At 59.2% G+C, this 115,343-nt stretch carries 77 protein-coding genes (2 of these 77 cut by a window edge); 38 read left to right on the top strand and 39 right to left on the bottom strand.

Going from position 1 to position 115,343, the window contains the following annotated elements; all coding sequences use genetic code 11:
• The 4 genes from Enr13x_RS26650 to Enr13x_RS26635 all read right to left on the bottom strand — a co-directional run.
• Window positions 1-825 carry the 5' portion of an FMN-binding glutamate synthase family protein gene (locus tag Enr13x_RS26650; RefSeq protein WP_145389971.1) on the bottom strand. Its footprint begins 657 nt before the window's first position, so only the first 825 of its 1,482 coding nucleotides appear in the window; its start codon is at window positions 823-825; its stop codon lies off the left edge, out of view.
• Window positions 826-839: 14 nt separating this feature from the next.
• On the bottom strand, window positions 840-2,207 hold the full coding sequence (locus Enr13x_RS26645; RefSeq protein ID WP_197455376.1) for a sulfatase-like hydrolase/transferase: 1,368 nt from the start codon (window positions 2,205-2,207) through the stop codon (window positions 840-842).
• Between the two features lie 244 nt (window positions 2,208-2,451).
• A complete protein-coding gene (locus Enr13x_RS26640; RefSeq protein WP_145389969.1) occupies window positions 2,452-2,646 on the bottom strand; it encodes a hypothetical protein in 195 nt (64 codons plus the stop codon).
• A gap of 361 nt (window positions 2,647-3,007) precedes the next feature.
• Window positions 3,008-4,216: a DUF1559 domain-containing protein gene (locus tag Enr13x_RS26635; RefSeq protein WP_145389968.1), complete on the bottom strand. Its 1,209-nt coding sequence runs from the start codon at window positions 4,214-4,216 to the stop codon at window positions 3,008-3,010.
• A gap of 537 nt (window positions 4,217-4,753) precedes the next feature.
• Here Enr13x_RS26635 and Enr13x_RS26630 point away from each other — a divergent pair.
• The 8 genes from Enr13x_RS26630 to Enr13x_RS26595 all read left to right on the top strand — a co-directional run bounded on the left by Enr13x_RS26630 (window position 4,754) and on the right by Enr13x_RS26595 (window position 22,280).
• Window positions 4,754-5,971: an AraC family transcriptional regulator gene (locus Enr13x_RS26630; protein WP_231743801.1), complete on the top strand. Its 1,218-nt coding sequence runs from the start codon at window positions 4,754-4,756 to the stop codon at window positions 5,969-5,971.
• 58 nt (window positions 5,972-6,029) lie between these two features.
• Window positions 6,030-8,945, top strand: a complete 2,916-nt coding sequence (locus tag Enr13x_RS26625; RefSeq protein ID WP_231743800.1) for a PDZ domain-containing protein — start codon at window positions 6,030-6,032, stop codon at window positions 8,943-8,945.
• Window positions 8,946-9,737: 792 nt separating this feature from the next.
• Complete coding sequence (locus Enr13x_RS26620; protein ID WP_145389965.1) at window positions 9,738-12,680, top strand: FG-GAP-like repeat-containing protein; 2,943 nt, start codon at window positions 9,738-9,740, stop codon at window positions 12,678-12,680.
• A gap of 150 nt (window positions 12,681-12,830) precedes the next feature.
• Entirely contained in the window at window positions 12,831-14,747 is a 1,917-nt protein-coding gene (locus Enr13x_RS26615) for an alpha/beta hydrolase family protein (protein WP_145389964.1), read from the top strand.
• A 135-nt stretch (window positions 14,748-14,882) separates the two neighbouring features.
• A complete protein-coding gene (locus tag Enr13x_RS26610) occupies window positions 14,883-16,277 on the top strand; it encodes a sulfatase family protein (protein WP_145392709.1) in 1,395 nt (464 codons plus the stop codon).
• Window positions 16,278-16,499: 222 nt separating this feature from the next.
• Complete coding sequence (locus tag Enr13x_RS26605; RefSeq protein ID WP_231743799.1) at window positions 16,500-17,462, top strand: ThuA domain-containing protein; 963 nt, start codon at window positions 16,500-16,502, stop codon at window positions 17,460-17,462.
• A 16-nt stretch (window positions 17,463-17,478) separates the two neighbouring features.
• Entirely contained in the window at window positions 17,479-18,744 is a 1,266-nt protein-coding gene (locus Enr13x_RS26600) for an SGNH/GDSL hydrolase family protein (protein ID WP_145389963.1), read from the top strand.
• Between the two features lie 140 nt (window positions 18,745-18,884).
• Window positions 18,885-22,280: a PVC-type heme-binding CxxCH protein gene (locus Enr13x_RS26595; RefSeq protein WP_145389962.1), complete on the top strand. Its 3,396-nt coding sequence runs from the start codon at window positions 18,885-18,887 to the stop codon at window positions 22,278-22,280.
• Between the two features lie 272 nt (window positions 22,281-22,552).
• Here Enr13x_RS26595 and Enr13x_RS26590 read toward each other — a convergent pair whose 3' ends face one another.
• Window positions 22,553-23,161 carry a Uma2 family endonuclease gene (locus Enr13x_RS26590; protein WP_145389961.1) on the bottom strand — a complete coding sequence of 203 codons (609 nt, stop codon included), beginning with the start codon at window positions 23,159-23,161 and terminating at the stop codon, window positions 22,553-22,555.
• 983 nt (window positions 23,162-24,144) lie between these two features.
• Between Enr13x_RS26590 and Enr13x_RS26585 the strand changes: the two genes are divergently transcribed.
• The 6 genes from Enr13x_RS26585 to Enr13x_RS26560 all read left to right on the top strand — a co-directional run bounded on the left by Enr13x_RS26585 (window position 24,145) and on the right by Enr13x_RS26560 (window position 33,746).
• Window positions 24,145-24,726: a hypothetical protein gene (locus Enr13x_RS26585; RefSeq protein ID WP_145389960.1), complete on the top strand. Its 582-nt coding sequence runs from the start codon at window positions 24,145-24,147 to the stop codon at window positions 24,724-24,726.
• Between the two features lie 538 nt (window positions 24,727-25,264).
• Window positions 25,265-27,076, top strand: a complete 1,812-nt coding sequence (locus Enr13x_RS26580; protein WP_231744447.1) for an alpha-L-fucosidase — start codon at window positions 25,265-25,267, stop codon at window positions 27,074-27,076.
• Window positions 27,077-27,228: 152 nt separating this feature from the next.
• On the top strand, window positions 27,229-29,040 hold the full coding sequence (locus Enr13x_RS26575; protein WP_145389958.1) for an L-fucose isomerase: 1,812 nt from the start codon (window positions 27,229-27,231) through the stop codon (window positions 29,038-29,040).
• A 145-nt stretch (window positions 29,041-29,185) separates the two neighbouring features.
• Window positions 29,186-29,944, top strand: coding sequence for a class II aldolase/adducin family protein (locus Enr13x_RS26570; protein ID WP_145389957.1), 759 nt, complete (start codon window positions 29,186-29,188; stop codon window positions 29,942-29,944).
• Window positions 29,941-31,920 carry a PAS domain-containing sensor histidine kinase gene (locus tag Enr13x_RS26565; protein WP_145389956.1) on the top strand — a complete coding sequence of 660 codons (1,980 nt, stop codon included), beginning with the start codon at window positions 29,941-29,943 and terminating at the stop codon, window positions 31,918-31,920. The genes Enr13x_RS26570 and Enr13x_RS26565 overlap by 4 nt, the downstream gene beginning before the upstream one ends.
• A gap of 44 nt (window positions 31,921-31,964) precedes the next feature.
• Window positions 31,965-33,746 carry an alpha-L-fucosidase gene (locus Enr13x_RS26560; RefSeq protein WP_390621004.1) on the top strand — a complete coding sequence of 594 codons (1,782 nt, stop codon included), beginning with the start codon at window positions 31,965-31,967 and terminating at the stop codon, window positions 33,744-33,746.
• Between the two features lie 649 nt (window positions 33,747-34,395).
• On the opposite strand, the gene Enr13x_RS26555 is transcribed toward Enr13x_RS26560, so the two are convergent.
• The 4 genes from Enr13x_RS26555 to Enr13x_RS26540 all read right to left on the bottom strand — a co-directional run bounded on the left by Enr13x_RS26555 (window position 34,396) and on the right by Enr13x_RS26540 (window position 42,267).
• Window positions 34,396-35,841 (bottom strand): DUF1501 domain-containing protein, encoded by a 1,446-nt coding sequence (locus Enr13x_RS26555; RefSeq protein WP_231743798.1) that lies wholly within the window; start codon window positions 35,839-35,841, stop codon window positions 34,396-34,398.
• Window positions 35,831-38,947: a DUF1549 domain-containing protein gene (locus tag Enr13x_RS26550; protein WP_145389954.1), complete on the bottom strand. Its 3,117-nt coding sequence runs from the start codon at window positions 38,945-38,947 to the stop codon at window positions 35,831-35,833. The genes Enr13x_RS26555 and Enr13x_RS26550 overlap by 11 nt, the downstream gene beginning before the upstream one ends.
• Before the next feature lie 303 nt (window positions 38,948-39,250).
• Window positions 39,251-40,393, bottom strand: a complete 1,143-nt coding sequence (locus Enr13x_RS26545; protein ID WP_145389953.1) for a hypothetical protein — start codon at window positions 40,391-40,393, stop codon at window positions 39,251-39,253.
• 5 nt (window positions 40,394-40,398) lie between these two features.
• Entirely contained in the window at window positions 40,399-42,267 is a 1,869-nt protein-coding gene (locus Enr13x_RS26540) for a pentapeptide repeat-containing protein (RefSeq protein ID WP_145389952.1), read from the bottom strand.
• 216 nt (window positions 42,268-42,483) lie between these two features.
• Between Enr13x_RS26540 and Enr13x_RS26535 the strand changes: the two genes are divergently transcribed.
• Together Enr13x_RS26535 and Enr13x_RS26530 are read left to right on the top strand one after the other, a co-directional pair.
• A complete protein-coding gene (locus Enr13x_RS26535) occupies window positions 42,484-42,729 on the top strand; it encodes a VOC family protein (protein ID WP_145389951.1) in 246 nt (81 codons plus the stop codon).
• Window positions 42,726-43,058: a DUF1805 domain-containing protein gene (locus Enr13x_RS26530; protein ID WP_145389950.1), complete on the top strand. Its 333-nt coding sequence runs from the start codon at window positions 42,726-42,728 to the stop codon at window positions 43,056-43,058. The genes Enr13x_RS26535 and Enr13x_RS26530 overlap by 4 nt, the downstream gene beginning before the upstream one ends.
• A 265-nt stretch (window positions 43,059-43,323) precedes the next feature.
• Here the strand turns inward: Enr13x_RS26530 and Enr13x_RS26525 are convergent, their stop codons facing one another.
• The 7 genes from Enr13x_RS26525 to Enr13x_RS26495 form a co-directional block, all read right to left on the bottom strand.
• On the bottom strand, window positions 43,324-44,550 hold the full coding sequence (locus Enr13x_RS26525; protein ID WP_231743797.1) for an alpha/beta hydrolase family protein: 1,227 nt from the start codon (window positions 44,548-44,550) through the stop codon (window positions 43,324-43,326).
• A gap of 32 nt (window positions 44,551-44,582) precedes the next feature.
• Window positions 44,583-45,158: a nitroreductase family protein gene (locus tag Enr13x_RS26520; protein WP_145389949.1), complete on the bottom strand. Its 576-nt coding sequence runs from the start codon at window positions 45,156-45,158 to the stop codon at window positions 44,583-44,585.
• Between the two features lie 143 nt (window positions 45,159-45,301).
• Complete coding sequence (locus Enr13x_RS26515) at window positions 45,302-45,646, bottom strand: hypothetical protein (RefSeq protein ID WP_231743795.1); 345 nt, start codon at window positions 45,644-45,646, stop codon at window positions 45,302-45,304.
• Window positions 45,647-45,863: 217 nt separating this feature from the next.
• The gene (locus Enr13x_RS26510) at window positions 45,864-46,472 is read right to left on the bottom strand and encodes a hypothetical protein (RefSeq protein WP_145389948.1); all 609 of its coding nucleotides are present in this window, start codon (window positions 46,470-46,472) and stop codon (window positions 45,864-45,866) included.
• Between the two features lie 404 nt (window positions 46,473-46,876).
• The gene (locus Enr13x_RS26505; RefSeq protein WP_145389947.1) at window positions 46,877-53,236 is read right to left on the bottom strand and encodes a cohesin domain-containing protein; all 6,360 of its coding nucleotides are present in this window, start codon (window positions 53,234-53,236) and stop codon (window positions 46,877-46,879) included.
• A 338-nt stretch (window positions 53,237-53,574) separates the two neighbouring features.
• The gene (locus Enr13x_RS26500) at window positions 53,575-58,362 is read right to left on the bottom strand and encodes a protein kinase domain-containing protein (protein WP_145389946.1); all 4,788 of its coding nucleotides are present in this window, start codon (window positions 58,360-58,362) and stop codon (window positions 53,575-53,577) included.
• 398 nt (window positions 58,363-58,760) lie between these two features.
• Window positions 58,761-59,336, bottom strand: a complete 576-nt coding sequence (locus tag Enr13x_RS26495; RefSeq protein ID WP_145389945.1) for an RNA polymerase sigma factor — start codon at window positions 59,334-59,336, stop codon at window positions 58,761-58,763.
• Window positions 59,337-59,746: 410 nt separating this feature from the next.
• On the opposite strand from Enr13x_RS26495, the gene Enr13x_RS26490 reads away from it, so the two are divergent.
• Window positions 59,747-60,562 (top strand): HAD-IIB family hydrolase, encoded by an 816-nt coding sequence (locus Enr13x_RS26490; RefSeq protein WP_145389944.1) that lies wholly within the window; start codon window positions 59,747-59,749, stop codon window positions 60,560-60,562.
• Here the strand turns inward: Enr13x_RS26490 and Enr13x_RS26485 are convergent.
• The 4 genes from Enr13x_RS26485 to Enr13x_RS26470 all read right to left on the bottom strand — a co-directional run bounded on the left by Enr13x_RS26485 (window position 60,559) and on the right by Enr13x_RS26470 (window position 67,043).
• Window positions 60,559-62,550 (bottom strand): amylosucrase, encoded by a 1,992-nt coding sequence (locus Enr13x_RS26485; RefSeq protein ID WP_145389943.1) that lies wholly within the window; start codon window positions 62,548-62,550, stop codon window positions 60,559-60,561. The genes Enr13x_RS26490 and Enr13x_RS26485 overlap by 4 nt on opposite strands.
• Complete coding sequence (locus tag Enr13x_RS26480; RefSeq protein ID WP_231743794.1) at window positions 62,534-64,765, bottom strand: HAD-IIB family hydrolase; 2,232 nt, start codon at window positions 64,763-64,765, stop codon at window positions 62,534-62,536. The genes Enr13x_RS26485 and Enr13x_RS26480 overlap by 17 nt, the downstream gene beginning before the upstream one ends.
• A gap of 693 nt (window positions 64,766-65,458) precedes the next feature.
• Window positions 65,459-66,250, bottom strand: a complete 792-nt coding sequence (locus tag Enr13x_RS26475; RefSeq protein WP_145389942.1) for a transglutaminase-like domain-containing protein — start codon at window positions 66,248-66,250, stop codon at window positions 65,459-65,461.
• Window positions 66,251-66,254: 4 nt separating this feature from the next.
• Window positions 66,255-67,043: an Ntn hydrolase family protein gene (locus tag Enr13x_RS26470; protein ID WP_145389941.1), complete on the bottom strand. Its 789-nt coding sequence runs from the start codon at window positions 67,041-67,043 to the stop codon at window positions 66,255-66,257.
• A gap of 391 nt (window positions 67,044-67,434) precedes the next feature.
• Between Enr13x_RS26470 and Enr13x_RS26465 the strand changes: the two genes are divergently transcribed.
• The 6 genes from Enr13x_RS26465 to Enr13x_RS26440 all read left to right on the top strand — a co-directional run bounded on the left by Enr13x_RS26465 (window position 67,435) and on the right by Enr13x_RS26440 (window position 73,020).
• Window positions 67,435-68,397: a hypothetical protein gene (locus tag Enr13x_RS26465; RefSeq protein ID WP_145389940.1), complete on the top strand. Its 963-nt coding sequence runs from the start codon at window positions 67,435-67,437 to the stop codon at window positions 68,395-68,397.
• A gap of 212 nt (window positions 68,398-68,609) precedes the next feature.
• A complete protein-coding gene (ylqF, locus tag Enr13x_RS26460; protein WP_145389939.1) occupies window positions 68,610-69,566 on the top strand; it encodes a ribosome biogenesis GTPase YlqF in 957 nt (318 codons plus the stop codon).
• 295 nt (window positions 69,567-69,861) lie between these two features.
• Window positions 69,862-70,557 (top strand): RedB protein, encoded by a 696-nt coding sequence (locus Enr13x_RS26455; protein WP_145389938.1) that lies wholly within the window; start codon window positions 69,862-69,864, stop codon window positions 70,555-70,557.
• Complete coding sequence (locus tag Enr13x_RS26450) at window positions 70,542-72,032, top strand: sensor histidine kinase (RefSeq protein WP_145389937.1); 1,491 nt, start codon at window positions 70,542-70,544, stop codon at window positions 72,030-72,032. Before Enr13x_RS26455 ends, Enr13x_RS26450 begins: the two co-directional genes overlap by 16 nt.
• Before the next feature lie 36 nt (window positions 72,033-72,068).
• Entirely contained in the window at window positions 72,069-72,539 is a 471-nt protein-coding gene (locus tag Enr13x_RS26445; protein ID WP_197455375.1) for a response regulator, read from the top strand.
• Window positions 72,540-72,579: 40 nt separating this feature from the next.
• Window positions 72,580-73,020 carry a response regulator gene (locus Enr13x_RS26440; protein WP_197455374.1) on the top strand — a complete coding sequence of 147 codons (441 nt, stop codon included), beginning with the start codon at window positions 72,580-72,582 and terminating at the stop codon, window positions 73,018-73,020.
• A gap of 6 nt (window positions 73,021-73,026) precedes the next feature.
• On the opposite strand, the gene Enr13x_RS26435 is transcribed toward Enr13x_RS26440, so the two are convergent.
• The 3 genes from Enr13x_RS26435 to Enr13x_RS26430 form a co-directional block, all read right to left on the bottom strand.
• Window positions 73,027-73,509 (bottom strand): nucleoside deaminase, encoded by a 483-nt coding sequence (locus Enr13x_RS26435; RefSeq protein ID WP_145389934.1) that lies wholly within the window; start codon window positions 73,507-73,509, stop codon window positions 73,027-73,029.
• A 62-nt stretch (window positions 73,510-73,571) separates the two neighbouring features.
• Window positions 73,572-73,739: a hypothetical protein gene (locus Enr13x_RS38255; RefSeq protein WP_197455373.1), complete on the bottom strand. Its 168-nt coding sequence runs from the start codon at window positions 73,737-73,739 to the stop codon at window positions 73,572-73,574.
• Between the two features lie 239 nt (window positions 73,740-73,978).
• A complete protein-coding gene (locus Enr13x_RS26430) occupies window positions 73,979-74,908 on the bottom strand; it encodes a response regulator (protein ID WP_197455372.1) in 930 nt (309 codons plus the stop codon).
• Between the two features lie 447 nt (window positions 74,909-75,355).
• On the opposite strand from Enr13x_RS26430, the gene Enr13x_RS26425 reads away from it, so the two are divergent.
• The 5 genes from Enr13x_RS26425 to Enr13x_RS26405 all read left to right on the top strand — a co-directional run bounded on the left by Enr13x_RS26425 (window position 75,356) and on the right by Enr13x_RS26405 (window position 81,543).
• Window positions 75,356-76,162: a YceI family protein gene (locus Enr13x_RS26425; RefSeq protein ID WP_145389932.1), complete on the top strand. Its 807-nt coding sequence runs from the start codon at window positions 75,356-75,358 to the stop codon at window positions 76,160-76,162.
• Window positions 76,159-77,037 (top strand): methyltransferase domain-containing protein, encoded by an 879-nt coding sequence (locus tag Enr13x_RS26420; RefSeq protein ID WP_145389931.1) that lies wholly within the window; start codon window positions 76,159-76,161, stop codon window positions 77,035-77,037. Before Enr13x_RS26425 ends, Enr13x_RS26420 begins: the two co-directional genes overlap by 4 nt.
• Before the next feature lie 96 nt (window positions 77,038-77,133).
• Window positions 77,134-78,000, top strand: coding sequence for a methyltransferase family protein (locus Enr13x_RS26415; protein WP_197455371.1), 867 nt, complete (start codon window positions 77,134-77,136; stop codon window positions 77,998-78,000).
• Between the two features lies 1 nt (window position 78,001).
• Window positions 78,002-80,371, top strand: coding sequence for an efflux RND transporter permease subunit (locus Enr13x_RS26410; RefSeq protein WP_145389929.1), 2,370 nt, complete (start codon window positions 78,002-78,004; stop codon window positions 80,369-80,371).
• Window positions 80,368-81,543, top strand: a complete 1,176-nt coding sequence (locus Enr13x_RS26405; RefSeq protein WP_145389928.1) for a type III polyketide synthase — start codon at window positions 80,368-80,370, stop codon at window positions 81,541-81,543. The genes Enr13x_RS26410 and Enr13x_RS26405 overlap by 4 nt, the downstream gene beginning before the upstream one ends.
• A gap of 54 nt (window positions 81,544-81,597) precedes the next feature.
• On the opposite strand, the gene Enr13x_RS26400 is transcribed toward Enr13x_RS26405, so the two are convergent.
• Window positions 81,598-81,933 (bottom strand): Rieske (2Fe-2S) protein, encoded by a 336-nt coding sequence (locus Enr13x_RS26400; RefSeq protein ID WP_145389927.1) that lies wholly within the window; start codon window positions 81,931-81,933, stop codon window positions 81,598-81,600.
• Between the two features lie 363 nt (window positions 81,934-82,296).
• Here Enr13x_RS26400 and Enr13x_RS26395 point away from each other — a divergent pair, with 363 nt between their 5' ends.
• The 5 genes from Enr13x_RS26395 to Enr13x_RS26375 all read left to right on the top strand — a co-directional run bounded on the left by Enr13x_RS26395 (window position 82,297) and on the right by Enr13x_RS26375 (window position 91,664).
• Entirely contained in the window at window positions 82,297-85,107 is a 2,811-nt protein-coding gene (locus Enr13x_RS26395) for a M16 family metallopeptidase (RefSeq protein ID WP_231743793.1), read from the top strand.
• 1,321 nt (window positions 85,108-86,428) lie between these two features.
• Window positions 86,429-87,307 (top strand): glycosyltransferase family 2 protein, encoded by an 879-nt coding sequence (locus tag Enr13x_RS26390; protein WP_145389926.1) that lies wholly within the window; start codon window positions 86,429-86,431, stop codon window positions 87,305-87,307.
• Window positions 87,308-87,624: 317 nt separating this feature from the next.
• Complete coding sequence (locus tag Enr13x_RS26385) at window positions 87,625-88,917, top strand: outer membrane protein assembly factor BamB family protein (RefSeq protein ID WP_145389925.1); 1,293 nt, start codon at window positions 87,625-87,627, stop codon at window positions 88,915-88,917.
• Window positions 88,918-89,174: 257 nt separating this feature from the next.
• The gene (locus Enr13x_RS26380; protein WP_145389924.1) at window positions 89,175-89,834 is read left to right on the top strand and encodes a hypothetical protein; all 660 of its coding nucleotides are present in this window, start codon (window positions 89,175-89,177) and stop codon (window positions 89,832-89,834) included.
• Window positions 89,835-89,837: 3 nt separating this feature from the next.
• On the top strand, window positions 89,838-91,664 hold the full coding sequence (locus Enr13x_RS26375; protein ID WP_145389923.1) for a hypothetical protein: 1,827 nt from the start codon (window positions 89,838-89,840) through the stop codon (window positions 91,662-91,664).
• 53 nt (window positions 91,665-91,717) lie between these two features.
• Here the strand turns inward: Enr13x_RS26375 and Enr13x_RS26370 are convergent, their stop codons facing one another.
• Window positions 91,718-93,163 (bottom strand): sulfatase, encoded by a 1,446-nt coding sequence (locus tag Enr13x_RS26370; RefSeq protein WP_145389922.1) that lies wholly within the window; start codon window positions 93,161-93,163, stop codon window positions 91,718-91,720.
• Between the two features lie 176 nt (window positions 93,164-93,339).
• Between Enr13x_RS26370 and Enr13x_RS26365 the strand changes: the two genes are divergently transcribed.
• From Enr13x_RS26365 to Enr13x_RS26345, 5 genes are all read left to right on the top strand, one after another.
• Window positions 93,340-95,787, top strand: coding sequence for a DUF1553 domain-containing protein (locus tag Enr13x_RS26365; protein WP_231743792.1), 2,448 nt, complete (start codon window positions 93,340-93,342; stop codon window positions 95,785-95,787).
• A gap of 2 nt (window positions 95,788-95,789) precedes the next feature.
• The gene (locus Enr13x_RS26360) at window positions 95,790-97,265 is read left to right on the top strand and encodes a DUF1501 domain-containing protein (protein ID WP_145389921.1); all 1,476 of its coding nucleotides are present in this window, start codon (window positions 95,790-95,792) and stop codon (window positions 97,263-97,265) included.
• 258 nt (window positions 97,266-97,523) lie between these two features.
• Entirely contained in the window at window positions 97,524-99,437 is a 1,914-nt protein-coding gene (locus Enr13x_RS26355; protein WP_261344212.1) for an arylsulfatase, read from the top strand.
• 327 nt (window positions 99,438-99,764) lie between these two features.
• Window positions 99,765-100,634 carry a hypothetical protein gene (locus Enr13x_RS26350; protein ID WP_145389919.1) on the top strand — a complete coding sequence of 290 codons (870 nt, stop codon included), beginning with the start codon at window positions 99,765-99,767 and terminating at the stop codon, window positions 100,632-100,634.
• Window positions 100,635-100,679: 45 nt separating this feature from the next.
• A complete protein-coding gene (locus Enr13x_RS26345; protein ID WP_145389918.1) occupies window positions 100,680-101,969 on the top strand; it encodes an ABC transporter permease in 1,290 nt (429 codons plus the stop codon).
• On the opposite strand, the gene Enr13x_RS26340 is transcribed toward Enr13x_RS26345, so the two are convergent.
• The 14 genes from Enr13x_RS26340 to Enr13x_RS26275 form a co-directional block, all read right to left on the bottom strand.
• Window positions 101,959-103,569 carry an FHA domain-containing protein gene (locus tag Enr13x_RS26340; RefSeq protein WP_145389916.1) on the bottom strand — a complete coding sequence of 537 codons (1,611 nt, stop codon included), beginning with the start codon at window positions 103,567-103,569 and terminating at the stop codon, window positions 101,959-101,961. The genes Enr13x_RS26345 and Enr13x_RS26340 overlap by 11 nt on opposite strands.
• 183 nt (window positions 103,570-103,752) lie before the next feature.
• Window positions 103,753-104,274 (bottom strand): hypothetical protein, encoded by a 522-nt coding sequence (locus Enr13x_RS26335; RefSeq protein WP_145389914.1) that lies wholly within the window; start codon window positions 104,272-104,274, stop codon window positions 103,753-103,755.
• Between the two features lie 30 nt (window positions 104,275-104,304).
• Window positions 104,305-104,805: a hypothetical protein gene (locus tag Enr13x_RS26330; protein WP_145389912.1), complete on the bottom strand. Its 501-nt coding sequence runs from the start codon at window positions 104,803-104,805 to the stop codon at window positions 104,305-104,307.
• Between the two features lie 17 nt (window positions 104,806-104,822).
• Entirely contained in the window at window positions 104,823-105,395 is a 573-nt protein-coding gene (locus tag Enr13x_RS26325; protein WP_145389910.1) for an imm11 family protein, read from the bottom strand.
• Between the two features lie 203 nt (window positions 105,396-105,598).
• Window positions 105,599-106,312 carry an AHH domain-containing protein gene (locus Enr13x_RS26320; RefSeq protein ID WP_145389908.1) on the bottom strand — a complete coding sequence of 238 codons (714 nt, stop codon included), beginning with the start codon at window positions 106,310-106,312 and terminating at the stop codon, window positions 105,599-105,601.
• A gap of 10 nt (window positions 106,313-106,322) precedes the next feature.
• Window positions 106,323-106,703 carry a DUF4150 domain-containing protein gene (locus Enr13x_RS26315; RefSeq protein ID WP_145216822.1) on the bottom strand — a complete coding sequence of 127 codons (381 nt, stop codon included), beginning with the start codon at window positions 106,701-106,703 and terminating at the stop codon, window positions 106,323-106,325.
• Between the two features lie 6 nt (window positions 106,704-106,709).
• Window positions 106,710-107,765 carry a hypothetical protein gene (locus tag Enr13x_RS26310; protein WP_145389906.1) on the bottom strand — a complete coding sequence of 352 codons (1,056 nt, stop codon included), beginning with the start codon at window positions 107,763-107,765 and terminating at the stop codon, window positions 106,710-106,712.
• A gap of 8 nt (window positions 107,766-107,773) precedes the next feature.
• The gene (locus Enr13x_RS26305) at window positions 107,774-108,796 is read right to left on the bottom strand and encodes a DUF2169 family type VI secretion system accessory protein (RefSeq protein ID WP_145389904.1); all 1,023 of its coding nucleotides are present in this window, start codon (window positions 108,794-108,796) and stop codon (window positions 107,774-107,776) included.
• A gap of 27 nt (window positions 108,797-108,823) precedes the next feature.
• Complete coding sequence (locus tag Enr13x_RS26300; protein WP_145389902.1) at window positions 108,824-110,914, bottom strand: type VI secretion system Vgr family protein; 2,091 nt, start codon at window positions 110,912-110,914, stop codon at window positions 108,824-108,826.
• 154 nt (window positions 110,915-111,068) lie between these two features.
• Entirely contained in the window at window positions 111,069-111,551 is a 483-nt protein-coding gene (locus Enr13x_RS26295; RefSeq protein ID WP_095736244.1) for an Hcp family type VI secretion system effector, read from the bottom strand.
• A gap of 89 nt (window positions 111,552-111,640) precedes the next feature.
• Entirely contained in the window at window positions 111,641-112,612 is a 972-nt protein-coding gene (locus Enr13x_RS26290; protein ID WP_145389900.1) for an FHA domain-containing protein, read from the bottom strand.
• Window positions 112,612-113,790 (bottom strand): DUF2169 domain-containing protein, encoded by a 1,179-nt coding sequence (locus Enr13x_RS26285; protein ID WP_145389898.1) that lies wholly within the window; start codon window positions 113,788-113,790, stop codon window positions 112,612-112,614. The genes Enr13x_RS26290 and Enr13x_RS26285 overlap by 1 nt, the downstream gene beginning before the upstream one ends.
• Window positions 113,787-114,917 carry a hypothetical protein gene (locus tag Enr13x_RS26280; protein ID WP_145389896.1) on the bottom strand — a complete coding sequence of 377 codons (1,131 nt, stop codon included), beginning with the start codon at window positions 114,915-114,917 and terminating at the stop codon, window positions 113,787-113,789. Before Enr13x_RS26280 ends, Enr13x_RS26285 begins: the two co-directional genes overlap by 4 nt.
• A protein-coding gene (locus Enr13x_RS26275; RefSeq protein WP_145389894.1) for a DUF2169 family type VI secretion system accessory protein crosses the window boundary here: on the bottom strand, window positions 114,905-115,343 show its 3' portion. 593 nt of this gene lie beyond the right edge of the window; only the last 439 of its 1,032 coding nucleotides appear in the window; its start codon lies off the right edge, out of view; its stop codon occupies window positions 114,905-114,907. The genes Enr13x_RS26280 and Enr13x_RS26275 overlap by 13 nt, the downstream gene beginning before the upstream one ends.

Raw genomic sequence — 115,343 nt, 5'->3', positions numbered from 1 at the left:
GACGCCGCTGAACTCACGGTGCGACGCCGGACTGGCGCAATCCTTGCCCATCGGTACGCCCCGGATCCTTGAGATCTCGGGAGAAATCTTTGCCGCCGGCAGCAACCCGCCACGGCCCGGCTTGGCGCCCTGGCTAAGCTTGATTTCGATCGCGCGAATCGGATGCGACTGAACGACATCGCGGAACTGTGCGATGTCGAATCGTCCGTCAGCGGTTCGACAGCCGAAGTAACCGGTGCCGATCTGCCAAATCAGCTCGCCGCCTTTGCCGTGATAGGGCGACACGCCGCCTTCGCCGGTGTTGTGCAAGCATCCGGCGAGCGCCGCGCCCCGGTTGAGCGCCTCGATGGCCGGGGCGCTGAGCGATCCGAAACTCATCGCCGAAATGTTGACGATCGAATCCGGCCGAAACGCTTTGGCGCGGCCCTGCGTCGCACCCATCACTTTCTTGCACGCCGCGGAATGATTCGGGTCAAAGTCGTCTTCGCCCGGCAGCGGATCGCTGAGCGGAAACGCACTGTGGCGAATGATCAAATAGTTCGGGGACGATTCCAATTCATTGTCCGTCCCGAAACCAAAATAGTTGTTGTCCTTTTTGGACGACGCATACACCCAGCGCCGCTGGTCCCGGCTGAAGGGGCGTTCTTCATCGTTGTTGGTGACGATGTATTGCCGCAACTCGGGGCCGATCGCTTCCAGCCAGTATCGAAAATGGCCGATGATCGGGAAATTGTGCAGAATCGCGTGTTTCTTTTGCAGGACATCGTACGCGACCCACGCCAGCACAATCACCGCGATGATGATCGTCGTCCAGACCCAATGCATGTCACTTCCTCTGGTTAACGACGCGGCTGCACGTCCCCTTCCCACCACTGGATCAATCGCTCCAGCTGCTCAAACGCTTGGGGGCGTGACGATGCAAGGTCGTCGGTTTCACCAACATCACTGGCTAAATTATACATCCATTGGGTCGTGTCCGTGCCCTCGCGCTTGCGGACCAATTTCAGATCGCCGTTCCGCACCGCAGTCCAAGTCCTGTTGCGGCGGCGGCCGCGCCAAAACAGCGTGCGTGGAATGTCCTCTCGCTGATCGGCAACATGCGACAGGATATCGATTCCCTCCAGCTTGCGGCCCGACACATCGGCACCCGCCAGCGTCAGAATCGATCGCGTCAAATCAAACGTGACGCAAACTTGACTGCTGACCGTCCCGGGGGCAATTCGATTCGGCCAGCGGACGATCAACGGCACGCGGATCCCGCCTTCGTACGTCGTGCCCTTGCTGCCGCGAAGCGGTCCCATGTTCCCCGCACCGGCGAATCCTCCGTTGTCGGAGACGAACAGGACAATGGTGTTGTCGGCGACCCCCGAATCCTCCAGCGTCTTCAGAATCCTGCCGACTTCCGCATCGAGATCCTCCAGCATCGCGATGTACGCCGGTGGATCAAACGCCATCCAATTCTCCTCTGTGACGACCTTGTCTTTGTCGCCGGGGCCTTGGTAGGGAAAGTGCGGGCATTCATGCGAGACGTAGGCAAAAAACGGCTGGTCCTTGTGACGCTTGATAAAATCGATGCCGTCATCGGTGATCAAGTGCGTCATGTAGCCTTCGCGTTTGATCGGCTGCCGACCGCGAAACAGAACGTGCAAGTCGCTCGTTTCACGATGGTTGAAGTAGTGGACGTTGCCGCCCAGGTAGCCGACGAACTCGTCCCAACCGTATTGCATCGGATTGAATTTAGGCTCGTACCCCAAGTGCCACTTGCCAAAAATTCCGCAGCGGTAGCCGGCCGACTTGAGCAGCGACGGCAACACCGCATCTGCGACCGGAAGCCCCAGGTCATGTTGTTCGGCCAAGCGGATCGCGTCGTCGTAGCGCCCGACATTCCCGGTTCCGATCGCACATTCCAGACCGCCCACACGCTGTTGGTAACGCCCGGTCAACAACGCCGTGCGAGTCGGACTGCACTCGGGCCCATTGGAATAGTGCTGGGTAAAGCGAACGCCTTGCTTTGCCAAGGCATCAATGTTCGGCGTCTTGGCAACCGGGTGACCGTAACACCCCAAATCGCCGTAGCCCAAGTCATCGGCAAGGATCAGGACAACGTTCGGCTTCTCAGCCGCTTGGACGCCGGCTGAAAACGCCACCACGATCCACACCACAAATGCCTGGATCTGTCTCAACGGGACGGTACGTCTCTGTTTCATCGAATTCATTTCTTGTCATGGTCGTTTTGTCAAAGTGACGGGAGACCATCATATCGTCCCAACCCGCGTCGGAGTCGTTCTCGCGGGCGTCTTGGTACACTCGCCCATAAACGTCTCGGCCATTGCTGCCGCGCGCGTTGTTAGCGGAACGCCCGCGAGCGGTCCCGGTGCGGTGGGAACGGCGGGTTCCCCCGCGGTCGCTCTCCGGATTGTGGAGAGCGACGTGCGAGGGAGATGCCGGTTGCTATTGGAGGTCGTCGCCTTCCATTTGCCCCATGGTTTCTGCCTCCAGCTTCGCTTCCATTTCCTTGTACGCATCGATGGCGGCTTGATCGGCATCTTCGGTGACGGACGTCGGCTGGTTTCCGGAGCATCCGCTGAAGGAAACGGCGCCACAAACGGTGGCTGCGACGAGGAACAAGAGAGATCGGATTTTCATCGTGGCTTTCAAACTGGTTTTGATTGACGGAAAGAAAGAATCAAAAAAAGAGGAAGGCGATCGCAAAGTGCATCGCCTTCCCGCAAGGGCAACGCTGTGAAGCATTTGATAGCGGTAGGGCGCGAGCCCTCCGGTGTTCTGGCAAAGATGAAGAACCGGAGGGCTCGCGCCCTGCCGCTAAAACCACAAGAAACACATCGGGAAAATGCTTCATCGCGTTCCCACAAGGGGTTGTCGATGGAGTCGACAACCCCAGTTCAACGCGATCATGTTTGCCCGACGCGTTGGCGAGAAACGCTGCGTGGCTCCTCGTCATGGCATGCGGGCTTCAACCGACCAACTGTCCAGGCGTGGGCGAGCGCTACTGATTCAGTTGTTCCTGGATCGTTTCGTTCGCCGCACGTGTGCCCAAGGCTCCCCAAAGCCCGTGCGGGCTGGGACTTCCGGGGGCTCTGATGCCGGTGCCGTTGATCCAAACGTCGCCTTGGTTGCGACTGCCGGCCTCGACCGAGTCGCTCATGAAGATGACGGCTCCGTCGCCCATCAAGACGTGGACACCACCTTGGTGCCGACTGGACATCGGGGCGGTCCCGGTCAAGTCGTCGCCGTTGTGCCGCGAACAATAGACGCCGTTGGGAGGCAGGATCGTGAAGCATCCGGTGAAAATCTGTTTGAAGTCCGCCCAGCGAAAACCTCGTGCACGCGTGGTCCGCGAACCACCGTTGAGCCAAAACCGGGGCCGATCGGGATCGACAAAGTCATCACAGGCACCTGGATTATCGCGGATGGTGTTCATCGAACCGTTGTTGTTTCCCAGTGAACTGCCATCATTGGGCAACACCATCCGAGCGTCGTTGTCACCGAGATAGGTTCCGATTTCACCCATCGCGATGGTGTTGGACAGGCCATCGAGCACGTCACGAAACCGACCGCGTGCATCGCGCGGCTTGAAGAAGCCGCGGTGGCCCGCCTGGGCACGCTGGAATCGGACGCTCGCCACAGGCTCTTCCAAGTCTCCGTCCCACGGACCGACCATGGTTTGCCACGTGCTGTCGCCCAAGCATGCCGCATAGTTGGCGCGTCCCAAGGCGGGGAGTCCGACGCCGGGATCACTTGGGCAACGATAACCCGGAATCTCCATCGTCCATGGTTGGTAATCGATCTGATCGGGCGTCGGCCCCATCGATTGAAAATCGATCACGCCGTCCTTGTCAAAATCGTTGGGGTTGCTGACGATGTCCCAAATCGATTGCTGCTCGATGAACGGCAGGATGCCGACCAGCACGCTCAGTCGACGGTTGTTCGCCAACGTGTTGGCGGCCCACCAAGCGTTGCCGGCGCTGGGGAACGAGGTCGTGCCAACCCCGTGTGCCGGGATGCGTTTGTAGGTGGAATGGTAGTTGTGGATCGCCAACCCGATCTGCTTGAAATTGTTGCTGCAACTCATCCGTCGAGCCGCTTCACGGGCCGCCTGGACCGCCGGCAGTAGCAACCCGACCAAGATGCCGATGATGGCAATCACCACCAGCAGTTCGACGAGTGTAAAACCTGCTTTGCGCGCTTTCGTCATGTCGAAAACCTGTAGAAAAAGGAAAAGGAAAAGAACGAGGTATGGTCTTACCCTACCCGCTGTGACGCGAGGGAAGGAATGCGATTTTGCGTCGGCGGGCGAATCATTTGCGTCAATGCCCCGGAATCTGCGTCACTGCGGCATCCGGGTGGCGTGATTTTCCGCTTTCTTTTTCAATTTTTCTTTGTAGACGTGGCCTCCTTCGCGCCGCATCCGCCGTGTTGGCGACACATCAATCACCCCCCTCCGTTGAGTTGACTCTCCGTTCTGTTTGGGCAGGGACAATGGCGAATCCTTAGTCCCAATGGGGACGGGGGACGATAGCGTGGAGACTCCGCTGTCTCGGCTGCCTCGACCGGAATCGAGGTCGGGCAGCCAGAGCAGCCGTTGGGACCAGGAAATTTGCGACTCGCAGGTGTTTCTGGTAGCCTGCCGAATCCACCGATGTTCGCAAGGCCTTGTCGTCGGCGTAAATGATTTGCGACGCGCGAGCAGCCGTTCTTGACTTGCGCCGGTGGCATGCAACAGGTAGCAGCGGTGAATCAATCCAAACGTCCCCGAATCGCACTCCTTGTCGAAGCGTCACGCGCCTACGGGCGTGAATTGCTTCGCGGAGTCGCGTTGTTTTCGCGAACACGCGTGGAATGGTCGCTGCTGCATCAGGAGATGACGCTGGATTCCGCGATTCCGGATTGGATTTTCAGCTCGCGGATTGACGGCGTGATTGCCCGTGTGGACTGGCACACGATTGAACCGTTGCGTCAATTGCGGGTGCCGATCATCGATGTCCGCTGCAACCGAAAATTCACCGGCGTGCCGCAAGTCGAAACGGATAACCAGCGCGTCGCCGAAATGGCGTTCTCGCATCTGTGGGACCGCGGGTTCCGCCGATTCGCATTCTGTGGCTTTCGGTTTGCCACCTATTCCGATGCCCGACTGGCCGCGTTTCAACAGTTGGTCGATGCCGCGAATTGTCCCTTTGATATCTACCAGTCCCCCGGTGTCCCCGGCACGACGTTGACGCAGTTGGAGGAGGCGGGCGTGCTGGAATTGGAATCGCTGGCAAAGTGGTTGTCGACGCTTTCGCGACCGACCGGCCTGTTTGTTTGCAATGACATTCGCGGACAACAGGTGCTCAACGCCTGTCGGCTGTCCAGCATCGCCGTCCCCGATGACCTGGGCGTGATCGGCGTCGATGACGACGATGCCCTCTGTTTGTTGTGTGACCCTCCGCTGTCGAGTGTCCGCCCCAATGCGGAACAGGTCGGTTATCGGGCCGCCGAAATTTTGCAACAGATGATGAATGGCTTGCTGCCAGAAAATGAGATCGAGTACGTGCCGCCGATTTCGGTCTCCGAACGCCTTTCGACAAAGGTCGTGGCGGTCGACGATGTCGAGATCGCCCGGGTGTGCCGATTCATTCGACAAAACGCCTGTTCCGGAATCAATGTGGGCGATGTCGCCGAGTTCACGTCCCTTTCCCGCCGACAGCTGGAGCGGAGGTTCCGGGAAGTTTTGGGGCGCACACCACACCAGCAGATCACGCTTACCCAGCTGGAACGCGTGAAGCAGTTGTTGTTAGAAACGGACATGACGCTGGAGCAAATCGCGGCGAAAACGGGCTACAGTCATAAAGAATGCTTGGGGGCCGTTTTCAAACGCGAGACCGGGGAATCGCCCGGTGAATTTCGATCGCAACAACAAGCCAATGGCGATCTTCTCCAAACACCGGCAGTTTCGTCAAAAAGCCGTTAGGGCGTTTCGCCGACGGTTGCCACCCTTCCTTCCGATGCCCCGTTCACGACGAGTTCCCATGCTTCGATCCTTGTTGATTCTGATCTGCTTCGGCGCAAGCATTGCCTCCTTACATGCCCGCGACATCTTCGTCAGCCCCGCGGGCGACGATGCCAATGACGGCTCGGCCGCTGCCCCGGTGGCGACGCTCGGTCGGGCGCAGTCTCTCGCCCGGCAATCAGCCGGCACCGCCCCCGTGACGGTCTCCGTCGCCGACGGCGTTTATTATCTGCCCGAGACGTTAACGTTCACCGCCGCCGACTCCGGTGCCCCCGATCGACCGGTCCTCTACCGCGCGGAAAACGAAGGGAAAGCCGTGCTCAGCGGCGGGACCAAGCTCGACCTGCAATGGACACCCTTCCGCGATGGAATCTTTGTCTCCAAGACCCCTTCGGGTTTGGCGATCGACCAGCTGTTTCTGGCGGGACGCCAACAACGGATGGCTCGCTATCCGAATTATGACGCCAGCCAAAAGACCGCAGCCTATCAAGGCTTCGCCGCCGATGCGTTCTCCAAACAACGCGCCAGCGGCTGGGCCGATCCCACCGGCGGGTTCATTCACGCCATGCATCGCGCTCGCTGGGGAGGCTACCACTATCGGATCACCGGCAAAAACTCCGATGGCGACGTGACCTATGAAGGCGGCTGGCAAAACAACCGTCAAATGGGCATGCACAAAGACTTTCGCATGGTCGAAAACATCTTCGAAGAATTGGACGCGCCCGGCGAATGGTATCACGACGCGGACACGAACCGCTTGTACTTCATGCCTCCCCAAGGCGTGGACCTGGGCCGAGCGAAAATCGAAGTGGTGCGACTGCGACACCTGATCGAATTCAACGGGTCCGCCGATGCCCCCGTGCGATTCATTACCCTGCAGGGTTTTGTCGTTCGCCATGCCGCGCGGACCTTCATGGAAACGAAAGAACCGATGCTGCGTTCGGATTGGACGATCTATCGCGGCGGCGCCGTTTTGCTCTCCGGCAGCGAGGACATCAGGCTGTTGGATTTCGAATTTGATCAGGTCGGCGGCAACGCGATCTTCGTCAGCGATTACAACCGCCGTGTGGTCGTCAAGGGTTGCCACATTCACGACTGCGGCGCCAGCGGTGTTTGCTTTGTCGGGGATCCCGATGCCGTTCGTGATCCGCTCTTTGAATACCGCCAGAAAAACGATCTGGTCAAGGTCGATCGCACTCCGGGGCCGAAGTCGAATCGGTACCCGGCCGACTGCGTGGTCGAAGACTGTTTGATACATGGAATCGGCCGAGTCGAACGCCAACCGGCCGGAGTCCAAATCACGATGGCACAAGGCATCACGGTTCGCGATTGTTCGATTTATGATTGCGCCCGCGCGGGCATCAACATCGGCGACGGTGCCTGGGGGGGCCACCTGATCGAACGCTGCGATGTCTTCGATACCGTGCAAGAGACTCACGACCACGGCTCCTTCAACTCCTGGGGGCGAGACCGCTACTGGAGCAGCGACCGCAGCGCCAGTCAGAAAATCATCGACCAGGAGCCGCAGTTCCCGTTCTTGGACGCCGTCGAGACCACGGTGATTCGCGACAGCCGCTGGCGCTGCGACCATGGCTGGGACATCGACCTGGACGACGGCTCGTCCAACTACGACATTTACAACAACCTGATGCTTTCGGGAGGCTTGAAGTTTCGTGAAGGCTTTCGACGTCGGGCCTGGAACAACATCACCGTCAACAACGGTCTGCACCCACACGTTTGGTACAACAACAGCGGCGATGAAGTGTTCAGCAACATCTTCATGGCCGCACCAAAAGGCGTCCGCGCCCCGACGGAGACCGCCAGAGGAAAACGGGTCGATTCAAATCTCTATTTCGCCAGCACGCCGGGAATGAACGATCGTTACGCCGACTTCGGATGGGACCGCCACTCCATCGTCGCCGACCCCTTGTTCATCGATCCGGCGGGCGGCGATTTCCGTGTCCGCCCCGAGTCGCCGGCCTTTGACATCGGTTTCGAAAATTTTGCCATGGATCAATTCGGCGTCAAGAAACCCTCGCTCAAGCAGATCGCCGCAACACCCGAGATCCCGGCGTTGGAGGTGAAGCAAGAATTGGCGAAGCCCCGATCCGATCGCCGCCGCGTCGTCACACCGCAGCCGACGTATTGGTTGGGGGCCCGGGTGGTCGACCTGAAAGGTTCCGATTTCTCGGCCTATGGAGTGTCCCAAGAAGACGGCGGTGTCGCGATTTCAGAAATCGATCCCAACAGCGACGCCGCCAGCGCAGGCCTGAGCGATGGAGACTTGATCCAAGGCGTCAACGCAACGCCGGTCAAACGGGTCTCTGATTTACTCTCGGCGTACCAGCAAGCCGGCGACGCAGCGTTGAAGGTGAAAGTGATTCGAAACCAGCAGCCGATGGAATTATCGCTTCCAAACGCACCCCGCATCGTTTTCGAATCCGCGGGGACGGCCGAAGACTTTGCGACGCTCGCGCCGACAGGAAAACCGACCGGCAAGGTCGACGCCAACCCGTCGACGCGTGACGCGCCGCCGGCGACGCTGATCGATGGCAAGCTGCAACAGAGCTACGGCCCGGTTTTCGCCAACGGCGTGACCACCGGGGGCTATCGCTTGGACCTGGGCGAATCGAAAAACGTTTCTTCGATCACCAGCTGGTCGACGAACTTCAATGGGGTCCGCGGCCCGCAAAAACTGACGCTCTACGGAAGCGATTCGTCAACGGATCCGGGGTGGGACGTCGCCGACCGATCCAAGTTCACACCGCTGACATCGATCGATACCCGTCGAGCGTCGCACGAAGTGTTCAATGCCGTTGCGTTGCAATCCAAGCCGGGACACTTCCTGGGAAAATTTCGCTGGATCATTTGGAGTGTCCAGCCGGTGACCGACCGAGCGGAAAACACGGCGTTCCAAGAGTTGCGGGCGCGATAAGTGAAAGATGTTAGCGGAACGGCGCGAGCGGGCTGTCGATTGAGTCGGGATCTGCTGAGTCAATGGTGAGCCGCTGGCCGTAAGGCCTCGGGCAGCGTCGCAGTGCCCGGCCGCTTACGCGGCGCGCGGCTCACAAAAACGACAGCCCGGGAGCCGTCCGGTTTCGGTTCGGAAACACATGGAACGACCGGAGGGCTTGCGCCCAATACCGCTAAATCGAGATTCGACTTACCCCAAAATGGCTCCCCTCTCCCCCGAACAAGCCTCTTCGTTGATTCTGATTGATCATGGGCACCGAGTGATTTTAGAATGCCAATATGTTGCAATGACGAGAGGCTTGTTTGGGGGAGAGGGGCTGGGGGTGAGGGGGAATCCACATGACGAAACGACGATGCAATCACAAGGTCACCGAGTTTGTTCGTGATCAGCGCGGCCGAGCGAATGAATTCGAAAACTCGGTTTAGCAGATGATGAGCAATCGTGGTTGCGCCGGAGAAAAGTTTGGACGTGAGTATCCGATGGGGCGATACTCTGCTGATTTCTGCTGTGTCGCCATGTCCAACCGGGGTTCGAGAGCATATCGTCGCCGCAATCCAGCAACGGCGCACAGTATAAATTCCCACTTATCCCCCTCACCCCCAGCCCCTCTCCCCCGATTCCTGACTCGCTTAGGCTCGCCAGGAATCGGGGGAGAGGGGAGCCTGGGTGATTCATGTTCCCTTCTCGATTTAGCGGTATTGGGCTTACGCCTTGCCGCTCACAAACCGCGCACACCCGTGGAGCCCCGGTGAATTGAAATCACAACGATCACTCGCATTGGGTGCCCTGCTGGCAATCGCCGTCGGATGCACCGAAAGTCGCCAACCGCCTGCGGTCGAAGTCGTCGCGCGCGATCCGCAAAACGATTCCGTGGATGCCGCCCTTCGTGAATCCAGAATCGAAGACGCCCAGCGGTTGGCCCGCGACGCGCTGATCGTGTCGCCAGATGACCCCGGCGTTTTAACCGCTGCCGCCCGCGCCACCGCCGCGGCGGGAGACCGACGCGAAGCCGCCGAACTGCTGGCCCGAGCGACTCGCGCCGCGGGGTTCAATCCGGCATCGCGAGTCGAGATGGCGGTGCGGGCATTTCTGGAAGTCGGTGAAGCGTACCCCGCCATCGAACTGTTGTCCCAGGCGGTGGAGGCCGAACCGGATCGCCATGCGTTGCGTCGCATGCTGTTCGGGCTGCTCGGCGAAGTCGGTCGAACCGACTTGATGCAGGAACACTATGAAGCGATCATCCGGCAGCGCACGTTCGACGTCCCGGTGTTGCTCACATGCACCGACACGTCACAACGACTGTTCACCGCCGAAGCGATTGAAGCGTTGATCGAGCGCAACCCGAACGACCATCGGCTTCGGCTGGGGCTGGCGCAATCGATGCGGGACGGACGTCAATTCTCCGCCGCCGAATCGGTGCTCCGAGAGATCATTCGGCACCACGGTGACTTTGCCCCCGCGCACGCGATGCTCGGTCGGATGCCGGGCATTCAACAGGCCTCCGACGAAGCGTTCGAAGACTGGTTGACCGCCGCCTTGCCGCACTGTCGCGACCAAGCCGATTTCTGGATCGCTCTGGGAGACCGTCACTTTCATTTGGATGATTTTAGCGCGGCGCTTTCCTGTTACGCCGAAGCGGCGCGTCTCGGCCCCAACATGGCGGTTGCCTGGACGCAGATCAGCCAATCGATACGCCAACTACAATCACGGGCGGATCCGGGCAAGGTCCTCGACGAGGACGCGGCTGAGCAAATCATTCAGAGAGCTGATCGACGGGCCCGACATCTGTTCGATCTTCGCATGCACTTGCAACGCTTCGGCGGCAGCGGGGAACGCAGTCAGCGAGCCGCAGCCGACGTCGCCCGTGCCTTGAGTCGTCTGGGCAGGGACTGGGAAGCCGAAGCCTGGTCGGCGATCGCCACCACACTGCCCGGTGAAACGGATCCTTCCCTCGACGCGCTTCGCCGGTCGATCGTCGCCGACTTGCGGCAAAATCGAGCTTGGCAATCGCTGCCCGATTGGGACCCCTTGGATGAAATCGCCGGCAACCCGGTCACCGACATTGACCGCACAATTGAGCCGGTTCCATCGAGCAATCACCGCGGCCTTCTCGGCAGCGCGGTCCCGCTTCGCTATGTCGATGAAACTCGCTCGCGCCGGCTTGTCTTGCCGGCCATTGAGTACCATGACATCGCATCCGGTTTGGTCCATTCGATGGGCAGCGGCGGCGGAACGTTGGATTTCGATTTAGACGGGCGCTCGGATCTGACCTTTTCCGCTTCCGGCGAAACGCCCACACCAAACTCCTCCCGGACGTCGATGCTGCGAAATCTTGACGGACAGTTTGCCGACGTCACTGTCGCGTGCGGTTGCTCGAGTCAAAATTTTGGCCAAGGGGTTGCGATCGGTGATTACAACGAAGACGGATTTGCTGACATCTTCTTCGCCAACGTTGGACGAAATCGGCTGCTACGAAACAACGGCGACGGTACGTTTTCCGACGACACCCGATCGCTGCACACGACGGCCCATCAGTGGACGACCAGCGGGGCGTTTGTCGACCTGGATCGCGACGGCATCACCGATTTGATCGCGGTCAACTACTGTGATCTCACCTCGGATGTGGACCAACCCTGTCGAACCGACGAAGGCCCCGCTCCGTGCCATCCGGCAAAATTCCCCGCCGACCGGGATCAAGTGTGGTTGGGCGACGGCAGGGGCGGATTTGAGCCGTCGTTCGTTGATCCGCTGAAGCGAATTTCGCCCGGTCGGGGGCTGGGGATTCTGGCCGGACAATTGACCGATGGTTCGCAATCCGCTTTCATCGCCAATGACATGTCGGCCAATCATCTGCTTGAGATCAACCCTGGGGGACTCGCCGAATTGGCGGTGCCGCGCGGCATCGCGGTCGATGGCCAATCATTGGCGCAAGCATCCATGGGGATTGCGTGCGGAGATTTTGACGGTGACTCGGATCTGGATTTGTACGTCACCGGATTTGCGCGCGAGTACAACATCTATTACGAACAGCAAGCCGCGGGATTGTGGGTCGACAGCACCGCCCGCCAGAAGTTGATCGAACCGACGCTGATGACCGTCGGTTTCGGCGCACAGGCCATCGACATGGACGCGGACGGTATCGACGAACTGGCGATCACGAACGGACACATCGGCGATTTCGGACCGGACCAACCGCCGCTGGAACAGCCCTTTCAGCTGATGCGGCGATCAACAAACGGAATCTTCCAGCCTGTCGAACTGTCAGATCAATCCCCGTACCTGGCGACCAACCACATCGGACGCGCGCTCTGGAAAATCGACGTCGATGCCGACTTGGCGGACGATCTGATCGTCACGCATCAGGACGCTCCACCTGTTTTGCTCGCCAATCGGACGGAGACCGACAACCGCCGAATCGGCATCCGCTGCATCGGCACGGCGAGCGCTCGCGATGCGATCGGGGCGATCGTGCAATTCATCGCAGAGGGGCGCCGACGTCGGGTCTGGTTGCTCTCCGGCGACGGTTACATGGGCAGCAACGAGCGGATCTTGAAGGCCGGGATCGGATCGAGTGAGCGCGTTGAAGACGTGACCGTGACGTGGCCGAGCGGAAGCGTCGAATCGTTTGGTGGCCTGGACGCCGGACAAACCCATCTGCTGATTGAGGGTTCCGCTGAGTCATTCGCCGCCGATTGACCGCCGACATGCCCGTGTCGCAAATCCTTCCCCGTCCGACGCAGCAATTGATTGACTTTCCCCCGCGACTGAAAGATGTTGTGTGGTTGAACTCCCCAATCGAGGATCTCCCCCAATCCTCGTTGTCCCCTCCGGCACCGGTCCCGCCCCATGCTCCGCGTCTCGCCCCTTCTGGGTTGCAACGTTCTCCTGACGCTGCTGCTCTCCATCGCCGCCAGTGGTGCAGTGTCGGCGGAAGCCCCCGACACGCTGCCCGCGTTGCAGAACAATCAGGCGCCCGAGAACCTTGACCAGATGTGGTCGGGGTTTGATCCGCGCGATGAACCCTTGGACGTTGAACTGCTTCACCAATGGGAAGAGGACGGCGTTGTGTTGCGAGTCGTGCGTTTTCGAATCGGCATCTTCAAGGGCCAGAAAGCGACGCTGGCCGCCGTGTACGGATTTCCCCAAGGCGCCTCCGGCGTGCCCGGCCTGGTGCAGATCCATGGCGGCGGACAATACGCCGACTACAAAGCCTGTTTGACCAATGCCAAACGCGGCTACGCGACGGTGTCGATCGCTTGGGCGGGGCGAATCTCCGCGCCCGAGTACCGGGTCGGCCCCGATCAAGTCAAATTGTTTTGGGATCAGAAAACCGACGCACCCGATTACAAACCGACGACGGACTGGGGCGCCGTCGATGGCTATCACGCCCCTTCACGCAATGCGGGGAATCAATTCCCGAGCGGCAAAGCGGCTCCGTGGACGCTGGATCCCGTCGAATCGCCTCGCAACAGCGGTTGGTTCCTGTGTGCCGTCGCGGCCAGACGGGCATTGACGTTTCTGCAGCGACAACCGGAAGTCGACCCGGAACGATTGGGAGTCTATGGGCACTCGATGGGCGGCAAACTGACGGTGCTCACCGCCATCGACGACCGAGTCCAAGCCGCCGCTCCTTCGTGTGGTGGAATCAGCGATCGCTACAACGACAGCGAATTGTTTCGCAACACACTCGGTGACGACGTCAGCCTGAAACACATCAGGTGTCCGATCATCTTCCTGAGCCCGGCGAATGATTTCCATGGTCGAATCGGCGATCTGCCCAAAGCGGTTGGGGAGATCCAAAGCCGACAGTGGCGCGTGACCTGCTCGCCACACCACAACCACCAAGACACCGCGCCCTACGAAGCGGCCACGCTGCTCTGGTTTGACCAACATCTCAAACGCAACTTCGTGTTCCCTGCGACGCCCGAGACAAACCTCACCTTGCAGACCTCCGACGGCATCCCAACCATCCGCATCGACGCCGATACAAGTTTGCCGATCGAGTCGGTGGACGTCTATTACACCCAAGACGGAAAACCGAACGAGACACCGTCCGATCGAGACGACGTGGTGCATCGCTATTGGCATCACGTCGCGGCGAAACGTCAGGAGAAATCGTGGACCGGATCGCTACCGATCTCCAGCACAGAAAAACCACTGTGGGTCTATGCCAATGTCACCTACACGCTGCCCCAACCGGTCGAAGGTGCCGGGTATTACTATCGCCAGTACCGCAGCGAACCGATCAACCTGTCGTCCTTGATACGGACCGTCCCGCCGCAACAACTTCAACAATCCGTTGTCACGCCGACACAACAACCTCAGACCACGATCGAAGACTTCGCCGGCGACTGGCAAAAAGAATGGTTTACCTATCGTCCGGACGAATGGCCGCTCACCACGAACAAACCGAACGCGGACATCTATCACGCGCCCCCGGATGCGGTGTTGGCCGTTGACGTGAAAGCAGATCAGCAGAATACCTTGGTGGTGCGGATCGACGACCATGCCGCCGAAGTCGAATTGGACGGCGGTGATGCATGGCAACCCGTTGTGCTCACCCCGGCAGACTTTTGCGATGGCGGGGACGAACCCTTGGCCGACTGGGAAAACATCCGGCAGTTGGAATTATCGGCGACCGAACGATTGCAATCGGGGCAACGCCGCGACCGGAAGACGCGTGTCGTGGGCGGTCAGTGGAAGGGACCGCCGCCGCAGTTCCGGAACCTGCGCTGGGTCTCGAAAGAGGTCGACGTCCTTTGACGCAGCGATGATCGGCAGAGCGACGATCGGCAGAGGGTGGAAAACACAACGAATCCACCTTCACCCACTACAATCCATTTCAACACGATTCCCCAAACGAACCTCCAAGTCGAAACCATGAAGTCCACTTGTCTGATGGCGCTTGCGTTGGTGTGTCTTTTGACATCCTTCGCCGCCGCTGATTCACCGCGTCCCAATATTGTGTTCATCTTTGCCGATGACTGGGGTTGGGGCGATCTGAGTTGCCACGGCCATCCCTATGTCAAGACTCCCAACATCGATCGGCTGGCGCGTGAGGGAACGGATTTTCATCGGTTCACCGTCGCCAGCGGCGTGTGTTCCCCCAGCCGAACGGCGGTGATGACGGGGCATTTTCCGGCCCGCTACAACATCGACGGGCATTTCGCCTGGGTGCCGAGTAATGCCAAACGCAACATGCCCGATTGGCTGGACACCGACTCGGTCACGCTGCCCAAATTGCTGCAGAAGGCCGGATACGCGACGGCCCATTTCGGCAAATGGCATCTGGCCAACGACATGATCCCCGATTCCCCGTCGCCCGGCGAGTATGGATACGATGCCTACGGAGCGTTCAATTGTTCCGGCGAGCAGATGCCCGTGCACGAAGACGCCGAGCATGCGATCGAGTTCATCCAGAACAGTCATCAGGCCGGCAAGCCGTTCTTCATCAACTTGTGGGTCCATGAACCGCACACGCCGTTTCACGTCATACCGAAGTACCGTTGGCGGTTTCGCAACAGTGGGCTCGATGAAAACGATGAAATCTACGCCTCGGTGTTGTCGCACGCCGACGATCGCATCGGCGAGGTTCTCGAGACGCTCGACAGACTGGATCTGGTCGACAACACGCTGGTCATCTTTAGTTCCGACAACGGGCCCGCCCGCGCCCGGCCCGGAACATCGTTGGCCCTCAGCTACGACACCGCGACGGGCGCGGGCTTCGGGATCGCGGCGGCCAAGGGGATCACCGCCGGACGCAAGGGTTACAAGGCGTCGCTCTTCGAAGGCGGCATCAATGTACCCTTCATCGCACGCTGGCCGGGCAAGATCGCGGCGGGCAAAGTCGATCAACGTTCGATGATTTCAGCCGTGGATTTGCTGCCGACGTTTTGCGAAATCGCGGGCGCCGAGTTGCCCGAATCTTACCAGCCCGATGGCATCAGCCAGCTGAAAACACTGCAAGGTGACGTCCGCGACGGTCGCAACCAACCGTTGTTCTGGAAGATGAAGGGAAACGGCAAGCCCGGGCAAGCCGACTCTTTTCACTGGGTCGACTATTGCATCGTCGACCAAAACTGGAAACTGATCAGCGACGAAGCCTCTGCGTACGTGGAACTGTATGACATCGTCGCCGATCCCTACGAAGAGCGAGACGTGAAAGAATCGCACCCGGACGTGGTCACGCAACTGACCGAGAAACTTTCCGAATGGAAATCCACGCTTCCGCCCAAACCGAACCCCAAGAATTTTTCGTCGTTGCGCGACGCAACGGTACAGTCACGGCCCTAACGAGAAAGGGAGTCAGCAACCGTTGGTGTTAAACCTTGAAGGACCGTCCACGTACGACGGCCCTTCCGGGCCGTCGTCCGAGGGACTCGTCCCGACGACCTGGAAAGGACGTCGTACCTTTCCGGGCCGTCGTCCGAGGGACTTGTCCCGACGACCTGGAAAGGACGTCGTACCCTTCCGTGCCAATCGTTCCATCGCCATTTCCGCTCCAGGAGCTTGAGAATGTTAAAACCGAAACCACTGACGCCTTCGGTCGGTCGCCGTGCCGCACCGTTTGCGATGAACGCAGTTCGTCGGACGACGGGGCTGATTCCATGTCTCGCACTGATCGCGATGTTTGTCGTCTCATTCGTCGTTTCGGGGCCCGCCTGGTCGGACGAGGTCAAGCGACCGCACGCGGTGATCGTCGTCGGCACGCTCCACTACTCTCCGGAGTTGTCGATGCCGATCTTTGCCAAGGAGCTGCAGCGTTTCGGATTTCGAACGACGATCGTGATGGGAGAGGGGAATCCAGAAAAGAAGACCGAAAACGTGCTGCCGGGCATCGAAGCGTTGGCCGAAGCGGATCTCGCAATCTTCTTCATGCGGTTTCTGAAGTTGCCCGACGAGGAGTGGCAACCGATTGAAGATTACGTCCGATCCGGCAAGCCCGTCATCGGTTTGCGGACGGCAAACCACTCGTTCAAATACCCGGCCGGTCATCCGCGATTTTCATGGAACGATGACTTCGGCCGACGGGTTCTGGGCACACCGTACGTGGTGCACCAGACCAGCGAAACGCAAATCAGCGTGGTCGAGAAATCGACCGATCATCCCATCTTGTCCAACATCACCAAGACGAAATGGGTCTCGCCGGGGACGCTGTACCTGACGCGACTGGAGGAAGGGTGCATTCCGTTGGTGACCGGTTCGGGACAGGGGCGCGTGCGAACGCTGAAAAAATCATTCGGCACGATCGAAGTCAAACAGCACGAGTCCGATGTGGTTGCCTGGGCGTGGGAGAACGAATGGGGCGGCAAGGTTTTTGGAACGTCATTCGGTCATCCCGGTGACTTTGCCGAGGAAGCGTTTGTCCGGATGTTGATCAATGGTTGTTGCTGGGCGGTCGATCGCCCCGTGCCCGGTGCCGATGAAGACATTTCAACGTGGGAAATCCAGCGTGTCGACAAGAAACCCAAAAAGTAAACTCCCGAGTCGAACGATGAAACACCTTTCAATCGTGGCAATCCTGCTGGGCGGCTTGTTCTGTTCGGTCGCCGGTGCCCAGTCGCCGATACGTCCCGGTGATCGCATCGCGATCGTTGGCAACACGTTCGCCGATCAGCTTCGGATTCACGGCTACTTGGAAACGGCGTTATTGCAGCATGCCAAAGGTGTCTCGATCCGCAACCTGGGTTGGGGCGGCGACATGTTGACCGCGCGCGATCGACCGACGAATTTCCCGTCCGAGGAATCGACGCTCCGCGATCACGGCACCGATGTGATCATTGCCTGCTTCGGCATGGGCGAGTCCTTTGACGGAATCGAAGCGTTGGATCAGTTCCGACGAGACTTGCAGTCCTTCATCACCTCGCACGCCGGGAAACAATACAACGGCGAAACGGACGTGCGTCTGATCCTGGTCTCACCGATCGCATGCGAAGACCTCGGCAAACTGACGCCCAATCGAGAGGCGCGCAACGATGTCTTGAGGGCGTACACGCAAGCGACAAACGACGTCGCCTCGGCTGCGGAAATCCCGTTTGTCAATCTCTTCGAAACGTCGCTTTATCTGATGGACGAACCGGTCGGTCCAAAATTGACCACCAATGGCATTCACTTGAATCGATTCGGATACTGGGCGATCAGCCATGAATTTGCCAATCAGCTTCTTGCCTCGGATCAGCCAGATGATGTTCGGCCGTGGCGGATCACGATCGACGCGCGAGCCCAAACGGGCCAGGGACGCGGCGTCGAACTCTCGCAGTTGACGATCAATCACTCCGCAGTCAGCGACTCTCAAGTCAATGGTTTTGAAATCACCTTTCAAGGCACCGAGACGACGGCGCCCCGCTTGCCGCCGCCGACCGACCAGCCGTTGCCATCACCGCTGGCCTTTCATCGGGACACGATGGTGGTGCAGAATCTACCCGCCGGCACGTACCAATTGACCATCGACGGAGAGCACGTTGCAACCGCGGCGGGTGACGCATGGGGACAAGGCATCCCGGTCGACCGTTCGCCCGCCCATCGCGAAGCGGAACGGTATCGCGCCGACGTCAACGATAAAAACCTGCAGTTCACCTACAGCTGGAAGGCACTGAATCAAGTTCACATCGTCGGAGAACGAAAACGGTCCCCCAGCGGTCGAGCCCTGCCGGGTGAAGTGATCCAGTTCAATCGAATCGCCAACCAACGCGACGAAACGTTGCGAAGTGGGATCGCGTTGAAATCGCGCCGATGGCGACTCGCACGCGTCGAACGCTGAAGAATAGTAACGAACCCGAACCGTGGGATAGGCTTCCAGCCTGTCCGTTCAGCATCGACAGGCTGAAAGCCTATCCCACTTTCCCCACTCATCATCTTGTTCGCCAGTCATTCCCCACCGCTTTCTCTCGTGTTGAACCCATGAAACGATCGCTACGCATCGCATTGTGTCTTGCCACGGTCGTCGCAAGCCTGACGGCAACGGCGTCCGCCCAAGACGCCAGCGGCATCAAGAACCTGAAGGATGCTGATCTGGATCTGATGAACAATCATGACCCGTCATCAGAACTGGAAAATTTTGAGCTACTCGAGGGCTACCAGGCCAACCTGTTCGCGGCGGATCCGATGCTCGCCAACCCGGTCCACATGCATTGGGATTCCAGGGGACGGCTTTGGGTCGCATGCTCTTGGGCGTATCCGCAGCTGAAACCCGGAGAAGTCGCCAACGACAAGATCATCATCCTGGAAGACACGGACAACGACGGTGTGGCGGACAAGTCCACCGTGTTCGCCGATGGATTGTACCTGCCCACCGGGATCGAACTGGCCAACGGAGGCTGTTATGTGGCGCAGTCGCCCGACGTGTTTTTCCTGAAAGACACCGATGGGGATGACGTCGCCGACGAAAAAGAACTGGTGCTGACGGGTTTCGGGATCGAAGACAGTCACCACAGCATCAGCGCGTGGCGGCGTGGCCCCGGCGGATGGATTTATTTTCAAGAAGGCATTTTTCTGCACGCCCAAGTCGAAACGCAATACGGCGTGTTGCGAAACTTCAACGGCGGCGTTTACCAATACAATCCTCGCACGATGGAGCTGCGAATGTTCTGTCGCGGCACCGGCGGCAATCCCTGGGGACATGTCTTTGATCGCTGGGGCCAATCGTTCATGGTCAACAACCCTCGCATCCTGTACCTGTCTCCGGCGAGCGGCAACAGTGACGAGTCGGTTCGGATCAAGCCCTTGATTAGCACCGAAAAACAATGCGGCGGAGATCTGGCGACGGGCAGCCATGTCGGCGATGACATTCGCGGCCAGTTGCTGACCGGTCGTTTCAAAAGCCGCACCGTCGTGCGGTATGAATTCATCGAAGACGGTGCCGGTTTTCGCGCCAACGTCCTTGAGCCGCTGATCAAATCAAAACACCCCAACTTTCGGCCGGTCGATGTAAAGATCGGCCCGGACGGTGCGGTCTATGTCGCCGATTGGTACAACTCGATCATCAACCACGCCCAGCATGACTTTCGCGACCCGCGCCGTGATCACGACCACGGACGCATCTGGCGGATCACGCACAAGCATCGACCGCTCGTTGAAAAACCGAAGCTGGTTGGGGCGTCGATCCGGTCGCTGGTCGATCAATTAAAAAGTCCGGAGGATTGGATCCGCCACCAAGCCAGGAAAGAACTGAGCGAGCGTGATCCGGACAGCGTGCTCGCCGCGGCCGAAGCTTGGGTTGAATCACTGCCCGAGCAAGACCCCGATTACGATCATCACCTGGTCGAAGCCATGTGGGCCTGTCAAAATGTGGAACGTGTGAGCGAATCGATTCTTGCCCGCGTCCTGGACGCGAACGACGGGCATGCGCGTTCCGCCGGCGCGAGGGTGATTCGTTACTGGCACGAACAATTGTCCGATCCGATCGCGATGATCGCCAAAGCATCGGCAGATGCGTTCCCGCGAACCCGCATGGAAGCCGTGTTGTCGGCCGGATTCATCCCCAACGCCCAGTCGTTCCTGGCATGCTTGAATGCGTTGGATCATCCGCGAGACGAGCTGATTGACGACGCGCTTTCGCAAACCACGAAAGCACTCGAAAACCACTGGCGTCCGGCCATGGAGTCGGGCGGGTTGCAGTTTGCCAAGTCCAGTCACCGAGACTATGTCGAACAGGGGGCCGGCATCGGACTGGATCGCACGCTCGCCGAATTGCTGAAACAAGAATCCCCGAGTTCCCAAAGTCTGCGGAACGTGCAATCGCAGCTGATCAAGGTCGGGACCGACGACGACATCCGCACGATCGTGACCGCCTTCACCAAGGGGAACGGGATCCGGTCGGAGGACACGTCGATCGCGATGCTCGAATCGCTGCAACAGCTGGCCAAGCAAAAAGCGTCGACGCGACTCAGACGCATCATGCGAGGTCTGAGGACGCTGCTGGACAGCGACAACGAAGCCGTACGCGTTCTTGCCGCCAACAACCTGGGCGCTTGGCGTGTTGCCGGACGAGAGGAATTGGCCGCATTGCAGGACGATTCCTTCAGTCCAGCGGTCAAGCAAGCCATCGCGGTCGCGTTGGCCCAGACCAGCGCCAAGGCTTACTCGGAACCGTTGGCGAGCCTGGCGGCCGACGGCGACTTGGAAACTCGCTATGCAGCCGTCGCGGGCTTGGCCCACATCGATTTGGATCGTGCCGCCGATGCCGCGGCGACGCTGATGAGTGAAGACCCCGAGCGGGCGGATCCGGTGTCGCTCGTGCAAACGTTCTTGAGTCGACAAAACGGTGGAACACGGCTGGGCGAATCCTTGGCCGGCGTCACGATTCATCCGTTGGTCAGCGACCGAGTCAGCCAATTCCATCGCGAAAGCGGTTTGTTGACCGACACGCTTGCGAAATCATTTCAACCTTCGACCACATCGGGTTCGCTGACAGCCGATCTGTTGGCCGAGGAGATCGAAACACTGGCGAGCGACGCGGAAACACGTGGCAACGCCGCGCGCGGCGAACTGATTTACCGCCGCAAGTCGCTGTCCTGTACCCAGTGTCACGCGATCGGACCGGCCGGACCGGTCATCGGCCCCAACTTGGTCGCCGTGGGAGCCGCTGCGAAAACCAAGTACCTGGTCGAATCGATTCTGCGTCCCAATGCGGCGATCGCCGAACACTATGAAACGAAAACGTTTTTGCTGGATAGCGGCAGCGTGCGAACCGGGATCGTGACGTTTCGAAACGAACAAGAAGTGGTCTTGCGCGATTCTTCAGCGTCGGGCCAAGAGGTGCGTTTCGCGACCGATGAAATCGAGGCGGAAGTCCCCGCCAAGTCGTTGATGCCGGCGGGACTGGCCGACCAACTGAAGGACCGCGGCGAGTTTCTGGATCTGGTCAAATTCATCTCGGTTCTCGGCAAGCCGGGTGACTATGCCAATGACGAAAGTCCCGTCATTCGCAAATGGCGTGTCAGTGCTGGCCCCGACAGTGCCGCGATCCCTACCGACGATGCCGATTGGTTGCCGGCATACAGCATGGTCCGCGGCGAGTTGCCCACTGCCGATTGGCCCGATTCCGAAGCGGTCTTCGCACGCGGATTCGTCAACGTGCTCGTCGCCGGCACCGTTCGGTTGGATTTGAACTCCAGCGACGGCCTGGGGCTGTGGGTCGACGACCAACGCATCGATGATCTTGCGGCCCCGATTCAGTTGGAACGTGGCCGGCATTCGATCACGTTTTCGATCGACCGAAAACAGCGCGACGATGGACTTCGCGTCGAGCTCAAGCCGGTCGGCAAAACCAGGCTGCAACCCGAAGGCGGGCATTGATCGCGTCGCAGCAGTGGAGCACACCCGCCGATGGCAAGCTGTTCCCGCGGATCCCTGACTCTCACTCCGGATCAAGAAGAGATCGTCGACACCGATTTGTCGCCCCAGGATCTTACGGAGCGTCTGCCGACAAATCGTAAATTTTAGGCGAAGACTTGGACGAAATCGTCGACGAATTTCGGGAACATCAGATATCGTGACACGGTTCCGGATGCGGATGTTCGGGTCGGCAAACAATATGCAGCCCGTAGCTGTGCAGGGACGGCCGCCGATCATGCCTTCATGAGCGTTGAAACGTCGACCCGCAGTCCCGTCAGTAACTCACCCGAGGCGACTTGTCCGACCGCGAAGGTGCCGATTTCCGTATATCGGTCCGAGTTCAACGATAGCACGGTAACCCGCTGCTCGACTGGATCCACGATCCAGTATTCGGCGACACCCGCCTTGGCATAGTCACGGCGTTTGTCGGTGTAGTCGCGGTGCCTCGCTTCACTACCGGGGCTGACGATCTCCATGACCAGATCAAGATGGTCAGGATAGTCGACATCGGCGGCTGGACGGTTCTCAGGAGCGATGTATAGCAGGTCCGGTTCTCGAATCGTGCCGGGGAACAATCGAATCGGCAGCGGAGCGAAAAGGGCGGTACCGCCTTCGGGCATCGCGTTTTCAAGCCACCCCAGCAACAACCGCAGCATCCGCTGATGTTTCAGGTTCGGCATTGGCAGTATCTCCAGCCTTCCTTCGGCGAGCTCAGCCATTCGGTTGGTGTGAAATTTCAGGAATTCCTCTTCGGACCAACTACCTTGCGGAGGATGCAAGTAGGCCGCTTCCCACGCCGGTTCACCGTTTTTGGATGGGAGGGGAGGGGGGGCTTCGGACATGATCGATCCACGAACACCTGGAATAACCGTAACAAATTCGCCTGCGTCATTGTAAACGAAGCAAACGTTCGTCGGGTGATGGAAAGTGTATTCCCGTGCGGGGCAGATCCGCCGTGCGGCTGATCCCTCGTCGTCAGCAAGCTCGACAGCAGAAATTCATTCAGAAATGGAAAACGTGTGAAAAAAGGAACGGCAAAAACACGCATTGACGTTGTGCGGAAGGATGAACCTCCGCCTTCGATTCGAGTTCGACTACGTCAAAACCGTTTCTATGCCCGCAAAGCCCGCGCGTCGCCCAAGGCGAACTGTTTTCCGCAATTCACAAACTTCCGCCCGAAAGAGATCGAGAAAACTGCGACTGGAAACGCGCGAGAATCGGCGAGTCCTCGCAACGATCCTCTGGGACGGAGGAGCGGGAACCAGCAATTGGCACGACGGGCGACCAACAAGTGCCGCCCATACTTTTCTGGGCACGCGGCCGCTTTTGGGGCCGCTTTTGTCTTGCCCTGTTCAATTTGGTGAGATTGCGATGGCTCGGCAATCTCGCTTGGAAGTGGTGGATCGTGCTGGATTTGGTTCACATCGGAACGTTGTTTCACTGTCGTTGAGACATTCCGCGTTTGATGCCGGAGACGTTGGGGCTTAGAATCAAGCCGACTTTGGAGCATCATCGCATCAGCGGAGAATCTCAAATGCCAGCGAAACAAACTCTTTTCATGAAGTGTCTGGCGATGGTTATTGCACTCGCCGCTCACTCGGTTCGGGCTCAGGATTCGGAAGAAACATCGCTCGGTCGACTGGTGCATGAGATCTGCGATGAGGAGGCCGATCGGTACACTGTGACGATGCCCGATGGTGTTGCGCTGAGCCGAGTTCCCCGCTCGCTTTTACGTTGGTCGAAGGCAACGCAAGGATCCGCATTCGGCGACACCTACATCTGGACGCACCAGGGGTGCGCTGAAGCAATCGTTTCGATTTATGCAGTGACGTCGAAGAGGATCTTTGACGCAGAGTTTCAGTCGCTTAGCGACGAGAAGTTCACGATGCATCGAGACGGCGTCCCAAAATGGTCGCCCGCGAAGCCGGGTGTCGAATTCCGCCCGATCGCCGACATTCGGCCGCCGACGAACTCGGCGACGACGCGACTCGGTCAGATGAATCGGATCGCCCGTCAATTCCGCGCCGAGTTTTCTCCTCACACTGCGCCCGACGAGATTTCTCGTCTGCGGCTGCTGTCCAAACCGTTGTATCGATACGAGAGCACGAATGAGCAGATCCTCGACGGAGCCGTTTACGGATTTGTCGACTCGACGGATCCGGAACTGCTACTGGTCATCGAAGCTCGACGCACCGACGCAGGATCCACGTGGGTTTATTCGCCGGCGCGGTCGCGTCATGACCGGCTCCGATTGTACTACGGAGACAAGCTTGTCTGGGACGTGCCTCGCCTGGCTCCGCCCTGGAGTAACATTCGCAATCCGGACCGGCCCTATTTCAATCTGCAATTGGCGAGGCTGTTGCCATCGGACCAGTGGCAGCGAATTGAAGAAGCCATCGATCGTTGAACACGTCGGTGGCAAATCGTTCGATTTGCGTCTGGCGTTTCCGGCGTCACGCTGCCAACCGGTTGATTGGGGGCCGCGTTCCGATTCGATTTCTCGGCGAATCGCCGAAAGCCTTGGCGACTGGCGCGACAACTTCAGCATTTAGGACAGTCGGAAGAATAAGTGGGATAGGCTTCCAGCCTGTCATGGCGAAAACGACAGGCTGGAAGCCTATCCCACAATCAATCTCCGCCACTTATTCTTCCGACGGTCCTTACATGGATGATCCTGGGGCCTCCGATGTCGCATTCACCGCCTCAATTGACGCAAAACGTTCTTTACGAACGGGATCGTGTCGCTAAGGTGAATCCCATCCCCGATTGTCGGAATCCTGCGGCCGCGACGCATCGCTGCACCGGAACGGATTGCCCAGCTGAACATCCGACGAAATCATCCTTGGAACCCGAAGCGAATGCCCGATCAAAACAGACTGCCACGATTCCCTTCATCGCTCCCTCGACTGCGTTCTGCCCGGCACGGAATTTTTGTCTTGGTCGCTGTGGTTCTCGCCAGCCACACCACCACGCAGCATCTTGCCGCCCAGCAACCCGCAGCCCAGCAACCCGCAGCCCAGCAACCCGCAGCCCAGCCGGCAGCGACTCAGCCGGCAGCGACTCAGCCGCCCACCGAATCGCCGGACGAGAACGCGTCGCGGATGGCGTGGTGGCGTGAAGCAAAATTCGGCATGTTCGTGCACTGGGGCGTCTACTCGGTCGTCGGCGGTCAATACAAAGGCCAGGAATTGCCCAACAGCGCCGAATGGATGATGGCACGCGGCAAGATCCCGATCGCCGAATACGAGCAATACGCCAAGCAATTCAACCCGGTCGACTTTGATGCCGACCAATTTGTCGGATTGGCCAAGCAAGCCGGCATGAAGTACCTGGTCATCACGGCCAAGCACCACGACGGCTTTGCGATGTTCGACTCCAAAGCGACCAACTACAACGTGGTCGACTTCAGCCCCTTTGGTCGCGACATCATGAAGGAGCTGGCCGAGGCCTGTCAAAAGCAGGGGATCAAGTTTGGGTTTTATTATTCCCAGGCTCAAGACTGGCATCATCCGGGCGGATTCGGCAACGGCTGGGATAAAACCATCAAACGCGTCAGCAGTGACCAATACGTCAGTGAGAAGGCGGTTCCGGAAGTGCGGCAGTTGCTGACCGAATACGGGCCCATCGGTATCTTTTGGTGGGACACGCCTCGGGCGATGAGCGAAGAGGCGTTCAACAGCTTGCATTCGCTGACCAAACTGCAACCCGACGTCCTGACCAACGATCGATTGGGCGAGGACTTTCCCGGCGACTACAAGACGTTTGAACGCAACATTCCCCGGCAAGCACCGCAGGGCAAAGACTGGGAGGTCTGCATGCCGATCAGCGGCAGCTGGGGCTACAAGAAATCCGACACGAATTTCAAATCCACCCGCACGTTGATTCGCAACCTTGCCGACATCGCCAGCAAGGGCGGAAACTATCTGCTCAACGTGAGCCCGACGGGAAAGGGCACGCTGTTGCCCCAGGCGGTCGAACGACTGCAGCGAATCGGACAGTGGATGCAAACCAACGGAGAATCGATTTACGGCACCACGGCCGGCCCGATCGGCAAGCCGGATTGGGGACGCTGCACGGCCAAAGCCACCGCGGACGGGACGGCGCTTTACCTGCACGTGTTCGACTGGCCACAAGACGGCAAGCTGGTCGTGCGTGGGCTGGAAAACGAGGTCCGATCGGCCCGTCTTTTCGATGGCGGTCAGGTGCTTTCCACCCGGTCTGTCGAGGACGGCGTCCTGGTCAGCTTGCCCGCGGATCCGCCGGACGCCGACGACAGCGTGATCAAACTGGTCGTCAGCGGAACGCCGGAAGTCCGATCGCTGTTGCCCACGCCTGGACAAGACGGCGTGCTCGAACTTTTTGCCGACCAAGCCTTCATTCACAATAACGAAGGCAGTCGGGACGCCGGTCTTCGCGAACATGACGGAATCCCGCACGTCGGGTACTGGCTGGACGACCAGGCCTGGGTCGAATGGGAGATCGAGATCCGCGAACCCGGCGTCTATCGGGTTTCCGCTGTGATGTCTGTTCAAGAATCAGAAACCGAATTCCGGGTGTCGGTCAACGATTCGCAGCTCTCCGCGTCCGTCCCCTCCACGGGCAGCTATGGTCGCTACGCCAAGCGAGATCTGGGCTCGATCCGGGTCAGGGAGCCCGGGCGGAAGAGTGTCCGCGTCATCCCCACCCCCGGGTCTTGGCAACCCATGAACCTGAGGCAATTGACGCTCAAACGCGAGGGCGAATCAGCCGTCGATTGATCGCCCAGAGAGGACCATCACCGGTCGAGCTTTGGCGGCCGTTGCTGTATCATTCGGATCGCCAACGGCTCGCTTCACCACTACCATCGCCGCCTTCGGATTCGCGGTCCACCAGTTCTCCGGCAAAAGGGAATCGTCCAAAAACCTCCATCATGAATACTCCTCTCTCATCTCCCAGCGTTTGGAACGGCAACCTCCCCAAGATCGGCATCCGACCCACGATCGACGGACGACTCGGTGGCGTCCGTGAATCGCTCGAAGACCAGACGATGAATCTGGCCAAGCGAGTGGCCGAGTTGATCAGCAGCAATGTTTACTATCCCAACGGCGAACCGGCCGAGTGCGTGATTGCCGAGACGTGCATCGGCGGCGTCGCCGAAGCCAGCCGCTGCGAAGACCTGTTTCGTCGCGAGAACGTGGGGCTGTCGTTGACCGTCACCCCGTGCTGGTGTTACGGATCGGAAACCATGGACATGGACCCGCTACGCCCCAAAGCGGTGTTCGGATTCAACGGAACCGAACGTCCCGGAGCCGTTTATCTGGCAGCCGTCCTGGCCGGGCATTCGCAAAAAGGCTTTCCCGCATTCGGCATCTATGGACGCGACGTCCAGAACGCGGGTGACGCGGCAATGCCGGCTGATGTGCAAACGAAGATCCTGGACTTCGCCCGCTGCGGTTTGGCGGCAGCGTTGATGCGGGGCAAGTCCTACCTGTCGATGGGCGGGACATCGATGGGCATTGCCGGATCGATGGTCGACTACTCGTTCTGGGAAAAATGGCTCGGCATGCGTGTCGAAGACATCGACATGAGCGAGTTCATCGGCCGGATGAACAAGGGCCAATTCGATCAAGCCGAGTACGAGGCGGCGCTCGACTGGGTCAAAGAGAACTGCCCCGAAGGCGACGATTACAACAGCGATGCCACCAAGCGTTCCCGCGAACAACTCGACGGCGAGTGGTCGGATTGTGTGAAGATGGCGTTGATCGCCCGCGACTTGATGGTCGGCAATCCGAAATTGGCTGAAATGGGACTGAACGAGCAGGCTCATGGCCACGGCGCGATCGCATCCGGTTTCCAAGGCCAACGTCAATGGACGGATCATTTCCCCAACGGGGACTTCATGGAAGCCATCCTCAACACCTCGTTCGACTGGAATGGAAAGCGTGCGCCGTACATCGTCGCCACCGAAAACGATGCCATGAATGCGGCGACCATGCTGTTCGGTCATCTGCTGACCAACACGGCACAGGTGTTTGCCGACCTGCGGACGTATTGGAGTCCGGACGCGGTGGCGTCGGTCTGCGACGGTTATCGGTTGGATGGCATGGCCAGCGACGGTCTGCTGCACCTGATCAACTCAGGCCCAGCGACGCTGGACGGGACCGGTCAACAATCCGCCGCCGATGGCACGCCGACGATGAAGCCGTTCTGGGAGATCACCGACGACGAAGTCGAACGGTGCCTGAAGGCGACGACATGGCATCCGTCGATCACCGAGTATTTTCCCGGCGGCGGCATGAGTTCGCGTTTCAAGACACGCGGCGGCATGCCGGCGACGATGACCCGAATCAATCTGGTCGATGGGCTCGGGCCGGCGCTGCAGATCGCCGAGGGACACACGGTAGAATTGCCCGACGACGTCCACGATACCTTGGACCAGCGCACCAACCCGACCTGGCCGACCACTTGGTTCGCACCGATGCTGACCGGCCGCGGCGCGTTCACATCGACCTATGAAGTGATGAATCACTGGGGCGCCAATCACTGCGTGATGACAGCCGGCCATGTCGGACATCTGTTCATGACCTTGGCGTCGATCCTTCGCATTCCGGTTTACATGCACAACGTCGATCGGGCGCGTGTTTTCCGGCCGAGTGCATGGAACGCATTCGGGACCGACGATCTGGAAGGCGCAGACTTCCGAGCCTGCGAAAACTTTGGGCCCCTCTACGGTCGAAAGTAGACACGCTGCTACGCGGGCTAAATCATGGCCTGAATCAGAACGTCACCATGGGGCGTCGCTGGCGTCACCAGACAGCGGCCCCACACGCCCCGGCGAGCGGCATTACAATCACTTTTCCCCATTCGATCGCTGAGCAATCGACGTGATGAATCAACCACAAATTCTCGAATCCATGCTTGAACTGTCTCACTTTTTGGGTGAGGAAAGTCGGCAGCTTGCGATCCTGGGCGAAGGCAACACGTCGGCGAAGATCGACGCGGAAACGTTTTTTGTCAAAGCCAGTGGCAGTTGTCTTGGAACACTCGGCAGCGACGATGCGGTCGCCTGCCGGTTTGATGCGTTGTTGCCGATGTTGGAGGAAGACGCGATCAGCGACCAGGAAATCGAGGATCGCCTGCTCGGTTGTCGCGTGGATTCGACCGCCAAGAAGCCCTCCGTCGAAACACTCTTTCATGCCTACCTGTTGTCGCTGCCGGGAATCGAATTCGTCGGCCACACGCACAGCATCGCGGTCAACCGAATCCTCTGCTCGCCGCTGGCGGACCGATTCGCGACGCAGCGTTTGTTTCCCGACGAAGTCGTTTGTTGCGGGGCGCAATCCGTCTCCATCCCGTACGTCGACCCCGGGCTGAAATTGTCGCAAGTGATTCGTCAAAAAACGCAAGCGTTCCTGGATGAATTCGGTGTCCCTCCGCGCGTGATCCTGTTGCAGAACCACGGTCTGATCACGATCGGTAAAACGCCCGGCGCCGTCAAAGCCGCGATGCTGATGGCTGACAAGGCGGCCGAAATTTTTGCCGGTGCCGCAGCCCTCGGCGGTCCGGTGTTTATGGATGAAGGTGAAGTGAATCGGATTGCCAATCGCATCGACGAACACTACCGCCAACAAGCGTTGAAGCTATGACTGAACAGTCCGATGACGAATTGCCGCCCGGGATTCCAGACTGGTTGCGTGTTTCGTTCATCGACGGCCTGCCGTTCTATGTGGTCTTGAAGGACCTGCAAGGAAAGTTCACTTACGTCAACAAACGATTGGCAAACCGATTGGGATTGCCTGCCGACGAACTGGTGGGCAAAACCGACTTTGATTTGTTCCCCCACGAACTGGCCGAAAAGTATCGCGACGACGACCGACGGGTGCTGCAGTCTGATCAGGCCACGACTGAGATCGAAGACAACGACGCCGGTACGGACAGCCGGCTCGTCAAGGTTCGCAAATCGCCGATTCGCAATCCCCAGGGCAAAGTCGTTGGAATCGAGGTCGTTTTTTGGGACGTGACCGAGCACCAAATGGCCGAAGCCCAGTTGGTGCAGGAGAGATTCCTGCTTCACACGATCCTGAACAACCTTCCCGACTTCATTTATTTCAAAGATACCGAGAGCCGGTTTCTACGCGTCAGCCGCGCCCACGCGGATCGGTTGGGTTTGGCGACGCCCTCAGATGCGATCGGAACGCACGACAGCGAGTACTTTCCCCAAGAATATGCCGCGGCGGCGCGGGAGGATGAACTGAAACTGATTCGAACCGGGCAGAACATCCTTGGACGCGAAGAACACGCGATTTGGCCGGACGGCAGCGAGACCTGGGTCGCGACGACCAAGTTGCCGCTGCGAGATGAAGACGGTCAGATCGTCGGCACGTTTGGGATCTCACGCGATATCTCGGAACTCAAATCCACGGCCGAGTCGCTGGAGCGAGCCAAGCAGGCCGCGGAGGCTGCCAACCGCGCCAAGAGTGAATTCGTCGCCAATTTGAGCCACGAGATTCGCACGCCGATGAACGCCATCATCGGAATGGCCGAGTTGCTGGTTCGCGCAGGACTGGACGATCTGCGAACCCAACAAGCCAAGACCATTCTGGAATCCGGTGAAAGTCTGTTGAATTTGCTCAACGATATCCTGGATTTCTCGCGAATTGAATCGGGACGCGTTGAGCTGGATCCCGTCCCGGGTGACGTGGCCGAGTGCGCACGCGGGACGATCCGAATGCTTTCGGTGCGGGCCGACGAAAAATCGATTCAACTCGATTGCGAGGTTGCCCCCGATCTTCCCAAACTTATTCTCGCCGATTTTGTCCGACTGCGGCAAATTCTCGTCAATCTGATTGGCAACGCACTCAAGTTCACCTCGCAGGGACAGGTGACCTTGAGCGTTGCGCCTGTGCCCAGTGACGAGGCGCCCCGTGACGACACCGAAGTCTGCATTCGATTCGCCGTCAGCGATTCGGGTATTGGTATCCCGGCGGACAAGCTGAACGTCATCTTTGAGGAATTCGAGCAGGCGGACAAATCGACGACACGGCGATTCGGCGGCACGGGACTCGGCCTGGCGATCACCGCACGCCTGGTCCGACTGATGGGCGGGCAGATCGACGTCCAGAGTCAGGTGGGACGAGGAAGCATGTTTTCGTTCGCGCTGACCTTTCCCGTGATCGATTCGGCAGGAAGCGGCCAGTCCGGCGAGGACGCGTCGGCGACATCGGCACAAGCCGCCCGGCCGCGGCGTCCACTGCGAATCCTGCTTGCCGAAGACGGTGTGACCAATCAGATGGTTGCGACCATGATGCTTTCGGATTTAGGACACGATGTTGCGGTGGCCTTGGACGGCCGTCAGGCCGTCGAACTGTCGGCAAACGAGACGTTTGACCTGATTCTGATGGACGTCGAGATGCCAGAGATGGACGGACTTGAAGCGACACGGCTGATACGCGAGCGAGAACGTGGCACCGACACCCATCTGCCGATCATCGCGATGACCGCGCATGCCATGGCAACCGACGAGCAACGCTGCCTGGACGCCGGCATGGATGCCTACATCGCAAAACCGATTCGACAAGACATCGTGTTCGAGACCATCGAACGCCTGCTCCATGGCGATTGATCCGACCCCAAACCCTAAATTGTTCGTTAACTGAGGACACCACCGTGAATCGACATCGAAGACTGTTAGTCATTCTGTTCACCACACTTGCCTTGATGCCGACGGCCTCGCGTGCCCAGGAATCAATGGACAAGCTTTGGGGGGACCGCGTCGTCAAGCTGCGCGCCGAAAACGCCGAACGCGGCCAATTGTTTGACGAAGGCAACTACGCCATGTTCATCCACTGGGGGCTGTACTCCCAACTGGGGAACAAAGTCGATGGCAAGACCTACTATGGCATCGGCGAATGGATCATGAACCCACGCATGGCGGGAATCCCTGTTCCGAAATACAAACAGCTCGCGGGGACGTTCAATCCGGTCAAATTTGATGCCGCTGAAATTGCCAGAATCGCCAAGGCCGCCGGCATGAAATACATCGTGATCACGGCCAAACACCACGACGGCTTCGCGATGTATCACTCCAAAGCCAATGACTTCAACATCGTCGACGCGACACCGTTCAGCAAGGATCCGATGAAAGAACTCGCTGCCGCGTGCAGTGAAGCGGGCCTCGGTTTCGGTTTTTATTACTCGCACAATCAAGACTGGACGTTTCCCGGCGGCGGTGGCGGACCGAAGACAGACAAGGACGGAAACCCGGCAACCTTCGACGACTACTTCACCAAGAAATGCTTGCCGCAGGTCAAAGAGATCACGACGGAATATGGCCCCATCGAAATCGTCTGGTTCGACACCCCCGGCAAAATGCCCAAACATTATGTCGAGCAACTCGTCGAGGTCGTTCACAAGAATCAACCGCGCGCGATGGTTTCCGGTCGCGCCGGGCACGGGCTGGGTGACTACCAAACGCTCGGCGACATGGAAGTCCCCCGCGAGAACATCGAAGGACTTTGGGAAAGTGTCGACACGACCAATGATTCCTGGGCCTATGCCTGGTACGACGAGTATTGGAAGACGCCGGAAGAGATCTTGAAGCGTTTGATCGCATGCGTCGGCCGCGGCGGGACGTACATGCTGAACATCGGCCCGCGCGGCGACGGCACCGTCCCCGAGCGGGCTGTCAGGACACTCGAGCTATCCGGCGAGTGGATTCGCCGATACCCGCAAGTCGTCTATGGCACCGAAGCCTCACCCTGGCAGCACGCCCTGCCATGGGGTGACGTGACTCGCAGGGGCAACACCTTGTTTCTATGTGTTTTCCAGTGGCCGACGTCCGGCAAACTTTATCTGCCGAACCTGAAAACCGGGATCGAGTCGGCGGAATTGTTGGTCGGTAAAGAAAAGCGTTCGATCACGCACGGCCGACAAGGCGATTGGCGGTTCCTGGAATTGCCACCGAGAGCACCCGAGAAATTGGTTTCGGTGATTGAATTGAAGCTGGAATCCGAACCCGAAGTCGATCCGGTTTGGTCGCTCGATCCGAACACCGAAACGGAGATTTTGGCCGAGTTTGCCGAAGTGACCGGCATTAAAAAATCGGGAAAGCGATGGATGGAAAAATTCGGCGAGTGGAAAGGCATCGTCCATGCGCACGGTTTCAGCTCCGGCGGAAAAGCGACCTGGGAAGTCGATGTCCTGCAACCCGGCGACTACATCGTGGACCTGACGTACGCCGGGGAAGGCCGGTTGGTCTGGAGTGTGAACGTCGAAGGTGGCGAGCAGATTCAGAACCAGCAAAACGCATCGCACAACTACCAATCGTTCCCGATCGGCTGGCTCAATTTCCCCCACGCCGGTCGCTACCAAGTGTCCGTCGCGTGTCTGGACGGAAACGTCGAATCCGCGAGCCTGAAAGCCATCCACTTCACACCGGTGGGGCACTAGGGGTCCGTCGAGCGATAAAGGTCACGCCGCGACTTGTTCCCAGGCTCCGCCCTACGCCGTGAACGATTTATTTCCTGTGCTTGACGAGGTTTTAGCGGCAGGGCGCAAGCCCTCCGGTTCCGCTTCTTTGCCAACACACCGGAGGGCTCGCGCCCTACCGCTAAAAAGTCGTTCACGGCGTAGGGGTCCGCTTGGGAACGCAATTCAGGCCGGCTCCGCCGGCGGACCAGGGAGGCAGAGCCTGGGCTGCGAAAATCCCCGCTATTTCATCCGTTGTGCCGGATAAGACATTGGTTGTTCTTGTTCCGTGGTGGATCAAGAATCACTCGGCTCGGTTCGCCAAAGGCGATCAACAACATAGCCTGGGGTGAGACCGGATGAGCCCCAGCGAATCCGGGCGTAACCCCAGGTCCACGATCCACCGAAAACCCTCCCCCTTTCGATCGGCCGGCGGCGGTGCCGCCGGCCGATCGAAAGGGGGAGAGAGCGGGTTTGGCTTTCTTTCCCTGGGGTGGCGGTCACTCCGCTGCGCTCGTTCCCTGACCCCAGGCTATGTTGTGAATGCCCTTTGGGCAAATGCAGCGACCGGGAATCGCCTGAAGGCTAAAACACCAACGTCTATGCCCGTATCGTTCGTGTCGGACACGTCTTACGACAGGATCTCATCGACGACGCGTGCCGGGCGGCCGGCGGTCAGCAGTTCCTGGCGTCCGTTGTGGTGGAAGACTAACTCGTTCCAGTCCAAACCGAATTGGTGCAACAGCGTGGCCTGGTAGTCGTTCGGCGTCACCTTGTTCTCGACCGCGCGATGGCCGAATTCATCGGTCGCTCCAAACGTCATCCCCGGTTTGATGCCTCCGCCGGCAAGCCACATGCTGAATCCCTGGCCGTTGTGGTCGCGTCCATCCTTTTCGGGGGCTCCCTGGTTTTGCGTCACCGGCAGGCGTCCGATTTCACCGCCCCAATGAACCAGCACTTCGTCCAACATGCCGCGTTGTTTCAGGTCCTTGACCAAGGCGGCGGAGGGTTTGTCCGTCTTGCGGCAGATCGATGGCAACGCGGTACCGAGGTGGCTGTGATTGTCCCAGGGTTGGCCGTTAAGAAACAATTGCACAAAACGCACGCCCCGCTCGACCAGCCGACGGGCGATCAGACAGCGCGTTCCGTACTCGCGTGTCGCGTCGTCGTTGATGCCGTACAGTTCGTGTGTCGCCTTGGTTTCCTTGGAAATGTCGAGGGCTTCGCGGGCTGCCGTTTGCATCCGTGCGGCCAGTTCGTAGCTGGCGATGCGGGCCTCTAAATCACTGGCGCCGGGAAACCGCTGGGCATGGTTTCGATTCAGCCGTTGCAGAAAATCAAGGTTCTGGCGTTGCGGCATGCCTTGCAGGTGCGGCGGCGAATCCAGATTTAAGATGCGTGGCTCTTTGGGACGCAACACGGTGCCTTGATAAAGTGCCGGCATGAATCCGCTGGACCAATTATTGGTGCCGTCCACGGGATGCCCGCCCGGGTCGGTCAACACCATGTAGGCGGGCAACTCTTGCGTCTCGCTGCCCAAGCCGTACAACAACCACGACGCCAGGTGGGCTCGACCGGTGACACCTGGGATTCCACCGTGAAAGTAGCGGATCGACACTTCGTGCCCGTTGGCGCCGGTGTGCATACTGCGGATCAGACAGATGTCGTCGACGATTTCCGCCGTTTCGGGCAGCAATTCGGAAAGTTCCGTGCCGCATTGGCCATGCTTGGCGAACTTCCACCGCGTCCCCATCAGCTTCTTGCTGGCTTCGTTGACGAAACTGTAACCGACTTCGCCGTTGTATTCAGTGCCGTCGTATTTCGTCAGTTCCGGCTTGGGGTCGGTCAGGTCCATGTGCGACGGCCCGCCGTGCTGGAACAGCGAAATCATCGCTTTGGCCTTGGGCGGATGATGGGTCGGTTTGAGTTCCAAGTCAAACGTCGGCGGTTGCATGGGGACGTTTTTCGGTTTTGCCTGCAGTTTCTCTTGTTGCAGCAACCAGGCCAGCGCGACCGAGCCGATCCCCAAGGCTTGGCGGTTGAGAAAACAGCGACGGGAGACCGTTTCATTCCACATACAAGAACTCATTGGAACTGAGGAGCGACTGACACAAATTGGTCATCGCCTGAGAGACACTTGTCCTGCCCGGCGGAATCGCGCTGGGACTCTGGTCCATCATCCGAATTTGATCGGCGATGAATTCGACGGCCATCGTCAGTTCGTTCGCGCGGGGCTGGCGGCTGTAGGCCAGTTCCCAGGCGCGAACGATCTGGCCGGGCACCCCATCGGTGGACTCTGCGGGGCCAGCGAATTGGTTTTGCGACGCAAACGTTTCGTCCGATTCGCCTGGTACCGTCAACGTGATCGTCACCGGCCAGGCGAACGAATCCGAAGTGTGATTGCTTCGGCAGTCGGTGATGAAGTCGATCGTATCGCCGGCTTGCACTTCCATTCCTTCCACCGCCGTCTGGGCCGTGGAGTGCTGGGCGACCCACTCGCCGACCAGCCCGGATCGGCTCAGCACGATTCGACCCCTGACACCATCACCGTTTTCCGAGGAATGCTGCAATGGTCCGCTGATCGCAATCACACCGTCTCGCGGCGTCACCCAGCGACGAACGACGGATCGATTGGCATCATGGGGGTGTCCGCCGCCGGCAGTCAGATGCGCCCAACCGAGCTGGGCGTCGGGCAGCGTTTCACCACCACTCCAATGCGTTCCCGTCCAGTGCGGGAACGGCGTGAATTGAGTGCGTCCGGTGTCTTCATTCAAGTCGCCATAACCATACTGCCACTGTGTTTGCCGCGGAGTTGGCACTTCGGGAAGCGACGCCAATCGCTGCTCGGGCAACGAGACTGCTTCTGTTGCCGCACGGTCAGCCAGTTTGGCCGATTGATCGAGGATGAATTGCCCGTTGAGCAACATCAACGATTGGGTCGCCACCGTCGAACTGACACGGTTTTCACAGTTGGTTTCCATGACCGGGGCGTCAAAGGTTTGCAACAGCGCGACGGGGCGACTGCGGCGCGCCTGGATATACAAGCTGCGTCTGGGTTGCGGCCCATCGACGACGACTTGGCCCGATTCATCTTCTTTGATTTTGACCGGCGCTCCGAACAATTGGCGATCGAGCAATCCCGACGCCGCCAGCATCCGGTCGCGAATCGTTTCGGCTTCCAATCTCCGCAGGGTGCGCGCGTAGGGGTTCGCCGAACTGGGCACGACGCTCTGGCGCCAAACCGCCGAAGACAGGATCAGGCGATGCAGCCGTTTGAGACTCCACCCCTGGTCGACGAATTCGGCCGCCAACCAATCCAGCAGCCGGGGATCCGACGGCATCGAGCCGAGCTTGCCGAACTCGCCGGGCGTGGCGACCAGCCCCTTGCCGAAGTGATGCATCCAAACGCGATTGACGATCACCCGTGAAAGCAACGGATTGTCGCGATCGGTCAACCAATGTGCAAAGGCAAGTCGACGTCCCGTTGACGCGATCTCGGGGTCGTTGATCGGAAACTCGACCTGCCGGCCTTCGGGTGAAGCAACCTCCGGCGCCGCCGGCGCGACGGTTTGCTTGGGTTGGCCGGGATCACCGCGGTGAAACAGCTTCGTTTCGGGGACGTGGCCCGCCGGTTCAATCAACGCCCGCAAAAACTCTTCGGTCGGTTTTTTAGCGCGCACTTCCGCTACCCGTTTGCTGATCTCGGCCAGTGTGGGTTTGGACTCGGGAATGTATTGGTACAGGTTGCCCGGGGTGATGTTGACGCTGGGGTTGGCCGCCAACAGTTTTTTCTGTTCTTCATTTCGTTCCTTGGCCGGCGTTTGGTACGCCTGGCGAAGCGACGTCCGCAACGGTTCCTCGTAGTTGAGCAGCTCCTTGTCGAGCGCCTGCTTCATGTACTCGGCCTGACGTTCGTTTCTCTCCTGCTCAATTTTCTTCGCTTCGCTTTCTACCTCTGCGGCTCGTTCGCGGTCCGCGGCGGTGTAGAGCGAAACCAGGCGCGCGTTCGGCGTTTTCCAGGCCTTCCAATCCAACGATGGCTCAAAGACGGCGCGCAGCGCGTAGTAATCGGTTTGCAGAATCGGATCGTAGCGATGGTCATGGCATTGGGCACAATGAAAGCTCAATCCCATCAGAGATGTCCCCACGATCTTGATCGTGTCGATCATCACCTGATTGCGTGCTTCGTCGTTGTTGGCTCCGTTGCCGGTTCCGTCGGCGGCCATCCGCAGAAAGCCGGTTGCCGCCAATAGCTCGGTTTGTTTGTCCGTCAAGTCGCCGTTGCGGGGACCGGCAAGTTCGTCACCGGCGAGTTGTTCGATGATGAATTGATCGAACGATTTGTCGTCATTGAACGCACGAATGACCCAGTCGCGATACTTCCAGGCCCAGGCACGTTCCGGGTCTGCCACGGTGTAGCCTTCGGAGTCCGCGTAGCCGGCGACGTCCAACCAATGTCGTGCCCAGCGTTCGCCATAGTGTGGCGAATCGAGCACTTCGGTCAGCAGATGGTCATACCAATCTTCCCGCGGATCGTTGCACCAGCGTTGCACCTGCTCGGCCGATGGCGGCAATCCGATCAGATCAAAATAAACACGGATCACCAATGTCGTGCGATCCGCTTCGGGTTCCAGCGGTACCGGTTGCCCCTCACCGTCTTGCAACACGATGGAATCGATCGGATTTCGCACGCGGGGATGGTCCGCCATCGGCGCGGCTTTGGGGGGCGCAATCGGCTGGAACGCCCAATACGCGCGTTCTTCGGGGGTGATCCCCAGACCGGGACCGATCGAATCGGGCTCTTCCCGCGCCGTCGCCGCGCCGTCCGCGATCCATTGCTTGAGGATCGCGGTCTGATGGTCGGGGACGTTGTGATCCCCCGGAGGCATGTCACCGTCGATCACGCGTTGCAGCAACAGGCTGTCGTCGGGATCGCCGGGCGCGATCGCCGCGCCGCTGTCGCCGCCTGTTTTCATCAACCGGACCAGACGCAGGTCCAAGCCGCCTTCCAGATCCGACGTCGCCCCGTGGCAATCGAAGCAATGGGCGCGAAAGATCGGCCGGATGTGCTGTTCGTAGGTCAGCTTCTCCGCCGGCGATGTCTCGGCCGATGACGACCGTACAGCGGTGAACCAGGAGTGCATGCAAATGAGCAGCACGGTCAAAAACGATGTGCGGGTCATCGTCAAAATCTCGAGAGCGCGAGTGGGGTGGGATCGGAACACTCAGGTGGGCGAGCTGGATGGCAGACAGCCTCGCCGCATCAAAGTTTCCCGATGGATCTACATTCTAGTCGATAACTCTTCCGACTGTCATACCCGCAGACCCCAAAAGCCCGCTGAGGGTTCCGGGCAATCAACGTGTCGGGAACGAGCGGCACAGGCAGGTGCGCTGGTGTGCAGGCTTTAGCCGCCCTCGGTCGCTGCTCCGCAGCGACGGGGCATCGCCTGAAGGCTACACACCAACGGTTACTGAATCTCTGCCACTCAAGGCAGCAGTTCGAACGACTGTGTCCCGAACGGCTTGCCGTTGATCTGCAGCGTGACGTGGTGCGTCCCCGGATAGAGTGTGTAGGTCGTCGCGTTGGCCCGCAAAACATGACGCTTTCGGATCGATTTTGATTGCCCCTTGCGCAGATCCAATTGCTTCAGCTTGTGGACTTTCGGCGCGGTCGTTCCGTTGGCTTTCACAAAATCGACGACGTAATCCACCATCAACGATTCGTCGCGCCCGGCCGAGATCGTGAAGGACAACTCGATCGCTTCGCCCGGTCGGATCTTTGATCGCTCGAGCTTGTATCCGGTGACGTCGATTTGCGGATCGGGGCGAAACCCCAGAAAGCCGAGTGCTTCTGCGGAACCCTGTTTGACCAGCGTGCGCAGTGCATGTTTGCTCATCCAACGGAGTTCGTTCTCATCCTGCTCGGCTGTTTTTTTCCAACGATGAAGCGTCTCCAGGACCAAGCCGGGGTGCGTCTTGGCCAGATCGTTCAGGTGATTCGCAACCGAACGCGTCACATAGCGCGTCGGGTCGGCATGCAGCGGGTCCAGCAACGGCAGCGGGGTGGTCACCTCGATCACCAGCCGCTTGGACCAAGGCAGTCTGGGCCGCGTTCCTTCGCTGACCAACCGCCGAACGTGGTAGTGCTTGTCGGTCGACCATTTCTGAAGTTCCTTCAGCGTCCGCTCGGGATGCTCGTTGAGAAATGCCCGGATCGCATCCTCCATCGAGAAACGCTGCGTCAAGGCTTTGAGCGTGCGCAGCGATCGGTGGACGTGTTTCTTCTCCAGCCCATTACGGACAACAAATTCACCGAGGGGAGCGAAAATGAAGTCACCAAAATCATCATCCGTTTTTTGCGGATCCAGTGGCGGCGGCAACGCGTCGGTGATCTGTTTTGCGGCGACCGCGAAATCCGGCGAAAGATGTTTTTCCAGCCGCTCGGCGAGGTGGACGATGCGTTCTTTCAATTCCAAACGCGAAAGCCCCTTCATCGACTCGCGGACAAAACGGCCGGAGTCAAATCGGGAATCTGCATCGGCAAACAAGCCGGCGAGATACTCGATGCGTTCCCGATTGAACAGTTGGTCTTTCAGGCTGAATCCGGCCGAATCATGCTCCGTTGCCATGTCACTTAGTCATCCAAAATCGCGCCGCTGGCGACGAATTGTTTGCGTTGATCGGGATCAAACTTGGCGCCCCGCAAATCGACAAGATAGAAATCGACGCCGGTGATGTCTGCCCCCCGCAAATCCGAACCACACAGATTGGCTTTTCGAATCGTTTCGGGGCTCTTGAAGTATTGCTCGTCAAAGTCATCGGTATAGAACCCCGTCCGTGTACCGTGCGACGGATAGGGGCTGTCGACCATTCCGCAACGTGTGGATCCGAGATGAAACGTGCAGCCGCGTAAATCGGCGTCGCGGAGATCACAATCCTGCCAATCGATTTCCGCCAGCCTTGCATTGACGAGCGTTGCATCGTGAAAGTTGCATGCGGTCAACGTCGACGCGGTCATCGATGCGTGGGACAAACCGCAGTGCTGGAAACTGACATTCGTTGCCGTCACGGCGTCCAGGTTCGGCGACACGAAATCTGAACCATAAAAACTCGAGCCATCGATCGTTGCGTTTTGAAAGTCCATCTTCAAAAACTGTGATTCGGAAAAGTCTCCGCCGCTGAAGTCCGCTCCATCGATCCGGCCTCCTTCAAACCAGACGCCGTGGGCGCGGACACCTGTCAGATCGGCGTCGACGAAATCGCATTGCTGAAAACAACGGCCGGATAAATCCGCACAAGACAGGTCCGCGTTGCGGAAGCTGCCCGTGACGATATCGAGCAAGGCGGGAGGGGCCTTTTCCGTTGCCTTCCGCTGATGATGCCTGCCTTCGCCTGCTTCCACTCGCTGTGCCGGATGGTGATCCGATTTGCGGAACCGTTGGCTGAAATCGACAGAACGTAACACTGCACCGGAGAAATCGACCGATCGGAGGCAAGCCCCTTTGAAGTTGGCTCGCGTCAAGTCCGCGTTGCAAAACCTGGCACCATTTAGATCTGCCGAACGCAAATCAATTTCGGCCCACTGCGCGTTGTCGAACCGCCCTCCGCGCAGACAGATCTGCTTGCCGGAGGGTTTCCATTGTTGATCGCACAGGCAGAGCAACGTGGCGCACGTTGCGGCAGACGTGGACCGCCCGTCACCGAAGGCCTTGATCAAATGGAGGGGGATTTGATCATTCTTGTCAATCAACTTCGCAATCGAGGTGAGTCGTCCCCACGGCCAGCGATATGACATCAACGCTTGAACGTCCCCCACGTCGGGCGAACGCAGACGCCAAATAAAACGCTCGTTCGTGAACGCCATTGCGACATCGGGTTCGCTGAGGACCTGGGCGACCGCCGTGGGTAAAACACTGTCCATCGGCAGCATGCCGAACGCCTCGGCCGAGTGCATCAGCATCATGTCCGCCAGTGCCCTGGATCGCACCTGATCGCCGATCCTGCGGTGGACTTCCTCAACGACGATGGATTCGATCTCGCTGACCGTCGGGTCCGCAGCCATCCGGTCGAGAATCAACCGCCAAACGGCGGGCGAGCCTGACGCGTATCGCAGATTCGCATCTTTCAGTCGGCTCATCACGCTCCGGCACTGGTCGGGGTGCACGGCCAACAGATACTCGATGAAATCGTCACGCGACCATCCACAGAGCCTCAAGACCAGATCGCAGCGAATCAGCTTGCTGGTCACCACGGTGACCGCTGCGCCGCTCAAGTCGAAGGGCTGAGATTCGTCATCCAGACGCAACCGGTTGGCCGCAATCATCTCGGGCAACACCGCAGCGAGGTGCCCCAGCGCCATCGTGTTCGCTTCGCCTTCCAGCCGCACGCGGACGTGTTTGCCGCGAACCAACAAGCCTTCGACCTGATCGACCAGTGGCGTAACGTCTCCGCTGATCGGCGAGATCACGCGTGGGGCGACGGGCGAGCGGGCGGGCTGGATCATGATACCTCCGGGGGACCCGTCATTGTCGGGCTTCCGTTCTACGGGAGCAAGGATTTGCTGTGCTGAAAAAACCGATTTCCCGCCATGTCCGCATGACGCCGGTTTCGATGCGGTGAGCGTGAGCACGCGGCCCGGCGGATTCGATACAGTAATGGCAGCGGCCGGTGTCACGTCGGTCGGGTTTTGCGTCTCCTCCGTTTCGATTCCACGTGATTCATGACCAGCTCATCAACTCAATCGAATGCCACCAATTCTGTCATTCGTGTCAAAGCGATTGATCATGTCACGATTGTCGTCGAAGACTTGGCACGCAGCCGAGATTTTTACCGAGACCTGCTCGGGATGGTGGAAGTCGATCGACCCGATGGATGCATGCAACTCTGGTTCTATGATCCCGACGGGCATTGTGTCGAGGTTTTCGATCGCACCGGCGACACGCCTGGGACGAGGTGGCAGCGATGAACGACGAAACGCTTCCCCGATCAATCGCTCGTGAATTGAACTTTGAAAACGGCTCGGCAATCGGCATCAGCAATCGCTGGGAGAACGGCCAGTACTGTTCGATCCTCACGCGCCGGGGCATCGTCGGATGCGGGATCTATGACATGGTGACGCCCGCCGAATTCAACCAAGCCATCGCCATCGCCAAGGGCACTCCCAGCGACCCGTTGGTCGAACCGGAAGACCTGTTCGATGCAACAATCGTCGACGCGACGCCGCAAGCCAAAGCGTTGGGTGTCGAAATCGGCATGACCGGCCGGCAGGCGGTCGAGAAAATGCTCGCCGGCTAAAGCGCCGGGGAAGCAGCTTGCTGGTCATTGGGGGGCAAGCTGGCGCTTAATGCCACGTCCTTTGGCCTAAAGGTGTTAGCGGAACGGCGCGAGCCGTCCGGTCGCGCTACAAAAACACCGTGAAAGACCGGAGGGCTCGCGCCCTACCGCTAACAAAAACACCCCGCTTGGCGTCAAAATAGGTGGCATTGAGCTGGCGCTTGCTGGGGATCGCAAGCTGGAAGCTTACGCCACTTCGCAAGCTGGAAGCTTACGCCACTGGGGGTTAGGGCTGTAGGACTTGGTCGAACAGTTGGTAGGCCTGCTGCCGGATTGCCACCGGGAAGTCGTGGTCGCAATCGGGATGTTCGACACGCAGATGATCGGGATGGCCCAGCAACGTGTAGACCGCGCGGGCGGCCTTGGCAATTCGGTCGACGCTTGCGGCTTGAAAGTTCCCGTCATGCAGAGGGGCTGAAATCAAGACGTGACGAGGAGCCAGCGCGCCGATCATCTCATGAAAGTCGAACGGGATTTGTTCCAGCCGCCCACGATAGTCCGCCAACCGGGGCATGTAACGTGTCTGACACCAGCCCTGTTCGGGCCTCCAACGCGCCGCGTCGCCACCATAGTAGTCGAGGTAAGAATCCAGACCGCAGCTTGAAACCACCGCTTTGATTCGATCCTCAAAAACGGCGGTGTAGACCGCGTTGTGTCCGCCCAGCGAATGACCGATGCAACCAAATCCGCGGGCGTCGACATAAGGCAACGACTCCAATAAATCCAAGCCACGCCTGTTGTCCCACACGGCCTTGAGCGTTCCGCTTTCCCATCCCAGCGCCTTGAGGTCGGGTTGGTAATCGGCCAGCAACGGATAACTTGGCGAAAGCGTCACGTATCCCCGCTTGGCCAACTCGCTGGCGTATTGGCGATTCGGCTTGGCGTCGCTGTCGACGACGACGCGGTGGCCGATTCGGTTGTCGGTCGGGTGCAGACACAACACGGCTGGCAACTTGCGTTCGGGGGTCTGGCGAACCGAGTCGGGGATCAACAGGTAGGCCGGGACGCGCGAGCCCGGTTCGGCCTGGTACGTGATCAACTGCTCCAAATATCCCGGCCGTTGGACTGCCTCGACGACGCGCATGTCCAACGCGCAGCGTTTTTCGGCACCGGGCATTCGCCCCATCACCGACTGCATCCCGTCAAGAATCGACTGCCGTCGCTTGGACCAGTCGCCGGGGGATTCAACGGGAGACGACTTGCCACGTTCGTCGCGAAACACCAATAGATTTTCACGCGGCAGCCTGGCGTGGCTTGCGTCGACGACCAACGTCACGTCGATCGTGTGAATTGCCTTCGCGGTAGAAGCTTGCTTTGCGACGGGGGCTTGAAACAGCAACGACGACCGACCCGCGCCGGTCCGCCACTTTTGATTCGTTTCAGCGATCCAATCGCCCACGACGACGAGACTGATACAAGCGACCAGGCTGAACGCTTTCTTCCACTCGCTCACAGAAAACTCCCCACGTCCGTTGCAAGAACTCACTAGGCCCACGTGACCTTGGTCGCGATGTCCTCGCGCGCACTCGACGGCCAGTCACCGCTGAGATGCCCCAAGTAGAATAACCCCAAGGCGCGGTCGTCGGGGGCCAGTCCGATGAAGTCGCGCATTTCATCGCTGATCGCAGCGCCATTGGTGGACCAGAATCCTCCCAGGCCATGGGCGGTGGCCGTCAGGTGCATGTTCTGCACCGCGCAGGCGACGGCCATGATCTCGTCAAGCTCGCTGATCTTCCCGCTCTCCTGCCGTTTCATACCGACCGCGATCACGGCCCCGGCCAGCGTCGGGTTGACGCACAACTTGTCGTACTTGGCTTGCTTGAAAGACTCCGGCGGCGTGATCGTCTTGTAGGTCGCGGCCAGGAAGTTCGCCAATTCATGTCGCGATTGCCCCTGGTAAATCTTGAAACGCCAGGGCTGTGTCATGCCGTGCGTCGGAGCCCAATTGGCATTGAGCAAAATCTCGTCGAGGACTTCACGGTCGATCGGTCGATCAGACATCTGCCCCGGCTTGACCGAACGCCGGTTGCGAATCACTTGGGTTATCGAGGCGGGATCCATGCGGTCTCAAAACAAAGGCGAGGAAACATGCGGGATTGTTGATTCGCATGTCTTACCATTGTGCCCCCTCGATGTCTGCCGGGTGTTTGGCGGTCGTGGATCTTGTACCAGACTCAAAGCAGAAGGATCTTGAACAAGATCCACTACGGCTGTTCAGGTGGAGCTTCCGTTGGCTCGCTCTCACTGGCCGCCTTCAGTTTGTCCGCTTTGCGCTGGGCACGCTTGGCGACATGGGCCGCCGCGATCTCTTCGATCGACAAAACGACATCCGGGCGTTCTTTGCCAAACTGCTTTTCATACTGGTTTTCAATGAATTGCGGCAACGGCACCTTCCACGGTTGGTCCTTGGTGTCGGCGTAGCTGCCGAAACGCTTGGGACTGAGCCCCAGTTCACGGGCCATTTGAATGTGGGCGTTGGACAATCGAAACTTCTTGCGGGCATCAATCCAGGGCAAGAACTTGTGGGGAATGCGTTGTTTTTTGGCCATGGAGACTTCGAGTGCGATCGTGCCGGCGACAGACCATCGTGCCGCGAATGGGGACGGCGCCGCGAGGGGCGCCCGTGTGGGCGATCTATCGTGACGAAAATGCATCTCCAACGGAAGCGTCCGCGGCGAAGAAAACGAAACGGGGCGGAAAAGACCGGTTTGCCTTTTCCGCCCCCCCGTGGCAACGCCGCCGGTTCATCGGTGCGATGGAGTCCGATTACCAGCGAATCGTGAATCGCGAACTTCCGCCGCCGATCGTGATGCCGCGACCGTAACCGTAGCGGCTCGAGTGCGAGCGATGGTCGTCCCAATGCCTCGCCGGCGGGGCGGAGTAGATGGGCGGGCGCGAAACCAGCTCGCGGGGGCAATCGTAAGCCGGCGCCCGCAGCGATCGAAGGTCGTCTTGCAAGTGATGGATGTCGTCTTCGATCGCATTCAGCAATCGTTTCACGTGCGAGGTGTCACCGTGAACGTGGCCGTGACCATGAAACGCCCGACGCTCCACACGGTCGAACACGGATTCCAAATGATGGAATTTGGCATCCAGCTCCTGCAAATCCGATTCCAGGTGCGCCAGGCTCCCGTGGTCGTGGGCGACGTCGTGCATGTGATCGGCCAGCCGACGCATGTCACGCGCGTCCTCGACCAAATGTCGGTACTCGGGCGTGTGCCGATAGTGGCGGGTCTCCTTCTCGATCTGACGCGACTTCCGTTCGATGTCGCTGGCCAGATCGTCGATGTGTCGGTAAGTGTCGGCGAAAGCGGACGGGGAAACGAACGCGGCAAGCAATCCGAAAGTGGCAAACGTTTTGGCGAAAAGGGTCATTGAAGGGGGCTCCGTGAATAGTGTCCAAACCAGCGGTACATTTCTCCGCTGTGCCCAGACAAACGCAGCCGGCGTGCCGGGAACCGATCACAAGGCAGGAAATGCTCGCAAAACCGAGGTTTCACCCCGTGTTTCACGGCGTTTTGCAAAAAAAACGATGCCCCCAGGAAATTTGCCAGGGCCAATGAGCGCAGTCAATGTGATTTCACTTGAAAATCGAGGCGTGTCACCTTTGTGACTACTGTTGTAGTCGGATGGACTGCGTCTGGGCCGCATCTTCGCGGCGTCGCGGGGAGACAAGGAGACAAGGAGACAAGGAGAGATAGATCAGAACAAGACATGTGGAGAATCATTCTGCCACCCATCGTTTTGCCTCTCTCCGACCGTCCCTGTTGACCGGCCTGCTAAAGCCTCTTCAAAAAATTCAACCCGAAGCGGCCATAGTCTTGACTATCGACATCGCCATCGCCGTCGGAATCGATGAAGGGGTCGTAGTTCGGATCTCCTGACTGGCTGAGGAAGGCTTGTCCAAAGCGTCCATAGTCTTGGCCATCGACGTCACGGTCTCCGTCGGTATCGCCATAAAACCGAAAGAAGCTGTCGACGAGTTCATTGCCGAACAGATAGGACGCCGTCATCTCATCGCCGTTGCCGGGAGGACTGACAGATTGGGGATCAATCACCAATTGATAATTTCCATCGGCCAATGAATTCCCGTAGGCTCCAGAACCACTACGGGCCACCGTCGAATCGCCGGCAAAGGTGAGCGTCGCGATCGTCTTGCCAGGAACAAGATCATCGTCCGCGGAGACATTGATCACACCAACACTCTGGGAGCTTTTCAGATTGACCAACTCGAACGCGTCGCTCAGCAATCCATGGTCCAAGATCGTGTTGAACTGGATCGTCAACGACGTGATTTGGGACCGATTGTTCGTGCCATCATTGACCGTGATTTTCTGGACGCCGGGCATCACCTTGATCGCTCCGTCGACCGGATCGTTGGCATCGTTCGTCGGTGACGGAACCAGCAACAACTCTTGGACGCTTGCGTTGGTGGCGTTGGTCGATGTCCGGCTGATCGTGTCAACAAAATTTGCCCGCAAGTTAATGGGCGAGGCACCATAGGCCGCGTCGCTCTTGACCGTCATGTCGAACTCCAACAGCGAACCGGTGGTCCCGTTGGTCAGCAGCGGCGTGCTCGCGGCCGTGGACATCGTGACCCGGATCATCCCCGGACGCTGGACATTGACGGCGGGATCGCTGAATCCGGAATCCTGGATCAGGTCTCCCAGACGGAAATTTGCCACGTCGAATTGGTCCGGGTCAAACTCGACGACCAAATCGACACTGCTGAGCGTGATGCCGTCGCTTTCGGTCACCGTCAACATCACGGGTGTAGCGACGGTCGTGGTCGGCGAGGCCTGCAAGTCGGTCGGAATGTAGATCAATGGATCGGGGCCGTCGGCGGCTTGGGGAGTGACGCCGCTGGGGATCGCCGGCACCACGTCGACCGGTGTGCCGATAATCACGCGTTGCAGCAACGTCACATCGCCACCGGAGAGATCGCCGCTGTGGTTGAGGTCCGCGATCACCCGTGGGTCGGCGAGCTTGTAGTCGGCAAACCCCGAGCCGTTGCCCACGATGACGCGTTGCAGCAGGGTGACGTCGCCACCGGTGTACGAACCGCTGGCGTTGTGGTCGCCGACATAGGCCGCGACGTGCATGCCATCATCGTCACGAGTCGGTCGCAGTGCCGGCAGCGGCGCACTATCGCGGACTTCGATCGCCCGCACGTCCAAAACCTGCTTGGCGGTGTAGGGTGCCGAAGCCGGAACCGATGCCGCGAATCGCCCCAATACCAATGAACCGTCGACGGCGGAAAACTCATTGGGACTGCTGACGGTCACACGTGCCAATCCGGGGCTGACCAGATGGAACGCAGCGACTGCGCCGGCGATGTCCGTGTCAAACCCGCTCAGGGTCAACAGGCTTGGATCAAACGCCAGTTCAAAGTCGACGCTGGAAACATCACGTCCGGTACTCAGCGTCACCGGCAGTCCGGAGTCGGCGTTGCCGGGCAGGTTGACCGCCTGGTCGGCACCGCGGGCGAAATCGGGAATTCCGATCGTCACGTCATCTGCTGCCGGTGTTGCGATCACAAACCCACGACTGAACTGATCCCCAGCGGTCCCGTCTTCGTTCCCGTCGAGCAGCTCGCCCTGGTCGTCCTTGAAACCGTCCGCGGCACTGCGCAGGGTGACGGTGTAGTGGTCTGGTTCCAAGGGGCCGCCGGTGCGGACAAAGGTGACGCTTCGCCCGGCTTCATCGATCACCAGCGATCCACGCACGACTCCCGTCGAAGCACCTTGCAAGACGACATCCGCCGCCCCGAGGGCTTGGTCAAAGCCGTCGTACAAATTTAAATCGGTGTCATCGAGCGGGCGATTGAAGTGCGCGACAAAGCCGTTGTGGTTGGCCATGAAGTGCGTGACCACCAGTGTGGGCGTCGCTTGATGGTTGCCAAAATCAATCCGGTCGGCCACCTCGTCTTCGCCAACATGCACCAGATGCGCCTGGTCACCGGCGGTGCTGGTGAACGTCAACTCGTCCACGACCCCGCCGCTGAACACGATTCGTGAAATCGGATCGGTCGGATCGAGCGTGACAAAGTTGGCGGGGTCGGCGTTGGTGGTCGCAAGCTGGCTGGTGACTTGCCCCAGAACCGTTCCGTCGACTCCGTAGGCGGTCGCCGTTGCGGCGGTCGATCCGGCATGCACAAAGAAGAAGCGTGCCGAATCGATCAACCGATCAAATTCGACACTCGCCTCTTCGGCCGTGACTTCATAGGCGAAAAACCCCGACGCGTTCAGTTCCGGCGCGCCCGTGTTGAGGACGGTTCCACCGGAGAAACTTGCGCCGGCAAAGCTGAAATCGGTCACACCGGGCAGCGTGATGCCGGATTCCGGCCCGTTCCCGTCGAACCCGATCGTCGTGGAGACAGCGGCGGCGACTGGAAAGGTCTGCTGGAATCCGATCGGCACGACTTCACGAACGACATGGCTCCCCTCGATCAGGTCGATGATCCTGTAGTTGCCGGTTTCATCCACGTCGGTGGTCGAGGGATTATCGGCGGAGGAAATCGCGAACGGTTCACCGATGTCATACTGCCCGTCGTTGTCGATGTCGACATAGATGCGGACGCCCCCGAGTCCGGGCTCACCGGCGTCGCGCTGTCCGTTGTTGTTCACGTCGTTGAACTTAGTCCCGGTGACTTCCGCGAATCCGGCGCGGGGAGATGGCAGCGCCGGCATGAAAACGGCAAGCGGGCGAGCGGCCTCATCAGCCTTGTGGAGGATCTTGGCGTCGATTTGTTCCGGAGTCGTCGTGCCCCAGAAGTTGTAGCGCAAATCGACTTCCGCGTTCGGATCCCCGACGAGCACGATGCCGGTATTGTTGGACGCTAGATTGCTGAAGTCATTGATGCGAATGTCTGTCCGGGCCGCTGCGTCGATCTGTAGCGGCGTGTGAAACTCGTTTCGATTCAGCGTGAGGGTCGCTGCCGGATCGATCTCGATCTTGTCCCAGGCAAAGAGGGACTTTTCGGCGTTGAATACCCCACGCACGAGGATCCGAACGTAATCTTGTACGGCGCCGGTATTGACGCGAGTGAAGTCGGTATTGATCACGTCCAACGTGCCGCTTCCACTGACCGCTATGCCCGACGTATGCCGTCCGTAACCATCCTCGATCACCAGTGACGCTGCGTTGTCGAATCGCAAAGTGCCGTCGACATTGAATTGCTGGTTTTCTCGGATTAGTACCGAGACGCCTTGATTGATCGACATCATCGCGCCGTCTTGAACGGTGAAACCCGAGGGGAACACGTATCGCAGGTCGACCGATGTCGCCGTGCCGATCAAATCCAAGTCGAGCGTTTCACCGGTCGGCAAGGAACCGGCGCGAATGTTGATGTCCGCAAATCGCAGGTTGTCTGAAAGATGGTTCGCGTCCTGTAAGTGTTGATACGGAACTGTGATTGGCAGGTTGAACTCGTTCCGCTGAACCCAGGGTGTCGTACCATCCGCGATGACACTGCCGACACCAAGTTCGATTGCGTCCCAGGCGAACCGCGAGTCGACGGCCTTGAAGGTTCCGCCTGCGTTGACGGCGATGCGAGTGGAATCTTGTAGGCCGGTGTTGTATCGCAGAAAATCGGTATTGATGATATCGACGGTGCCGGTGCCGTTGACCAAAATCCCCGAGACGTTGCTGCCATATCCGTCTTCGATATACACCGGACTCGAGTTGTCGAATTTCAAGGTGCCGTCGACGGTGAACTGTTGGTTTTCTCGGATTAGTACCGAGACGCCTTGATTGATCGACATCATCGCGCCGTCTTGAACGGTGAAACCCGAGGGGAACACGTATCGCAGGTCGACCGATGTCGCCGTGCCGATCAAATCCAAGTCGAGCGTTTCACCGGTCGGCAAGGAACCGGCGCGAATGTTGATGTCCGCAAATCGCAGGTTGTCTGAAAGATGGTTCGCGTCCTGTAAGTGTTGATACGGAACTGTGATTGGCAGGTTGAACTCGTTCCGCTGAACCCAGGGTGTCGTACCATCCGCGATGACACTGCCGACACCAAGTTCGATTGCGTCCCAGGCGAACCGCGAGTCGACGGCTTTGAAGGTTCCGCCTGCATTGACAGCGATGCGAGTGGAATCTTGTAGGCCGGTGTTGTATCGCAGGAAATCGGTGTTGATGATATCAACGGTGCCGGTGCCGTTGACCAAGATCCCCGAGACATTGCTGCCATATCCGTCTTCGATATACACCGGACTCGCGTTGTCGAATCTCAAGGTGCCGTCGACGGTGAACTGCTGGTTTTCTCGGATTAGTACCGAGACGCCTTGATTAATCGACATCATGGCGCCGTCTTGAACGGTGAAACCCGAGGGGAACACATATCGCAGGTCGACCGATGTCTCCGTGCCGATCAACTCCAAGTCGAGCGTTTCACCGGTCGGCAAGGAACCGGCGAGAATGTTGATGTCCGCAAATCGCAGGTTGTCCGCAAGGTGGTTCGCGTCCTGTAAGTGTTGATACGGGACTGTGATTGGCTGGTTGAACTCGTTCCGCTGGATCCATGGTGTCGTGCCATCTGCGATGACGCTGCCGGACCCAAGTTCGATCGCGTCCCAGGCGAACCGCGAGTCGACGGCTTTGAACGTACCGCCTGCATTGACAGCGATGCGAGTGGAATCTTGTAGGCCGGTGTTGTATCGCAGGAAATCGGTGTTGATGATATCGACGGCGCCGGTGCCGTTGACCAAGATCCCCGAGACATTGCTGCCATATCCGTCTTCGATATACACCGGACTCGCGTTGTCGAATTTCAAGGTACCGTCGACGGTGAACTGCTGGTTTTCTCGGATTAGTACCGAGACGCCTTGATTGATCGACATCATGGCGCCGTCTTGAACGGTGAAACCCGAGGGGAACACATATCGCAGGTTGACCGATGTCGCCGTGCCGATCAACTCCAAGTCGAGCGTTTCACCGGTCGGCAAGGAACCGGCGAGAATGTTGATGTCCGCAAATCGCAGGTTGTTCGCAAGGTGGTTCGCGTCCTGTAAGTGTTGATACGGGACTGTGATTGGCTGGTTGAACTCGTTCCGCTGGATCCATGGTGTCGTGCCATCTGCGATGACGCTGCCGGACCCAAGTTCGATCGCGTCCCAGGCGAACCGCGAGTCGACGGCTTTGAACGTACCGCCTGCGTTGACGGCGATGCGAGTGGAATCTTGTAGGCCGGTGTTGTATCTTAGAAAATCGGTATTGATGATATCGACGGTGCCGGTGCCGTTGACCAAAATCCCCGAGACATTGCTGCCATATCCGTCTTCGATATACACCGGACTCGCGTTGTCGAATTTCAAGGTGCCGTCGACGGTGATCTGCTGGTTTTCTTCGATTAGTACCGAGACGCCTTGATTGATCGACATCGTGGCGCCGTCTTGAACGGTGAAACCCGACGGGAACACGTATCGCAGGTCGACCGATGTCGCCGTGCCGATCAAATCCAAGTCGAGCGTTTCTCCGGTCGGCAAGGAACCGCCAAAAAGTTTGACATCTTCGAAGCGAAAATTCTCGGAGAGATGGGATGCGTCTTGCAGGTGAGTGTAGGCAACGGTAAGCGGCAGGTTAAATTCGTTGCGCTCGACCCAGGCGGTGGAACCGTCGCTGATCAGGCTACCATCTGCGAGCCAAATGGAATCCCAATTAAAACGTGATTCAACGGCCTTGAAAGTGCCGCCCGAAAAAACACCGATACGTGTGTTGTCAGAAAAATTACTGGAAAAAATCGGCAAGAAATCGGTGTCAGCCACGTCCAGCGTTCCCGTGCTGTTGACGAGGATTCCCGAAACTTGTCCGCCACTGCCGTCGACAATTTCGACTTTCGCCGCGTTATCGAACATCAGGGTGCCATCTACACGGACGTTGACGTTTTCATGAATTTTCACGGGGACGTTGGCCCCGACCTTCAACGTAATCCCAGAGGCGATTAGCGTTTCTTCACAGAACTCCACCGGTTCAGCGGGATCGGTAAAAACCATGTCGGACATGACCAACCCAGGAACGCATGCCAGCACGCGGCGATCTTCCAGTCGTTCAAAACCGGGACGCACGGACCGGCGGCAGAGGCGTTTCTGAAGTGCGGTGCGTTGACGCGTCGATCGGCGTGCGTTCCGGCGTGGCATGTTCTGTTTCTCGATTACGGGTTTGGCTCAAAAGTGTCCCCAGTGAACGGGGCTCGCAAGTGAAATCGCATCCGCGGTTCACTTGCGACAAAAATTCCTGCGGTCGCGTCGAAAAAGTTGGATTGAACACGATTCTTTCACACGACGAGCGGAAAAGGGGGCAGGTACCAAAAACCAAATGGCCCGAAGGGTGCTTCGCATTTTTGGTACCTGACCCCTTTTCCGCGGCACCCGACTGCATGATTTGAAGTGGCAGAATCATACGGGGCAGAATGATGTTCTGACCGCTCAGGTGGCGGAGCCAGAATCATTCGGTTACCCATCATTCTGCCGCTCCATCATTCTGCCATCCCCGTCTCGCCCATGCCGCCGTCCGGCGATCGCGATCCCTTGTCGTGTCGGCTTGCTTGCCCAGGGCCGTCGGCGGTTTCGCGTGCATCGAAGGGGCGCCAGTACCTGACTTCGTTGAATGCCGTGTGACCGCTGCCATGGTTTCCCAATGCGACGGCACTCGGGGCGAGATCGAAATCCAGATCGATCCGATCACTGATCGCGGCGCCATCCCAAAACACTTGAAACGCCCGCTGATGAACCGCGATCCCCAACGCATGAAATTGCTTCGTCGAATCCGCCGGGATCTCGGTCAACAACCGATCGGGAAATCGCGGGGAAAACTGAAAGAGACTCGGTCCGTAAACGATCTTGCCGTCGGCGCGGACTAAGATCCTGATGCCTCGTCGGAGTCGAACGTTGGTCAAATTCACCATCCATGACGATCCTTCGCTGACCGATCTGGCGGTCACTTCCAACAGGCCACGCTGCACACTCAATGCGTTCCACGCCTTGGATCCACCGTTGGTTTGGATGTTTAAATGCCCCGCGGCGTGCCAACGGTTCGAGTTCTCTCCGTCGCTGGAACGGTACGCATTGTCGTAGTCTTTGACCGCAGTCGGCGTGTGGCCGGCGACCGCCCCAAACGCTTCGCTAAAGCGGTTGTCGCGTCGGTTCGAATCCAATCGCAACCCCTCGTCACGGTCAAACCCCGGCGGCAAATCACCATCGGGGACCACGCGGGCGCGATGAATCTCTGCGTCAAAACCATTACCCGTCGCGTCATGAGCTCGGTCGATCGAGAGATCATCGAAGTGATACAACAGGATGGTATCGGCATCGGTCTCGTGTCGCGTCGGTGGGATGAACGGATCGCGGTACCGGACGACTTTGGAAAAACGGACCTCGTCAAAGAGTGCTCGAAGGTGCCGCGAAACACCGGTCGCGGTTGTCGGGTCGGCGGCAACAATAAAATCCTTGTCGCCCGGACGAAAGGGAGCCTTTGCCGACCGCTTTGATTGCAGCCGTCCGTCGACAAATAGCTGCAGCGTCGGATGGTCGTAGGTGAATGCCACGTGGGTCCAGCGATCGGTGGCCGCCACACAATCGGCGATGACGTTACCGCAACCGGCCGCTCCGGATTGAAAGAAACCGCGTTCCATCAGCAACAGATTCAACCCGCGACCGTCATTCTGCGAGATGACGCCGGGCCGCGCGTCCGTTGGATTGCTTTCGAGCGTCGGTAACCGTAGCCACGTTTCGATCGTGATCGGATGCGTGCCGTCGTATCGGAACTCGGGGACGCGGAGGTGTGACGAAACGCCGTCGCAGTACAGAACCCGATTGTCGCTGCCCTCGGGACCGGACGGACGCGGCTGATTCGCATGATTCTCGGCGGCCGGTGGTTCGGCAACGTCCCAAAGCTTCACCTGCCCCTTGTCGCCGCACGTCGCCAGTTGAGCGTCATCGTTCAATAGCGCAATCGTCCCCAGTTGGCCGAGATGCGTCGTGGTTTCGCCCAGTCGCTGCCCCGTGGACGCGTTCCAAAACCGCACCCTGCCGGATTGATCTTTGGAGACCACCGTCTTGTTGTCGCGAAGCCATTGCACGTCGACCAACGGTTCCACATTCCACCACGCATGCTTCAGGCTGCCGTCGCGGGTGTCCCAGCGGCGAATGGAACCATCTTGGCTGGCGGACAACAATTCTGTTCCATCGTGTGAGAATGCCAGGGCCATGACGGTGTTGCAATGACCTTTCAGATTGACGAGGGCCTTGCGTTTGGCAGCGTTCCAGATTTGAATGGTTCGGTCGCCGGCCGCCGCGATCAGCCCTGCGTCCTCGGAAACCGCGATGCAGTGGACGCGCCCGTGCGGGTAGTGGAACCCATTGATTTTTCGGCCGGAGGCAATGTCCCAGACGATCACTTTGCCATCCCATCCGCCGCTGACCAGCCGATCTCCCTGCGGAGAAAAACGGACGCCGGTGATCGCCGATTTGCGGAGGGAGGTTGGGACTCGGAACGTTGAAAGTTTCTGCCCGGTTTCCATGTTCAGCAACTGCACCTGGTCGTCCCAACCGCAAACGGCCAACGAGCGACCGTCCGGTGCAATCGCAAGGTCGATGACTTTTTTGGGCATCACCGAAATCCTGCGTTTCAGCTGGCCGGTCTTCGCGTCCCAGATCCCCACCGTCCCGTCGTAGCTGCCGCTGGCGAGCAACGATTGATCTGGAGACACCGCAACCGCCCTGACGCGATCGTCGTGTTCGGCCGTCGTCCAACGATGAATCAACGACCGCTGATTCAGGGCCGGCGGTGCAGCAACCTCGTTGCGGACCCAGCGAGCGTTGTGGATTTTCCCGTCATGACCATTGCCAGATCGATCGAACAGGACGTCGCCCGCCTGCTCGTTGAAGTCATACAGGGCGAGTGTGTCGGCGTCCGATTCGATTCGGCTTGGGACTTGAAAATCGGCGCCGTAGCGTGCTCCCTTGGAAAGGCGAACAAAATGAATCAGCCCCGAAAAGAAGGCCTCGGGTTCGTTGATCTTGTTGTTGCCCGCACCTAGAAACAGATGTTGCGCCGAGGGGCGGTGTTCGTACTGGACTTTGACTCGGTGCATCGCATGACCATCCATGAACAGGCAGACTTCGTGACCGTCATAGACGCCCGCCAGATGGACCGGGCGACCCTGTTCGCTCCGCGGGGTCTGGGCATGGCGATATGCTTCCAGGTCTCGGAAGTAGAACATCCATTGATCCTTTTGCGTGACGAGCGAAAAGCCGGAACGCTGCGTATTGGAGACCAGATGTCCGTCGACGACGTTACCGAGCGGTGTGACCAGGGCCTCGACCGTGATCGGAAACGATCCGTCATAACGAAAGGACGGGATCGACACGTAGCTGTCGACACCGTTGAACTCCAGCGCCGTCTGCAGGGTGTGCTGCGGCGATGCGGCGGACGGGGCAACCGGTTGGACAGGTTTCGTTTGCGACGAAGTTTCCGCCGACGTCATCTCGATCAACGCCACCCGCATCACGTGTTCCTCACCGCGTGTCACGTCGAACTGGTCCGCGGTGACGGACGCGCCATCGATTTCGACGGCCAGTTTCGCTCGGCCTTGAAATTCGACCGTTTCGATCGAGAAGTCACGATCCAATGGAACCGGCGTGCCGCCGATCTCGATCGCCAGTTCGTGTGGCCCCGAATGCAGTTGCTGAGGTTGACGGAGATCCTCCAGATTAAATCGATTGCCGTCAATGATGACAGCGATCTCGCTTGGTTCGATCTCAAATCGGACTTCCCCGTGTTGGGTCCGCACGATCAGCACCACGCTCAGCACGACCAGCAACAGCACCGACAGGGCGGACGCGACCAGACCGATCCGTAACGGGAACGAACGGCTCGAAGCACTGCAATCGACTTCGCGTGTTGGTTCGCGTTGCAGCCATTGGCCGAGTCTCCCACTGACCTCTTCCATCGACGCGTAACGATCCTCGGCCCGCTTGGACATCATTGTCAGGCAGATGGTTTCCAGCTCGGGATCCAGACTCGGCAGGTGCCTGCTCGGTGGCACCGGAGCGTCGCGGAGCACACCACTCATGATCGTGCCGAGGGAACCTTGAAAGGGAAGCCGCCCGGTCAGCAGGTGGTAAAGCACGACGCCCAAGCTGTAGATGTCGGTTGCCGCGTGGATGTCATCGGGATCGGCCCTGACCTGTTCGGGCGACATGTATGTCGGTGTACCGATCAAGGCCCCGTGACGCGTCAGCCGTGTGGACTCCGTTTCACCGACCAATCTGGCCAAGCCGAAATCCATGACCATCGGCTCACCGAGCGAGTTGAGCATGATGTTGGCGAGTTTTAAATCACGGTGAATGATGCCGCGCTGATGGGCGTAATGGATCGCTTCGGCAACCTTGATCACCAGTGCCGCGGACTTCCGCTGGTCAAGTCGTCCCCGTTTTTGCAGGCGTGTTTCAAGCGTCTCGCCTTCGACATACATCATCGAAATGTAATCGATTCCATCGATCTGTCCGATCTCGTAGATCGAGCAGAGATGGGGATGTTTATCGAGTCGCGATGCGGCTCGGGCTTCGGCAAAGAAACGGGTTTTGCACTCCAGATCCTCTTGTGAATCGGCTAAGAAATGTGGCACTTTCAACGCCACCTGTCGGTCGTAAAGCGACGTATCCGAAGCCAGATAGACCGCCCCCATCCCGCCATCGGCGATCCGTCGGATGACTCGGTAACGCCCAAATTCGTAGGGCAACGGAGGCGATTTTCGGATCTGCGGCCGACCGCGGTGCGAACCATCGTCATCGTCGGCGCTGGGTGATCGGCTGGTGTCGCCGTTTTCGATCACACGGGTGTCAGCCTGGCCGCGGGACTGCAGCAACGGCTCCAGTTTTTCGGCAAGGTTTGGAAACCGCGCCAGAATCTCCCCTCGGGTCAACGCGTTTCCCGTGTCGGCCCGCGCTTCGATTTCCGCGACGACGAACCCCAGTTGGACGGAGTCCGGCGGACCGGAATCCTCTCCGGTAATTTCTGGATAGGCGATCAGATAGTCTTCGACCCTGACCGCGATGCCGTGGTCCCATTGTCGTTCAATATCGATCAAGACCATCTCACACAGCAACGACTCCGCCAATCGTCCCCGCAATGCCACCAGTCGCCGGGCAAATGGCTCAAACGCATCCGGCGACCAACGCGCTTCAAAATCCAAAATGAACGAGTCAAAGCTGGAACGTTCTGCGTTCGACAGGCCCGCGGCGGGATCGAGTTCAAATTTCATTCCAGCGTCGAGCAGGAGAAGTGATGTGGGAAAATGCCTGGTGACGCAAGCCAGCAAGGTGCATGGCCGTCATCCATGGGTGTGATCGCATCGGAATCCGCATCAAGACAGGAGAAATGCAGGATTTCCGAATTCGCCATCACGTCGTTGTTGCCACATCACGAATCCACGCTCCCGGCGCTGCGGAAAAAGCTGCGGAAAAGGGGTCGCTGCGGAAAAGGGGTCGCTGCGGAAAAGGGGTCAGGTACCAAAAATGCGAAGCACCCTGCGGGCCATTTGGTTTTTGGTACCTGACCCCTTTTCCGCTCCGAAGCACCCTGCGGGCCATTTGGTTTTTGGTACCTGACCCCTTTTCCGCTCGACAAACACAGGCTCGAAAATCGAAAGCTGACCAAGCGCTAGTTCGGATCGCCGATCCAGCCTTCCAATCGGGTTCGGATGCGAAACAGCACTCGATCGACCGTTCGCTTGGACAGTCCCAGGTCGTTGGCGATGTCCGCCTTCGCTTCGCCGCTGAGGATGCGCTCCAAAATGGTTCCGTATTTTTCCTGTTCCAGCCAACGCGTTAAATCCTCAATGATCTCCGACAGGACGATGGCCTCGACCGGTCCCGGGTCACGAGAGATTGCGGTGACGAACCAGGATCCGTTGACTTCGCGGGCCGGACTGCGTTGCGCCGCGGAATGCAGGCGCCCCTGGTTCTGCGCTTTACGAACCGTGATGGTGACCAACAACTTCCAAAGATCGTCGGGGGCTTTGATCGTGAATTCGCCGTCTTCGACGCGTCGAAAAAACGTGAACAGGGCACTCTGGACGATGTCTTCGTGGTCCACCCGTCGTCGGACTTGGGCACTCAGCAACTTTCTTGCCACGGCCAGCAACCGGCCCGAATACTGACGCACCACCCGATCCACGGCTTCCTCGTCACCCTCGCGGCATCGGGCCAGCAGATCATCGAACGATTCGTTGGTCATCAAAAGGGGAATCCCAGGTACGGTAAAGCCTGACCGGTCTGGCCCCAGTTTACACGGAGGTATTGGAGGGCGTCTACGCAGAGGGGGTGCGGCGGCAGGATTTCCTTGGGAAACTCGGCTCGAATCATGCGTTGCCACTGAAGCGAAGACCCCATCCTGTTTGGTTGGACGGCCCCACACCGGAGATTCGGTGCACCGGCATTTTGCAGACGAAATGCGACTTCAGAGCAGGTCTTCCCGCGGCAGGGATTGGGCCGATTGTCCGGTGGTCGCGCTGATGTATCACCTTACAATTGGCACCGCGTTTGCTACTCGGGGAACCTGCTGTTGAGCTCGTGTCGTGATTCGGCCTTTTCGACGATCAACTAGCACGCCGCGAGGTTTCCCAGAGATCCACACCCACCATCCCCATGAATTTGAACACAAACTTGACCGTCACGACGCTCGCCACCGATTTGGATGGAACGTTGATTCCGGTTCACGAAACACCCCAGCAGCGCGCGGCGGTCAAGCATTTGGGCAGCCTGGTCGAAGAACATTCTTTGCAGCTGATTTTTGTCACGGGGCGCTCCTTCGCGTTGACGTTCGAAGCGATCACGCAATTCGACTTGCCGCATCCGGCTTCGATCCTGTGCGACGTCGGGTCCACGATGTGGCATCGCCGCGGGGACGGCAGCTACGAGCCTGATCGCGATTACGAACAGGCGTTGTTGGATCGGATGGGACGCTGGACGAACGCGAGCATTCAATCCGCGCTGTGCGAGCGTGTCGAATGGCTGACGCCCCAAGATCCGCGGCAACAGACGCCACTGAAATGCAGTTTCGACTTTCCACACCGCGCCCTTTCGGCGGTTCGCGAGTCGGTCGCGATGTGGATCGTCGAGTTCGATTGTCCGCTGGCGTTCACCATCAGCCGCGATCCGGAAACCGGTGACGGCTTGCTGGACATCTTACCGATCGACGTCAACAAGGGTTCGGCGATCCATTGGTGGGCCACACGTCGATCGATCGATCCCGCATCGATCGTGTTCGCCGGGGATTCCGGTAACGACACCGCGGCGATGACCAGTGGAGTCCGCGCCGTGCTGGTGGGGAACGCGGACGAGCAATTGCGTGGCGAAACCAAGGACGCGATGCGCGATCAACAATGGCTGTACTTGGCCGACGGGATCGGCCCGGAAGGTGTCCGAGACGGATTGATGTATCACCTCGGCCGCCGCGGCTAAATCCGTTTCAGCCACAACAGCTCGTACGGCTGCAGCAAGACGGGTTCGGCGGTCCCGTATTCGACATCGTTGAGCAGGTTTTTGAAGAACCGACCGAGTCCGGCGGTCCGCAATCGATTGGCGTCCAAGACCTGGGCGTGTTCGGTGAAGTTCGCCACCACGACCACGTTGGATGCTTCGTTGGAGCGGACATATCCGAGCAGGTGATGGTTCCCGGTCGGAAACAGACTCATCTCCTGGCCGGCGAACGCCAGCGTGCGTTTTCGGATCGCGATCATCGATTGCAGCGAACGGAAGATGCGTCGGCGAATCGAATCGCGTCCGGATTCGTCATCCAACTCCTCCAGGTACTCCCACTTCATCCGCGGTCGGTGAATCCAGCGGGAATCGCCGGCCTTGGCCGGGTCGGCGGTGAAGGAATAATCGTTCAACATGCCCCATTCTTCGCCCATGTACAACAAGGGGATTCCGCCGATGCTGAGCGTGACGCCGTGCAGCAGCATCATCCGTCGAATCGCAAGCTCTTTGCCTTCCTCGTCTTCTTGTTCGATCGCCCGTTCCAAGCCGGCCAGCGACGCCATCGTGCCCGAGATCCGCATGTCGCCGGTCTCGTGGTTGTGTTGGAACGGAACGCCCCGGGCGAAGGAACCTTCGAACTGGCCCGAATAGAATTGGTTGAGAAAGTTTCGATGGTCGTAGGCGTTGATTCCGATCGACGCCGCATCGTCATCATCGAACGTCCAGCCGATGTCATCGTGGCAGCGCAGGTAATTGACCCAGGACGTCCCCGCGGGTAACGAGAATCGTCGCGAGAGGGTTCGCACCAACAGATCGGTTCGCCGGGTCGCCAAGGATTCCCACAGCAGCGCCATCAAGGTCGGATTGTAGGAAACCTGGCATTCATTCTTGTCGATGTATTTGACGACTTCATCGGGGTGCACGATCGCTTCGGATTTAAACACCAGCGCCGGCGCGGCCAAACGCACCAGGCGATTGAACGCGCGGATGACCGAGTGTGCCTGGGGCAGGTTCTCGCAACTGGTTCCCATCTGTTTCCAGATAAAGGCCACCGCGTCGAGACGCAGAAAGTCGACGCCCAAGTTGGCGATGAACAGCATCTCATCGAGCATCGCTCGAAAGACGGCGGGATTGCTGTAGTTCAGATCCCACTGAAAGCTGTTGAACGTGGTCCAGACCCAGCGTCCCATGCCGTCGTGCCAGGTGAAGTTGCCGCGGCGAACGGTCGGAAAGATCTCGCGGAGGTTGCGTTCGTATTGCTCCGGCACCGTTCGATCGGCGAACGTGTAATAGAACTCCCGGTACTCCCGTTGCCCGGCCTGGGCCCGCTGCGCCCACTCGTGATCGTCCGACGTGTGGTTGAACACAAAATCCAACACCAAGCTGATGCCGGCTTCGCGCAGGTCATCGGCCAACAGCTTCAAATCCTCCACCGTTCCCAGGCTCGGTGCGATCGTGCGGTAGTTGCTGATCGCATAGCCGCCGTCGTTGTTTCCCGGACGGACCGCAAACAACGGCATCAGGTGCAAATAGGTCAGCCCCAAATCTTTGAAGTAGCCGACGTGCTCCCGCAAGCGGCTCAGGTTGTCGCTGAACAGGTCGACGTAGAGTGCGCCGCCGATCACGTTTTGGGACTGAAACCAATCCGGCTCGATCACCCGATGCCGATCGATTTCACACAGATCATCGCTGCGCTCGGCGAAGGCCAGGGCGCAGGTCAACAGCACCTGTTCGAGATGATAGAAAAAATCGTAGCGTCCGCTGTAGAGCTCGTGCAGCTGGGCGAACAACGGTCGCCACTGCTCTTGCAAACGCGACTCAAAGATCTTCTGTCGTTCGTCCGATATCGCATACTGTTCCCAAACCTGCTCCAACCGCGGCTTCAGCCGTTGCAGTGATAGATCGGCCTGAAATGAAAGCTCATCAAGCTCTGCCTGGGTTTCCGTACCGTAGTCAATCAATCCGATCATTGGGAATTACGATTTTGTCCAAAAAGTTGTAGTACTCGATGCCTTCCAAGATTCCGCCCGCGTGCGGAGTGTTTGCGAAATAAATACGCGGTCGTTTTTTCAATCGATCAAGCTCACGGCTGTGATTGGCGACGACGACACCCAGCGTTCGCCCCAGCAACATGCCGGCATCGTTGCCCGAATCGCCGGCGACCAAGACGTGATCCGGCTGGAAGCCCCATTTCCAGAGCACATGCCGCATCGACAAATCGCTGCCGCCCCGGACCGGGATTACATCCAAAAACATCCCCAGGGACAACACCACCTTAGCCCTCAGTCCGGCTTCTCGCAGTTTCTTTTTGACGTTTGTGACCGTGATTTTACTCGGGTCCATCTCGAAGCTGACTTTGAAGTCGGATTGTCGGTCGTCCGACTGCGGGGTCAACCCTTCCAGATCGGTCAAACAGTCCAGAATCCCGTCCCGATCCCAGGCATAGCCGATCGATTTCTGCCACGTCCGGTCAGGGGTCATCGCCTCCCCGTAGTGCAGCTGCGTGCCCGCGTCGGTATCGATCAGATCCGGTTGCGGCAATCCGAGCGACTCGATCAATTCCAAGGCGCTGTCGAGCCGCCGTCCGGTCGCGATACCGAAACCGATGTGATCGTTCTCGCGGATCAGGTCCGCAAATCGTGCCAAGGCCTCGTCGTCGCCGGTCAGTGTGTTGTCCAAATCGGTGATGATCATGCGATCAAATTGCGGCAGTTTGCGTTCCGGCCGGTTCACCGCACTGGGGTAGGTTGCCCGCTCGAGAATCTCGTTCACGTCGCGGAGATAACGCGAGGCGTGGTTGCTCCATGCGTAGTGCTTGCGCGTTCCGGCGATCCCCGCCTGGGAGAATTTTTGCCAGACGTCTTCCTCGGTCAAAACCCGCAACAACGCCCGTTCGATCTCGCCCGCGTCGAGCGGATCGATCAGCAGCCCGTTTTCACAATTGGAAATAATGTCCCGCGGTCCGCCATCGTTGGTGGCGACGATCGGCACCCCGGTCGCACCGGCTTCCAACAGGGTCAGCCCGAACGGCTCGGTCAGGGCGGGGTTGATGAAGACGCCCTTGGACTGCGCCGCCATCCGGTACAGATCGGGCACGTCGGAGGGGCGATGTGATTTCGGATACGCCACCTTGCCGTACAGGTCGTACTGGTCGATCAAATGCAAGATGTTCGTGATGATCGCCTGTTGCCCCCGGGGAAGCTCCCGCAAATCGTCCCGGGTCCCCAGGATCAACACCAGATTCGCGACCTTCTGCAGTTCCTCGCTTTCACCGTAGACCTTGACCAGCATCTCCAAGTTCTTGCGCTCGTCCGGGCGCGCCATCGTCAAGATCATCGGCTTGTCGGGCTCGCGCAGAAATGGCTCGAGCGCCTGGTCGATTTCCGGTTGATGATTCGGGTCGGCCAGCGGGGAAAAATGGGACAGATCAACGCCGGGCGGGATCACCTCCATCCGCGCCGGGACGTAATGATCGTACAGCTCGTATTGCTGTTTCACTTCCTGGTTCGTGCTGGTGACCACCATCGCGGCCGTTTCCAACGCCGTCTCTTCGGCCTCGATCCGCTGCGTGAACTTGTACTTCTTTTCCAGAGTCTCGGGATTCGTTTTGCCGACGCTCAACCGCTGACGCTTCACCCGGCCGAGTGAGTGACCGGTGAACACGTAGGGCAGGTGCAGCAACTGGGCCAAGTGCGCACCGGCGATACCGGCGTCGGCGTAGTGGCCGTGAATCAGATCCGGTATCCCGTGGCGTTTGAAATAGGCGAGCGTCTGATCAATGAACATCTCGATGTAGGGCCACAGCGATTCTTTCTTCAGATAACGCTTGGGGCCGAAGGGGATCCGCACGATTTTCGCGCATTCCCCGATCGGCTCTTCCAGGACCGAATAATCCTCCGAGACCTTGGGGTCGATGATCTGCCGGGTCAACAATTGCACCTGACGCACGTTCGCCCGCGAACCCAGCTCGCGAGCGAGTTCCAAGACGTATTTGACTTGGCCGCCGGTGTCGGCGTCGCAGCCGAGTTCGGGGTCGGTGCCGCGGATCAGCCCGTGCAAGCTGATCAAGCAGATGTTCAATTCGCCGGCCGCCTCAGCGTTCAAACTCTCGCTGGGCGGCGCCAGCACCTGAGGAATCGTGTCATTGGGTTGGGGGTGGTTTTCAGATTCGATGATCGAGCTCATTGATTCTTGGATCCGTGTCAGTGGCCGGGCAGACAGCCCGCCCGTGGTAGGTGCAAACAACGCCCCTACGAGTGGCAATTGATATGCCAATGAGAATCGCGGCGGCGTCACACGCCCTTAGGCGTCGGTAAGGTGATTTAGGTCGATCAAGCCGGACTGACCGCCGCCGGTTTGGGGGCCTCCCCCGCGGCCGTGGCCTGAAATGCAAACCCGTTCTCGCGGCGCTTCACTTGGCTGCATCGAAGACCCTGAGAGGCAAACACGCGTCGTGAATGCTCGGCCGCTGCCTTGCCGGCGGTGCGAATCCGCCAACTATGTGTTCCGGTCGTCGTGACGACAATTTGAGGCGTTTTAATAATTTTCCTTTTGGTTGAGGGCACAATCAATCTTCTCCGGCCAGAGACATTCCGCCGGTGAGCGGTTTGGGCTCGCGATGGGGCGATCCCCGCCAGCCTGGTCGATTATCGACCAGTGCGGTCGGTCTCCGTCCACCGCCGCGTCCGCTCTTCAATCGCCAACAGAGAGTGGGGCAGGCATACACCTCTCGCCCCACGAATCACGGGATGGAAGCCTTTGCGACGGACTTCCGCATCAACCGCATCAGCGGGAAACAAACGGAGACGGCGAATCGATGACATCGTCTGACCGATCTGGTCTCAAACAAGGTGCAACTGTCATTCCAAACCGGCCGGATCACTCCGGCAAGAACACCGCGCTAACGGTTTTAGACGTCAATCCCGCGTCGCCGGTGATCGTCGCAAAGGGGACATCGGCGGCGTCGCGACCGGTCGCGATGCGGACCAGTCCGTCGACGGGGGCGAGTCGGGTGGGATCAAAAAAGTACCACTGACCGCTCAGGAACACCTCCATGAATCCATGGAAATCGGGCGGCTGCAACTGGGCGGCGTAGCCCGAAACGTAGCGCGCCGGCACCCCGATGCCCCGGCACAACGCGATCGCCAAATGGGCGTAGTCGCGGCAGACCCCGGTCCGTTGCAAGACCACGTCCGCGGCCGTGGTCATCACGCCGGTGCTGCCCGGCGTGTAATCGAGATGCTCGTTGACCCAATCACAGATCGCTTGGACCCGCAGCAGCCCGGGTTGAACCTGACCAAATTCTTCAAACGCGAATCGGCCCAGCAGATCGCTTTCGCAGTAGCGGCTCGGGTTCAGGTAGGGCAACACCTCCATCGGCAGGCTGCCCACATTGGATTCGGCAACGTTGCCCAGATCGGTCGACTGGGCAACCGAGACGACCTCGGCTTCGTATTGGATCGTCAGTTGGCAGGGTTGCACGGAGAGACGCTGCATCGTGTTCCCCTCCAAGCCGACCTCCAGCGTTTCCATCTGCATCTCCGGTTGCACCACCAGACGCTCATTGCGAACCTCTTGCCGTTCGGTGCGAGCGGCGGCGATTTTGAACAGCATGTTGGTCGGCTGACGAACGTCATATTCCAGTTGGCTTTCAACTTTGATGGTCGGCATGGCACTATTGAGTTTGATTTTGATCTTGGTTGTTCAGATTCACCGCGCCCGAGGGGCCGGCAGAATCAAAAGTGGTAGAATTGAGCAATGGGTCCGCCCACGACATCGGCAATTGCCCGAGGATGTCCTTCAACCCCTGTGCCCAGTTGTCTGTCGTTTCGGCGAGATCCGACTGGGTCAAACGTCGATAGACGGGAAGACGGCTCTGTGTTGAAATCACGGCCACGTCAATCGGATAGCCGACGTCGGTGACACTCGCTCGCGTCGCATCGAAGGCCAGGAAGGCGAGCGCCAACGCCGCCCGCAAGGGAGTCTCAAACGTCAGCAGGCGATCCACGATGGGTTTGCCGTAATAGGTGCGTCCGATCATGAAGTAAGGCGAATCGATCGCGCATTCGACCCAATTCCCTTCGGGATAGATGTAGAACAACTGGGGCCGCTGATCGGCGGGCAAACAACCGCCGATGATCGCGTGCAGGTTGAACGAGTGCCCGGTGGTGGACAGCGAGGGGCCGTCTTCCTCTTTCACCCGGCGGAGCTGTTGGCCGAACAGGTTCGCAAATTGATACAGCCGATCCTGCGTCTGGCCGCCCCCACGCAAGGATTCTTCGACGTAGACCAGCGTCTTGTCGCGGACCGATCGCAGTCCACTGGTCATCGTGAACAAGGCGCTGTTGCCGTGTTGGAACGCAGCCAGCTTTTGTTTGTTGACCTGCTCGCTGCCGCGAACGATGCGGGTGTCCGCCAGGGCGATGATCCCTTCGCGGACTTGGATTCCGATGCAGAATGTCAAGGTTCTTTCAGTTCGTCGTTGGATGATAATGGTGGATCGAGATCGATCTCGCACCCGCAGTGCAAGCGTTGTGCCGAACGGTCGAAGCCGCTGATCATCCAGCATCTTTGCCGCCCTGGCAATGACTTTGGCGACGCGACGCACCCTCCAGCCGCGAAATCCACACGGCCCCCGCAGCGGCGCGGGCGGTGGATTTCATCGCGGTCCCGCAATCAACGTGATGAGGTTCGCCCAAGCGCGGAGGGGAGTGGCGCCGCGTTGCCCCTTGCTGATGCGTGCGGGATTCCAGCAACAGGCCGGGTGGGGGCCTGCGATCGTGTATCCTTTCAGTCGGCGGGAATCTCGCCGATCGAGCTGCACCCCCCCAATCCAATCAACCCGGAACTGACCGATGCACCCTTTCCTTGACCGACGACGATTCGCCATCGGCGGCGGGGCGCTGATCAGTGGACTGCTGCTGGCCGATGATCGCCAAGCCGCTGCGGAAGAACGCAGCCTGACCGAAAAGCGTCTGGTGCGGTTGGGGCTCAACGCCCTCGCGCGAGCGCCGGAAATGAACTACTTTGCCGACGGCCACCGCGGCGCCTCGATGATTTCGGCGCACCTGATGTGCGTCGACAATGGATTCGACGATGCGGCTGCCGGCAGGATCGTCCAACTGTTCGACCTCAATTGGGCGCCGTCAAAACTGTGTGAACCGTTCCCCGATCGAGACCCCGTCGCCGACGCGGTCGGTCAGGTCGGCAAGGCGTTGGCCGAAGGCGGCGGGGTGCTGCGCGAAGTCGGCCACGACGCCATCTTTGCGATGCACGCGATCAAAGCGTTTCGTCTGCTGCCGGAGACCGCCACGCCCGAGCGGGTTGCCGGAATCTGCAACCTGATCAAAGCCTTCAAGCCCTGGCGCGACATCCAACCGGACGACGCCGTCGATCCGCCACCGTTCGTCGATTCGCAGGCGGCATCGCGATTTATCCTCCAAGAAGCCAGCGATGCGATCGATCGATTCGTCGGCTATGGACAAGGGTTTGCCGGACACATGCTGACGTTCGGTCAGTCGCTCGTTGAACTCGCCGCGATGGGGGACGTGGAATGGGCCGAGAGCTGTCGCACCGCGTTTCGAAAATACGTGACGGTCACGCGGATGGGACCTCAGCCGGGCGACCGCAAGATCAAGGATCACCCGCTCAGTCCGCTGCGCCCCCGAGACGCCGAATACTGGCAAAAACGAGGCGACAAAACCTTGGGCATCGGCCACGTGTTCAAATACCCCTACGGCTACTACGACCTGCTGGCGCGGGCCAATGATCCCGAATTGGCGAGCCGCTTGGACGCCAAGGCCTACCATCTGTTTTAGTCCCGGTCCGCGTCAACCTTTCGACTCGGCTTTTGGCGAGACGGGGATGGCAGAATGATCCGGGGCAGAATGATCCGGGGCGATCTCGACAATCCGTTGACGGGTTTTACCCTTTTTCGAGGCCTTGGGGTTAGCAGAACGGCATTCAGCGGCGACACTACAGGACGCTTTGTCGTTTTCCATTTCCCGTCCCACGCCCCAGCGAGCGTCCCATGTCCATCCAGTGGTTTCCGGGCCACATGCATAAAGCTCGGCTTGAAATGCAAGCGACGCTGCCCAAAGTGGACGTGGTCATCGAGATCCTCGATGCGCGGATTCCGTATTCCAGCGAGAACCCGTTGTTGGCCGAACTGCGCGGCGACAAACCGTGCCTGAAGGTGTTGGCCAAGAGCGACCTGGCCGATGACGCGATGACGGCGACCTGGCAGGCTTACTTCGAGCAAACCGTCGGCGTCCGCAGCCATGCGGTCACCACCGACGACGTGCCGACCATTCGACGATTGAAACCGATCGCGACCCAGATGGTGCCCCACCGCAGCGGTCGAACCGTGACCGCGATGATCATGGGCATCCCCAATGTCGGTAAATCGACGATCATCAATTATTTGGCCGGTCGAAAGATCGCCAAGACGGGCAACACCCCCGCGGTCACCAAGCAACAACAACGCGTCAGTATCGGTGACGGCGTCACGCTGCTGGACACACCGGGGATGCTCTGGCCGAACGTGCTCAACCCCAACAGCGGCTACCGCTTGGCGCTGCTGGGAACGATCAAGGAGACGGCGATGGAGTATGCCGACATCGGCTTCTTCGCCGCCCGCTACATGCTGGCCGAATACCCGGACTTGCTGACCGAGCGTTACGACTTGGACAGCAAGCCGACGACGGAATTGGAAGCCATCGAAGCGATCGGACGCAAGCGGGGCTGTCTGGGCAAAAATAATCTTGTCGACATCGATCGCGCCTCGCGGATTCTGGTGACGGAATTCCGCTCGGGCGCCTTCGGCCGTTTGACGCTGGAAACGCCCAAGATCATGGCGCGTGAGAAAACTCAAACCGCCGTGCTGGCCGCCGAGAAAGCGGAAAAGGACGCCGCCAAAGACGCCAAACGCAAGAAACGATTTCGCGATCAACAGCGCGCCAAACGAAAAGCACGCGAACGACGCTGAGCCGCGACCGCAGATGTCGCACCTGAGATGATCACGCTGATTTCGAAACATCGACTAAAACGACAGCCCGCGAGCCCTCCGGTGTTTCGGCAAAGATGAGGAACCGGTGGGCTCGCGCCCTGCCGCTAAAACTTCAAGAATCGCAGAGGAAAAAGTGCTTCACTGCGTTACCGTCAGGGGGAATTGGTCCTGAGGGGAATCCTTCCTTTGCCGGGTTTGCAAACGCCCCCGCATCAATCGCGGTCTACGCTCCCCACAATGGCTAGAGACTGCCTTTGCCCCGGCGAACGATTTGATGCTCCAGAGACCTCCCGACAACCGCGACGACCCTGCCGGCCAGGGGACGGCGTTTGACCACGTGTCGCGTTTCCCTCGCGGATGGGCGATCCCCGCGCTGGTGATCGCCTGGGGCGTGGTGGTGGCTGCCGGATTGGGCATCGTCTGGCAATACGAACACGCCGCCGGGCCGCTGCACGCCGCGCCGGATCGATGGCCGGTCGCCTCGAACATTGAACGTTCACCGGAGCGTTGGACGCTGGTTCTGTTCGCCCATCCGAAATGCCCCTGCACTCGGGCCACTCTCGGCGAACTGGCTCGAATCATGACTCGATCTGCGGACCGCGTGCAGGCATCGGCGTTGTTCGTCAAACCCCCGGCCTGCTCGCTGGAACCGGGCTGGGAGGTCTCCGAACTTTGGCAGGCCGCCGAACAGATTCCGGGCCTCAGCGTGCGTGCCGACCCCGGCGGCGTCGAAGCGAATCGATTTGCGGCGGCGATCTCGGGATTGGTCTTGTTGTACGACCCGACCGGCCAATTGAAATTCCGCGGCGGCATCACGGCCTCGCGCGGACACAGCGGCGACAACCTTGGGCGATCCACGATTGTCCAATTACTGAACCAAGGCTCCGGCGACGTGGACAGCACCAAGGTCTACGGTTGCGAACTCGGCACCCTCCTCAAGGAGACCCCTGCGTCATGTCATCAACAGTAGCTGCCACGCCGGACGCAGGCGACTGCGGCCGTAGGGACGAGTTGTTGCGAGAACAACAACAGCTCATTCATGTCCGCACCGATCGACTGTTCGCGGCGTTGATGACCATTCAGTGGGTCGCCGGGATCGTGGCGGCGTTGTGGATTTCGCCGCGGACCTGGTCGGGCGCGATGAGCGAAACCCACGTGCACGTGTGGGCCGCGATCCTGCTGGGCGGGGTCATCACCGCCCTGCCCGTCCTGCTGGCCTGGAAGCGACCGGGACGGGTGGTGACACGACACATCATCGCGGTCAGCCAAATGCTCACCTCGGCGTTGTTGATCCATTTAACCGGCGGACGCATCGAAACGCATTTCCACATCTTCGGTTCACTCGCGTTCCTGGCCTGCTATCGCGACTGGCGGATCCTGTGCACCGCAACGATGGTCGTTGTCGCCGATCATGGGCTACGCGGTTGGCTGTGGCCCGAATCGGTCTATGGTGTGATCGGCGGCGCGCCGCTCCGTTTGATCGAACACGCCGGGTGGGTCGTTTTCGAAAACCTCTTTTTGATCGTCACGATCCGACAAAGCCTGGCCGATATGTCACGCAATGCCTGCAACCAGGCCCAGTTGGAATCGACGAATTCACGTATCGAGGCCGAGGTCAATCGACGGACCGAAGAACTCCGCGAGTCGATGGAAGAGACGGCGCGAGCGAGCCGCCAATTGGTGCACGCCAACAAGACGCTCGAAGAGCAAAACAAAGAACTCGATCAGTTCACGTACATTGCCAGCCATGACCTCCAAGAACCCGTTCGAAAACTGGTCTCTTTCAGCCGCTTGCTGGAACAAGACATCGACGGTGACTTGAACGAAGACGCCCAACGCGACTTGCAATTCATCGTCGATGCCGCCAAACGGATGCGCAATCTGGTGCAGGCGCTGCTGGAATTGTCCCGTGTGGGGCGGTCGGCAATGAAGCACGAACCGGTTGATCTGGAACAGTGCGTCGATGACGCCCTCGATTCCCTTGAACTGCGAATCAAGGAGACCGGTGCCGTGATCACAAGGGATGAGTTCCCGACCGTCATCGGCGACCAAACCATGCTGACACAGCTGTACCAAAACCTGGTCAGCAACGCCCTAAAATTCACCGACGAACGGTCTCCCGAAATTCAAATCTCCGTGACACGAAACGATGATCACTGGATACTCGGCGTCCGCGACAACGGGATCGGCATGAAGCCCGAATACGCGGAGCGAATCTTCCAGCCGTTTCAACGATTGCACAACCGTGGCGAGTACGAGGGAACTGGCATCGGACTGTCGATCTGCAAGAAAACGGTGCAGCGACATGCCGGCGAGATCTGGGTGGAATCCGAGCCGGGCCAAGGCGCCCATTTTCGATTCCGATTGCCGATCGCCGAGCCGGTTGCGGAACAACCGGCGCCGACCGAATCGAAAGAAAAAGAAGCTGAACTGGCGATGTGCTAGATCCCCCTCCCGCTCCTCCACTCCACTGGAACCCTGATGAACGACCAACCCCAACGCCGAAAACCAGCCGTGATTCTCTTGGTCGAAGACGACCCCGGCGATCAAGAACTGACACGCCGCGCGCTCAAACACGAATCGATCCATGTCGATCTGAGAATCGCCAACGACGGTGTGCAGGCGATGGAGTACTTGAGCCGACAAGGGGAGTTTGAAGATCCAGCCTCCTCCCCGGCTCCGGATCTGATTCTGCTGGACTTGAACATGCCCAAGCGGAACGGACGCGAGGTGCTTGGGGACCTCAAAGAGGACGAGCGTTTGTCACGCATCCCCGTCGTCGTGCTGACGACCAGCGAACAGGAAGCGGACATCCTTCGCAGCTATGACCTGGGATGCAATTCCTACATCCAAAAACCGGTCGACATCGATCAGTTCACCGAATCCGTTCGCCGACTCGGCACGTACTGGTTTGGCGTCGTCACCCTGCCCTCGACAAGTGTCCCCGTTTGAACCCCACCGCCAACCACTCCCCGACGCCGGTCCGATCCACATGGTCCACACCTTCCACGACGCAGCCAAGCTTCTTCTTGTCGAAGACGATGACGTCGACGCGTTGCTTTTTCAACGGACACTCGCCAAGTGCACCGGTTGCTACGAACTGGAGGTCTGTGCCACCTTGGATTCAGCGATCGAGTGGATCCTGAGCCACGATTGCGATGTCGTGTTGCTCGACTATTCGCTACCCGATTCCTTCGGGATCGAAGGCCTCCGTAAATTGCAATCTCGATTCGCCGATTTGCCGATCATCATGTTGACCGGGTTGGACGATCCGAAAGCTTCCCTGGATGCGCGGGAAAGCGGCGCCCAAGACTACATCGTGAAAGGACAGTTTCATTCCGCCGAGTTGGACCAAACACTGCTCAGGGCGATCCAAAGTGGATGCGGTGACCGACCCGGCGGACCGCGATCAATGGCTTCGCAGTCGCTTTGAAGCATCTTAGGGGCGGGCGGTAAACAATGCACGGCACTCTTGCCGGAGCACACCTGGAAAGACCGCGATCTTGTCGTCACTGCGATCAAAGATTTGACGGCTTGGTAGCTGCAGCTCCGAAAACCCCGCCTCCCGTGCGTCTTCCACCGAGGCGCCATAGACGACGTGACGCAAGCCCGCAAAGACGGCTGCCGTGGCACACATCGGACAGGGCTCACAGGTCGCAAACAACCAGCAACCCGGCAGCGTTCGCTGACCCGTCAAACGACACGCCAACCGGATCGCGAACACTTCCGCATGGGCGGTCGGATCCAACATCTCCCTGACCTGGTTGTGCTCCGCAACGACCAATTCACCCTGGTTCGTAAAGATCGCTGCACCGAAGGGAGCTTGGCCGGCGAATACTCCATGACGCGCCGCGTCGAGCGCCGCACGCATCCCCGCGCAGCGTCCTTCGTCGGTTTGAAGTGTGTTGTCGCTGGCGGGCATAGGGGAGACGCCGGAAAGACGGAAGACGGAGCGAGGGGACGTAAACGTTGTCCGCACGCGAATTAACGAAACATCCCAATCAGCAGGGCAAAGGCGAGCGCCGCCAGCAGGAGCATCCCCAAGTAGGAAAGTGCCACCAACAGGAACGGGCTCGAGGGAGCCTTCTTGCTCAGCGGTGCGTCTCGATTGGAAGTGTCAGTCGAATCGTGGGTCTTGGTGGTTGAATTCATCGGAAAGCTTGCGGAAGCGTGTTCAAGTAATGGGACCGAAAAGAAGTGGTCCCGTCAGGCGTTTCCAACGGCCGCAGCAATCATGCCAAACACGTTCAGGCCCGCGGAACCGCCGTGCATAGCGTACGGCCGAGTCAACTGGCGTTCGCCACTGGTCAACCGGGCTCCAGACTGTTCAACAAACGACCAGTGTCAAACGAGGTGTTTGCGATCGCGTGGTCCTGCCCAAACGCGAAGGATCAAGCGTCCGCCGCGGGCTGTGCGTTGGGGCGGAGATCTTTTAATGTCATCCGCAATTCGCTTCCCGTCTCGTTGAACAAGACTTCGTCCATGAAGGTTCGGATCAGGAGCAGCCCGCGACCGGATTCCTCGTTGATCCGGTCTTCGGCAGATTGGGGCCAGACGTTTTCGACGTCAAACCCCGATCCGCTGTCACCGACGACCAGTTGGGCTCGGCTGCGATTGAAATCGGCGGCCACGTGGATTTTTCGACCGGCATAGGGCTGCTGATTGCGACGCTCTTCCACGATCGCTGACGTCTTGCCTTCATGCAGCAGATTGCGAATTTCGGTCAATTTGTTCGGCGGGACTTCCAGATTGCCGTGCAACATCGCGTTCAAGAGAGCTTCTTCTAACGCGATCCCGATGTGCATGCGCTGCGTCGCCGAACAGAGCTGCATCGCGATCATGCCCTGCTGGATGCGATCAATGATCGGAGAGATCAAGGTGGGGTCATTGTCGAGCACGAATCGGTAACGCGTGTTGGTGGTCAGCTGGACGACACGCTCGTCATAGTGATCGGCGTCACGCACTGCCAACACTTGTTCGACGGTTTCCAGCAAGCTCTCGGCGAGCTGCTGTTTGGGGACAAAACTGGCGGCGCCGTGACGCAACGCCTTGAGTGCAATTTCGGAGTCGTCTTCTCCGGTCACCAGAATGACCGGCACTTCGGGAAAGGATTCCGCCATGTGCGAGACCAGTTGCAGCCCATCCATCTCCGGCATGTTCAGGTCGGTCACCACGACGTCGGGCAAGGCATAGGTGACCATGTCCACCGCCTCGACTCCATTCTTGGCTTGGGAGACCAGCCAATCCACATCGGTGCTGAGCAGCCCTTTCATCAACAGACGATCAACGTCCGAATCGTCCACGACTAAAATGATCGGCATCAGAACCACCCGCGTTTTTGCGTGCAAGAGAAGTGTCAGCAGGACCGAAGCTAGCATCTTAGCTGGCGCAATTCCAGTTCGGCGCCGTCTTCCGATGCTGAAACAATGAACTTAATCATTGCGACGTGTTCTCGCCTGCAGTCCCACCCCGGTTCGCCGCAAGTGCAAAAATCTATCCATGCCGTGGGCAAAGAGTGTCCAGCTTTGCTGACCGAGTGGGCAGCCCCCGCGATGATGAAGCGCGTCGACCCGCACGCTTTCCGCCAAATCATGCGGTTGGAACGACGCCGGCCCGTTTGCCGATGGATTCCCCGCCTTTGGCACGAGACGTGCAACTATTAGAAGATTCGTAGAAACGTTTCGCCGGCCTGGGTTCAGTGTTTCCATCGACGGCCTGCGGGCGAAGCCTCTCGGGACGGCCTCCTTCGACAGTCAAAGGACTCTGACATGATTCATCTTTCCGATTCTCGGCATCCGTTGCAGCGGCATGCTTCACGACGACAAGCGCTTGGATACCTCGCCGCCGGTACGCTGCTCGCGTCATTACCATCGCCGGGCTCCCGTTGCGATGCCGGGGACAGCACTCCGCCTGTCACACGACCGGGAGCCGTGCAAACCCAAGCGAGTCGGGTGTACGTGTTTGTGGACAAGACCGGGCTGGGGCATCAACACGGTGTCGAGGCCAAACTTTCGGCCAGCAGCTTGGTGTTGGGGGCTTCGCAAAACGCGGGCAAGTTGGTGTTTGACATGAAATCGTTCAGCGCCGACACCGCAGCGGCGCGAAAGTACGTGGGGTTGGGCGGCAGCACCGATGCTTCCACGCGCGGGGCGGTCAACACGAACATGCGGGGACCGGCGGTGCTGGACGTCGCCCGATATCCGACCGCCACGTTCGAGGTCACCTCCGCCACGGCAACCGGCCAGACCAGCTCGCGCGGGTTGCCCACGTATCAGTTGAAAGGAAACTTTACACTCCACGGCGTGACACGTCCCCTGGCGTTCTCGGCCGACGTCGAGCAGCGCAGCGGATGGTTGCACGTGCGTGGTCGTTTTTCCATTAACCAAACGTCGTTCGGTATCCAACCGTACTCCAAAGCCTTTGGTGCGATCGGTGTGACCGACCGACTGACGATCTTTGGCGATCTCTATGTCGCTCCGACCGACCAGGTTGCGATGGCGGACATCCCATCGAGCAAGCCATCCCGTTCTCGACTGACCATCCACACCGACACACCCGACCCAGGAAAACAATGATCGCCGTTGACGGAGTCAAGAAAGACTCCATCCGCAGCCACTACCAACTCGGCACGCTGTTTTACCGACTGCTGTGGGGGCCTCACATTCATCATGGACTGTGGGACGACGACGCGCCGGATCACCAAACGTCGGCTTATCAAGCCCAATGCCAATTGACCGACGCCCTTGCCGATCTGGCAACCATCAGGTCGACGGATCGGCTGGTGGATATCGGCTGTGGGATGGGCGGCTCGGCGATTCGGCTGGCCAAAGGTCGCGGCTGCGACGTCACCGGCGTCACGCTCAGCCCGGTGCAGCGGAATTGGGCGGCATTCTCCTCTCGCGTCAATCGGGTGGCCGGCCAGACACGGTTCTTGGCCGAGGACGCCGAGCGCGTCGTGTTTCAACCCGCCAGTTTTGACGTCGTCTGGTCGGTCGAATGCACCGAGCATCTGTTCGACAAACCCGAATTTTTTCGCCGCGCCGCCGAATGGCTTCGCCCCGGAGGACGGATTGCGATTTGCGTGTGGTTCGAGGGTGAAGACACGACGCGCTCCGGGCATCGCAAACAATGCGAAGAGGTTTGTGAACGTTTCGTCTGTCCGTCCCTGGCCACACGCAGCGACTACGCCGAGTGGATGGTCCAAAACGGATTGGAGATTCGACACAACGTCGATTGGACCCCTCGGGTGACCCGCACCTGGGAAATCTGCAAACGACGGGTGCAGCAGACCGGCATTCGGCATCTCGCCCGTCTTCTGGATCGGGAACAAGTCGACTTCATTGACGGTTTCGATGCATTGCTAGAAGCCTATCGAAGCGGTGCGATGCAGTACGGCGCGATCGTCGCGGAAAAACCGAATCCCTGCCCCACAGGCAACCCCAACGAATAAACGAGTCCGCGTCACATCGTCGATCTCGTTTCCTCCGCTTGCAAACTTTCAACCCATAGACCCTCAACCCCCTTTGATCATGGCATGGATGCAACAATGACACGGCCATCCGCCGGCGCCGGCGGCAATCGCGAAATCAAGTCCCACGCCCGCCACCGGTCGCTTCGCCGTGCGATCGGGATGCTGTACGGATTTGGGAACCAGATTCTGTTTCTGGCCACCGTCTGGTACCTGTTCTGGTTCTTGCGTGACGGTTCGATCCGTCCATCGCAGGGAGATTGGATCGTGCGTGATTGCGGACTGGCGTTGTTGTTCGCCATCGGGCACAGCGTGATGCTGGTCCCCGCGACACGAAAATACCTGACGCGGTGGATCCCCCAGCCGTTTTACGACAGCACGTTTTGCGTCGTCACCTGCGTCAGCCTGCTGGCCCTGTTCATCGGATGGCACACCAGCGAAACGGTGGTTTGGCAAGTCACCGGTTGGAGGTCGACGGTGATCCGCGGCGGCTTTTACTTCTGCTGGGCAGCGCTTCTCTATTCGCTCGCATTGACCGGGCTGGGCTACCAGAATGGCTGGACACCGTTTTATCACTGGCTGCGGCAAAAACCCGCTCCCCGTCGGGAATTCCAACCGCGTGGGGCGTACAAGTTGATTCGCCACCCCGTCTATCTCAGCTTCTTGGGTCTGGTCTGGTTGACTCCTACGATGACGCTGGACCATGCCGCGCTGACGGCGATCTGGACGGGTTACATTTTTTACGGCAGCTTTCTGAAGGACCGACGTTTGACGCGTTTCATCGGCCAGCCGTACCAAGACTACCAGGCCAAGGTGCCGGGGTTTCCGCTGTTTCCCGGTGGACCGCTGGGGCGGAGCATTGAGTCGCGTCCGTCCAGCCGAACGCCGCATCGGACGACCGCTCAAGCCGATTCGCAAATCGGCCACGAAAGCAAGGCGGCCTAGCGTGATCCATCCCTCGGCACGCACTGGCGAAGCGGCACACACTGGCGAAGCGGCATGCACTGGCGAAGCGGCATGCACTGGCGAAGCGGCATGCAAGAGTCGCAAACGATTCCTGCTGATCGTCCTTTATTTGACCATCGCGTTGCCCTGGATTGCGATCGGTGCACAGCGTGCGTTGACCGAGAGTGCCAATTCACCGCTCGATTGGGTCGACGACGATTTCGAACCGCGCCACGCCTACGATCGATATAGCAGCGTATTCGGAACGGCCGACGCTGTCATCCTCAGCTGGCCGGGTTGCACCTTGGGTGAATCGCGACTGGACCGCTTGACCACGGCGCTGCGGACCGCCCCCGCGTTTGTCGATGGCGACCAACCGTTGTTTCACAACGTGACGTCCGGACGCGAGCAGATGGACGTGATGACGCGTCCCCCAATGTCACTGTCGGCCGCCGAAGCCGTCGACCGATTGTCGGGATCACTGATCGGCCCCGATGGCGAAACGACTTGCGTGGTGATCGGTTTTACCGAGCAAGCGCTCCAGCAGCGTGCCCGCCTGGTGCCGTTGATTCGAAACGCCGTGACCCGGCACTGCCAAGTCCCGCCGCAGTCACAGCATTTGGCAGGCCCGATCATGGACGGCTACGAGGTCGATCGGGCGACCCGCTACACGCTCGATGTTCTCGCCCCGCTTTCCGCCGCGGTCGTGCTGGTGGTCGGCTCTCTGTGTGTCGGCTCGGCCGGCGGCGCCTTGTTGGTGTTTCTGCTCTCGCTGATCTGTCAGGGGATGACGCTGGCGATCGTGCATTTCGGAGGCGGCACGATGACGGCGCTGATGGCCGTGCTTGGGCCGCTGATCCAGGTGCTCGCCATCGCCGGTGGCATTCACTTTGTCAATTACTACTTCGATTCCCAAGCGAGCACCGAGAACCACTCCGGCGCGTTGGCAAGGGCGTTCCGGTTGGCTTGGCTGCCATGTCTGCTGGCCGCCGCCACAACAGCGATCGGGCTCGGTTCGCTAGGCGTCAGTGGGTTGGTGGCGGTGCGCGAGTTCGGTTTGTATGCCGCGATCGGTGTGGCGTTGACGGCCGGGCTGTTGTTGACCCTGCTGCCCGGTTTCTGTCAGTGGTTTCCGATCGCTCGACCAGGCCGATTGGACGTGAACGAGACCGGTGCGATCTGGTGCGTATTGACCAACCGCTTGGAACGTTCGGCCGGTTGGGTCAGCGGCGCGGCGTTGGTGTTGATGATCGTCCTGGGCATCGGGGTCTCGCGATTAAATGCTTCGGTCCGAATCGAAACGCTGTTTGCCGGCAACAGTCGACTGATCCACGACTACGCCTGGTTGGAAGCCAATGTGGGCGCCCTCGTTCCCATCGAGATCGTGGCGACGATCGCCCCCGATCCGCCCGCAGATTCCGATCCGCTCCTGGTGCTGCGACGAATCGAGGACAAACTCGCGACCATTGACCAGGTCGGCGCCGTGGTTTCTCCGCTGACGTTTCTGCCATCCGATTCGGTCTCCGGTGAGCCGGTTCACCACGCGCATCGAATCGCGCTCGCCGAGTCCTTGGGACAACGTTTTAACTACTGCGCCACCGATTCGGGTGGCACACACCGCTGGCGCATCACCGCTTATGTCAGCGCACTGGGAGAGAACGACTATGTTCAAATCATGCAGTCGGTCGACGCCGCGGTTGCGGCGGAAAGCGACATCAATCTCCAAGTCTCGGGGCTGATGCCGCTGGTGCACGAGATTCAGCAGCAACTGCTCGACGACCTGTTTTACAGCTTTCTGACGGCATTCGGATTGATCGCGGTCGTGATGACGATCGTGCAAGCGGGGGTCCTTCCCGGTCTGCTTTCGATGATCCCGAATGTCTTTCCCGCGCTGACGTTGTTCGGGATTCTGGGCTGGATCGGCCGCCCCCTGGACATCGGCACGATGATGACGGCCAGCGTCGCGATGGGCATTGCGGTCGACGACACACTCCACTTCTTGACGTTCTATCAGCGAGAACTGGAAACGGGGGCGACGCGAGCGAATGCCGTGCTTGCGTCGTATCAACACTGCGGCCGCGCGATGATGCAAACGACCGCCATTTGCGGAAGCGGTCTGGGATTGTTCGCGTTGAGCAGTTTTGTGCCGACGGTGGGATTTGCCTGGATGAGCGTGCTGTTGCTGACAGCCGCACTGGTTGGTGATTTGATCGTTTTGCCCGCCGTCTTACTCAGCCCGTTGGGGAAGGGATCGGCGATTGCCCCTGGGAGCGAGCCGGCGTGTCAAGTAAAACGAAGTGTCGTGACGGGACGAACCGATCGGATGAACCCGGCATCCGATCAACCTACGATGAATCGAATTGAAACATGAGCATGATCATTGACGGCCTCGGCACGGCGACGCCGGCTCATGGCATTTCCCAGAATTCCGCCGCGGAAATCGCACAAACCCTGTGTTGCGACAACGCCAAACAAGCGCGGTTGCTGTCACTGCTGTACCAGCGATCCGGGGTGCGCTATCGTTATAGTGTTGCGCTGGAATCATCCGAGCCACGGTTCGATTCAGCCGCCGCGCAAACCGCGGACATCGGCACGAGGGATGTTCGTGTTCGGGCGGCGACCGAACCTGCCGCCATGACACAACCGGTGCGACAAACGTTCTTTCCGCCCGCGTCGAGCCCCGAGGACTGCGGCCCGACGACCGCACAACGGATGGAACTGTACGAGCGCCACGCCGGCCGCTTGGGTTCCGAATCGGTCCTGCAAGCGTTGGATCGATCTTCGTTCAACGCCGGTGACATCGATCACTTGATCACGATTTCCTGCACCGGGTTTTACGCCCCGGGGCTGGACGTTTCCATCATCAAGCAGTGCGGGCTCGCCCCGTCTGTCGGCCGCACGCACATCGGCTTCATGGGATGTCACGGCGCCTTGAACGGGCTTCGTGTCGCGGAGTCGCTGGCGGCATCGAATCCCGAGATGCGGATTCTGATGTGCGCCGTTGAATTATGTACGCTGCATCAACAATACGGATGGCACCCCGAGCGTGTGGTTTCCAACGCCCTGTTCGCCGATGGCGCCGCCGCGCTGGTCGCCTGCACGTCGGCGCCATCCTCGCGGGGCCCGAAAGTGATCGCGACCGGATCGACCATTCTGCCCGACAGCGAAGATCTGATGGGCTGGCGGATCGGGGATCACGGTTTTGAAATGACGCTCTCGCCGCGCGTGCCGACGACCATCGAGCGGACGTTGGAACCCTGGCTGAAGGATTGGCTTGGAAAGCATCGATTGACGATCGGCGACATCCGCGGCTGGGCGATTCATCCCGGCGGCCCCAAGATTTTGCAGGCCTGTGGCGACGCGTTGCAATTTCGCCGCGGAGAACTCTCGGTCTCGCAAAACGTTCTGGCCGAGTATGGGAACATGTCCTCCCCGACCGTGCTGTTTATCCTGCAGCGGCTGTTGCAAGCCCCCGAATCGTTGCCCTGCGTGATGCTCGGTTTCGGCCCCGGCCTGTCGATCGAGGCCGCTTTGGTCGGTTGAGCGTGGTGGCAGGCCGCAAGCGGCACGTCGAACCATCATGGGGTGCGCGGGGGCTTAGACCTGGACTTCGACGCGTCCGTTTCGTTCGCGGATGGGGAAGGTGCGTTGGAGCGGCTGGCGGTTGACGGTCTGGATTCCGGTGGCCAATTCGTATTGCCAGCCGTGCCAGGGACAGGTCACACAGGTCTTGCCGGCATCGGTTTTTGAGAGTTCGCCCTTGGCGACCGGCCCGCCTTGATGGGCACACAAGCCGTCGAGCGCGTACAGCGAATCGGCGTCGCGGAAGAGGGCGATCACGTGCTCTCCGACCACGACTTCCATCGCCTGGCCGGCGGAAAGATCAGCGGCACTGGCCACATCGATCCAATCGTTCGGTGATTCTGATTCCATTATTTTTTCCCTTGGGGGTGCGGCCCCCGTCGATGAACGCCCGGCAGCGACTCTGACGCCAAGCGAGGTGATTTTGAGCCGCGACCGGACGGCTCGCGGGCTGTCGAATTTGTGAGCCGCGACGCGTAAGCGGCCGGGCATCCAGGCGCCCGCCCGAGGCCTTACGGCCAGCGGCTCACCATTGCCTCGACCAATCCCACTCAAACGACAGTCCGCGAGCCCTCCGGTCGTTTCGTTGCCGCGGCGACCCGATGCTGCCCCAGCTATGTCCGGGCGGTGCCTGCGATACAATACCGGCACTGACACTTCAATGCGATCGCGACAAGCCGGTCCCACGAAAACTGGAAAAGACGGAGTTTGAAAGTGAAGCGAATCCTCAGCCCCATGGCCGCGTCCTGTGTTGTCGCACTGTCCCTGCTGTCTGTCCCGGCAGTCGGGCAAGAAAGTGCGCCCGCTGAAACGTCCGCCGAAACCAACGAAAATGACGGTGATCAATCACCCAAGGAACTGATGAAAGTCACCGAAATCGAAGGCATCTCAGAATACAAGCTCGAAAATGGTGTGCGAGTGCTGCTGTTTCCCGACGACAGCAAGGAAGTCGTGACGGTCAATATGACGGTCTTTGTCGGATCCCGCCACGAGGGCTACGGCGAAGCCGGCATGGCGCACCTGCTGGAGCACATGTTGTTCAAGGGCACCCCGGCGCACCCGGCGATCCCCAAGGATCTGACCGAACGGGGGGCAAACTTCAATGGCACGACGTGGGTCGACCGCACGAATTACTACGAGACCTTGCCGGCCGGCGAAGACAATTTGCGGTTCGCCTTGGAGCTGGAAGCCGATCGATTGATGAACAGCTTCATCAAGGGCGAAGACTTGGAAAGCGAAATGACGGTGGTTCGCAACGAGTTTGAGCGTGGTGAAAACTCGCCATTTCGAGTCCTGATGCAGCGGATCCAGTCGGCGGCCTACGATTGGCACAACTATGGTCAATCGACGATCGGCAACCGCAGCGACATCGAACGCGTGCCGGTGGTCAACCTGCGCCGCTTTTATCGCAAGTACTATCGCCCCGACAACATTCTGCTGATCGTTGCCGGAAAGTTTGACGCGGCCCAAGCGATCGAAATGATCGGCGATTCCTTTGGCGGGCTGATCGCGCCGGACATCCCGATCGACCCGACCTACACCACCGAGCCGCCCCAGGATGGCGAACGAACCGTCGTGCTGCGACGCGTCGGCGACGTGCAACTGGCCGGAGCCGCCTATCACATCCCCTCGGGCAGCCACCCCGACTTCGCCGCCGTCAAAGCACTTTCGATCGTGCTGGGGGACGAGCCCAGTGGCAGACTTTACAAGAACCTGGTCGAAACCAAGATCGCCAGCAACGTGTACTCGTTGGCCTATGCGTTTGCCGAACCGGGATTGCTGATGGCGATCGCCGAGGTCCCGGAAGACCACTCGATCGAAGAAGCACGCGTGCAATTGATCTCGATCTTGGAGGATTCGTTCGAAGAAAACCCGATCACCGAACAAGAGGTCGAACGCGCCAAGCAGCAAATTCTCAAACAACGCGAACTCGAAGCGGCCAATACCGACAAACTGGCCGTCTCGCTCAGCGAATGGGCCGCACAAGGCGACTGGCGGCTGTACTTTCTGTTCCGCGACATCGTTGAACAGCTCAATGCGGAAAAGGTCCAAGCGGCCGCCCAGAAGTACCTGGTCCGAAACAATCGCACGGTGGGGCTATTCATCCCCAGTGATGACGCCCAACGTGTTCAAATCCCCGAGTCGCCCGATCTGCTGGCCAAGCTGAAGGACTACAAGGGCCGCGAAGTGATTCAGGCTGGCGAGCAATTCGATCCCGACCCCATGAAGATCGAAGAGCGGACGCTGCGTGGAACGCTCGACAATGGAATCCAATACGCCCTGTTGCCCAAGCAGACGCGCGGGGGATCGGTTTCCTTGTACCTGACGCTTCGTTTCGGAACCGCCGAAACGATGATCGATCGCCTGGGCGCGGTCGAATTGCTCGGCATCTTGATGGCCCGCGGCACCGAATCGCTCGATTACCAGGCCCTCCAAGACGAACTGACACGACTGCGTGCCGACATGCAGCTCTACAGTACTCCCGGCTTGCTGCAGCTGTCCCTCAAGACCAAGCGTGAGTACCTGACCGATGTGATCGCACTGATTGGCGATGTCCTGCGTCATCCGCGGCTCAGCGGCGAAGAACTGGAGGTGATCAAGCGCCAGGTCGTCACCGGATTGCAGCAGAGCGCCAGCGAGCCGACTGCGGTGGCTGCCCGAGCGGTCAAGCGGGCGGTTTCGCCCTACGGCAAAGGTGACATTCGATACGTGCAAACGTTGGACGAAGAAATCGAGATGTATCAGTCCGTGACGATCCAGCAGGTCCAGTCGCTGTTCAACGAGCTGGTCGGTGGAAACGTCGGCGAGCTGTCCGTCGTGGGCGATTTCGATGTCGATGAAGTGAAGTCACAGGTCCACGGCATGCTTGCCGGCTGGGAATCCGACGTTCCGTACGTCCGCGTCGATCGCCCGGCCAACTCCGACGCGGAAGGATCACTTGCGACGATCAACACGCCGGACAAGGCCAATGCGTTCTTCTACTCGTCGCTGCAGATGGATCTGGCCGACACCGACTCGGCCTACGCGCCACTGGTGCTGGGCAACTTCATCCTGGGCGGTGGGGGACTCAGTAGCCGCCTGGCCGATCGCGTCCGGCAACAAGAAGGCCTGTCGTACACGGTGCGAAGCGGCTTGAGCGCCCGGGCCAAAGACGACCGGGTTGATTTGACGATCTACGCGATCACGAATCCGGAAAACAAAGACCGTTTGATGGAAGTGATGCAGGAAGAGATCGAACGCTTGCGCACCGACGGCGTGACGGAAGACGAATTGGCCAAGGCCAAGTCGGCCTACTTGCAAGCCGAGCGGGTCCGCCGAGCCAACGACGGATCGTTGGCCAGTGAATTGATCCAGACGATGTTCTTGGATCGCACCATGAAAGCGGCCGCCGAACACGACGAGCGGATCGAATCGGCCAGCGTCGAAAGCGTCAATGACGCGATTCGCAACTACATCGACTGGGACCAGTTGGTGAAGGCGGTCGCGGGCGATTTCGAAGCGAAAGCGAAGGAAGAGCTGGAGTAGAAGCCGGCTGCCGGCTCACATCTCTGGGCATCGTGCCGTTTTCGCGTGCGGGCTTTGGGCGATGCCCAAGGCGAGGGTGGTCAACGGCCGTTGGACGTCGAATCTTTTGCTGCAGTTTTTGGCAACCCATTTAGTTTCTCTCCCTCTGGGAGAGACGGCGTTTACGCAGCAAGCAAACGCAAGAGAGGGCCGGCGGCTTGCAAAGGTCTTGGCGCCTACCGCTACGATCAACTCCGTCACTGATGCAATTGACGCCCCTTGGCCGTATTCATCCACTCAGGTCAGTCCTGACACGCAACGATGTATCGACCGTGATGCCATCCTGGGAGAGTCAAACGCAGCGAAGCGAGGGTTTGCTTTGTTGCTTGGGGGCGCCCCATCAAGAGTGAAGTGAACGCGGCGATTCGCCGCTCGACCTCCCCTCGCTGCGCTCGACCCTCCTGCCAGGAGGGTGACTTTGGGAACTGCACGCCCTCTTTTTAGGGAGGGTTTCTTGAGCGGCGTCGGCGCATAAAAAAAGGCCTTCCCTCTTCCATGAGGGTCGGCCCAGTTTTTGTCATTTTGCCTTCCGGGACGGCTCATCCTGAGCCGAAATCCGGACGACAGATTATCAATGACAAAATTGGAAGTTACTTTCCCTGTCGCAAATCCGGGGTCTGACTTGCCGGCAATCCCTTTCGGTGCCGTCTTCCAGGAATCAACAACCTCGTCATCCAGTGAGGCTGCCCCAAAGCGGACGCGTCCTTCGTCCACTCCAGTCTGATTGTCTTAAGCGCCATCGCTCGCGGTGGGTAATGAAACGTGAATGGGGCGTCCCGTTGGGGACGCCGGAACTTCGCGGTCGGCTGGTCGTAATGACCGCGTCATGGCAAAGCGACAATGGCTAAGGTTGGTAGCACAACGCGAAACCGAATTTCGCAAACGTGTTTGTCGAGTCACGACAAAACGTCTCCTGTGCAAGTGGTGAGAAGTCAAAAAGTAAACGCCACGTCGCGAACAACTTTTCCACAACGCGAGCGTCTGAGAAATGTGGCGACCTTCGATTGGAATGTCAACAACAAAGTTTGACGTCTGTGCAGAGTAGTGAAGCGGAGTCGTTGAAAGTCTCGCGAATCACGCGACAAATCACATCGTTTTTTTTTGCGCCGCGGAGGCAACCCAATTGCGATCAGGTTGAACCGTCATGCAGGCGGGGTAAACAAAAAGACGAAGCGACCAGCTCCATTGATTCGCTTGCCGAATGTCGTCGGTGCGAAGCTTCGTAGGATCGACTAACATTGCTTGAGGTGTCCGGTTTGTTTCGCGTTTCACAGTCAACTTCATGCACGATCCCCCCGATGAATCGCCGATCGATCCGCCGAACCGGCACGGCATGGTTGCATCGGATGATCCCAATGGCCAAGTCAATGATGGCTCGTTTTGGGGGACCGACTATGTTCGCCGGATGCGTACCCAGCTAGGGGAAGACGCCTGTCGTAAACTCGCCATCTTTGAATTGCCTGAAGGGTTCCTGCTGTCGGTCGTCGTTCCGGTGTTCAATGAAAGTGGCACGGTCACCTCGGTCGTCGATCGGCTCCGCGCGACCGGCTTGCCGATGCAAATCATCTTGATCGATGACGGCAGCAAGGACGGAACGCTTGAAGCGATGTCGACGCTGAAGCAGGACGCCGACGTGATCGTGATCGCACACGAAAAGAACCGGGGCAAAGGCGCGGCGATCCGCAGTGGCTTTGAACAAGCCAGCGGAGACATCGTGGTGATCCAAGACGCCGACCGTGAATACGATCCGTCTGATTTTCGCTACCTGCTGCAACCGCTGATTGCCGGGGAGGCCGACGTGGCGTACGGCACCCGTTACGGCCACTACGATCGCCAGCTGTCGCCCTGGTGGCACCAGACGGTCAACGGTTTGATCACGCTGTTGGCAAGCATCGCCATCGGCATTCGTCTCAGTGACGTGGAAACCTGTTACAAGATGGTGCCGCGGAAACACCTGCTGAAGATCATGCCGGATTTGCAGGAGTGTCGATTCGGGATCGAGATTGAATTGACGGCACGATTGGCACGGCTGGGGTTGCGTTTCACCGAGCGGCCGATCCGTTACCAGCACCGTTGGTACGACGAGGGCAAGAAGATCGGTTGGCGTGACGGGGTGGGGGCGTTGTGGTGCATCGTCAAATACGGCGTGTTGCGACGCTAGGATCGAGCGGAAAACAAATGGGATAGGCTTCCAGCCTGTCGACGCCGAAATGACAGGCTGGAAGCCTATCCCGCATTAAGAGATCCGACACTTGTATTCCGCTCGTTGCTTCGCGTCTTCGGTTGACAGCTCACTGGGCGGCAGAATCACTGGGCGGCAGAATCACTGGGCGGCAGAAAATTTCGCACAGGGAATTTGGCAGCGCGGATTTCCCAGAAGATGTGTCCCAGGGTTGCCCGCTGGGCGAGAATTCTGGTTAAAATTGGGATCCATCCACTCGGCCTCCCTGCCACCCTGTCCCACCGAACGGTCCCTCCATGCCAGCCTTTCCGCCTTCCCTGGTCGCGTCCAACGGCGACCGGCCGACCCACCGGCTTGTCAAACCCGTCTTCGCCGGCCTCTTCGGTTTTGCCCTCCTCTGCGGCATCCCGCCGGTCCACGCCGATGACTGGCCCGGCTTTCACGGTTTGGGGATCGCCGGCGTGCTTCCCGAGGCGAAACTCCCCAAGGGTTGGGAGAAACAATCGTATCGCTGGACCGTCGATTTGAAGACGCGTGACGTCGGTTCGATGGCGATCCAAAATGGACGCGTTTACTTGCTCGCGATGTCTCCGGCCAAGCAGGCGATTCGATTGATGTCGTTCAACCTGCAATCGGGCAAAGTGAACTGGTCGCGAGAGTTTCCGCAAGCGAAAAATCATCTGCACAGCCGAAACACACTTGCATCGAGCACGCCGGCGACCGATGGCCAATACGTCTACATCGCCCACAGCGATCGCCGGCACACGTGGCTGAGATGTCTGGACCACCAAGGCAACGCGATCTGGCAGCGTGACTTCGGCGTGGCGCAAAGCCAGCACGGGTTTGGCGTCTCGCCCACCGTTCACGGTGACATCGTCGTGCTGAATTTTTCACAACAGGCCGAACGGGTCGAAAACGGCCAGCCCGGCACCAGCCGTATCATCGCGGTCAATCGTTCGACCGGTGAAACGATTTGGCAAACGCCCGTGACCTCGACGCGTGTCTGTTACGGCACGCCGGTGATCCGCGACGGCAAGGTGATCTGTGCCAACACCGGAGACGGCATTTATGCGTTGTCGCTGGAAACCGGCAAGATGCTCTGGCGACTGCCGGTGTTCAAAATGCGTTGCGTCAGCTCTCCGGTCGTCGCCGGTGACTTGGCGATCGGTTCCAGCGGCAGCGGTGGCGGAGGCAACCACATGGTCGCCGTGCGGATGCCCGCAAACGATTCCGGCACGCCGCAAGAAGTCTATCGGATCGAAAAGGCCGCTCCCTATGTGCCGACCTCGATCGTGCACGACGGCATGCTGTTCTCCATCGACGACAAGGGCATCGCGTCCTGCTTTGATGTGGCCAGCGGCGACGTCCAGTGGACCAGTCGTATCGGAGGGACGTTTAGCGCCTCACCGATTCTGTTGGGGGACAAGGTCCTGGTCATCAACCTGGACGGCGAGGCGACGGTGTTTCGCGCGGCGCGCCAATTTGAAAAACTGAGCGAAATCAATTTGGGCGGGCCGGTCGGGGCGACACCCGCCTACGCCAACGGTCGGCTGCTGCTACGTGTCGGTACCGAACTCCGCTGTTTGTAGAATCAACGCGGCGCAATCACGTAGCGGAAAAGGGGTCAGGTACCAAAAACCAAATGGCCCGCAGGGTGCTTCGCATTTTTGGTACCTGACCCCTTTTCCGCGGCAACGTTGAACCATCCAAGCACCATCGGTTTCTGCTAGTCTGTAGGAACACTTTTCTTTTGGGGCGTTTTTCCCGGGTCGCTTCCGTCTGCTGCATTGCCAACGGAATCGCCCGGCTTGTGCTGAGACGCTGCTTGATTCACCCGGTGCATTTTATGAACGCCATGTCTGCCCACCGCCGCCGCGGTCCGACGCGGGTTGCCAATCCCGTCGATCCATGCGGACCGTTTCGACGGATCCCCTTGCTACTGCTGTTGCTCTGCTTGCCGGCTCTGTCGGCCTGCTCCAAAGACAAGCTCAAGGAGCTCGCCGACACGGTTCAAAAGGAAGGCACGAACTTGGTCAAGGAGAGCAAGAAGATGACCGATGCGTTGGTCGAGCCGGCCAAGGAGGAATTGCCCGAAACGGGCAGGATGGTGATCAAGACTGCCGAGCCGATTGAAATCGATCAAGCCGTCGTCACCATGCATGTCGTCGGCGACGGCCGGAAAAATTCGCTGCAAATCACGAGCTATCCGCCCGGGGCCGAACGTGCCTCCGCCCCGGCCGTCTTTCTGCACGGCACCACAACGGTGGAAACGGTGGCCCTGCTCGCCGGCAAGTCGCTGTCGTGCAACCTGTTCGTCGAACCCAAGGCGGGGGCACCGATCGCGCGAAACGAAGTGGGCCGCCCGGTCTCGGTCACCTTCGGATCGATGAACATGCAGGAAAAAACGATGGTGGCGACGATCGAACCGTGCACCTTGATCGGCTCGGACGATCAACCGCTGGAAATTGGCGGTGGTGAAATTCTGGCCGTCGTGATCGGGAACTGAGCGATGACGCAGAAACACTCACCCACGCGGTATCGACGGCGAAGCGTCACGGCGTTTGTGGTCGCGGTCTGTCTGGCCGGCGGGTTCACCGCGGACGCTCCCGCCAACCCAAGCACCGTGGATCCCGAAAAGCCCCTCAAGTCGCACCACACCATTCAGGGTGCGGAGAAACAGATCCAGGCGATGTATGCCAAATTCGTCGAGTGGGAGGAGCTGGTGATCCGCAGCACCGAAGCGGCGAAAGCAGACCGACGCTTTCCCCATCAACAACTTTCCAGGATTTTTTCCGAAGTCCAACGCGGCATTTGGTACGCCGAACACCTCGTGGCGATGGGCGAACCGGCCGGCGAGGACCTGAAGCGGAAATTTACAATGCTCGGCAAGACGATGCATGTGTTCGCCCCACGGCTGGTCGAGTTCCAACGCAAAGAACTCACGGTGCTGCAGAACCAGACGCCGGACCGGCAAAAGACCATGGCAAGAGTCGCAGAACTGACCGGCCAGGGCAAACTCGCCGAAGCAGAACGGCAGGTCCAACCGCTGCTTTTGAAACTGCTTGCGAGTGCTTTTTATCTCAATGGCTCCGTATCCAGGCCGTTCTTGCAAGAGGTCAGCGTTCCGTACCGGGACATTCGAAATCGACTCAATCGCGAGCGTCGCAAGGAGTACCAGGCAAGAGCGACGGCCAAGATCCAAACCTACGTCGATGCCGTCGACCTGTTGAAATCCGAATCGACGCGCGTGGCGACGGAATTGGAGCAATCACCCACCGCGGTGCTGGCCGATGGCAACCGCGGCGATGCGGCCGCGGCGATCGAGTACATCACGATGCTGTGGGGCAATGCGTCGGCGGCCATCACACGCAGCGTCACAACGGCGTGGGCGTTCAGTGATGGAGATGTCCAATCGACCGCCAAACCGTTTCAACAGATCATCGAGCAAGTGGAAGCGACGGGCAACGCGGCGATCGTCAACGTCTTGAACTCCGCCGCCCGGTCAACTCCCACGGATCAGCTCGCCGCGTTGTATCCGAAGGTTCTCCGCGCGCTGTCCAAGCTCGACCGGCGGCTGCTCGGTTCGCTGGACTCAAGCGTCGTGGCGGCGGCCGAGCGATTGGCCGCCCAGCACGGTCCCCTGGCGGAAACTGTCAAACGCTATTCCATCGCGACGGCGGAACCGACACGCTGGATGCAACGCTATGCGTCACAGCAGATCCAACATGCCTCACGCGGCTATCCCTTGGCGTCGAACCGATTGAATCGCGACGGGACGCCGGAGACGACGGTCGCACCAGCGATCTATGGGCCGCAATCGAAACGGCCGCGGGTCTTGACCCCCGGAGTGCTTTCGCGCCCCGCCAGCTGGACCGTCAGCGATGCAACGTCGATGTTGGGCATGAAGATGAAAGACGAGTCGACCGTGCGGCTGTTGCCGACAGCCAAGGCGACGATCGTTCCCCAGGATCCCCGTCACTACACGAGTTTGCCGGCACCCTTTCCGATCGACGCTTACCTCTCGGAACTGCACGATTGTTTGTTGCTGGACGATTCCCATGGGCCATTGGACCTGTCCGCCGCGGACGCCCAGTCGTCCGCCGAGCTTCAGGAGTTTCAAAACGTCGGCGGGCGAATCACCCGGCTGACGCTGGAACCGTTTCTGTCACGTTTTGCGACGATGCCGGACCAGGCATCGGCGTTGGTGCCGTTGAACCGTTTGCCGAGCATCGACGCTCGGGGTGCACCGATCGACAAATTGATCTGGCGCGTCGATCTGGAACCGGATTGGGTCGCACACCGAATGTTCGTCGCGGTCAGTTCATCGTCGCCGTGATCGAGGCGGGCGGATCACCGTCGCGCACGCACCCTGTGTCACCAATGCCACGGCTACTTTTTTCGCTGCTTCCACTGCGGTTTGGCTTCGGGTTGCGGGTCCAAATTGGCGCGCAGCATCGTGACGACCGCCGCCGACGTCGCGGCGATGTTCTCTGTTTCCAAAGGATCGACCTGGTAGTCATAGAGTTCGATCTCGGCGTCTTCGCGTGGCCCTGCGATCGTCTTCCATTCCACCATTCGGTATCGATTGTTTCGAATGGCACGTCCGAGTCGACCGCCGCGCGGATAGACGTGCGTGACAAAGTCTCTTGCGGTCGCGTCGGCGTCTCGGATCACACCGGCAAAACTTTGGCCGTCCAGCCCGGCCGGCGTCGGTAACCCCGCCAACTCGCTGAGCGTTGGATACAGGTCGACGGTTTCGATCATGGCCTGAGTCCCCGCTCCGCGGGCGCCGCCCGGCGCCGCAATGATGATTGGAATGCGTGCGGCTTGCTCATAATTGGTGTGTTTGCACCACATGCCGTGATCACCCAGGTGCCAGCCGTGATCCCCCCACAGTGCGACAATGGTATCGTCGGTGAGGTTCAATCGATCGAGAGCATCGAGCAACTTGCCGATTTGCGCATCGGTGTAGCTGGTCGCGGCATAGTAGCCGTGAATCAAATGTCGCGTGGTGGCTTGGTCGATCTCGCCCCGTGCCGGCATGTCGCTATAGTTGCGAAGTTCACCAAACGTTGTTGATGCATAACCGGGCGCGTCCCGTGGCAGCGCCTTGACCTTCGGCATCGGTAAGTTGCGTTTGTCGTACAGATCCCAATAACGCTGTGGTGCGATAAAAGGCAGGTGTGGTTTGAGAAATCCGACCGCCAAAAAGAACGGCTGATCGCTTTGTTGTTGATAGACTTCCAATCGGTGGACGGCCTCTTCGGCGATCAGACCATCGGCGTAGGTCCCGTCGGAGACATCGGCGGATTCGGTTGCCGGGCCGCGCATGCGTCCTTTTGCATCCCGCTTCCTCATCGCCAAGTTCGTTTCCAGGACGTAGGCAGGTGCCTTGGGACGCCAAGACGGGACACTCCAAGAATCGGCATCATCGCGATTCCCGTGGCCGGTGTGATAAATCTTTCCGAGTCCCTCGGCCAGGTAACCGTTGCGTTGAAAGTGTTGGCTGACCGTGATGGCATCGGGCGCCGCGTCGCGAAAATGCGTGGACAAATCGTAGACCCCGATGGTTTGCGGCCGCAAACCGGTCATCAGCGAATTACGGCTCGGCGAGCAGACGGCCTGGTTGCAGTACGCCAGGTCGAAACGCACTCCCCGGGCTGCCAGGGCATCGAGATTCGGGGTGACGGCGACCGGATCTCCATAGCAGCCGATCGTCGGTTTCAGATCGTCGACGCAAATCAGCAAGACGTTGGGGGGCTTGGACTGAGCCTGGGGCAACGCCACGATTGCAACAAGACACAGCAAACTGGTGACGCAGAATCGGTTGAACATCACGGCGGATCCAAAAGGGTGTGGGGGGTGGCGTCAGCTTCCAGCTTGCGTGGAAAACCAGGTGGCGTCAGCTTCCAGCTTGCGTGGAAAACCAGGGGAACGCAAGCTGGAAGCTTACGCCACCTAGGCACTATAATGTTCGTCAGCGGGAAACTGGCCCCACCCCTGTTGATCCAATGGATTTTTTAATGCGAGTTTGTTGTTGTTTTCTTCTGACGGTACTGACCGGTGTCGCGTGGTGCGACCTGGCCGAATCCGCTGATTCAGAGGAACAGACAGTTTCATTCAATCACCAAATTCGACCGATCCTTTCGGACACGTGCTTCTTCTGTCATGGACCGGACGAGGAGGACCGACAGGCGGATGTCCGCTTGGATGTCGCGGGGCAGGTTGATTTAACGGAATTGGTCTCGCGCATCACCTCGGACGATCCGGAGATGCTCATGCCGCCGCCGGATTCGAACAAGTCGCTGTCGCCGGATCAGATCGCTTTGCTGACCCGCTGGGTCAAGTCTGGGGCACGCTACGAGAAACATTGGTCGTTTTCTCCGCCGGCCGAAGTCACTCCGCCGCAGATTGCCGGCGGCGACGAATCCAAAGACGAGATCGATCGGTTTGTGATCGCGAAACTCCGGGAACGCGGATTCACGCTCAACGATGCGGCCGATCAACGCACGCTGATTCGTCGCGTCACGATGGATTTGACCGGACTGCCACCCACGCGGTCGCAGATTCAGGCGTTTCTCAATGACACGTCTCCCCAGGCCTATGAACATCTGGTGGATCGATTGTTGGAATCGCCACACTATGGCGAACACATGGCGCGCTACTGGCTGGACCTGGTTCGTTTCGCCGATACCAATGGATTGCATCACGATCACTATCGCGAAATGACGCCCTATCGCGACTGGGTGATTCGCGCCTTCAACGAAAACCTGCCCTTCGATGACTTCACCGTCGCGCAAATCGCGGGCGATCTCTACGAACAACCGACGACGGACCAGTTGGTCGCGTCCGGATTCAACCGACTGCACTTGATCATCGATCGCGGCACCGCCCTGCCCGAAGAAAGTTTCATGCGGAATGTGGTCGACCGTGTTTCAGCCGTCGGCACCGCGTTCCTGGGACTGACACTCGAATGTGCCGTCTGTCATGACCACAAGTATGACCCGATCACGCAACGCGACTTCTATCAGTTCTACGCGTTCTTCAACAACTTTGACGGCGAACCGGAAACGGGAGGGCGTCGCGGCCTGGACTTTAAACGCGGTCTGCAACCGCCGTATTTGGAACTGCCCAGCCAAAGTCAAACCGAGGAACTATCGCGATTGAATCAACAGATCGCCGGGGTCCAATCGAGTCTCAAGAAGCTTGAACGCAAGCAGAAGTCAAACAAACAAGCCGAGCAAACGGCCGCGTCGGAGGAGCAGGATCGCGCGGCGGAAGAAACAAAAAAGCAACTGAGTGACCAACTAACGGGTCTGCAAGCGTCCCGTGACCGGTTGATCGAATCGATTCCCGCGACGTTGATCATGAAGGAGCGTGCCGAGGTTCGTCCGGCTCACATTCTGGTTCGTGGCAACTACGACCAGCCCGGCGAAGTGGTCACCAGGGACACGCCCGGTTTTCTGCCGCCAATGAAATCGGACCAGCCGACCAAGACGCGGATGGATCTGGCGAAATGGCTGGTCGACCCGGACAATCCGCTGACGGCGCGGGTGGCGGTCAACCGATTCTGGCAACAACTCTTTGGTGTCGGAATCGTCAAGACATCGGAAGATTTTGGTGCCCAAGGCGAACCGCCCAGCCACCCCGAATTGTTGGACTACTTGACGAACCGATTCGTCGATTCCGGCTGGGACGTCAAAGCATTGATGCGCCAAATCGTCCTCTCGCAAACCTACCGCCAAAGTTCGGCGGCCCCGCAAGAACGATTCATCGCCGATCCGCAAAATCGATTGTTGGCCCGCGGCTCGCGTTACCGCTATGACGCCGAGGTGATTCGCGATCAGGTGTTGGCGGTTAGCGGTTTGCTGAACCCGACGCTGTATGGAAAAAGCGTCAAGCCGCCGCAACCCGAAGGCCTTTGGAAGATCGTGGCCATGCCCTACTCCTATCCGCGCGTCTTTGAACCCGATCAAGGCGACAAGATCTATCGGCGGAGTGTGTATTCGTTCTGGAAACGTGGCTTGCCGCCGCCGCAAATGACGATCTTTGACGCCCCGACGCGGGAGAGTTGCTCGGCCCGAAGGGAGCGGACCAACACGCCCTTGCAAGCGTTGGTCTTGATGAACGAACAACAGTACTTCGTCGCCGCGATGACACTCGCCTATCAACTGCTGCAACAGACCGAATCGAGCGATCGACAACGGATCGAGATTGCCTATGAAACGATCACGTCAAAGGTCCCGAGTGAAAATGCGTTGAATCGCATGGTCGACGCGTTGCAGCAATTCCGAACGGTCTACCGCGACAATCCAAATGCCGCTCAAACCATGATCGCGCAACGTGGGCCTGCAATGCTGCCAGCCGATGGGCCCGAACCGAAGAACACCGACCTGGCGGCGATGACGATGTTGGTCCACTCGCTGTTGAACCTTGATGCCGCAAAGACGAGAGAGTAAGCATGGACACGAATCAGCCAACCGATCATCGGCGTGGGTTTCTCAAGGATTGCCTGTTGCGTCACTGCGGCATGGGACTGGGGGCGACCGCGCTGGCGTCGTTGATCTCACAGACACACTCCCATGCCAATCCGGCCGTCGGAGGCGCTGCGGGTCTTTCCGGCGACGGGCTTCATTTTCCCGCCCGCGCCAAACGTGTGATCTTCTTGTTCATGGCCGGTGCGCCCAGCCAAATCGATTTGTTCGACCACAAGCCGGAACTGCACCAACAGTTCGGCAAGCCGTTGCCACCGAGTGTCAGCAATGGTCAGCGCGTGACGGCGATGACCAAGGGGAAACAGCAACTGGTCGCACCTTCCATGTTCTCGTTCGCTCCGCAAGGAAAAAGCGGGATGATGATGAGCGAACTGTTGCCGCACCTGTCCAAGGTCGCTGACGATTTGTGCATCGTGAAATCGTTGAATACCGACGCGATCAATCACGACCCCGCCAAAACGCTTTTCTGCACCGGGTCGCAGATTCCCGGCAAAGCGAGTTTGGGGTCCTGGCTCAGCTACGGCTTGGGACGCATGAACGAAAACCTGCCCGACTTTGTGGTGATGAATTCGGCGTTCTGGACCGGCGGCACCGGCAACGTGCAAGCGCTCTACAGCCGGCTCTGGGGATCCGGGTTCCTGCCGTCAAAGCACCAGGGCGTTTCGTTCCAACCGTCCGGTGATCCGGTGCTGTTTTTGTCCAACCCACCCGGCGTGACCCCACCCGGTCGACAGCACATGCTGGATTTGGTTTCGGAGTTGAACCGACAACACTTGGACGAAGTCGGTGATCCGGAAATCAAGACCACGATCGCCCAGCAAGAGATGGCGTTTCGGATGCAAACGTCCGTGCCCGAATTGACCGATTTGAGTGACGAGCCCGAGCATGTGCTCGACCAGTACGGTCCCGAAGTGCACAAGAGCGGATCATTCGCGCGGAACTGCCTGTTGGCGCGACGGATGGTCGAGCGTGGCGTGCGGTTCGTGCAATTGTTTCATCGCGGCTGGGACCACCACGTCGGGCTGCCCAAGAAATTGCGTGGCCAGGCGTACGATGTGGACCAGGCGTCCGCGGGACTGATTGCGGATCTCAAACAACGCGGATTGCTGGACGATACCTTGATCGTCTTCGGCGGCGAATTCGGACGCACCACGTTTTGCCAGGGCAAACTGACACCGACCGATTACGGCCGCGACCACCATCCACGCTGCTTCAGTGTTTGGATGGCCGGCGGGGGAATCAAGGGCGGAATGACCTACGGTCAGACCGATGAGTTCAGTTACAACATCGTCGAAGATCCCGTCCACATCCGTGATCTGAATGCCACGATTTTGCACCAACTGGGGATCGACCACAGACGGCTGACTTTCCCGTTTCGTGGATTGGACCAACGGCTGACCGGCGTCGAAGAGGCGCATGTGGTCAAGGATCTGTTGGCGTAGGCGTTTGTGGAATCGGCAGCGGGGTAGGAGGGTGGGGAGACAAGGAGACAAGGAGACCTGCGGAACCCCAACTGCCATCCCATCATTCTGCCTCCCCATCATTCTGCCTCCATCGTTTTGCCCCTATTGTCTTGCCGCTTACTTTCACCGTAACCCACTGGCTGCTCGATGCGTCTCGCAACCTGGCTCCTCACTTCATTCACTTTGCTGCTGATTCCCCCGGCGACCACTTCGGCAGCAGACCGCCCCAACGTGCTGATGATCATGGTCGATGATCTCGGGTTTTCGGACGTCGGGTGCTATGGCAGCGAAATCGAGACGCCGAATTTGGATGCACTTGCTGACGGCGGACTTCGATTCTCTCAGTTCTACAACACCGCAAAATGCCACTCCTCGCGGGTGTCCCTGTTGAGCGGCCAGTACTGCATCGCGGCCGGCGACACGGCGCTCCGCCATGCCGTCACGAGCGCAGAGGTGCTTCGCGATTCCGGCTACTTCACCGCGATGACCGGAAAATGGCATTTGAAACAACAGCCCACCGACTTCGGATTTGACCGCTACTTCGGCCATCTCAGCGGAGCCTGCAATTATTTTCGCGGAGACAACACGTTTCGCCTGAACGGCAATGCATGGACCGTTCCCCCGCAAGACTTTTACACCACGGTCGCCAACGTCGACTTCGCCTTGCAGTTTTTGGGCGACGCGCGGGAAAGCGGAAAACCCTGGCATCTCTATGTCGCCTTCAACGCGCCCCACGCCCCGCTGCAGGCGTTGCCACAGGACTATGCGAAATACCAGGGGCGTTATGAAGCCGGCTGGGATCAAATTCGCCAATCCAGAGTTGCCAAACAAGTCGAGCTGGGATTGTTACCGGCCGACTGCCAACCGAGTCCTCGTCCCGAACACGTCCCCGCGTGGAACAGTCTGTCCGAAGCCCGGAAGCGTTTCGAAGTGAAGCGGATGACCACACTGGCGGCGATGATCGATCGCGTGGATCAAGAGATCGGTCGACTGGTCGGGGATTTGAAGGAAGCCGGAGAGTTTGACAATACCTTGATCTGGTTTGTTTCCGACAACGGTGCGTGTCCGTATGATCGACGCAGCAACAAGCTGGACGCGCTGCCGACCGACGGAACCGTCACATGGAGTGATTCGACCGGTTGGGCTTGGGCGCGAAACAGTCCATTTCGTTACTACAAGCAGAACCAGTTTGAAGGCGGGATTTGCACGCCGGCGATCGTGCATTGGCCGGCGGGCATCCGGCGTGACGCCGGTTCGGTCGTTCGCCAGCCCGCCCACCTGATCGACATCTTGCCGACGTTTGCCGAGGTGACCGAATCAAAAATCCCGACCGAGTACCCGGGGCGCTCCTTGCGACCGGTATCGGGGCAATCACTGCGGCCTGTCTTCAACGGCGAGACCCTTCAACGCAAACAACCGTTGCATTTCCTGTTCGCCTCCGATCGCGGGCTTCGCCAGGGAGACTGGAAAATCGTCAGTTTCCGAAGTGGCGCTTGGGAACTGTACAACCTTGCCGTCGATCGGACGGAACGGACGGACTTGGCCGAGCGGGAACCGGAGCGTGTGGAGTCGATGGTTCAGCGGTGGACCCGAATGGCCCGCGAACTGCTTCACGCCCCCGATCGAGCGTACGCGCCCGTGGGGCCGGCGAATTTACCCCATCGTCATCCCGAATGGACTCACTTCGATGCCGACCCGAGTGAATCACGGCGAGGCGGTCAAGCGAAAACAAACTCGAGGTCCGCGAAATCCGGAAAGGCGATCCGGGCGCGAAAGAACACCAAGCTGGAAATCGCCGACGACGAGCTCCGGCTGCAGTTTAGCGGCGAAGATTCGGGGCTGGCATTTGACCGTTTGCCCGCGACGCTGCCCGCAGGACCGTACGCGTTGGCGTTCCAGTTGCAACGTCGCGCCGAGGGCGGTGGTGACGTGTTTTATACCACCGACGCCAAGACGGCTTTGCCCAACGGGAACCACGTTGCGTTTGAGTTAGACAAACAGGGGCAATGGCGCGACCACACGATCCGACTCGATACCAAGCTGCGACTCCACAAACTGCGTCTGGACGTGGGGGAAGGAGATGGGACGGCGACCGTCAAGGACCTGCGATTGCTTGACGACCAGGGGCAAGTCCTGTTGCGCTGGCCGTAGCGTTGCGGCCGGCGGACCCGTTTTACGACGTCCTTGTACGACGTCCTTGTACGACGTCCTTTCTAGGTCGTCGTCGGGAGTCCAACGGACGACGGCCCGGAAGGGCCATCGTACTCGCAACACCGGTCGTCCCAAGCTGGACGGTCCCCCAAGCCTGCACACCAACACGCTTGCCCGTGCCATTCGGGGCAGGCACCCTCTGATTAAATGTTGACGAAGCACTTGGCGATTCTTTTTTCAGAAACTTGACAACTCCAGCGCCCTCGACGCGATGATGGAGACAGACCGGTCGAAGCGTTTCGTCGTGCCCTTATTGCCAGTGGATTTATGTCTGAAAACCCCATCCCTCCCAACCCGTTGCCCAAGGGTGACGGGAGCGTTCAAGAATATCGCTTTAGCAAACAACTCAAGAAGATTCGCACCCAATTCCTGTACGTCAACGGGATCAACACGCCGCCGGACGTCCACCAGAACATCGCGATCTTGATTTCGTCGATCACCAAGACGCCGGTCACGGGCGTCTACAACGCAACCGACGGGATGTTGGGAGATCTGAAGCAATGTGTCGGGGACTGGGTTCGAATTTTCGGCAGTCAAATCGGCGAGGAAGGTTTTTTTAGCGATCGGTTGAGCGAATCGGCGATCAACAAAATCGCCGGCACGAGCGTGGCGGGCCGCATTTCGGCGCCGTACCTGCATGCTTTGCGGGAGGCCTGGATTGCACCCAGCGAAATCAAGCCGGCAAAGAAAACGGTCGACGAAGTTCGCAAGGGGCTGCGTCGCAACGCAGCCGCATTGTCGTTGTTTGATGAAATCACTCGCAACCTGAATCGTCCCAAGATCATCATCGCTCATTCGCAAGGCAACTTGGTGACCAGTTTTGCGCTGTGGGCCGTTCAAGCGCTTTACGGCACCAAAGGGATGAGCAACTTGCAAGTGCGGTCGATCAGTTCCCCCTCGCCCGCCTGGCCGCGGGGGATCAATCACCGCATCAAGGTGTATGGTCAAAAAGACGACTTGGTGACGTGGTGCGACCCCAAGAACTGGATCGGCGCGAGATCGGCAGGGTTTTGGCGGATCTATTTCGGCGACAACCCGAAAGAGATCCGTGGCGGCAACGTAATCGCCCCACACGATGTGAAATACAATCTCGAAAGAACCTCGCTGGCTCGGCGTCTTCGCAGCGATGCGAAGTAACCCGATCTGCCTTTTTTCCTCCTTCCTCGAACGAGCGTTTTCACGATGGCTGACTTACGCCTTCCCGGTCCCGTGGGCACGAGCGATGCGACGCTGCCGAGCGATTCCGGGACCAACCAGTGTCGGCTGATGCCCACGCCAGGATCCGTCGGGCGGGACGGAGGTGTGGAAGCGATGTCGCTGGACGATCGCTTTGTGAAAGTGTTGCATTTGACGGTCCCCAAGTTGCCCGCCGAGATTCAGGAAGAGTTCGCCGCGATGCTGTCGCCGGCCAGCATCGGAATCATCGTCGGTGTGTTGGTGGTCTGGGCGGGGTCGCATTACTTCGGCGTGGGATTCATCGCCGACGCCCTGTTGTTGATCGTCGGGCTGGGGTTCTTGGGGTGGCAGGTTTGGTCGGTCGGCAATGATTTCGTGACCTTTGTGGAACTGACGTATTCGGCGCGGACCGAGGCGGACCTGGAAAAGGCGTCCAAACATTTGGCGAACTTTTTGGCGGTGGTCGGCGTGGCGGCCTTCATGGCGCTGATCGCCAAGGGCGCCAAACGCTATGGTCCGAAAATCAAGAACATGCGCGGGATCATCAAGGCGGCAACCGCCGCCGACGCGGGGATGCCGCCGAATCACTTTCGTGCGTTCCTGCGCGCCGCCGCCAACCCGAACCGGCCACGGATCATCCTGGTGCGTCAGACCAATCCGAAATCGGTTCGCTGGATCCAGAAAGGGTTCCCGGCGAAACCGAAAGAGATCAAGTTCAAAACCAGCAAGCAAACCGGCATCGTGACGTGCAAAGATGTCTCGGAGGTCGCCAAGGCGCAGAAAACGGTTCGCTCGGGCAGCACCAAGCAATACTTCGTCGTCGACCGCAACCGCCGCACCGCGACCAACGGCAAAGGGGAAACGATCGACGTCGGCAATGCGGATTGGCCGGTCGAGCCGGGCCAGGTCGTCGACCCGCTGTCACAGAAACCGCTGGTCGGAGATTACGATTTGATGGGCGTGATCGATCCCAACGCGAAAGGACGAAACTTGGCGCTCGCCGTCGACAACACGGCCAACGCCCGCGCGGGCAAGCCGGCCGGGACCCTGACCGACGATTTCACCAACACCGACATCAAAAAGGTCGCCGCAGACGTCAACAAACAACTCGACCAGGATCGGGTGTTGCACGGATCGCAAGAAGCCTTCGACAGCCTGGACAATCTGGCGGCCGATGAACTGGTCGTCGGCTTTTTCCCGGACGGCCAGGCGATGTCGTTCAACCGCGAAGGGCTGAAGACGTTCTACCAATCGATCGGACGATCGACCTTGGACCTGAAAAAGTTCATGGATTGATCCATCGTTCCAGATCAAACGGGGCACCGTTCCACGTGCCCTCGTATTTGCCACGCACACAAGCCTCCCACCGTGAACGCATATCAAGCGCTTCCAGCAACTCTGGCGTCGGCGTCACGCTGGTTTCGATCCCCTGATGAACGCGGGTGCCCGACGCAAAGGACTCGGCAAGTCCAGCCCATTGCTGCTCGGCTTTCGCCGCGTCGGGGACCATCACCTCCTCCTCGTCAAACTCCTCGTCGTCACCGTTCTCGTCCGTCGTCAAGGTGGCCCGCTGGCCCGATGCAATGTCAACTCCGGTGATGCGCGAAAATGCCAACGCGGCCGCGACGGCCTCCTTGAGCTGATCGCCGCCGATGACGTCAATCAGATCGGGAACGACAGCTGGGTGCGCGAACGAGGCGAGCAGCTCGAAACGATTCGGGCCCAAATCAGCACAGCGGCCCAGACCGCGAATCAACTGCAGGTCGCTAGGTCGACCCAGAACGGACAACATCTCCAGCCCATCCCACTGGTCGGGACTTGGTGCTTTCGCACACCCACGGCAAAAATCCAATAGCCATGGCTCCCTCGACCAAGCCGCCGCTCGGATCGCAGCGCGGCGAACCTGCGGATCGTCATCGCGCACGCCGACTTGGAACGGAAGGATGGCTTGATCGCGGCCGCCCGCCAGCGGAGCCGACTCGCCGGTGGTGACAACGAAGTGGGTCTGCCCGGCAATGATCCGATCACCGGTTTTGAGCAACGTTGTGGAAACCCTGACGCCGTTGACCGTCGTGCCCGCGGTGCTATTGAGATCGGTCAGCTGCCATCCGGATCGATCATCGGCAAGTTGAAAGTGAATCGCGGACAACTGAGGATCCGGAATCACGAAATCTGATTGCTCCGAGCGACCGACCGTGATGGAGTGCCCGGATCGAAGCATCGACTTACGACCGTGGTCGCGATCGGAAACGACTTCGATGACCGCGCCGGTGAACCGACGCGAGGGAGGGCTGCTGACATGAAACTCCGCCGAGTCTTCGGCGACACCGCCGGAACGGATCCGTTCGGTTTGACGCAGCACGTCGCTCACCGAGACGGGCGGTGCCGGGGGGGGCGGTGCCGGTGGTTGCGGCGGAGTCAGTGGCTCGGCATTCAGTGGCGGTGGTTGCGGCGGAGCGTCAGTGCGAGATTCGGCGGGGGGCGGGGCGGCTGTCGATTGCTGTCCGGTAATCGGCGCGGACAGCGGCGCGGACAGCGGGGCAGACAGCGGGGCACGCCGAGTCATGGAAACGCGAAAGACGGTCGATCCGGCTTGAATCTGATTCCCGTCATCCAGCGGCCGCTGATCAATCCGTTCGCCGTCGACTGTCGTCCCGTTGGTGCTGTTCAGATCGGTGACGAAACAACCCTGCTGGTTCACGGACACTTCAAAATGTCGCGACGACATCGTGGTGTCGTGCGGCAGAATCCAGTCGGCCGACTCACCGCGGCCGACGACCAGAACCAGCGGAGCGCGCAACGCTTTCTTGCGGCCGGCGTAGGTACCGGCGATGATCTCCAGAACGATCCTCATCGCCGAACCCATTGCGGCAACGCTGTGAAGCATTTTTTCCATGTGTTTCTTGAGGTCTTAGCGGCAGGGCGCGAGCCCTCCGGTTCTTCCTCTCTGCCAAAACACCGGAGGGCTCGCGCCCTGCCGCTAAAAAATGCTTCACAGCGTTGCCATTGCGGGGCGGCGTGATCGAAGCGAAGACTTGGTCGGCGGATGGGCGATGTCATGATCGGTGCGACGGTGGAGTTAAGTGCGGCAGGACCTACTGACGGTCTCCCAAGCGCGGCGTCGCACCTGGGGATCGTCATGTTCAAAGAATTCGCCCAGCCGGCTGGCTGGGGGCGAGCGACAGTGTGATGCGAGGACCAGTCCGATGGCCGACGCAACGCTCGGCGGAGCGGACGAGTAGAGTTCGTTCAGTTTGCCTTCGATGGCATCGATTTCGCCGTGGCAAAGCGCCTCGGTCACACCATCCAGGTTGCATTCGTCCAGCTGGTCCAGCAACCGCTGACCGAACCCCAACCGCGCCAGACACCACGCCCCGGCGAAGGCCATGAAGCGGTCTTCTTCGGCCAACAAGGGAACCGCGAATTCAACACAATGCTCTCCGCCGACGAGTAATCCTTGCAGGTGGGCGTCGATCCGAGCGTCCAGTTCCCGGATTTCGTGGCCGAAATACTCGGGCGAGCGAATCGCTTCGGTCCGCTGGGACCACAAGAACTCGGTTTCTTCGAGGTGTTCGACCAGGATATCAAGGATTATCGCCATCGGCATTGCTCCTTCGCCGGAGAGAGATGTTCAGTTGATGGCAACCGTCCCACCCTTGATGCGATGCGTCCGTTTGGCCCGCGCCAGGATGTCGACGCCCTTGATCAGAATTTTACCTTCTTTGGTGATCTTGATGGTCGTCTCGCCACAGCGAAGCGAGAGGGATTTTCCGGCTTCGACGACCACGTGTTCCGGCAGCTCGGTGTCGGAGACGACGGGCTGGTCCGACGACGCCGTCGGATCGTACCGCTTCTTGGCCCCCAGCACACAACCGCGACCGCCGGGCGGGCCGACGTGGACGAGCACTTCATCCCCCACCGCGAAAACGGGGCAGTCGCTGGAAGAGGCTTGCAGAAAATCGCATGCGGTCAATTGGTCGCCGGCACCGTCGACTTGGACCAGGATGTCACCGTCGGGAGCGATCGCGACCACTCTGCCGGACTGAACTCCCGTCAGCTCGGTCGCGGGGGCCAAGACGGGGGCAACCGCATGGTAGCTGGGCTTGTTGCTTTTCGATTCGGTCGATGACACCGGAACGCTCCGTACCGTTAGGGTCTGTAGTCTTCGGGTTTAAAAAACTGAACACCCGAAATGCCGGCATCGGTGACGGCCTGTTTGACTTTTTCATGGACCAGGATGATCTGGTCGTACTCATGCAGTCGCAGCATCAGCAGGTCTTCGATTTTGGATTCGTCGATGCCAAGCTTGTTGATCATCATGATCTCTGTCGGATCCGACGGCATGTACATGAAATCGGACGTCGATTCGTCAACGCACGCCACTCGCCCCACGATGTTGGCGAGACGATAATCGGTGACATCTCGATTTTCGGCGGCGAAATGGATCACACAGTCAAAGTATTGCAGATTATCGACGCCGACGGACTGCAAAACGTTGCGTAATTTTTCGGAGAACAGTAACCCCGTCGTCGCGTTGGCGACCAGATTCTCGGTGAGCACGCTACCGGAATCGGCGTCGATATCAATTTCGATCAGCGGCACTTCTTCGGTAATCGCCGAGCCGTCGTCGAACCTCAGGCGGCGTTCCGAGATCACCGCCGGGCGGCGGCTGACCGTGGCTTCGTCTTCTGATTCACGACGGTTTGTCCAAACCCAATACATGTTCAATTCCAAAGAGACGGTGAATGACGATTCATCGAAGTCGACAGAGCACTAGTGCTTCGTCAACTTTTATTCTTAGGGTACCGCGGAAAAGGGGGCAGGTACCAAAAATGCGAAGCACCCTGTGGGCCATTTGGTTTTTGGTACCTGACCCCTTTTCCGCTCGACAAACGCAGGCTCGAAAATTGAAAGCTGACAGAGCACTAGGTCGGCACGGCCAGATTCTGTCGTTCAAAACTTTCCTTTCGTTCACGAAGCGCTTTTTCTTTTGACCTCAGGAACCATTCCCAATAGAGCAGTTTGGTGAAACAAACCGCCGAGATCGCATTGAGATTCTGGATCAGCCCCTGTTGGGGTGATGTATCGCAGTTGGAGTCTCGTTGGCAATAGGTGATGCATTTCTTCTCTAAATTGAGCAAGATCGGCATGATGTGGTCGTTGTACACCGCATTGGGGTGTGAACCGCGGTGGCACTGCATGTCATGACGAAAAATATCGTACGCATAGCTGGGAAAGCAGGAGCCGTTGTTGATGTGATTGGCATCATATCCGATCAGTTCAGCGTCATGCGCAAGATCCGACACCTTGCCGAACAGGTTGACGGAGATCAGGTGATGCTTTTGCGTGTGGTAATTGGGGTCGGTCATCGCGGCGGCATTGACGGCGTACCGCGCACTCTTGGTTTCTTTTCGATAGTCGGCCAGTTCGGCGCGTTTGCCGGTGTTGCCCGCATTGCCGCTCATCACCCAAGGTTCGTGTTCACCCCATTGGTTGGAATAGTTGCTACTGCGATCGACTTTGCCGTTGCCGGGGTAGTCGATTTTCTTTTTGTGGTCTTCTTCGCACTGTTTCCAATCACAGGCGTGCAATTGTTCGGTGGGCGAAACGCCCGGCACATCGGCTCCTCCGGTATTCATTTCGGGCTCCTCACATCGCGATGTTTTTCTTGTTGTGCCACAGCGGATCGCCGAGCCGGCCGACGTTCTTGCCTTCGACCTTGACGTCGAAGGAGTACATCAGTAACTCGCAATTCTGCTTGAACACGTTGCTCTTAATGCCACCGACCGTGCCCGGTTCGTCGCCGGTGCTCATCATGTATTTTGCGCCTTTGTTCAAAATCATCTGGCCGTCGGCTTTGACCTTTTTGCTGCCGCTGGTCGTATCGGCGGCCTTGCCGAGATTCGGGTAGGGAATGGGGACCGGGCCGCCGGGCGTGGGTGTCTTGCAGACATCCGGGAACGCAAAATTGATGGTCCCGGATCCTTTATGAATCACGCCCCGGCAATTGGCGAAGACTGTTTGTGCCATGATGAATTAGCTCGCTGGTTGGAGAGGACTGGAAAGGGTGCACGCGCCACGCAGGGGACCGTCGGAGGCGCACCAAACGAGATGTTCCCCCGAGGCCTTTCCCGAGGCCAAGGCAAACGCGGATAACGCTGTCATCATCGCCCCGCTTGCGGCCCCGCTGTCGCCGAAGTGTTCAGCCGGATGATGCACGCCGTGGCCCTGGACGAAACAATCCGAGTGTCGCAAAAACGCGATGCTCCATTCCTGGGCCCAGATGTGTTCGCCGTTAAAACTGAGGTACACGTGATGGACCGCTTCACAATCTTTCAGCGCCCCCGCAAGGACTTCGGTCGAACCGTCTCCCATGCAGGGATCGTCGCTCGTCAGGTGCCCCGGCTCCTCGGCCACTGCGACGGCATTGATCAGCGCGATCGGCTGCACGTTCATCGATGCCGCACTGTCCGCGTCGATACAGATCAGCATCGCTGCACCTTCGCCGGGGATCATCCCATCTTGTACGCCATCGGTCAGCAGACGTTCTTGCGAGCCCAGTTGACTCAACAGGATCGGGTCATGAAACGAATCGATTCCGCCGACCACGGCGATCGCATCGGGGGTCTGTGCCAAGAAGGTCTCCGCGGCGAGCAGGGCTTGGAACATCGATGCACGGCCGCCGGTGAAAACATGCGTGGCTGCGAACTTGAGCTTCGTCTCGGTATTGGCCAGCGCGCTTTGGACCAGCGTCGCCGGGTCGCCGTGCGAACCGCCGCCGGATTCAGGCATCGCGAAAAATCCATGAACCGGTGCCGAATGTTCGCCCAATTTTTCGGTGACCGCTTTCAAGGCAATGGAGCCCAATCGAATCAACCGCTGCGCGTGTTGCGTCAGCGATCGATCCTGGGCAATTTCCTCGATCAGCGGCGGAAGCGCATCATCGGCGATCCGTCCCATCTTGATCGGATTGCCATTGGGCGCGATCCAATTGGTTTCTTCGATCCGTGAGACGCCGGCGGCGACGGATGTCGCGGCTTGTTCGATACACAGACCCACCGGGCACGCGATGTCGACAGCGATGATTGCCATGGTCATGATCAAGCCCGCCGATTGGTAGGAGTCAATTCCTCGACGGCAATCCAATTCAGTTTCGTCGCTTGTTTCGGACAGGGGACCGCGGCGCGCCAAACCATTGCATATTCACGTTTGTCGGTATCGATCAGCAAGGTTTCCAGACGCTGCTCTGCCTCCGATTCCTGTCCGGCAAGCTGATACCGAATTCGGAACTGCTTAGTCGGCAGCGTAAACTGGATCCACTGTTCGGGGTGGACACCGCGAATGCGGACCGCTTCACCGCCTTGCAGATACGGGTCGCAGATCAAATCCGGATGAGCCGCGTTGAGGAACGTCGGGTTGAAGTCGGTCGGCAAAAAAGGCGAGCGGCTCTTTTCCCAGTTTTCATCATAGGTTCCCGCGAAGGTCGACCGGGGAGTCCAGTGAGCCGCGATTGCCCCGAACGCGGCGGGTGTGGGTCGGTCGGACCAACGCTTGAGTTCTTGTCCGGGCGTTTCCAAATTCGGCAAGGGCGCTCCGTCGGCGTTGCCGCTTTTGTCGGACGCGAGGAACCCTCGGCCGACCGGATTTTCTGTCGCCCAATCTTCACGACCGTCGGGATGGACGTCCGCGCCGCCGAAGGCGAGTTCGTAAACGAGCGGCATCGACACGAATTCGGCCGGCTTGGACGGCGAGATGCCGACGAGTCCTTTCTGCCAGACGCGGTCCCCGATGACCCGCACGGTTTTGCTGGTGTCACCGACATCCAGCTGGACATCGACCTGGGTGGTGGGGGCCGATCCCGGGGCGTGGGCGGTTCCGTTGAGGATCACATCGGTCGCCGGTTTACTCAACGTCATGTCGGCGGGGTATTGGACGCTGGTGGATTCCGGATCGCCCCAATGTTCGTCGACGTAAAAGATCGGCAATTGCGTCTCGGCGGGTTGATCGGGTTGGTCGATCCGCAGCGTCGCTTTGACGACGATGAAGGCGGTCTCGATACCGTCTTGGTCGAACAAAACGCTGATCGCGGTTTCGTAATCGGTCTGATTGTGTACTTGTAACATGGCGATGTCTCGGCGCGGTCCAGCCGGTTAGTTCTCCGCGATCTTGCTGCCCTTGAGAGTCATTTTGCCGCTCGCCTTGGCGTTGATTTTCCCGCTGCCCGTGATGGTGATGTCTTTGCCCGAGATCTTGATGGTGCCATCTTTTTTCATTTCGATCGATGCTTTGCCGGTCTTCAGCGTGATGGAATCACCGGCATTGATCAGGATGGCCTTGCCCGCGTCCAGAGACGCACTCTTGCCGACTCCGATCGTTTGATTTCCGTCGATGGAGATGTTCTCGTCCTTGCTGACGCTTCGTGACCGTTCGCCCTTGACGCTCAGCGTTTCATTTTTTGCGGTGGTTTCGGTGCGTTTTCCATCAATCACCAGCGTGTGGTCTTTTGAAATGGTCTCGCGTCGATTGCCTTTGACACTCAATTGTTCTTCGGCGTGCACCGTTTCGGTTCGACTTCCATGAACGGTGATCGTTTCATTTTTTCGGACGACCTCTGTTCGGTTGCCTTTGACTTCCGTGTCTTCGTCGCGATCAATGGTTTTCTTTCGGTCGCGCCCGACCCAGTGGGTTTCATCGTTTTCGACTTCGATGTCTTGGTTCTTTTCGGCGTGGATCCAAAGTTGTTCTTCGCCTTTGAGGTCTTCAAAGCGGATCGCGTTGGCGTTGTCTTTGCCACCTCCCTTGCTGCTTCGCGACAGGTAACCGCTTTGGGTTTTGTTGGCCGGCAAATCCCAGGGTGGCATGTTTTGGGCATGGTAGACGCGTCCGGTGATCAGCGGTCGGTCCGGGTCGCCTTCGAGAAAACTGACGACGACTTCCTGGTCGATTCGCGGGATGTCGATGCCGCCGAATCCGGATCCGGCATGCACCTGCGAGACGCGGATCCAGCAGCTACTTTTGTCGTCATTCTGGCCGTAACGGTCCCAGTGAAACTGGCATTTCACGCGGCCGAATTCATCCGGATAGATTTCTTCGCCGGCCGGCCCGGTGACGATTGCCGTCTGCACGCCGCTGATGATCGGCTTGGCCGTGCTGCGGTGAGTTCGAAAGACGCGCGACGCCGGCAAACAGGTGATCGAATTGCGATACAGGAACCCGTCGCTGCCGCCGCCGGTTTCATACCCCATCGGTTCGCTGCCGGCGTGCTGGATCGCCGTGATCACGACTTCGGCGCCCTGTTCATCGCTGTCGCGATGTTGGTCGACGGTGAAACGCCCGCCGGCCTGGAACGTCTTGCACAGGCTGGTCGCCGAAACGATGTCGTGACGTGTCTCCTCGGCCTCGATCCGCAACCGGGTTTCGCCGCCGCCGACGCCCTTGTCGGGATACTCGCCGGGGTAATCGTAAATTTCGAAGTTGCTAACGTCGGGTAAGTCAACGACCGTCCCCGTGTCGGTGCCCAGCGTGTCGGTCGGCGTTTTGAAGTTGTAGTCCCGCTGGGCCCATTTCCCCGGAACGAATTGGTACTTGCGTTCCCAACTGGTCAGGTGGTCGTCGATCGCTCGGGTTCCGATGTCATCGGGAAAGTCGACGTTGGCTTCCGGCAGCGTGTAGTAGCCGTCTTTGTGATCGGTCAGCACCATCTGGTGAGCACCTTCGGAGTGCTTGAAGTAGTAGAAGATGCCTTCCTGCTCCATCAGCCGTGACAAGAAATTGAAATCCGTTTCGCGATATTGAACGCAGTACTCCCACTCTTTGTGATCGAGTTGAAAGTCGGGGTTGTAATCGGCAAAGCCGTACTCGCCGAGCACTTCGTCGATGATATCGGGGACGTTGGTGTCTTGGAAAATCTTGCAATCGCTGGTTTGGGTCAAAAACCAGAACCACGGCACGACTTCGACGCGGTAGTTGCGACGGTCCTGCCCATCGACGTCGCCCCGCGAGAGACTTTTGACGAAGCCGTGCCAGTGGCGTCTGGAATTGTCGCCCAGTTCAATGCTCCAACCGACCGGTGTGCCGACGATGTCTTGCGGCTTGATGCCGGGATCGTCGCTGATCATCTCCAGCTGGTAGTGGAACAGCCGGCCCAATTCTTCGTTGCCGGTGAAGGACGTGAGCAAAAGCACATCGTCACCGAGAACCGTGGTTAGATTCAGGAGGCGGTTTTGCTGTTGAAGTGCCATGGCTCAGTCAAGGTGTGGTGTGGTCTTAGGCAAGTTGCACGTGAGTCGGTCGGCGCCAACGCAATCGGGCCCAACGCAATCGGGCCCAACGCAAACGGGCCCGTTCACCGCAGCGGCAAACGGACCGTCGCAATCAAGACGTCGGGGCGATCGATCAGCTTTCGCCTTCTTCGACCTTCCACGAGTACTCGACGTTGCCCTTCTTCTTACCCTTGGAATCGTTTTCGGTGTAGGTCACCTTGATTTCTTCGAAGTTCAAGGAGAAGTCTTCGGTCGGTACCGATTCGCTTTGCCCGGCCCCGCCGATGCTGTAGCTGGTCACCAGCACGTTGGTCAGTTCATAGCGGTAATACGTCACACGTCCGGCATCGGTGTACGACGCGGTGACGTCGATTTCGACCTTCGGATAGACCTTGCCCTTGCAGACCGATTCGGCGATTTTCGGACTCGACTTGTCCAATTCCTTGGCACACGAGATGTCTTCCAGGATCACGTCGCCGCGGCGTCGCGTCGAACCGGTGGCCGAACCACCGGGTTGATGGACTGCTTGGCTGAACGACAGCAAATCGCTCCATCCCTTGTGATCTTTGTCTTTGCATTCACCGTCGACGCCATCGAATTTAATGTAAGCAGCCATCGTTTGTTCCTTGAGTGGGGAAACGCGGAAAGTAGTGATTCATTGCCTGGGCGAGCTGTTTCGCCGCGATGCACACTACCGTTCTCGGGTCATCGGCGTGATTGTTGCGGCTCGAAACGGAAAAAACCAGAAAAGTTCGTTTTGACGAGGACGAAGCACTGGGGCGGGTCGCCACACCGGCCCCAAACGAGATCGAATCCGTCCACCAAATTGTCGAGAAACGAATCACTCGAATCGGCGAACAACTCTGTCAACTCGATCGGATCCGCGCTGCGGAGCATCCACTCCGGGTGCGGCCGTTCCAGCGGCGTACCCCGGCCTTGAGCGGCCAAGCCCAGGACGCGCGCGATCCCTTCGTCGTCGCACCGTGTGATCCAGCCGACGATGTCCTGTTGGCGATCCGGGGGCAACTGCTCCAGCGGATCGGGAATTTGTTCCAGTGACACCGACAACCGCTCTTGGATGTCTCCGCAAAGATGCTGCGCGACAAAGATTCTCGTGGCCGCGGCATCGGCGGGCGGTGCACCGGCAGGCATCAAACGAAACACTCTGATTGACGCTGCGGGATCGGTCGCGGCGATCATCGATCGATAGCGTGCCAGCGGATCGTTGTCGCCTGTCGGTTTCGCCTGCAGCAGCGTCGCGTTGTCACTCGCCCGAACGATGTGCCAGACCCCGTCGTGATCGTCGTCGATCTGGCCCTTGCTCGGGCCCGCGGTCGGGCTTGCGGAGGCCGGTTGCACCGAATCGGCTGCTTCCAACACCGTTTTTGCCCCGTCAACCTCGACGTCAAACTGCATCTGACCGGCTTGGATCCGATCGCCGTCGGCAAGGGTGGTTTGCCCCACCGGCACACCGTTGCAGAGCGTCAGCCCACCGAGCGCGGTCAGCACACCGCCGTCGAACTGACATTCCATACGGAAGTGATTGGGTAACAGCCCGGATCGCGGAAAGACCTTTTCGGCGGACTCGGCACTGCCCACATCGACGCTCTGTCCCGGTCGCAGCCAAAACCGTCGACCGTGATGCAGGTCCGATGTTACGCGAACGATGATCCGCATCAGTCCCAAATCACCTCAAATGGCATGCGTTCCAATTCATCCGGCAGATACGGCCGCAGCGCTTTTGCCGAGCCTCGCCAGAGGATCGTCATGCGTTGCGTGTCGGGATCGATCACGACGGTGTGAATGACCGGCCGGGTGTCGTTGAGCTTTCCTTGTCGGCCATCGGTTCGCAGCGTCGGCACCTCACCCGGCAGGTTGAATCCCCATTGTTCGAACTGGGGATGTATGTTGCGGAGCATCAGCGGTTCGCCGCCGGTCAGGTGGGGCAGTTGCAACGGCAACGAAGCACCGTTGAGGCCGGCGATGTAGGTCGCCGGATTGCCTGTGAAGTCTTCGTGCCAAATCTCCGCCGGAACATAGCCCGCCTGGATTTCAAGCACCGTGGTGATTTGCGGGTCGAACAACGGCACAAACCCCATCAAGGCGTTGCGGGGAAACGCTCCGTAATCGAGCCAGTCGGTCGCGGCCGGCAGCGGCATCAAGGGCCACTGATCCACGTCGCCGTAGAGCAACGTTTCGGGCGTCAGCAATTGTGACGGGTTTTCGAGATTGGGCAGCGGAATGGGGTCGAATGACGCGGGGTCAAATTCCATCAGGTAGCCCATGCCGCCGCCGTTGCGCGGATAGCGAAACGGACTGGCCGCCGCCAAATCGATTTCGTCGCCGCGATACTGGTCGGCAAGCTCCAAGAACGGGTTGCCGTATTTCTTTTCCGACACCGCGTCGACACCACCATAGGCGTGTGAATAGCAAAGCGGAATCTTGTCGACCGGCTGGGGAGGCGAGAAACACAAACGGTCTGCGGGTGAACGATCTACCATCCGGTCGCCGCTGACGTGAATCATCATCCGATGCTCGGCGACGGCCACACCGGCCAAGAACGTAGTGCGGCCATTCCCGTACGCGTGGCCCTTGATGATGACGTCTGTTTTTTCTTTCTGGGGATGAAGGTCGGTGTCACGCTGCATCAACGCGGGATGATCCGCGTTGGCGAGCGGATCGCCGAACAGTGGCTCCTGTTCTTCATCGACCTCCCATCGGTTGTCGACCATTCGGTAGGTGCGTTTGGCCAACACCGAAAGGATAAAATCGCCGTTGGACGCCCTGCCGGAAACCTGGGTGGCCACGGGAAGCTCGTCGGTCGATGACTCCGGTTGCGATGCGTTTGGATTCATTCATTCGCCCCCGGTGGATCGGGCCCACAGACGCCGCCGTCGTCGGGCGGGTAGGAGGCGTTCGGCGCGTCGTCGCCTGATCCCCCCGGCGGCCCGGCATCCGATGACGGCGGGCCTGCATCGGGTGCCGGCGGGCCTGCGTCGGGCGCCGGCGGGCCTGCGTCGGGCGCCGGCGGGCCTGCGTCGGGTGATGAACTTGCCGGCGGCGCGGAGGGATGTTCGGGCACGCTCGGCTCGTTCACGTAGTCGGCGGCGCCTTGGGCTAATGAGGTCGGAATATTTCCGACGGGTGTGCCGCCAACGTTCACCTGGTCGACCAGCGTGGGACCGCCGATGGTTGCGTTGTCGGCGCCCATCGGTCCGCCGGTGAACCAGCCGGTGATGTTGCCGGCAAGTTCACTGGTCAGGCTGGGGACCGCGTTGCGACCGGTTTGAACCCGAGCATTGTGCGAATCGGCGAATTCACGCGCCAAGCGGTTGATGTCGCGTCCCTTGATGCTTCGCCCCGACGATCGTAGAAACGCTTTGGCGGCTGCCTTGGACAACAATTGGGGGCCGAACCGGTACGTCAGATAAGCGATCTGCATTTCAAACTTGGCCGCGATCATTCCCCCGGCCCTGCCGCCGGCCCACTGCAACAGAGACTGCAGCCCAAAATCGAGCAACATGTGCACGCTGCCGTAGATCATGTCGGCCATCGTCATCGCGACCATGTGCGTGTTCAACGCCAACACCATCCCGGTCGGTGTGGGGACCGGTGTGCCACAGTTCAGATTCAAGTTGATCATCAGCGACATCGCGACGCAGATCGGTTTGCCTTCGGCCGGATAGCGTGCGACGCCGAAATACGACTTGGATGAACTGAGCGGAATCTCGATGGCCAGCAAAACACTCGGCGGACCGATATGTGGGATCAGAAAACCGATATCGGTGCCCTGCTGCATTGACATGCCATAGCCCATGCTCAGGTGGGTCGGCGCATAGGAGGCGATCATGCTGGTGCCGATCAGCACCATGCCCGTGCGGTAGGGGACGGGCGAAGGGGCCGGCGCGGGCGACCCCGGTGGCCAAGGGATATGGAAATCAATGCCCATCATCGGGTGCCAGTGCTTCATCACGGCGTGCATTGATCTGCTCCTGAATCCGGCGTTGCGGCCGCCATCGGGTGTGGTTGTTCGCGCTGCTGCCTCGATCGCAGGACGCAGCGTCGTTTTTGCAGCGGATAAAAACGATAGCGAAACGGGTATCTCCATCCGATGAAGACACGTTTGCGTTCACATTCGATTCCGATCTGATCGATTTGCAGCGGTGCGATGATTTCTTCGTCGTCGAATTGCAGCATCACTTCCAGATCCAGATCGGGAACTTGGAACGCGAGTGACCCGTGTGGAAAAATGCCTTCGACCACGACCGGATCACCGGGCCGAACCGAGTCGACGATCAAGTTGGGGAACGCACTGTTGAAGAACCGGGGATCGAGTTTCTTCATCTCACCGGTGACTTCGTCGATCACCATGAACCGTTTCAGCTTGGGACCAAACGCCATCGGCACC

It is taken from the genome of Stieleria neptunia, assembly GCF_007754155.1.
GTDB lineage: Bacteria > Planctomycetota > Planctomycetia > Pirellulales > Pirellulaceae > Stieleria > Stieleria neptunia.
The sequence above is the reverse complement of the archived record's forward strand: the minus strand, read 5'-3'. Positions and strand labels throughout refer to the sequence as shown.

Bases quoted from the DNA above. Each gene is read 5' to 3' on its own strand.
- Enr13x_RS26280 (WP_145389896.1), bottom strand. From the start codon at position 114,917: ATGCACGCCGTGATGAAGCACTGGCACCCGATGATGGGCATTGATTTC.
- Enr13x_RS26445 (WP_197455375.1), top strand. From the start codon at position 72,069: ATGAACGACCAACCCCAACGCCGAAAACCAGCCGTGATTCTCTTGGTC.
- Enr13x_RS26550 (WP_145389954.1), bottom strand. From the start codon at position 38,947: ATGACCCGCACATCGTTTTTGACCGTGCTGCTCATTTGCATGCACTCC.
- Enr13x_RS26510 (WP_145389948.1), bottom strand. From the start codon at position 46,472: ATGACCCTTTTCGCCAAAACGTTTGCCACTTTCGGATTGCTTGCCGCG.
- Enr13x_RS26305 (WP_145389904.1), bottom strand. From the start codon at position 108,796: ATGTTACAAGTACACAATCAGACCGATTACGAAACCGCGATCAGCGTT.
- Enr13x_RS26320 (WP_145389908.1), bottom strand. From the start codon at position 106,312: ATGAATACCGGAGGAGCCGATGTGCCGGGCGTTTCGCCCACCGAACAA.
- Enr13x_RS26610 (WP_145392709.1), top strand. From the start codon at position 14,883: ATGGCGCTTGCGTTGGTGTGTCTTTTGACATCCTTCGCCGCCGCTGAT.
- Enr13x_RS38255 (WP_197455373.1), bottom strand. From the start codon at position 73,739: ATGAATTCAACCACCAAGACCCACGATTCGACTGACACTTCCAATCGA.
- Enr13x_RS26300 (WP_145389902.1), bottom strand. From the start codon at position 110,914: ATGGCACTTCAACAGCAAAACCGCCTCCTGAATCTAACCACGGTTCTC.
- Enr13x_RS26345 (WP_145389918.1), top strand. From the start codon at position 100,680: ATGGCTGACTTACGCCTTCCCGGTCCCGTGGGCACGAGCGATGCGACG.
- Enr13x_RS26600 (WP_145389963.1), top strand. From the start codon at position 17,479: ATGAAACACCTTTCAATCGTGGCAATCCTGCTGGGCGGCTTGTTCTGT.
- Enr13x_RS26540 (WP_145389952.1), bottom strand. From the start codon at position 42,267: ATGATCCAGCCCGCCCGCTCGCCCGTCGCCCCACGCGTGATCTCGCCG.
- Enr13x_RS26555 (WP_231743798.1), bottom strand. From the start codon at position 35,841: ATGTGGAATGAAACGGTCTCCCGTCGCTGTTTTCTCAACCGCCAAGCC.
- Enr13x_RS26365 (WP_231743792.1), top strand. From the start codon at position 93,340: ATGGATTTTTTAATGCGAGTTTGTTGTTGTTTTCTTCTGACGGTACTG.
- Enr13x_RS26570 (WP_145389957.1), top strand. From the start codon at position 29,186: ATGAATCAACCACAAATTCTCGAATCCATGCTTGAACTGTCTCACTTT.
- Enr13x_RS26430 (WP_197455372.1), bottom strand. From the start codon at position 74,908: ATGCCGATCATTTTAGTCGTGGACGATTCGGACGTTGATCGTCTGTTG.
- Enr13x_RS26375 (WP_145389923.1), top strand. From the start codon at position 89,838: ATGACGCAGAAACACTCACCCACGCGGTATCGACGGCGAAGCGTCACG.
- Enr13x_RS26420 (WP_145389931.1), top strand. From the start codon at position 76,159: ATGATCGCCGTTGACGGAGTCAAGAAAGACTCCATCCGCAGCCACTAC.
- Enr13x_RS26405 (WP_145389928.1), top strand. From the start codon at position 80,368: ATGAGCATGATCATTGACGGCCTCGGCACGGCGACGCCGGCTCATGGC.
- Enr13x_RS26335 (WP_145389914.1), bottom strand. From the start codon at position 104,274: ATGGCGATAATCCTTGATATCCTGGTCGAACACCTCGAAGAAACCGAG.
- Enr13x_RS26340 (WP_145389916.1), bottom strand. From the start codon at position 103,569: ATGGAAAAAATGCTTCACAGCGTTGCCGCAATGGGTTCGGCGATGAGG.
- Enr13x_RS26520 (WP_145389949.1), bottom strand. From the start codon at position 45,158: ATGGATCCCGCCTCGATAACCCAAGTGATTCGCAACCGGCGTTCGGTC.
- Enr13x_RS26390 (WP_145389926.1), top strand. From the start codon at position 86,429: ATGCACGATCCCCCCGATGAATCGCCGATCGATCCGCCGAACCGGCAC.
- Enr13x_RS26515 (WP_231743795.1), bottom strand. From the start codon at position 45,646: ATGGCCAAAAAACAACGCATTCCCCACAAGTTCTTGCCCTGGATTGAT.
- Enr13x_RS26505 (WP_145389947.1), bottom strand. From the start codon at position 53,236: ATGCCACGCCGGAACGCACGCCGATCGACGCGTCAACGCACCGCACTT.
- Enr13x_RS26590 (WP_145389961.1), bottom strand. From the start codon at position 23,161: ATGTCCGAAGCCCCCCCTCCCCTCCCATCCAAAAACGGTGAACCGGCG.
- Enr13x_RS26615 (WP_145389964.1), top strand. From the start codon at position 12,831: ATGCTCCGCGTCTCGCCCCTTCTGGGTTGCAACGTTCTCCTGACGCTG.
- Enr13x_RS26370 (WP_145389922.1), bottom strand. From the start codon at position 93,163: ATGTTCAACCGATTCTGCGTCACCAGTTTGCTGTGTCTTGTTGCAATC.
- Enr13x_RS26640 (WP_145389969.1), bottom strand. From the start codon at position 2,646: ATGAAAATCCGATCTCTCTTGTTCCTCGTCGCAGCCACCGTTTGTGGC.
- ylqF (WP_145389939.1), top strand. From the start codon at position 68,610: ATGTCCATCCAGTGGTTTCCGGGCCACATGCATAAAGCTCGGCTTGAA.
- Enr13x_RS26310 (WP_145389906.1), bottom strand. From the start codon at position 107,765: ATGGCAATCATCGCTGTCGACATCGCGTGCCCGGTGGGTCTGTGTATC.
- Enr13x_RS26545 (WP_145389953.1), bottom strand. From the start codon at position 40,393: ATGGCAACGGAGCATGATTCGGCCGGATTCAGCCTGAAAGACCAACTG.
- Enr13x_RS26490 (WP_145389944.1), top strand. From the start codon at position 59,747: ATGAATTTGAACACAAACTTGACCGTCACGACGCTCGCCACCGATTTG.
- Enr13x_RS26380 (WP_145389924.1), top strand. From the start codon at position 89,175: ATGAACGCCATGTCTGCCCACCGCCGCCGCGGTCCGACGCGGGTTGCC.
- Enr13x_RS26385 (WP_145389925.1), top strand. From the start codon at position 87,625: ATGCCAGCCTTTCCGCCTTCCCTGGTCGCGTCCAACGGCGACCGGCCG.
- Enr13x_RS26325 (WP_145389910.1), bottom strand. From the start codon at position 105,395: ATGTATTGGGTTTGGACAAACCGTCGTGAATCAGAAGACGAAGCCACG.
- Enr13x_RS26290 (WP_145389900.1), bottom strand. From the start codon at position 112,612: ATGCGGATCATCGTTCGCGTAACATCGGACCTGCATCACGGTCGACGG.
- Enr13x_RS26295 (WP_095736244.1), bottom strand. From the start codon at position 111,551: ATGGCTGCTTACATTAAATTCGATGGCGTCGACGGTGAATGCAAAGAC.
- Enr13x_RS26535 (WP_145389951.1), top strand. From the start codon at position 42,484: ATGACCAGCTCATCAACTCAATCGAATGCCACCAATTCTGTCATTCGT.
- Enr13x_RS26500 (WP_145389946.1), bottom strand. From the start codon at position 58,362: ATGAAATTTGAACTCGATCCCGCCGCGGGCCTGTCGAACGCAGAACGT.
- Enr13x_RS26565 (WP_145389956.1), top strand. From the start codon at position 29,941: ATGACTGAACAGTCCGATGACGAATTGCCGCCCGGGATTCCAGACTGG.
- Enr13x_RS26355 (WP_261344212.1), top strand. From the start codon at position 97,524: ATGATCATGGTCGATGATCTCGGGTTTTCGGACGTCGGGTGCTATGGC.
- Enr13x_RS26485 (WP_145389943.1), bottom strand. From the start codon at position 62,550: ATGATCGGATTGATTGACTACGGTACGGAAACCCAGGCAGAGCTTGAT.
- Enr13x_RS26435 (WP_145389934.1), bottom strand. From the start codon at position 73,509: ATGCCCGCCAGCGACAACACACTTCAAACCGACGAAGGACGCTGCGCG.
- Enr13x_RS26360 (WP_145389921.1), top strand. From the start codon at position 95,790: ATGGACACGAATCAGCCAACCGATCATCGGCGTGGGTTTCTCAAGGAT.
- Enr13x_RS26530 (WP_145389950.1), top strand. From the start codon at position 42,726: ATGAACGACGAAACGCTTCCCCGATCAATCGCTCGTGAATTGAACTTT.
- Enr13x_RS26475 (WP_145389942.1), bottom strand. From the start codon at position 66,250: ATGCCGACCATCAAAGTTGAAAGCCAACTGGAATATGACGTTCGTCAG.
- Enr13x_RS26595 (WP_145389962.1), top strand. From the start codon at position 18,885: ATGAAACGATCGCTACGCATCGCATTGTGTCTTGCCACGGTCGTCGCA.
- Enr13x_RS26495 (WP_145389945.1), bottom strand. From the start codon at position 59,336: ATGACCAACGAATCGTTCGATGATCTGCTGGCCCGATGCCGCGAGGGT.
- Enr13x_RS26465 (WP_145389940.1), top strand. From the start codon at position 67,435: ATGCACCCTTTCCTTGACCGACGACGATTCGCCATCGGCGGCGGGGCG.
- Enr13x_RS26575 (WP_145389958.1), top strand. From the start codon at position 27,229: ATGAATACTCCTCTCTCATCTCCCAGCGTTTGGAACGGCAACCTCCCC.
- Enr13x_RS26285 (WP_145389898.1), bottom strand. From the start codon at position 113,790: ATGAATCCAAACGCATCGCAACCGGAGTCATCGACCGACGAGCTTCCC.
- Enr13x_RS26625 (WP_231743800.1), top strand. From the start codon at position 6,030: ATGCTTCGATCCTTGTTGATTCTGATCTGCTTCGGCGCAAGCATTGCC.
- Enr13x_RS26350 (WP_145389919.1), top strand. From the start codon at position 99,765: ATGTCTGAAAACCCCATCCCTCCCAACCCGTTGCCCAAGGGTGACGGG.
- Enr13x_RS26425 (WP_145389932.1), top strand. From the start codon at position 75,356: ATGATTCATCTTTCCGATTCTCGGCATCCGTTGCAGCGGCATGCTTCA.
- Enr13x_RS26605 (WP_231743799.1), top strand. From the start codon at position 16,500: ATGTTAAAACCGAAACCACTGACGCCTTCGGTCGGTCGCCGTGCCGCA.
- Enr13x_RS26450 (WP_145389937.1), top strand. From the start codon at position 70,542: ATGTCATCAACAGTAGCTGCCACGCCGGACGCAGGCGACTGCGGCCGT.
- Enr13x_RS26480 (WP_231743794.1), bottom strand. From the start codon at position 64,765: ATGAGCTCGATCATCGAATCTGAAAACCACCCCCAACCCAATGACACG.
- Enr13x_RS26315 (WP_145216822.1), bottom strand. From the start codon at position 106,703: ATGGCACAAACAGTCTTCGCCAATTGCCGGGGCGTGATTCATAAAGGA.
- Enr13x_RS26455 (WP_145389938.1), top strand. From the start codon at position 69,862: ATGCTCCAGAGACCTCCCGACAACCGCGACGACCCTGCCGGCCAGGGG.
- Enr13x_RS26645 (WP_197455376.1), bottom strand. From the start codon at position 2,207: ATGAAACAGAGACGTACCGTCCCGTTGAGACAGATCCAGGCATTTGTG.
- Enr13x_RS26440 (WP_197455374.1), top strand. From the start codon at position 72,580: ATGGTCCACACCTTCCACGACGCAGCCAAGCTTCTTCTTGTCGAAGAC.
- Enr13x_RS26415 (WP_197455371.1), top strand. From the start codon at position 77,134: ATGACACGGCCATCCGCCGGCGCCGGCGGCAATCGCGAAATCAAGTCC.
- Enr13x_RS26635 (WP_145389968.1), bottom strand. From the start codon at position 4,216: ATGACGAAAGCGCGCAAAGCAGGTTTTACACTCGTCGAACTGCTGGTG.
- Enr13x_RS26400 (WP_145389927.1), bottom strand. From the start codon at position 81,933: ATGGAATCAGAATCACCGAACGATTGGATCGATGTGGCCAGTGCCGCT.